The organism is Fodinibius sp. SL11, assembly GCF_052060035.1.
Classification (GTDB): Bacteria; Bacteroidota; Rhodothermia; order Balneolales; family Balneolaceae; genus Fodinibius.
This window is the reverse complement of record NZ_JBPOEA010000002.1, coordinates 346,030-461,372: the sequence shown is the minus strand read 5'-3', so window position 1 is coordinate 461,372 and position 115,343 is coordinate 346,030. Positions and strand designations below refer to the sequence as shown.

At 41.7% G+C, this 115,343-nt stretch carries 88 protein-coding genes and 6 tRNA genes (1 of these 94 running past the window's edge); 34 read left to right on the top strand and 60 right to left on the bottom strand.

Annotated features, from left to right (window positions below; all coding sequences use genetic code 11):
- Positions 1-285 carry the end of a ribosomal protection-like ABC-F family protein gene (abc-f, locus tag ACQ76V_RS05135; RefSeq protein ID WP_440999403.1) on the top strand. It extends 1,608 nt beyond the left edge of the window, so the window shows 285 of its 1,893 coding nt (coding positions 1,609-1,893); its start codon lies off the left edge, out of view; it ends in the stop codon at positions 283-285.
- Positions 286-538: 253 nt separating this feature from the next.
- Positions 539-820: a Smr/MutS family protein gene (locus tag ACQ76V_RS05130; protein ID WP_440999402.1), complete on the top strand. Its 282-nt coding sequence runs from the start codon at positions 539-541 to the stop codon at positions 818-820.
- 154 nt (positions 821-974) lie between these two features.
- Here ACQ76V_RS05130 and ACQ76V_RS05125 read toward each other — a convergent pair whose 3' ends face one another.
- Positions 975-1,640, bottom strand: coding sequence for an energy transducer TonB (locus ACQ76V_RS05125; RefSeq protein WP_440999401.1), 666 nt, complete (start codon positions 1,638-1,640; stop codon positions 975-977).
- Positions 1,641-2,366: 726 nt separating this feature from the next.
- On the opposite strand from ACQ76V_RS05125, the gene ACQ76V_RS05120 reads away from it, so the two are divergent.
- From ACQ76V_RS05120 to ACQ76V_RS05105, 4 genes are all read left to right on the top strand, one after another.
- Positions 2,367-4,502 carry a M3 family metallopeptidase gene (locus ACQ76V_RS05120; RefSeq protein ID WP_440999400.1) on the top strand — a complete coding sequence of 712 codons (2,136 nt, stop codon included), beginning with the start codon at positions 2,367-2,369 and terminating at the stop codon, positions 4,500-4,502.
- Between the two features lie 168 nt (positions 4,503-4,670).
- Entirely contained in the window at positions 4,671-4,973 is a 303-nt protein-coding gene (locus ACQ76V_RS05115) for a hypothetical protein (protein ID WP_440999399.1), read from the top strand.
- A 366-nt stretch (positions 4,974-5,339) separates the two neighbouring features.
- The gene (locus ACQ76V_RS05110) at positions 5,340-6,017 is read left to right on the top strand and encodes a DUF305 domain-containing protein (RefSeq protein WP_440999398.1); all 678 of its coding nucleotides are present in this window, start codon (positions 5,340-5,342) and stop codon (positions 6,015-6,017) included.
- A 40-nt stretch (positions 6,018-6,057) separates the two neighbouring features.
- On the top strand, positions 6,058-8,115 hold the full coding sequence (locus ACQ76V_RS05105) for an LVIVD repeat-containing protein (RefSeq protein ID WP_440999397.1): 2,058 nt from the start codon (positions 6,058-6,060) through the stop codon (positions 8,113-8,115).
- A gap of 174 nt (positions 8,116-8,289) precedes the next feature.
- Here the strand turns inward: ACQ76V_RS05105 and ACQ76V_RS05100 are convergent, their stop codons facing one another.
- Positions 8,290-8,862 carry a fasciclin domain-containing protein gene (locus ACQ76V_RS05100; protein ID WP_440999396.1) on the bottom strand — a complete coding sequence of 191 codons (573 nt, stop codon included), beginning with the start codon at positions 8,860-8,862 and terminating at the stop codon, positions 8,290-8,292.
- Between the two features lie 186 nt (positions 8,863-9,048).
- Here ACQ76V_RS05100 and ACQ76V_RS05095 point away from each other — a divergent pair, with 186 nt between their 5' ends.
- From ACQ76V_RS05095 to ACQ76V_RS05085, 3 genes are read left to right on the top strand one after another with little or no spacing between them, the layout of a single operon-like run.
- The gene (locus ACQ76V_RS05095; RefSeq protein ID WP_440999395.1) at positions 9,049-10,881 is read left to right on the top strand and encodes a MutS family DNA mismatch repair protein; all 1,833 of its coding nucleotides are present in this window, start codon (positions 9,049-9,051) and stop codon (positions 10,879-10,881) included.
- 32 nt (positions 10,882-10,913) lie between these two features.
- Positions 10,914-11,870, top strand: coding sequence for a threonine/serine dehydratase (locus ACQ76V_RS05090; RefSeq protein WP_440999394.1), 957 nt, complete (start codon positions 10,914-10,916; stop codon positions 11,868-11,870).
- Between the two features lie 29 nt (positions 11,871-11,899).
- Positions 11,900-12,571, top strand: a complete 672-nt coding sequence (locus ACQ76V_RS05085; RefSeq protein ID WP_440999393.1) for an SIMPL domain-containing protein — start codon at positions 11,900-11,902, stop codon at positions 12,569-12,571.
- A 109-nt stretch (positions 12,572-12,680) separates the two neighbouring features.
- Here ACQ76V_RS05085 and ACQ76V_RS05080 read toward each other — a convergent pair whose 3' ends face one another.
- The 3 genes from ACQ76V_RS05080 to ACQ76V_RS05070 all read right to left on the bottom strand — a co-directional run bounded on the left by ACQ76V_RS05080 (position 12,681) and on the right by ACQ76V_RS05070 (position 19,311).
- Positions 12,681-15,911 (bottom strand): VPS10 domain-containing protein, encoded by a 3,231-nt coding sequence (locus ACQ76V_RS05080; protein WP_440999392.1) that lies wholly within the window; start codon positions 15,909-15,911, stop codon positions 12,681-12,683.
- A 440-nt stretch (positions 15,912-16,351) separates the two neighbouring features.
- A complete protein-coding gene (gene aceA / locus ACQ76V_RS05075; protein WP_440999391.1) occupies positions 16,352-17,617 on the bottom strand; it encodes an isocitrate lyase in 1,266 nt (421 codons plus the stop codon).
- A gap of 11 nt (positions 17,618-17,628) precedes the next feature.
- On the bottom strand, positions 17,629-19,311 hold the full coding sequence (locus ACQ76V_RS05070) for a malate synthase (RefSeq protein WP_440999390.1): 1,683 nt from the start codon (positions 19,309-19,311) through the stop codon (positions 17,629-17,631).
- Between the two features lie 269 nt (positions 19,312-19,580).
- Here ACQ76V_RS05070 and ACQ76V_RS05065 point away from each other — a divergent pair, with 269 nt between their 5' ends.
- Positions 19,581-21,095, top strand: a complete 1,515-nt coding sequence (locus ACQ76V_RS05065) for a helix-turn-helix domain-containing protein (protein WP_440999389.1) — start codon at positions 19,581-19,583, stop codon at positions 21,093-21,095.
- 56 nt (positions 21,096-21,151) lie between these two features.
- Here the strand turns inward: ACQ76V_RS05065 and ACQ76V_RS05060 are convergent, their stop codons facing one another.
- Positions 21,152-22,081 carry a PIG-L family deacetylase gene (locus ACQ76V_RS05060; protein WP_440999388.1) on the bottom strand — a complete coding sequence of 310 codons (930 nt, stop codon included), beginning with the start codon at positions 22,079-22,081 and terminating at the stop codon, positions 21,152-21,154.
- A gap of 18 nt (positions 22,082-22,099) precedes the next feature.
- On the bottom strand, positions 22,100-22,720 hold the full coding sequence (locus ACQ76V_RS05055; RefSeq protein WP_440999387.1) for an arylesterase: 621 nt from the start codon (positions 22,718-22,720) through the stop codon (positions 22,100-22,102).
- 150 nt (positions 22,721-22,870) lie between these two features.
- Between ACQ76V_RS05055 and ACQ76V_RS05050 the strand changes: the two genes are divergently transcribed.
- From ACQ76V_RS05050 to ACQ76V_RS05030, 5 genes are all read left to right on the top strand, one after another.
- On the top strand, positions 22,871-23,590 hold the full coding sequence (locus ACQ76V_RS05050; RefSeq protein ID WP_440999386.1) for an ABC transporter ATP-binding protein: 720 nt from the start codon (positions 22,871-22,873) through the stop codon (positions 23,588-23,590).
- Positions 23,591-23,611: 21 nt separating this feature from the next.
- Entirely contained in the window at positions 23,612-26,158 is a 2,547-nt protein-coding gene (locus ACQ76V_RS05045) for an ABC transporter permease (RefSeq protein ID WP_440999385.1), read from the top strand.
- Between the two features lie 266 nt (positions 26,159-26,424).
- Positions 26,425-27,546: a magnesium/cobalt transporter CorA gene (corA, locus tag ACQ76V_RS05040; RefSeq protein ID WP_440999384.1), complete on the top strand. Its 1,122-nt coding sequence runs from the start codon at positions 26,425-26,427 to the stop codon at positions 27,544-27,546.
- A gap of 53 nt (positions 27,547-27,599) precedes the next feature.
- Complete coding sequence (locus ACQ76V_RS05035; RefSeq protein WP_440999383.1) at positions 27,600-28,481, top strand: universal stress protein; 882 nt, start codon at positions 27,600-27,602, stop codon at positions 28,479-28,481.
- 6 nt (positions 28,482-28,487) lie between these two features.
- The gene (locus ACQ76V_RS05030; protein ID WP_440999382.1) at positions 28,488-29,513 is read left to right on the top strand and encodes an endonuclease/exonuclease/phosphatase family protein; all 1,026 of its coding nucleotides are present in this window, start codon (positions 28,488-28,490) and stop codon (positions 29,511-29,513) included.
- 3 nt (positions 29,514-29,516) lie between these two features.
- On the opposite strand, the gene ACQ76V_RS05025 is transcribed toward ACQ76V_RS05030, so the two are convergent.
- The 8 genes from ACQ76V_RS05025 to ACQ76V_RS04990 all read right to left on the bottom strand — a co-directional run bounded on the left by ACQ76V_RS05025 (position 29,517) and on the right by ACQ76V_RS04990 (position 41,607).
- Positions 29,517-31,007 (bottom strand): OmpP1/FadL family transporter, encoded by a 1,491-nt coding sequence (locus ACQ76V_RS05025; RefSeq protein WP_440999381.1) that lies wholly within the window; start codon positions 31,005-31,007, stop codon positions 29,517-29,519.
- 41 nt (positions 31,008-31,048) lie between these two features.
- A complete protein-coding gene (locus ACQ76V_RS05020; protein WP_440999380.1) occupies positions 31,049-32,305 on the bottom strand; it encodes a hypothetical protein in 1,257 nt (418 codons plus the stop codon).
- Positions 32,306-32,419: 114 nt separating this feature from the next.
- Entirely contained in the window at positions 32,420-33,055 is a 636-nt protein-coding gene (locus ACQ76V_RS05015; RefSeq protein ID WP_440999379.1) for a response regulator, read from the bottom strand.
- Positions 33,056-33,094: 39 nt separating this feature from the next.
- A complete protein-coding gene (locus ACQ76V_RS05010) occupies positions 33,095-35,956 on the bottom strand; it encodes a ligand-binding sensor domain-containing protein (RefSeq protein WP_440999378.1) in 2,862 nt (953 codons plus the stop codon).
- A gap of 120 nt (positions 35,957-36,076) precedes the next feature.
- Complete coding sequence (locus ACQ76V_RS05005) at positions 36,077-36,931, bottom strand: sigma-70 family RNA polymerase sigma factor (RefSeq protein WP_095607284.1); 855 nt, start codon at positions 36,929-36,931, stop codon at positions 36,077-36,079.
- Between the two features lie 178 nt (positions 36,932-37,109).
- The gene (locus ACQ76V_RS05000) at positions 37,110-38,288 is read right to left on the bottom strand and encodes a phosphopentomutase (RefSeq protein WP_440999377.1); all 1,179 of its coding nucleotides are present in this window, start codon (positions 38,286-38,288) and stop codon (positions 37,110-37,112) included.
- Between the two features lie 5 nt (positions 38,289-38,293).
- Positions 38,294-39,805 (bottom strand): GAF domain-containing protein, encoded by a 1,512-nt coding sequence (locus ACQ76V_RS04995; RefSeq protein WP_440999376.1) that lies wholly within the window; start codon positions 39,803-39,805, stop codon positions 38,294-38,296.
- Positions 39,806-39,810: 5 nt separating this feature from the next.
- On the bottom strand, positions 39,811-41,607 hold the full coding sequence (locus ACQ76V_RS04990; protein WP_440999375.1) for a M3 family oligoendopeptidase: 1,797 nt from the start codon (positions 41,605-41,607) through the stop codon (positions 39,811-39,813).
- Positions 41,608-41,825: 218 nt separating this feature from the next.
- Between ACQ76V_RS04990 and ACQ76V_RS04985 the strand changes: the two genes are divergently transcribed.
- The gene (locus tag ACQ76V_RS04985; protein WP_440999374.1) at positions 41,826-45,476 is read left to right on the top strand and encodes a multifunctional oxoglutarate decarboxylase/oxoglutarate dehydrogenase thiamine pyrophosphate-binding subunit/dihydrolipoyllysine-residue succinyltransferase subunit; all 3,651 of its coding nucleotides are present in this window, start codon (positions 41,826-41,828) and stop codon (positions 45,474-45,476) included.
- A 196-nt stretch (positions 45,477-45,672) separates the two neighbouring features.
- Here ACQ76V_RS04985 and ACQ76V_RS04980 read toward each other — a convergent pair whose 3' ends face one another.
- The 7 genes from ACQ76V_RS04980 to ACQ76V_RS04950 form a co-directional block, all read right to left on the bottom strand.
- On the bottom strand, positions 45,673-47,115 hold the full coding sequence (locus tag ACQ76V_RS04980; RefSeq protein WP_440999373.1) for a sugar porter family MFS transporter: 1,443 nt from the start codon (positions 47,113-47,115) through the stop codon (positions 45,673-45,675).
- 37 nt (positions 47,116-47,152) lie between these two features.
- Positions 47,153-47,959, bottom strand: coding sequence for a glycoside hydrolase family 16 protein (locus ACQ76V_RS04975; protein WP_440999372.1), 807 nt, complete (start codon positions 47,957-47,959; stop codon positions 47,153-47,155).
- A gap of 344 nt (positions 47,960-48,303) precedes the next feature.
- Positions 48,304-49,788, bottom strand: coding sequence for a PKD domain-containing protein (locus ACQ76V_RS04970; protein ID WP_440999371.1), 1,485 nt, complete (start codon positions 49,786-49,788; stop codon positions 48,304-48,306).
- Positions 49,789-49,906: 118 nt separating this feature from the next.
- A complete protein-coding gene (locus ACQ76V_RS04965; protein WP_440999370.1) occupies positions 49,907-51,427 on the bottom strand; it encodes a RagB/SusD family nutrient uptake outer membrane protein in 1,521 nt (506 codons plus the stop codon).
- 36 nt (positions 51,428-51,463) lie between these two features.
- Positions 51,464-54,859 carry a SusC/RagA family TonB-linked outer membrane protein gene (locus ACQ76V_RS04960; RefSeq protein WP_440999369.1) on the bottom strand — a complete coding sequence of 1,132 codons (3,396 nt, stop codon included), beginning with the start codon at positions 54,857-54,859 and terminating at the stop codon, positions 51,464-51,466.
- Positions 54,860-54,890: 31 nt separating this feature from the next.
- Positions 54,891-55,970 carry a FecR family protein gene (locus ACQ76V_RS04955; RefSeq protein WP_440999368.1) on the bottom strand — a complete coding sequence of 360 codons (1,080 nt, stop codon included), beginning with the start codon at positions 55,968-55,970 and terminating at the stop codon, positions 54,891-54,893.
- A gap of 167 nt (positions 55,971-56,137) precedes the next feature.
- Positions 56,138-56,704: an RNA polymerase sigma factor gene (locus tag ACQ76V_RS04950; RefSeq protein WP_440999367.1), complete on the bottom strand. Its 567-nt coding sequence runs from the start codon at positions 56,702-56,704 to the stop codon at positions 56,138-56,140.
- Positions 56,705-57,156: 452 nt separating this feature from the next.
- Between ACQ76V_RS04950 and ACQ76V_RS04945 the strand changes: the two genes are divergently transcribed.
- Positions 57,157-59,457 (top strand): glycoside hydrolase family 3 N-terminal domain-containing protein, encoded by a 2,301-nt coding sequence (locus tag ACQ76V_RS04945; RefSeq protein WP_440999366.1) that lies wholly within the window; start codon positions 57,157-57,159, stop codon positions 59,455-59,457.
- Between the two features lie 72 nt (positions 59,458-59,529).
- Here ACQ76V_RS04945 and folE2 read toward each other — a convergent pair whose 3' ends face one another.
- The 24 genes from folE2 to ACQ76V_RS04825 all read right to left on the bottom strand — a co-directional run bounded on the left by folE2 (position 59,530) and on the right by ACQ76V_RS04825 (position 84,593).
- On the bottom strand, positions 59,530-60,429 hold the full coding sequence (gene folE2 / locus ACQ76V_RS04940; protein WP_440999365.1) for a GTP cyclohydrolase FolE2: 900 nt from the start codon (positions 60,427-60,429) through the stop codon (positions 59,530-59,532).
- A 23-nt stretch (positions 60,430-60,452) separates the two neighbouring features.
- Positions 60,453-60,905, bottom strand: a complete 453-nt coding sequence (locus tag ACQ76V_RS04935) for a 6-pyruvoyl trahydropterin synthase family protein (protein ID WP_440999364.1) — start codon at positions 60,903-60,905, stop codon at positions 60,453-60,455.
- A 152-nt stretch (positions 60,906-61,057) separates the two neighbouring features.
- A complete protein-coding gene (gene arsB, locus ACQ76V_RS04930; RefSeq protein WP_440999363.1) occupies positions 61,058-62,137 on the bottom strand; it encodes an ACR3 family arsenite efflux transporter in 1,080 nt (359 codons plus the stop codon).
- Between the two features lie 148 nt (positions 62,138-62,285).
- Positions 62,286-62,882, bottom strand: a complete 597-nt coding sequence (locus ACQ76V_RS04925) for a protein-tyrosine-phosphatase (RefSeq protein WP_440999362.1) — start codon at positions 62,880-62,882, stop codon at positions 62,286-62,288.
- 60 nt (positions 62,883-62,942) lie between these two features.
- Positions 62,943-63,848 (bottom strand): arsenite methyltransferase, encoded by a 906-nt coding sequence (locus tag ACQ76V_RS04920; RefSeq protein ID WP_440999361.1) that lies wholly within the window; start codon positions 63,846-63,848, stop codon positions 62,943-62,945.
- Between the two features lies 1 nt (position 63,849).
- The gene (locus tag ACQ76V_RS04915; RefSeq protein ID WP_440999360.1) at positions 63,850-64,185 is read right to left on the bottom strand and encodes an ArsR/SmtB family transcription factor; all 336 of its coding nucleotides are present in this window, start codon (positions 64,183-64,185) and stop codon (positions 63,850-63,852) included.
- A 160-nt stretch (positions 64,186-64,345) separates the two neighbouring features.
- Entirely contained in the window at positions 64,346-67,246 is a 2,901-nt protein-coding gene (locus ACQ76V_RS04910; protein ID WP_440999359.1) for a TonB-dependent receptor domain-containing protein, read from the bottom strand.
- A 104-nt stretch (positions 67,247-67,350) separates the two neighbouring features.
- Positions 67,351-68,880, bottom strand: a complete 1,530-nt coding sequence (locus tag ACQ76V_RS04905) for a hypothetical protein (RefSeq protein WP_440999358.1) — start codon at positions 68,878-68,880, stop codon at positions 67,351-67,353.
- A 408-nt stretch (positions 68,881-69,288) separates the two neighbouring features.
- A complete protein-coding gene (gene ftsH / locus ACQ76V_RS04900; RefSeq protein ID WP_440999357.1) occupies positions 69,289-71,343 on the bottom strand; it encodes an ATP-dependent zinc metalloprotease FtsH in 2,055 nt (684 codons plus the stop codon).
- Positions 71,344-71,510: 167 nt separating this feature from the next.
- Positions 71,511-72,551, bottom strand: a complete 1,041-nt coding sequence (thiL, locus tag ACQ76V_RS04895) for a thiamine-phosphate kinase (protein ID WP_440999356.1) — start codon at positions 72,549-72,551, stop codon at positions 71,511-71,513.
- A 74-nt stretch (positions 72,552-72,625) separates the two neighbouring features.
- On the bottom strand, positions 72,626-73,072 hold the full coding sequence (locus ACQ76V_RS04890) for an ExbD/TolR family protein (RefSeq protein ID WP_440999355.1): 447 nt from the start codon (positions 73,070-73,072) through the stop codon (positions 72,626-72,628).
- Between the two features lie 13 nt (positions 73,073-73,085).
- On the bottom strand, positions 73,086-73,628 hold the full coding sequence (locus ACQ76V_RS04885; protein WP_440999354.1) for a biopolymer transporter ExbD: 543 nt from the start codon (positions 73,626-73,628) through the stop codon (positions 73,086-73,088).
- Between the two features lie 20 nt (positions 73,629-73,648).
- A complete protein-coding gene (locus tag ACQ76V_RS04880) occupies positions 73,649-73,918 on the bottom strand; it encodes a hypothetical protein (protein ID WP_440999353.1) in 270 nt (89 codons plus the stop codon).
- Between the two features lie 51 nt (positions 73,919-73,969).
- Positions 73,970-74,683 carry a MotA/TolQ/ExbB proton channel family protein gene (locus ACQ76V_RS04875; protein ID WP_440999352.1) on the bottom strand — a complete coding sequence of 238 codons (714 nt, stop codon included), beginning with the start codon at positions 74,681-74,683 and terminating at the stop codon, positions 73,970-73,972.
- 154 nt (positions 74,684-74,837) lie between these two features.
- Positions 74,838-76,835: a cytochrome c biogenesis protein CcdA gene (locus tag ACQ76V_RS04870; protein ID WP_440999351.1), complete on the bottom strand. Its 1,998-nt coding sequence runs from the start codon at positions 76,833-76,835 to the stop codon at positions 74,838-74,840.
- 34 nt (positions 76,836-76,869) lie between these two features.
- Positions 76,870-77,328, bottom strand: coding sequence for a 50S ribosomal protein L9 (gene rplI / locus ACQ76V_RS04865; protein ID WP_440999350.1), 459 nt, complete (start codon positions 77,326-77,328; stop codon positions 76,870-76,872).
- A gap of 17 nt (positions 77,329-77,345) precedes the next feature.
- Positions 77,346-77,597 carry a 30S ribosomal protein S18 gene (rpsR, locus tag ACQ76V_RS04860; RefSeq protein ID WP_440999349.1) on the bottom strand — a complete coding sequence of 84 codons (252 nt, stop codon included), beginning with the start codon at positions 77,595-77,597 and terminating at the stop codon, positions 77,346-77,348.
- A 31-nt stretch (positions 77,598-77,628) separates the two neighbouring features.
- Complete coding sequence (rpsF, locus tag ACQ76V_RS04855) at positions 77,629-78,009, bottom strand: 30S ribosomal protein S6 (RefSeq protein ID WP_440999348.1); 381 nt, start codon at positions 78,007-78,009, stop codon at positions 77,629-77,631.
- A gap of 165 nt (positions 78,010-78,174) precedes the next feature.
- The gene (locus ACQ76V_RS04850; protein WP_440999347.1) at positions 78,175-79,626 is read right to left on the bottom strand and encodes an NADH-quinone oxidoreductase subunit N; all 1,452 of its coding nucleotides are present in this window, start codon (positions 79,624-79,626) and stop codon (positions 78,175-78,177) included.
- A 5-nt stretch (positions 79,627-79,631) separates the two neighbouring features.
- A complete protein-coding gene (locus ACQ76V_RS04845; RefSeq protein WP_440999346.1) occupies positions 79,632-79,922 on the bottom strand; it encodes a 4a-hydroxytetrahydrobiopterin dehydratase in 291 nt (96 codons plus the stop codon).
- A 4-nt stretch (positions 79,923-79,926) separates the two neighbouring features.
- Positions 79,927-81,534, bottom strand: coding sequence for a complex I subunit 4 family protein (locus tag ACQ76V_RS04840; protein ID WP_440999345.1), 1,608 nt, complete (start codon positions 81,532-81,534; stop codon positions 79,927-79,929).
- Positions 81,535-81,547: 13 nt separating this feature from the next.
- Positions 81,548-83,569 carry an NADH-quinone oxidoreductase subunit L gene (nuoL, locus tag ACQ76V_RS04835; RefSeq protein ID WP_440999344.1) on the bottom strand — a complete coding sequence of 674 codons (2,022 nt, stop codon included), beginning with the start codon at positions 83,567-83,569 and terminating at the stop codon, positions 81,548-81,550.
- 207 nt (positions 83,570-83,776) lie between these two features.
- The gene (gene nuoK, locus ACQ76V_RS04830) at positions 83,777-84,079 is read right to left on the bottom strand and encodes an NADH-quinone oxidoreductase subunit NuoK (protein ID WP_440999343.1); all 303 of its coding nucleotides are present in this window, start codon (positions 84,077-84,079) and stop codon (positions 83,777-83,779) included.
- Positions 84,072-84,593, bottom strand: a complete 522-nt coding sequence (locus ACQ76V_RS04825) for an NADH-quinone oxidoreductase subunit J family protein (protein ID WP_440999342.1) — start codon at positions 84,591-84,593, stop codon at positions 84,072-84,074. The genes nuoK and ACQ76V_RS04825 overlap by 8 nt, the downstream gene beginning before the upstream one ends.
- Positions 84,594-84,868: 275 nt before the next feature.
- Here ACQ76V_RS04825 and ACQ76V_RS04820 point away from each other — a divergent pair, with 275 nt between their 5' ends.
- Both ACQ76V_RS04820 and ACQ76V_RS04815 read left to right on the top strand, forming a co-directional pair.
- Positions 84,869-85,885: an AAA family ATPase gene (locus tag ACQ76V_RS04820; RefSeq protein WP_440999341.1), complete on the top strand. Its 1,017-nt coding sequence runs from the start codon at positions 84,869-84,871 to the stop codon at positions 85,883-85,885.
- Positions 85,886-85,964: 79 nt separating this feature from the next.
- On the top strand, positions 85,965-86,225 hold the full coding sequence (locus tag ACQ76V_RS04815) for a hypothetical protein (RefSeq protein ID WP_440999340.1): 261 nt from the start codon (positions 85,965-85,967) through the stop codon (positions 86,223-86,225).
- Between the two features lie 104 nt (positions 86,226-86,329).
- On the opposite strand, the gene rpsA is transcribed toward ACQ76V_RS04815, so the two are convergent.
- Together rpsA and cmk are read right to left on the bottom strand one after the other, a co-directional pair.
- On the bottom strand, positions 86,330-88,315 hold the full coding sequence (gene rpsA / locus ACQ76V_RS04810; RefSeq protein WP_440999339.1) for a 30S ribosomal protein S1: 1,986 nt from the start codon (positions 88,313-88,315) through the stop codon (positions 86,330-86,332).
- Between the two features lie 84 nt (positions 88,316-88,399).
- Complete coding sequence (cmk, locus tag ACQ76V_RS04805) at positions 88,400-89,053, bottom strand: (d)CMP kinase (RefSeq protein ID WP_440999338.1); 654 nt, start codon at positions 89,051-89,053, stop codon at positions 88,400-88,402.
- A 150-nt stretch (positions 89,054-89,203) separates the two neighbouring features.
- Between cmk and rpsT the strand changes: the two genes are divergently transcribed.
- The 3 genes from rpsT (at position 89,204) to ACQ76V_RS04790 (ending at position 93,979) form a co-directional block, all read left to right on the top strand.
- The gene (gene rpsT / locus ACQ76V_RS04800; RefSeq protein WP_440999337.1) at positions 89,204-89,455 is read left to right on the top strand and encodes a 30S ribosomal protein S20; all 252 of its coding nucleotides are present in this window, start codon (positions 89,204-89,206) and stop codon (positions 89,453-89,455) included.
- Between the two features lie 12 nt (positions 89,456-89,467).
- Positions 89,468-90,988: a 2,3-bisphosphoglycerate-independent phosphoglycerate mutase gene (gene gpmI, locus ACQ76V_RS04795; protein WP_440999336.1), complete on the top strand. Its 1,521-nt coding sequence runs from the start codon at positions 89,468-89,470 to the stop codon at positions 90,986-90,988.
- Between the two features lie 363 nt (positions 90,989-91,351).
- Positions 91,352-93,979 carry an ATP-dependent Clp protease ATP-binding subunit gene (locus ACQ76V_RS04790; protein WP_440999476.1) on the top strand — a complete coding sequence of 876 codons (2,628 nt, stop codon included), beginning with the start codon at positions 91,352-91,354 and terminating at the stop codon, positions 93,977-93,979.
- A 118-nt stretch (positions 93,980-94,097) separates the two neighbouring features.
- Here the strand turns inward: ACQ76V_RS04790 and ACQ76V_RS04785 are convergent, their stop codons facing one another.
- A complete protein-coding gene (locus tag ACQ76V_RS04785; RefSeq protein ID WP_440999335.1) occupies positions 94,098-95,216 on the bottom strand; it encodes a hypothetical protein in 1,119 nt (372 codons plus the stop codon).
- Between the two features lie 132 nt (positions 95,217-95,348).
- Here ACQ76V_RS04785 and ACQ76V_RS04780 point away from each other — a divergent pair, with 132 nt between their 5' ends.
- The 8 genes from ACQ76V_RS04780 to ACQ76V_RS04745 all read left to right on the top strand — a co-directional run bounded on the left by ACQ76V_RS04780 (position 95,349) and on the right by ACQ76V_RS04745 (position 98,523).
- The gene (locus ACQ76V_RS04780) at positions 95,349-96,308 is read left to right on the top strand and encodes a glycosyltransferase (protein WP_440999334.1); all 960 of its coding nucleotides are present in this window, start codon (positions 95,349-95,351) and stop codon (positions 96,306-96,308) included.
- Positions 96,309-96,372: 64 nt separating this feature from the next.
- Positions 96,373-96,446: transfer RNA gene (locus ACQ76V_RS04775), tRNA-Pro, on the top strand.
- 86 nt (positions 96,447-96,532) lie between these two features.
- Positions 96,533-96,606 (top strand) — tRNA-Arg (locus tag ACQ76V_RS04770).
- A 15-nt stretch (positions 96,607-96,621) separates the two neighbouring features.
- Positions 96,622-96,692 (top strand) — tRNA-Cys (locus tag ACQ76V_RS04765).
- 32 nt (positions 96,693-96,724) lie between these two features.
- Positions 96,725-96,797, top strand: a tRNA-Glu gene (locus ACQ76V_RS04760).
- A 71-nt stretch (positions 96,798-96,868) separates the two neighbouring features.
- Positions 96,869-96,942 (top strand) — tRNA-His (locus ACQ76V_RS04755).
- Positions 96,943-97,052: 110 nt separating this feature from the next.
- Positions 97,053-97,125, top strand: a tRNA-Glu gene (locus tag ACQ76V_RS04750).
- Between the two features lie 126 nt (positions 97,126-97,251).
- Complete coding sequence (locus ACQ76V_RS04745; protein ID WP_440999333.1) at positions 97,252-98,523, top strand: MgtC/SapB family protein; 1,272 nt, start codon at positions 97,252-97,254, stop codon at positions 98,521-98,523.
- Between the two features lie 28 nt (positions 98,524-98,551).
- Here the strand turns inward: ACQ76V_RS04745 and ACQ76V_RS04740 are convergent, their stop codons facing one another.
- Together ACQ76V_RS04740 and ACQ76V_RS04735 are read right to left on the bottom strand one after the other, a co-directional pair.
- A complete protein-coding gene (locus ACQ76V_RS04740; RefSeq protein WP_440999332.1) occupies positions 98,552-99,004 on the bottom strand; it encodes a DNA-binding protein in 453 nt (150 codons plus the stop codon).
- A gap of 18 nt (positions 99,005-99,022) precedes the next feature.
- On the bottom strand, positions 99,023-100,297 hold the full coding sequence (locus ACQ76V_RS04735) for an NAD(P)/FAD-dependent oxidoreductase (protein ID WP_440999331.1): 1,275 nt from the start codon (positions 100,295-100,297) through the stop codon (positions 99,023-99,025).
- Between the two features lie 282 nt (positions 100,298-100,579).
- Here ACQ76V_RS04735 and ACQ76V_RS04730 point away from each other — a divergent pair, with 282 nt between their 5' ends.
- The gene (locus ACQ76V_RS04730; RefSeq protein WP_440999330.1) at positions 100,580-101,464 is read left to right on the top strand and encodes a universal stress protein; all 885 of its coding nucleotides are present in this window, start codon (positions 100,580-100,582) and stop codon (positions 101,462-101,464) included.
- Between the two features lie 21 nt (positions 101,465-101,485).
- On the opposite strand, the gene ACQ76V_RS04725 is transcribed toward ACQ76V_RS04730, so the two are convergent.
- Together ACQ76V_RS04725 and ACQ76V_RS04720 are read right to left on the bottom strand one after the other, a co-directional pair.
- Positions 101,486-102,307 (bottom strand): class I SAM-dependent methyltransferase, encoded by an 822-nt coding sequence (locus ACQ76V_RS04725; protein WP_440999329.1) that lies wholly within the window; start codon positions 102,305-102,307, stop codon positions 101,486-101,488.
- Between the two features lie 58 nt (positions 102,308-102,365).
- On the bottom strand, positions 102,366-103,322 hold the full coding sequence (locus tag ACQ76V_RS04720; protein WP_440999328.1) for a glycosyltransferase family 2 protein: 957 nt from the start codon (positions 103,320-103,322) through the stop codon (positions 102,366-102,368).
- Positions 103,323-103,410: 88 nt separating this feature from the next.
- Here ACQ76V_RS04720 and ACQ76V_RS04715 point away from each other — a divergent pair, with 88 nt between their 5' ends.
- The 3 genes from ACQ76V_RS04715 to ACQ76V_RS04705 all read left to right on the top strand — a co-directional run bounded on the left by ACQ76V_RS04715 (position 103,411) and on the right by ACQ76V_RS04705 (position 108,171).
- Positions 103,411-103,734 (top strand): MerR family transcriptional regulator, encoded by a 324-nt coding sequence (locus ACQ76V_RS04715; RefSeq protein ID WP_440999327.1) that lies wholly within the window; start codon positions 103,411-103,413, stop codon positions 103,732-103,734.
- Between the two features lie 48 nt (positions 103,735-103,782).
- Positions 103,783-104,664, top strand: a complete 882-nt coding sequence (locus ACQ76V_RS04710; RefSeq protein ID WP_440999326.1) for an MBL fold metallo-hydrolase — start codon at positions 103,783-103,785, stop codon at positions 104,662-104,664.
- 147 nt (positions 104,665-104,811) lie between these two features.
- Positions 104,812-108,171, top strand: a complete 3,360-nt coding sequence (locus ACQ76V_RS04705; RefSeq protein ID WP_440999325.1) for a DUF4175 family protein — start codon at positions 104,812-104,814, stop codon at positions 108,169-108,171.
- A gap of 101 nt (positions 108,172-108,272) precedes the next feature.
- Here ACQ76V_RS04705 and ACQ76V_RS04700 read toward each other — a convergent pair whose 3' ends face one another.
- From ACQ76V_RS04700 to cysD, 7 genes are all read right to left on the bottom strand, one after another.
- Positions 108,273-109,031 carry an HAD-IIB family hydrolase gene (locus ACQ76V_RS04700; protein WP_440999324.1) on the bottom strand — a complete coding sequence of 253 codons (759 nt, stop codon included), beginning with the start codon at positions 109,029-109,031 and terminating at the stop codon, positions 108,273-108,275.
- 51 nt (positions 109,032-109,082) lie between these two features.
- Positions 109,083-109,433 (bottom strand): four helix bundle protein, encoded by a 351-nt coding sequence (locus tag ACQ76V_RS04695; RefSeq protein ID WP_440999323.1) that lies wholly within the window; start codon positions 109,431-109,433, stop codon positions 109,083-109,085.
- A gap of 65 nt (positions 109,434-109,498) precedes the next feature.
- Entirely contained in the window at positions 109,499-110,539 is a 1,041-nt protein-coding gene (locus ACQ76V_RS04690; protein WP_440999322.1) for a VWA domain-containing protein, read from the bottom strand.
- A gap of 145 nt (positions 110,540-110,684) precedes the next feature.
- Complete coding sequence (locus tag ACQ76V_RS04685) at positions 110,685-112,016, bottom strand: glycerate kinase type-2 family protein (protein ID WP_440999321.1); 1,332 nt, start codon at positions 112,014-112,016, stop codon at positions 110,685-110,687.
- A gap of 125 nt (positions 112,017-112,141) precedes the next feature.
- Positions 112,142-112,648, bottom strand: coding sequence for an exosortase X (locus tag ACQ76V_RS04680; RefSeq protein WP_440999320.1), 507 nt, complete (start codon positions 112,646-112,648; stop codon positions 112,142-112,144).
- A 437-nt stretch (positions 112,649-113,085) separates the two neighbouring features.
- The gene (gene cysN / locus ACQ76V_RS04675) at positions 113,086-114,363 is read right to left on the bottom strand and encodes a sulfate adenylyltransferase subunit CysN (protein ID WP_440999319.1); all 1,278 of its coding nucleotides are present in this window, start codon (positions 114,361-114,363) and stop codon (positions 113,086-113,088) included.
- 68 nt (positions 114,364-114,431) lie between these two features.
- On the bottom strand, positions 114,432-115,337 hold the full coding sequence (gene cysD / locus ACQ76V_RS04670) for a sulfate adenylyltransferase subunit CysD (protein WP_440999318.1): 906 nt from the start codon (positions 115,335-115,337) through the stop codon (positions 114,432-114,434).
- Between the last annotated feature and the right edge of the window lie 6 nt (positions 115,338-115,343).

Sequence of the window (115,343 nt, the reverse complement as noted above, 5' to 3'; positions counted from 1 at the left end):
CAGCGAACAAAAAAGAAAGCCAAAGCAACCTCAACTCAAAATAATCAAAAAGAATCGTCCGGAAATTATGATGAGCGTCTCAGTTACAATGAGCGTCGTGAATACAATAAGCTGGAAGACAAAATTGCGGAGCTGGAAAAAAAGAAGGAAAAAATGGAAGCGGAGATTAGCAGCGGTGAGCTGAATCATGAAGAACTACGTGAAAAATCTGACGAATACTCGGCATTGAAGAACGAAATTGAAGAATATACAGAGCGGTGGTTTGAACTGGCGGAACGAGCGTAAGGTACTATTTTCAAACTCCACCTAAACTTTTAGAGCCAGACTGTTTCTACTGGTACCCCCATTATTCCACTTGCTCAGACTGTATTTTTCGATAGGTTCAGACAAATAAATATCGAATATTTACATATATGCAACGTCGCTGAGAAAAGTCAAAAATCTATTATAATCCCTGTTACATTGATATAATCCATGCCAATCAACTGAACAAACGCAGAGCCATAAAATATAAATTTACTTTTTTCAATTTCCGGATATGGAACCTACAGAAATGCTTATTGACGGCACCCTTGACCTGCATACCTTTAAACCCCAAGAGTTGGGATCCTTAATTCCCAATTATATCAACGAGTGCCTAAAAGAAGAGATCTACAAGATTCGTATTATTCACGGAAAAGGAAAGGGGAACCTGCGTCGATCGGTTCATGCTCTTCTTGATAGAAATGAAAGGGTTATATCCTATTCCCTGGCTAACGATCGCAGTGGTTGGGGCGCAACAATTGCTACACTAAAAAAAGATACATCCGATAGTGTCTAATAAATTATCAGCAAGATGGTCCGCGGATGTTTAAGCCAACCGGTTAAAAAATCTCTTAAACTTTGCCAGGTCAACAGCGATAAAAACCACTGCACATATAATTGTGCTGTTATATTGTTACTGTAATTTATTTCTGAGGAATTAATACAGGAGATTATTTGCGAAGCATAAACATAATAGGAAGCGTGTACTGCACGCGCACCGGAACGCCTCGTTGTTCTCCGGGTTCGAACTTTGCTAATTTTACCACACGTACTGCTTCTTCATCACATCCTCCTCCAATACCGCGAATCACTCTTGGATCTTCTACTTCTCCCTTCTCATTTACAACAAACTGTACAATAACCCGTCCTTCAATACCGGCTTTTTGAGCCTTGTCAGGATATACAATTTTCTTCTGAAGTTCCGCCATAGAGGTTTTCATTTTTGGCATTTTTTCTACCGAAACAAAGAAATCCTCTTCTTGTTCCTCTTCAACCTCTTCTTCCTGAGGAGGCGGTGGCATATCCAAAGCCTCTTCCATATCAATTTCCGCATCAATGTTAATTTCTACATCTTCGATAATTTCACTGTTAGGAACCTGAACCGGTACCTGGGGTCTTGGTGGACTTGGCGGACGTTCTTCCTGTTGTGTTTGTACCACCTCTTCCATTTTAACAACCTCTTGCTCTCCTTTATATGTCAGCTCAGTTTTTTCAGTATTTAAATCTACTTTTGTCAGCCCAATAAATATCAGGAGTGATATTATAACACCTGTTTCCCAAAACAATTTGTAATAGGTTCTGAGATCATATTTGGGATTTTTCATATCTGAATACATAACAACCTCCTGTTTATTTTAGAGCCTAAAATCCTCAGCTCAAATTCTATAAACTCATTACATTTTTGATGGTGGTTTAGTGTTTAACAATGAGTTCTATTAATAGTAATTACAAGAATCAGGCCACCCTGTATTTATAATATTATCGCTGTTTAAGCTCTTTAAAATCGATATCTCAGGATCCTACCTACCCGCTATTGCAACCATGCAAGAGTATCACCATCCAACATTGTAGCAATGCACGACCCAAGAGATATTCATATAATTCCAGCTCTATTAAGAAGAGGGGCAAATGTTTAGTGAAATATTCAGACTATGAAAAAGTCCGACACATATTCCCTGTTGTCGATTCAAGGTTTTTAGATTTTGTCCATAATCACAAGAGGATTTGTTGCATCCATTTTAACCTTAGTCACTACTACTCGGGAATGCATAGAAAATCCCGATAGAATCTTACAGCCCCCTGCCGGCAAATAGCGAAGCTTTATTTTTGCCCCAACCGATAGTTGATTTATTCCTTCTTTTACTTGTTATAACAATTGTAACCGTAGCACGTTTTCACCTTTTATTTATAAAAAAATGCCCCCGAATGACGGATGCGAAAACTAAAAGAATATCCGGGGAACAGTAGTCACTTTTTCTTTTGTGTTTATGATTTCAGATGGTACAAATTTCTTTATATTTAACTGACTCAAGACCAAACCACTTTAATTAATTTCTTGTACGATGAAAATTATTCAGATTTTAATTCTATCGCTGGCTTTCAGCTTATTGCTGTCTTCCTGCGATCAATCCAACAGTGAAACAGATTCCATGAACAATAATCCCCTATTTTCTGCAAGTTCTCTTCCCTACGAAGCGCCCAACTTTGATGCTATTAAAGTTGAACACTATCGTCCGGCATTTGAAAAGGGAATGAAGCAGGAACTCGAAGAAATCGAGACCATAGCTACAAATCCAGAACCTCCGACATTTGAAAATACTATTGTAGCAATGGAAAAAAGTGGGGAACTGTTAAGCCGAACGAGCTCCGTCTTTTATAACTTAACCTCTGCGCATACCAATGATCAGATTCAGGAAATACAATCAGAAATGGCACCGAAGCTGGCTGCCCATTCTGACGATATTTTGCTAAATGCTGATCTATATGATCGCGTGAAAACACTGTATGAAAAACGCGATGAACTTGATTTGGATGAAGCTTCCCTCAAACTCCTTGAAGATACGCATCGAGAGTTTGTCCGAGCCGGAGCGCAGCTTTCGGAAGAAGAAAAAAAGCGAATGCGTGAAATAAATGAGCGCGTTTCCTCCCTTACTACTCAATTCCAGGATAATCTCCTCAAAATCACCAAAGAACGGGCTGTTTTAGTTGATGATGTAAACAAGTTGGATGGGCTCAGTGAAGATCGCATCTCGGCGGCCAAAGAAGCTGCAGCAAATTCCGGTAAAGAAGGTAAGTATATGCTCAATATCACCAATACCACCCGGGTGCCCATTTTGAAAAGCCTGAATAATCGTGATCTTCGTGAGCGTGTTTGGAAAGCCTCTGCCTATCGAGGTATTGGAGAAAATGGCGGCATTGATAACCGCCCCATCATTCTGGAGCTTGCCAAACTTCGCGCCGAAAAAGCGAACCTACTGGGATATGAAAATTATGCTGCCTATAAACTGGATCCTCAAACTGCCAAAACACCGGATGCCGCACTGGATATGCTCAAGGATCTTATTCCGCCGGTAATTCAAAACTCACAAAACGAAGCTGATGCTATTACAGAAATGATGCGAAAAGATGGCATCGATGACGAAGTACAACCTTGGGACTGGAATTATTATGCTGAGAAGGTTCGCAAGGCAGAATATAATATCGATGAGTCGGAAGTACGTCCCTATTTTGAACTGGACCGGGTGTTAAAAGACGGCGTATTCCACACTATGAATAAGCTCTTTGGCATAACCTTCGAGGAGCGACATGACCTTCCAGTCTATCATCCCGATGTACGAACATTTAATGTATATGATGAAAACGGTGAGCAAATCGGGCTGTTTTATGCTGATTATTTTGAACGTGATTCAAAACGCGGTGGTGCATGGATGAACTCATTTGTATCGCAATCACATCTGTTGGATAAAAAACCGGTGATTGTCAATGTAATGAACATTCCTCCTCCCGCCGAAGGTGAACCGGCACTCATAAGTTTTGATAACGTTACAACCATGTTCCACGAGATGGGGCATGCTGTGCACGGACTTTTCTCGGATGTTAAATACCCATCCCAGTCGGGAACATCCGTACCACGTGATTTTGTAGAGTTCCCATCCACATTTGAGGAAGACTGGGCCATACAGCCAGAGGTGCTCGAAAATTACGCCATACACTACGAAACAGGAGAACAAATCCCGCAAGAACTACTCGACAAAGTAATCGAGGCCAGCAATTTTAACCAAGGGTTTGATACCCAGGAATACCTGGCAGCAACCATGCTCGATATGGAATGGCACCTGCTGGGGCAAGACGATATTCCGGAAGATGTGCAATCGTTTGAAAACGAAGCCCTTGCCAAATACGATCTTGACATGAAAACCATACCTCCACGATATAAGTCACCTTATTTCGCTCATATTTTTTCTGGTGGGTATGCCGCCAATTACTACGCTTATATCTGGAGCGAAGTACTTGCCGCTGATGCCTTTGCATACATGTTAGAGGAAGGTGGATTGGAAAAAGAAAATGGGAATCGATTCCGAGAATATATCCTTTCTCAGGGCGGCAGCAACGAAGCGATGGAACTCTACAAAGAGTATCGCGGACAAGAACCAGAGGTTAAACATCTGTTGAATCGCAGAGGACTTCAAGCGGATTAATTATCTCCGTTTATCAATATTTAATGCAGGCTGGAATTTGTGAAAATTCTGGCCTGCATTATTTATTTTCCTTTTTTATTTCATTTATCATCAGATAATCATACTAATCTTGATAAATGGATGATTCTTTGTTAGAATTTTAAAAGAATCAGCAATCAATTTCTTGGCATGCAGCAGATAAAAAGTCTACTGTTCGTTTTTTTTATAGCATTGACAATTACTCAATGCAACAATGTGAAATCCACCCCGGATGCCGATCTGCATTTTGAAGGGATAGTAACTTATCTGGAAATTGAAGGCGGGTTTTGGGCTATTCAAACCGAGGATGAGACTTATGAACCCACAAATCTTCCTTCTGAATATCAAAGAGAAGGACTTGAGGTTACTATTGCTGCAAATGTAGAAGAAAATAGCGTAAGTTACAGAATGGTAGGTCCTATCATTCGCATTGTTGACATTACAAAAAGATAATTTCCCTCACTGTAGCTGGATTTATTCAGCTATGCTGAAATCCTAAATGCTACCTGTCCCCTTTTAACTCCGTTCTATCTCGAGGGTTTTTATTTCTCTTACATTAATTGATTCTGTAATTGCTATCTTTTGAAACCTAAATAAAAGTACTGCGTCTAACACTTTTTGATTAAGAGAATAATGTAAGCAATGAGCTGGAAATGAATCACCCTGATTACCATTATCAAATTGAATTAATTTTCATTTTTTAAAATAATCCCATTAGTATTTTTGCAATTTTGCAATTATAATGATGATCATTATTCACTATAGTGCTATAAAAAAATTAGGACATTCTTTTTCATAAATTTAAAAGGACTCAACGGTTTGAAAGTTTTAAAATTATTCGTGGCCTTTCTTGTTGTAACAGGAACAGTGGCTTGTCAACATACCGAAAAAACAGCAACAGAATCTTCACCCAAATCAACTGATAAATCAGAGCTTGAAGAACTCTACTGGAATCGGATCGAAAATTCTCGGTCTGAATTCACACAAGCCGATGTAAAGTTTATGACGGGAATGATAGCCCATCATGCTCAGGCTCTCATCATGTCGCGTTTAGCACCAAAAAATGGTGCCAGCCCCGAAATACAACGGCTTGCTTCACGCATTATTAATGCCCAGCAAGATGAAATTGCATCCATGCAACAGTGGCTACGCGATCGGGAACAGCCCGTACCTGAGATTGAAATTGAAGGGCTAAACCTCATGATAGAACTCAACGGAAAACCGTATACCATGTATAAAAAAATGCGGGGGGTACTATCAGATCAACAGCTCGAAGAATTAGCAAACGCCAAAGGGGCTGATTTTGATGAACTTTTCCTTACATATATGATTGAGCATCACTCGGGCGCCGTTTATATGGTCGAAAATCTATTTAATAAGGACGGCGCAGCCGAAGACAACGAGGCGTTTCGATTAGCCTCAGATATTCAGGTCGATCAACGCACCGAAATTGAACGTATGAAGCAAATGCTGAATCAGATTACCACAACAGGATAACATATTAACAACGCTTTACTTTTAACCTAAAACTATCTTTATGAACTCATTTTACAATCGCATGCATTCTGCTACCGGATTAGCCGGAGCAAATAAGGGCTGGATTGGGCTATTATTTGTAGTAGCTCTATTCGGCACTTATGCCTGCTCTTCCTCATCCTCGGTAACAGACAATCAGCAAGAACAAGTTACCACTTCATCAAATATCAAGTCACTTGATGAAGTAACCCCACCCAGCCCAGACCCACGCATTGGACTTAAAGCAGGACTATTTGATGCCGAAGAGGCCATCTGGAATCTCGATATGCTTTCCACCACTCCACCACCCGAAGATTTTGTTGGGGTAACCAACTCTGATTTGGCCTTTAAAGGAAACTATGCCTTCCAGGGTAATTACAACGGATTTATGGTTTGGGATTTATCCAATCCGGCCAATCCAAATCTTGTTGTTGACTTTCTCTGCCCAGCATCTCAAAGTGATGTATCGGTCTATGGTGATCTACTATTTGTCTCCGGTGAAGGACTCGGCGGCCGACTCGATTGCGGTACCGAAGGGGTTAATAAGAAAGCAAGTGACGAACGACTGCGCGGAATTCGTATTTTTGATATCAGTGATATCGAAAATCCCAAATACGTTTCTAACGTTCAAACCTGCCGCGGCTCACACACGCATTCCGTGTTAGACGATCCGCAGGATGATGAAAACGTCTATGTTTACGTTTCCGGATCTGCACCCGTGCGACCTAATGAAGAATTACCCGGTTGTTCTGATGCCCCTCCATCCAAAGATCCTAACTCGGCATTATTCCGAATCGAAGTCATTCAGGTTCCATTGGATAATCCCGAAAATGCCAAGATTGTTAACTCTCCACGCATTTTTGAAAATCTTACGGAAGCCCCTACTCACGGAATGTCGCCTGCTGATAAAGAACAGATTGAAAAGGCCAAAGAAGAGGGAGCTTTTGTAGCAGAAATATTTGGTCAACAACGCATTATTCCCGATCGCTACGTTCAACAGATGCTTGCTCAAGTTGTTAAACAACGCGGCGGCGAAGGGCAACCCACTGCACAAGACAGTGCTACTCTCCGTGAAAACATTGGCAAGATGATCGAAGAACGCTTTGGCGGTAACGACAATGATGGTGACGAAGAACTCATGGCTAATCGCGGACCCAATCAATGTCACGATATTACACTCTATCCTGAAATTGGATTAGCCGGCGGAGCTTGTGAAGGATATGGCCTTCTTTTAGATATTAAAGATCCTGCTAATCCCAAGCGCGTTGATGCTGTTGCAGATTCAAATTTTGCCTACTGGCACTCTGCCACTTTCAATAATGAAGGGGACAAAGTCCTATTTACAGATGAATGGGGCGGCGGCGGTCAACCCAAGTGTCGCGAAAAAGATCCTATGGAATGGGGCGCAAATGCCATTTTTACGATCAGTGATGATAACAAGATGGACTTCCAGAGCTACTTTAAGATGCCTGCACCACAAACCGCTCAGGAGAATTGTGTAGCCCACAACGGTTCACTCATTCCGGTACCTGATCGTGACATTATGGTTCAATCATGGTATCAAGGCGGTATTTCTGTTTTCGATTGGACTGATCCCAATAATCCTGTTGAGATTGCATACCACGATCGTGGTCCTGTTGATTCTACTCGCATGCAGATGGGCGGAAGCTGGTCGGTATACTGGTATAATGGCGTTATTGTAAACTCCGAAATTGCTCGCGGCCTTGATATTTTTGAGTTGAAAGCCAGCCCCTACTTGACAAAGAATGAGATCGAAGCTGCCAATACTGTTACTTTTGAGCAGCTCAATCCACAGGGGCAACCGAAATACGATTGGCCGGCTACCTTTGCTCTTGCAAAAGCCTATGTTGATCAGTTGGAACGTAGCCAAGGGCTAACGATGAGGCAGATCAACAATGCCAGAACACAAATTGCCAGCGCTGAAAATGCTTCAGGCTCAAATAAGTCAGATATCTTAACATCTCTGGCAAATGACCTCGACGGTGAGGCAAATAACTCCAGCCAAACGACTAAGGTAAACAAGCTTGTTAATACCCTGGAGAAACTGGCTGCCAAATAAAACGGCTCAGTATCTCTCAAGTGTTTTTAATGAAAGAGGCTCCGATCAGAATTGCTTAGTTGCAATCTGATCGGAGCCTTTTTTATTTCACTATATAATGTAAAAGCCAAAAAGATAAAGCCCGGCAACTCAAAGGCTACCGAACTTTATCGATCATCGTCTAACAATTTCTTTTTAATTAGCTACTAAGAACACCTTGTCAACCACGTGAACTTCACCGTTCGAAGCATCAACAGAACCCAATATTTTGGCTCCGTTAACATACACATCACCATCTTTCACTTCTGACTGCACGTAATGACCTGTAGCAAGATATACGTTCATCCCTTTTGCCAGCTGATCTTTGCTTAGCGAAGCGGGAGAAGCATGTGAAGTTAAAATTTTAGCTAACTTCGTTTTGTTCTCGGGCTTCATTAAATCATCAAGCGTACCTTCGGGCAATGCTTCAAAAGCTTCATCAGTGGGAGCAAAAACTGTCAATGGACCGGGATTAACCAGTACATTTTGGATTCCTGCTGCTTCTATCGCTTTCGTCAAAATGGTATGGTCCGGCGACTCTTTTGCAATTCGTAAGATGTGTGCTTTTGATTCATCATCCACTACCCCAGCTTGTCCTGTCGTTGATGCAGATGCTGTCCGATTTTCAGTTGTTGTCTTTGATTCTTCCTGTGTGTTTCCACACGAAATAAGTGCCATTGCAATTACCGTCAGCAACGTTATAGTGCCTAATTTTTGTATAATAGTCATAACTTTAATGGGTTTGTTGTTTTGATATATCACCTAACAAGAATAAAAGATCTTTTTATCCTTTATTTGAATTTATAAAAAATATTCTCCTCCGCCAATTATAAATTAATCTCTTAATTTCTGTCTGCATCTTTACGTTGCATTCTCTATCCTTCGGCATAGTATTTTATCTCAATAACTTTGTGTATGAAGTCTTATTCCCAAAAGTCTCTAAAAAACAGTCTCAGCAATCAAGTCCGGCGTCTAAAAAATAAAATTGAATCACTTGACCAGCTAAGTGGTAAGCTTTCCATGAGTCGCCTCTTTGGTTTTGTGGGCGGCCTTGGCCTCGTATATGTGGCCGGAAGCTGGGGCCCGGAATGGCTCTTCTGGGCCACACTGGCACTTTTTCTATTTGGATTTAGTCGTTTGGTCCGCATCCATAAAAAGATAGACGAGTCGAAGGAAGAGTTTGAAATCTGGAAATCAATACGGGAAACCCACCTTGCCCGTCAACAATTAAACTGGCAAGAGATACCGGAGCGTGGTCCCAGTTCCAATTATCAAGACCATCCCTTTGCCAACGATCTGGATATTATCGGCAAACATTCACTGCTGCAACTGATGGACACTTCGACCTATCAGGGAAGTACAGATAAGTTGTCCCATTATTTGCTAACTCGCGAACCCAAGACCCAGGAAATAAAAGAACGGCAGGCAATCGTCAAGGAACTCACTTCAATGCCACAGTTCCGGGATAAATTGCATCTGTTGGCAGAGCTCAACGGTAAACAGGAATTGGATAGCGACTGGAACCTGGACGAGCTTCTTGACTATCTGCGGGACTCAAAAGTGGTGAACTATACGCTTCCACTATCGATTTTGGGGGGGCTTTCTGTGCTCAATATTCTGCTTCTTGTTCTCTACCTGATGGGAATTATTGCGCCATATGTCATAATCAGCTTTGTGGCTTATCTGGTAATCTATAATTTCAACAGTGAAAAGATATCGGGGCTTTACAACGAATCGCATCAAATTGAAAAGCAGCTCAGTCGATTTAATCCCGTATTACACTTTTTAGAGAATTACAATTACCAATCTAAACAAACATTAAAATCATTCTGTAAACCCTATTGGAGCAGCGACTATTCGCCCTCTAAATATGTGAAAGGCATTATCCGTATTGCAGGAGCCGCCTCATCACAGCAGAGTGAGGTTATCTGGGTATTGCTTAACTTTTTAGTGCCTTGGGATCTGTACTTTGCCCAAAAACTAAGTACGTACAAAAAAGAACTGTCTCCTAAACTCGATGAGTGGCTCACCCATTTTTATCAACTTGAGGCTTTTTGCTCGATGGCTAATTTTGCATGGTTAAATCCACAGTATCATTTTTCTTTGCCAGCTGAACAATCCTCAACACCTTTTGCAGCCAAAGATCTGGGACATCCACTCATCCCCCACGATGAGAAAGTAACTAATGATATCTCCATTGATTCCAAAGGTGATATTCTACTTATTACCGGCTCCAACATGGCCGGAAAAAGTACTTTCTTGCGCACCATGGGGATTAATCTTTCCCTTTGCTTTGCCGGAGCACCGGTCAACGCATCCACCCTTCACACTATTCCGTTTCGGATTTACAGCAGTATCAATGTTACCGATTCACTGGACGACGGGCTTTCCCATTTTTATGCTGAAGTTAAACGCCTGCGGGGCTTACTCGAACTTCTCAATGATAACCACGATACTCCGGTCTTTTTTATGGTGGATGAGATCTACCGCGGCACCAACAACAGGGAACGGCTGCAGGGAAGCGAAGCGTTTCTCAAAAATGTTGCTGGGAAAAATGGCGTGGGACTGGTCTCAACCCACGACCTGGAACTGGCCCAACTCGAGGAATCGATACCGGAACTCAGCAACTGGCATTTTTCAGAAACTATAGAAGGCAACAAAATGAGCTTTGAATACAAATTAAAGCCCGGCCCCTGCCCTTCTACCAATGCACTTAAAATTATGGAGATGGAAGGATTGCCTACTTAAAATTTACAAATTAAAAACTGGTGGGATCTTGGATGAATTTATTTAAAGAAGTTGAACAGGCTTATAAACGTGTTCAAAATGATGTTTATCGTACACCACTGCTTTACTCTAACTGGTTAAGTAACCACTGTAGGGGGGATGTTTACCTGAAGCTGGAAAGTGAACAAGTTACCGGCTCCTTCAAAGCACGCGGCAGTCTCAACAAGCTTAGATGGATTCAGGAACAAGGTTTACAAGCATTGCCGGTAACTGCATCCACGGGAAACCATGGGTTGGGTTTTGCACGAGCCTGCAACCTTCTGGACATCAAGGGGAAGGTATTTTTGCCCCACAATGCGGTTACATCAAAAGTAGAATCAATTAAGGCTTATGATGTAGAAGTCGAATTCCACGGAGATGATCCCTATGACACTGAAATCTTCGCTCGAAAAACAGCGGAGGAAAATGGATGGATCTATATTTCTCCTTACAATGATACTCAGATTATTGCCGGCCAGGGTACTATTGGCATTGAGATTTTAGATGAGTTGTCCAATCCTGGTAATATCCTGGCAACAGTCGGGGGCGGCGGACTCATTTCAGGTATTGGCAGCTATATTGCCAAATATTCACCAGAAACGAATATTATCGGATGCCAACCTGAAAACTCCCCTGAAATGAGTATGAGTGTACGCGCTGGAGAATATCGGGAAATAAAATCCAAGCCAACACTTTCCGACGGATCGGCCGGGGGATTTGAACGCGATTCGATCACTTTTGATCTGTGCCAAAAACTCGTGGACGATTTTATTTTAATTTCTGAAGACGAAATCGCCTCCGCCATTCGTTCTATGATTAACCACCACAGTAAGTTAGTGGAGGGTTCGGCAGGTGTAGCCATTGCCAGTGTTCTTAAATATCCCGAGCAATTTTCCGATCAATCCACTGTAATTGTCGTTTGTGGTGCCAATATATCGTACAAAAAACTACAATCTGTGTTGTGTAAGTAAGAGCCAAACCCAAATAAACCAATTATTCTATGAGAGCTCTAACCCTTTTTCTTTCGCTATTCATTTTTACAGCAACCGCACAAGCCCAAAATGAAATATCCATCAATGCTGGTGCAGAAGTGATGGTTCCTGCTGATAAGATTGCATTTCAAATTAACCTGAATGCTGAAGGTGATACTCCCCAAGAGGCATATGATCTTCATAAGGAACGAGAAAAGGTATTGATCCGGCAACTAAAAAAGTATGACATAAAAGATGAAGATCTCAATTTTGAACCTATCTCCATCAATAAAACCTATAACAATTCGTATGGTAATAAGGAAGAGAAACGCATCAAAACACGTCAAAACGTTATTTTGACGCTGGATAATTTTGACATCTACGAGCAAATACAGATAACACTTATTGAAAATAATTTTGACCAATTCAGCGGTAACTTTATGTCCAGCGAATCGAAACAGGGAGAAGATAAAGCCCTGAAAAAAGCATTAAAGCTGGCTCGCGAAAAAGCGGAAATCATTGCACAAGAAACGGGTTTAACAATCTCCGGCATCAAAAATATCAACTACTCATACAGCAGTCGTCCGCCACGGCCAATGATGGAAATGACTGCAAGCAAAGCTGCTGATGGGAATCTGTTAGAATTTGATCAATCTGTAAGTGTTTCGGCAAACGTTTCGGTAACGTATAAATTTGAGTAATAGCTGTGATAAGTGCCCTATCAAATTTTTGAACTTTGCCAATTTCGTAGTATTAAAATAAAAAAAGGAGCGCTTAGAAAGCGCTCCTTTTAAATGGTTTTATTTAAAGTTATTCTTTAATTGGAGGTGCATCCACTGCTTCAAGTGATTCTTTAAGCTCTGGCATCACATTTTCGACGAACTGATTTAAATCTGTTTTAATTTTGTCCAATTCGGCTTTTCCAGCTTCTATCGTTTGCACATGCATCGGTGTCGGTCCATAAGTAGATGATAACGCACTATACCCAATGTACAACCGTGATCCGGGAGTGGGTTTCTTATTGCGTTCTCCAATTTCTGCTTTGGCTTCGCTTCCTTCCATATCTTCCTGAATAGTAAGAAGTTGTGTACGGGCATCATGCAATTTTTTAACCAGAGCTGTGTTCTCTTTTGGTGCTCTGGAAAGTGCTTTTTGCATAGCCTTTACTTGATTTATCTGTTTTTCAAGTTTGTTGGACGTTTGCGACAAATCCTGTTGGAAAGCCTCCAACTCTTTCCGAAATTCGCTGATCGTCTTATTGGAAGCTCGCTCCAAAGTACCCTCGTGAAGATGTGTTACCTCAAACTCCACGGGTTCTGATAACTGTGTCACTTCTCCAGCAACTTTTTCCGATAAAGTAGCAGTATAAGTACCGGGAGTAGCCATAAATCCACCACTGTACCAACCTCCTTGTTCTTCAACATCGACAACATCCTTGGAAGGATACCTCAGATCCCAATTTACACGATGAAAACCTGAAGAAGTAGGTCCTTCAACTTTTCGGACTACATTGCCATCAACATCTCTTATGGTAAGAACGATACTGGGTCCTTCTTCTCGCATTTCATCCTCAAGACGATCCCAGCCCGGGAATGGTACGTCTTCATTTTCACCGAGTTCAGCTTCTCTGGCTTGACGTTTTTCTTTAATAGACTGAAGATCATCTTTTAGATAATATGTAAAGTTAGCTCCAAACGGTGGATTTTCTGCGGCAAAAAAGTTAGCTCCAAGATTTTCAACCTCTTCATCAGGACGATACCAATAGGCATTACGTGGTTGAAATAATTTTACCTCTTGATTCAGCATCTCAGAACTAACCTGCCTCAGTGGTGTATAATCATCGAGAATAAAAATTCCACGTCCGAATGATCCGGCCACAAGATCATCTTTCTGTCGCTGAATAACCATATCACGTATGGCTATGGTCGGCATTCCTCCATTAAGTTTTACCCATTCCTGCCCACCATCGACAGTAAAGAACACACCAAATTCTGTAGCTGCAAACATTAGTTCTTCTTTGACATCATCCTGAACCAATCGCCAAACAACGTGTCTGTCCGGCAGGTCCTCACTAATGAGCTCCCAACTCTTACCCTGGTCGGTACTTTTTATGATATAGGGAGCAAGATCTCCATACTTGTGATTATCCAGTGCCGCGTAAACAGTATTGGTTTCAAAAAGGTCGGCCTTAATATCGTTAACAAAAGCGGTTTCTGGAACTCCTTCAATGTCACCCAGTACCACTTTTCGCCAGCTTTCACCGCCATTATTGGTTACTTGAATAAGTCCGTCATCAGTTCCAGCATAAATTAAGCCTTCTTGCTGTGGTGACTCTGCGAGTGAGGTAATTGTGTTATAGTCCGACATCGCATTAACATCCCAGGCATTATCCCAACTTCTCTGCTTACCCATTATGGGAAAGGTTATACGTTCTTCATCCCCTTTGGTAAGATCGCCGGATATGGCAGTCCAGCTATTACCACGGTCTTCTGAAATCCAAACCTTGTGGGACGCAAAAAGTAACTTAGTGGGATTGTGAGGACTTATTTCAATTGGAGAGTCCCAATTAAATCGTTGGTAATTTTCTCCTTCCCCAGACTGGGGCTGAATAAGCACGGCATCGCCCGTTTGCTTATCTACACGATGAAGTACACCCTGCTGGTATTCTCCATAGAAAATATTAGGATTTCCGGGTTCAGTTGCTGCATCGTGTCCATCGGCTCCAAGCGTTTTTTTCCAGTCACGGTTTGCAATGCCTCTTTCTTTATCGGTACGAGATGGTCCCATCTGTGATCCATTATCCTGTGTACCACCGTATACATTATAGAATGGTTCGGCATCATCAACAGCAATTTTGTGGAATTGAGTAATCGGCAAGTTGCGCACCATGTTCCAATTTTTGCCCAAATCATTACTTTCATAAAGTCCACCATCAGAGCCCATCAACAAGTATTCAGGTTCATTTTTCTTAAACGCCAATGCATGGTTATCCACGTGTTTATTTTCATTGTCCATCTCTTCAAAATTATCACCGTGGTCTGTAGAGATCTGTGCTTCTACATCCATCAAATAAAGCGTGCCGAACTGATGGGGTGAGGCATAAAGTTCTTGGTAATAGTGCGGACCGGTTCCCCCGCCAACCGCATCAGACATTTTTCTCCATGATTCACCACGGTCTTCAGATTTATAAACGCCACCTTTTGTACGATTTAACTCAATGGCTGCATAAAGAATATCCGGTTGTTGTGGGGAGATATCCATGCCGATTTTCCCAACATTATCGGGAATCCCATTTTTTATCTCTTTCCAGGTTTCGCCACCATCGGTTGACTTATGAATACCAGAACCAACTCCACCTCCTACATATATGGGTACGATGCGTTGACGCTGCCATGTAGCAGCATACATACGGTCAGGATTACGGGGATCAATTTCAATATCGGTAACACCCGTCCATTCATTGCCACCCAATTTCTTCTCCCAGGTTTCGCCGCCATCGGTTGACTTATACAAACCACGTTGCCCGCCTTTATCCCAGAGAGGACCTTGAGCAGCTACCCAGATTATATTGGAATTTTCTGGGTGAACGATAATCCTTGAAATATGCTCGGATTCTTTGAGGCCCATATTTTGCCATGTTTTTCCGGCATCTGTACTCTTATATATACCATCACCATAACCAACATGCCGGCCACCGACATTTTCCCCAGTTCCTACCCAAACAGTACTCGGATTATTAGGATCAATGGAAACACTGCCAATAGAAAAGGATGATTGGCCGTCAAAAATGGGATCCCAGGTAACGCCGTCATTGGTTGTTTTCCAGACGCCACCAGATCCAACCGCTACATACCAGGTTTTATCATCATTCGGATGAATAGCAACATCTGCTATTCGACCTGAAAATAATGCCGGACCAATATTTCTAAATTCTAACGCATCGTAATTGGTTTCTTCGATTATTGAAGCATCTTCCTGTGCAAATAAACTTGTACTAAAGAGCAAAAAGATGAGTAGAACCGAGGATAGTTTAAATTTCATAACAATTAAATTTAATTGGGACTACATAGAACATTTTGACTATAACGAATCTCAGTAACTTATTCCAACATCTTTACAGGCTTTAAAACTGTATTTAAAAGTCCAAGAAAGCTTGTTTTAGCTCCCAAAAGAATTGCATAAAAAGTAGTAAGGGCTTCCAGCTGTGGAGTCTTTTTAAAATTGATTGAAGAGGGATAAAATGTGCTCTTCAACTCCAACTTTCAGATGTAAATCCGTGAAGTAATTTTTACAAATAAGAGGGGCAACACTAATAGAGAGGTTTTCTAATCAGAAATTTAATCTTATTTCTTCAAATAGCTTATAGTAATTTTTGATGGAGCATATCCCAGTTTAGAGAATAAGAATTTTCCTAAGTATTTGAGAAATAGAGGGTAATTATCCCTGTCAGGGTTCCAACACCTGACAGGGTTTATTTATTCTTACACAAACTGCGCTTCTTCTGTTGATCCACTAAGTGCAAGCGTCGAACTCTGTTCACCGTCAATCGATTTTTTGACTGCATCAAAATAGCCAGTTCCCACTTCTCGTTGGTGTTTGGTCGCCGTATATCCATTTTGCTCGTCGGAAAATTCAGCTTCCTGTAGCAATGAATAAGCAGCCATACCTTCATCACGATATTGACGAGCCAAATTGAACATGCTGTGATTAAGCGAATGGAAGCCGGCCAGCGTTACAAACTGGAATTTATAGCCCATAGCAGCTAATTCGCGCTGAAAAGTTGCAATCTCTGCATCGGTGAGATTCTTTTTCCAGTTAAACGAAGGCGAACAATTGTAAGCCAATAGTTTACCGGGATACTTTTCGTGAATAGCATCGGCAAATATGCGTGCTTCCTCCAGATCGGGCGTTGACGTTTCACACCACACTAAGTCGGCATAAGGAGCATACGCCAATCCCCGAGCAATCGCCTGATCTAAGCCATTTTTTACATAATAATATCCCTCGGCCGACCTTTCTCCAGTCATAAACTTATGGTCATAAGGATCAATATCGCTCGTCAATAGCTGAGCTGCATCAGCATCGGTTCGGGCAATAATAAGCGTAGGCACATCCAGCACATCAGCCGCCAGCCGAGCAGCTGTTAATGTTTTAATGAACTGCGATGTGGGAACCAGCACTTTTCCACCCAAATGGCCGCATTTTTTTTCCGACGCTAACTGATCTTCGAAATGAACGCCGGCGGCCCCCGCTTCAATCATCGCTTTCATCAGTTCAAAGGCATTAAGTACGCCGCCAAATCCGGCTTCAGCATCAGCCACAATAGGTGCAAGCCAGTGCGTAGACTTATCTTTCTCTAAATGATGGATTTGATCAGCTCTTAATAGCGTTTGATTGATTTTACGCACTATTTCAGGGACACTGTTGGCCGGGTATAAACTTTGATCAGGGTACATGTTTCCAGCTAAGTTAGCATCAGCTGCCACTTGCCAACCGCTTAGGTAAATAGCTTTTAAGCCGGCTTTCACCTGCTGCATTGCCTGATTTCCCGTCAAGGCTCCCAATGCACGAACCAATTCTTCCTCATGTAGTAGCCTCCATAGTCTTTGTGACCCTATTTCGGCCAATGTATGTCGAATCACTACTGATCCACGCAGGTTTAGCACTTCTTCAGCAGTATAGTTACGCTTAATTCCTTTCCATCGTGGATTATTATTCCATTCGTTTTGTAATTGCTTAGTATTCATATTATCCCTCATTAATGATTAATATTGGCCTCTTTGAGCGCCTCGTTAAAAAAGTTCGGCAGATTTTCTAATAAAAAAACAGCTCCCACATCTTCCCGAGCCTGAGAAAACTGCTTTTTTACTTTTTGGATGGCCGACGCTGACTGTCCTTTCATGGCCTCTTCAACTTCATCCAATATTTTGTTGAGCTCTTCATCGAACATCTTATCTACAAGTGCACGGGTAACCACTCTTCCGTCTTTCATAATTACCTTGTGATGTATCCATTGCCAAATTTGTGCCCGCGAAATTTCCAGCGTTGCAAGATCCTCCATCAAATCATCCCAGGCCACACAACCGATATCCTGATTCCATCCCTGCATGTAAGCAATACCCACGCGGATGTTAGTTCGTAATCCGGCTTCCGTTACATCTCCTCCACCCTGCGGCAACAGTTCGGGATATTTATCCTGATTAGGCAAGGTTCTGTCCAATTGATTTTCTTCGGGGAAACATTCAAGTGCTGAGGTGATAAAATAGGGATGCGAAATCCAGCAGCCGTCGTGGCCGATATCGTGCTCATTCTTTTTGTCTGCAAGTACTTTTTCCGTTTGTTCTTTTCGCAACTTTGGATTCTTGCCCGGCGTAAAGGCCGACATCCCGCCAATAGCCATTACCCCACGACTGTGACAAATTTTGATTAATCGTTTGGCATACTGATCCATCCACGGCTTGCTCATGTCGATGGTGCTACGGTCGGGCATTACCCGATCTTTGTGATATCGAAGCACTTTGATGTCACTGAAAATCTTATCCCAGCGGCCCACATTTAATCCCGCGGCATGCTCACGAATTTCATAGAGGATCTCCTCGATTTGAAAAGCAGCGGTAAGCGTTTCGATCAGAAAAGTAGCCCGTAAGGTACCGGTTTCAAATCCCAGCTTATCTTCCAACATCCCGAATAGCGTATTCCACCAGCGTGCCTCTTGGTACGATTCACATTTGGGAACGTAATACTTTGGGGTTCGTCCTCGATCAACCAGCAGCTGTGCTGTATGGAAAAAGTTTACGGCCAGATCAAACAATCCTGCCGATATCGGCTCACCATCCACCCTGATGTTTTCTTCATCCAGATGTAACCCTCTACAGCGCACCATCACGCCCGGCATGTCCGCGGCATCAAGTTCATACACTTTAGACGGCTTTCCGTTTTTACCTACCTGTTCAAAACGCAGGTCTCCCCTTGCCGCGCCGATTACATTATGAAATCCATCCACTACATTTTGCCAGCTGGGCTTCATCGAATCTTCAAAATCAAGCATTGCCATATCAGCCCGAACATCATCATTTCGGCTGAGCATATTGATGACCATCTTAGCCGAATTGACCGGACCAGTAATTTCAACTCTTCGTTTCTTAAGATCATCAGGTAAAGAGGATACTTTCCAATCACCGGTAACGGCCTCATTATCGTTATTGAGGTAATCTGGTACTCTTCCCTCATCAAAGTTAAGCTGACGTTTTTCTCGATCTCGTAATAGGGACTGCCTTTCTGGTTGCAATCGATGATGCAAATCCACTAATAACTCCACCAATTCTTCAGTCAGAATTTGTTCCGCTTTATTGGTATAAGCTTCCGAATTGATTTCAATACCCTTTCCCAATTTCGTAAACCCTTTCGTCACCGCTCCCTTCTGCTCTTTCGTTATCTGCATAAATCTCTCCGTTTATTTTTTTGTTTTATTAAATGTTCTCAGTACAAATCAATTTCATAAAAACGAATATAATTTCCAAGCGAATATTCGCTATTAATATAAATTCGCATTTACTATAGCCAATTATTGCTCTTAATATTTCTTAAACGGTATTTTTTGGATTAAATAATTAGCGAATATTCACTCTCAGAGATTAAATTTCATATACTGATTTTTTTCTTTGTACATTATTTGGGTGTTCAAATGAAGGTATAAACAAAAAGTTTACTATGGCGCAGCGGGTTCAAGAAGAAAATTTACGGGCGATTTTTGGTTTAAAGCTCAGGCAATATCGAGAGCAGCAAGAGTTATCTACTCAGGATTTGGCTAAAAGGTCGGGACTATCTGCTTCGTACATCAATGAGATTGAGAAAGGGAAAAAATATCCCAAAGCAGATAAAATCATGTCACTGGCCAATGCTTTGGAGGTGGATTATGACGAAATGGTTTCGCTGAAGCTGGGTAAGCAGTTGGAGCAGCTGTCCGACCTCTTAAAAAGTAATGCGTTGCACGAGATGCCGCTGGAGCTTTTTGGTATCAAAACCAGTGATCTTATCGGGCTCATGGGAAACGATCCCGCTAAGTTCAGTGCCCTGCTTCAAACCCTGTTAGAAGTAGCACGAAATTATGATGTGCAGGTAGAACAGTTTTTACTTGCGGCCCTTCGATCATACCAGGAGCTCAACAATAATTACTTCGAGGGACTGGAAAAAGAGGCACAAATCTTTCTGGAAAAACATGCATGGACCGAATTGCCCACCATTCCCTATGAAAAGCTGAAAAAATTATTGACCAACAAACACAATTATGAAATTATAGAAACAAATTTTGAGAAGCAGCCTGATCTGCAAGCTTTCCGCTCGGTTTTTGTGCCCAATACCGAAGATACGCCAAAGCTTTTTATTAATGACGAGCTGCTGCCCAATCAAAAAGCATTTGTGCTGGGACGCGAACTCGGCTATTGCATACTTGAACTGGAAAAACGTGCACTGACCTCCTCATGGATTAAAGTAGAGTCCTTCGATCAAGTGCTGAACAATTTTAAAGCTTCTTATTTTTCAGGGGCTATCCTGATGAACCGCTTTACGCTGGTGCGTAAGCTTCAGAACTTTTTCAATCAGCAGAACTGGGAACCTGAGAAGCTATTAAAGATGATTGAGTACTTTGATACAACCCCTGAAACCTTTACCCATCGGCTTACTCAAATACTACCCCACTATTTTGGTATTGATCAACTGTTCTTTTTGCGATTTCATAACAAGCCGGAAACACAGCAATACAAATTATCTAAAGAACTACACTTATCGCAGTTGCACAATCCGCATCGAGTCAATCCCAGTGAGCATTACTGCCGTCGATGGGTCACTATCACATTGCTTCAGGAGCTGGCAAAAATGAATATTCATGAAGCTGGAAAAAAACCGTTGATCGATATTCAGCGCTCTAAATTTTATGGCACCGATAATGAGTACCTCTGTATTTCATTTGCCCGTCCCCTGGCTTTAAATTCGGATATAAACTCCTGCATCACACTCGGACTTTTATACAATAAAACGCTAAAAAAGAATATTACCTTTGCCAATAACCTTGATGTAAAAACCAGAGTGGTGAACGAATCATGCGAACGCTGTCCCATTGCAGATTGTGAAGAACGTGCCGCTGACCCCTTCATTAGTCAACAAGAAAACAAGCAAACAAAACGGGAAGAGGCTTTACAGCAATTTTTAACAAACCATCAAAAATAGCGTCATAAACAAATTAAAGATACCCATTCGCAAAAAATACCAGCCTCTTAGTAGTCTCAATTCCCAAAATTTACGTTCGGGTTACGGTAAATCGGCACCTCATTAACCGCTTCAAAAAACGCCCTTGCTTTATCCAAATTCTGGCCTTCGTTTATGGCATAAGGCCAGTACTGTTCCACGTTACCGCGTCCCATTAATAACTGCATTGTGCCTTGTGATTTATGCTCGGCAATAACCCAGCTGGCAATAATCTTATAATCTAATCGATTATCGAATCCAAATTTTTGGGTACGATCGAACTCCATCGGCTGCTGACCTTCCATTAATTGCGAGATCGGATATCCTTCCAACTGCGTATAGTTGATTTTATCTCCCAGTGAATCAACAATGGTTGTTGCAAAAACAAGAGGGCGCTTTTCTTTAGGTAGATTTTGGATAGCTTGCAGTGCTAATATCGCTGATGCTTTGTGATGGCCGTGCGTAGTTTTTGAAGGCGTCATGGTAAATACAAAATCATACTGCTCTTCTTTAAGAATTTTTTGCAGTCGCTGTTTGACCCAATTGATATCCCAGTTTTGCATCGGCCGACTGATATCTTTCGAATATTCATCATCCACCTGATCAAAAAAGAAGTAATTGCGCATACCCACGATTTTACCTCCGGCCATCAGTTCCCGTTTGCGGATACTTGGCAGATAATCGCGCCCCACTTCTTCTTTATCCAGCTCGCGGTCATAAATGTAATTTCCCAGCGTAGAATATTTATAGCCTCCTTCACCATTCGTCATAATCGCCAGATCTACAACACCATCCAACAGATGTGTCGTCTTAAAAACCGTAGCCGAAAAAAGGGCATCATCATCAGGATGGGCCGTTACCAACAAAACTTTGGGATTGTAATCCAATTGCTGGGCTCGGCTTGTCCCAAAGATCCCCGAAATTAAAAGTAAGCCAACAACTATAAATATTTTTTTAATTCTGCACATGGCAATATGTAATTCTTTTTATTTAGAATGATTAACATTTCGTTTAGATTTCAAAATAGGTTTTAGAACATCCCAGGTTTTTTCAGCCAATACCTTATGACCAGCTTCGGTCGGGTGAATGCCATCCGATTGCATTAAGGTTGAGTCTCCACCCAAATCATCCAAAAAATAAGGAACAAGTTCGGCATTATTCTCTTCGGCCAGTTTGGGATACATCTTTTTAAACTTGCCGGTATACTCCGGCCCTAAATTCGGAGGTACCTGCATCCCGGTAATTACAATAGATGCATTCGGATATTCGGCTTCAACCTTATCAATAATCTTTTGCAAATTCTGTTTCGTCGCGTCTAAATCGATTCCACGCAACCCATCGTTCCCACCTAATTCCAGTACAAAAACCGAAATTGGTTGGCGCAGCATCCAATCAATGCGGGATACCCCTCCTGCAGAGGTCTCACCACTCGATCCACCGTTTACTGCCTTAAAATTCCAACTCAGCGAATCTATCTTTTGCTGGATGAGTGCCGGAAAAGCTTTAGCTTCACCGATCCCATATCCGGCAGTAATACTATCCCCAAAAAATAATACGCGTTTGGGAGTCTCCTGGCCGTAGAGCATCATCGGAAGTAAAAAACTCACTAAAACAACTGTTACAATCCTTTTCATAAATTACAAAGCGTAAATTATTGTTGTATCATTTTTATTTAGATTGGGAAACGCTTTCCTTTACGGAATGATTCACCCATTGGTAGATGTTAATACGCATAATCCAATTACGATATTATTTTTATGGCTTTAGATCCAATTCTGGAAGTTACAAATCTAACACAACAATTTAGAAGTGGCGACCGTAATTTAACGGTTTTAGACCACGTCGATTTTTCAGTTGAAAAAGGAACCACCTGTTCTATTGTGGGGCCATCCGGCAGCGGAAAAACAACATTGCTGGGACTTTGTGCAGGGCTCGATCGTCCTACAACCGGTGAAGTAACTCTCAATGGCAAAAAGTTAGGTCCGCTGAACGAAGATCAGCGCGCCGCAGTGCGGAATAAACACGTGGGATTTGTTTTTCAAACCTTTCAACTGGTGCCTACCCTAACCGCATTAGAAAATGTAATGGTTCCTCTTGAACTTCGGGGAATGAAAACCTCCGAAGTGCAGCACGATGCCGAAGAGTTACTCACCCAAGTGGGGCTTGCAGATCGGATGAATCACTATCCCGCACAACTTTCCGGAGGAGAGCAACAGCGGGTAGCCATTGCACGAGCATTCATCAATAAACCAAAAATTCTTTTTGCGGATGAACCCACCGGGAATCTTGACTCTGAAACCGGGGCTACTATCGAAGATTTAATCTTTGATCTCAATAAAGCACGCGGCACAACCCTCGTTTTAGTAACACATGATTTATCACTGGCCGAGCAGTGTCAGCGAATAATACGGTTGAAAAATGGTCAAATTCATCAAGATGAATGGATTGACAATACCACTGCAGAACAGCTTCAATAAGAGTTTTTAGATCTCATATTTATGCCATCATTCTTTTCTACATGGTCATGGAAAATGGCCTGGCGCGATGCCCGATCAAACAAAAAGCGACTGTTCGTTTATATTTCTGCTATCATTATTGGCGTTGCGGCACAGGTAGCAATTACCTCATTCCGTGATAGCCTTAACAACACGATTAACAACCAGTCCAAAGAACTGCTGGGGGCAGATCTTGAAATTGAAACCGAGCAGCCACCGCCGGATTCACTTACCGCCTATTTTGGCAAACTGGGTGGAGAACAATCGACCATTACGGAATTTCCATCCATGGTTTTGTTTCCTCAAAGCGGAAATACCCGGTTGGCTAACGTTCGTGCGCTGAAAGGAAACTTCCCGTTTTACGGAGCACTCGAAACTATTCCAAAAGAAGCCGCCCAAACGTTTAAAATAGATACTACGGCCCTTGTTGATCAATCCTTGATGACTCAGTTCGATATTGAGGTGGGTGATTCTATTAAAGTAGGAGAAGTCACCTTTGCTATCGGAGGTGCAGTAACCAAGATCCCGGGAGAGGCAGCAGCCGCTTCAATGGTAGGTCCCCGCGTTTTTATTCCTGCTTCGATGCTCGAAGCCACGAATCTTGTTCAGCGCGGCAGCCGTGTGGAATACAAGCAGTATTTTAAGTTTACGGATGATCGAGATATGTCAGCCATTGAAACACGGGTCGACTCGCTCCAAGATGCCCTGGGCATTGACATAGATACCGAAACAGTAGAAGAACGCCGCGAAGAAATTGGCGAAGCGGTCGGTAATCTCGGTAAATTCCTAAATCTCGTCGGCTTTATCGCATTACTGTTGGGCGGCATTGGGGTGGCAAGTTCTATCCATGTATATATTAATCAAAAAATCAGCACCGCATCAGTACTCCGATGTTTTGGGGCCTCATCCAATCAGACGATGAGTATCTTTCTTATTCAGTCAGTCGTTTTAGGCTTTATGGGAGCTCTTGCAGGAACAATTCTTGGAGTAGGTATTCAATATCTATTGCCCGGCTTATTCAGTGATTTTCTACCGGTTAATGTTGAGCTGACCACTTCGTGGCTGGCCATTGGGCTTGGGCTTTTTACAGGCACAGGAGTAGCCCTTACTTTTGCGTTGCTTCCGCTGCTGGCTCTTCGCAAAGCTTCTCCCCTGTATGCTCTGCGAACCATGGAGGGGTCGATCACAGAATTACTCTCAAAGAAGACCAAAACTATTATATATGTAGCCGTGGCGCTTGTCGTAATGGGATATGCAACCCTCTTGACTTCCGATTGGATGGTGGGCGGCATATTTACTGCAGGAATGATCGTCGCTTTCGGATTGCTATGGCTGGTTGCAAAATTATTGATCAAACTTATTCGACGATACTTCCCTTCCCACTGGCCTTACGTATGGCGACAGGGATTGGCAAATTTATACCGTCCGCATAATCAAACAACAACCCTGATGCTTTCTTTGGGATTGGGCATGCTGTTGGTCAGTACGCTATACTTTAGCCAGGATATGTTGATGAAAGAGCTCGATTTTGCTACGCGCGATGATGCTCCCAACCTTATCTTCTTTGACATCCAGCCCGATCAAAATGAGGGGCTCAATCAATTGCTTAAAAATAATAATGTACCCATACTTCAGAATGTCCCAATGGTCACCATGCGATTGGATTCACTCCGGGGACGAAGTACCCAAGATATCGTCGACGACAGTACCAATAACATCCGCAACTGGGCACTGCGCCGTGAATACCGTTCTACCTACCGGGATTCGCTTATTGATTCCGAAACACTGCTCGAAGGACAATGGATCGGCCAAGCTCCCGATACAGGACGCGTTCCGGTGTCCGCGGCAAAAGAAATATCTGAGGATCTGAACTTAGCTATTGGCGATTCCCTTACCTTTGATGTACAAGGGGTTCCGGTTGAAGCTTATGTGGGAAGTATTCGGGAAGTCGACTTCCAGCGGGTGCAGCCTAACTTTTTCATGCTATTTCCAGCTGGTGTCTTGGAACCTGCTCCACAAATTTATGTTACCATTTCGCGGGCTCCCAGCCAAGAGGCCTCAGCCTCTATACAACAATCGGTCGTACAAGAATATCCCAATGTGTCGGCTATTGATGTCAGCCGTATCCTGGAAACCATCAACCAATTTATCGATAAAATTTCGTTTGCGGTTCAGTTTATGGCGCTGTTCAGTATTCTTACCGGACTCATTGTTTTAGCAAGTTCGGTAGCCACAAGCCGATTCCAGCGCATCAAAGAAAGTGTGCTTCTGCGGACCATTGGAGCCAGCAAAAAACAGATCATCCAAATACTTTCGGTGGAGTACCTCTTCCTCGGAATTCTGTCTGCCCTTACAGGACTAATTTTGTCGGTAGGAGCCACCTGGCTGCTGGGCTATTTCTATTTTAATATTACTTTTACGCCCAACCTCTGGGTCATAATTCTGGGAACACTGATTGTTACGGGACTTACAATTCTAATAGGTATGTTTAACAGCCGAAGCGTCTATAAAAAGACCCCGCTTGAAGTATTACGCATGGAAACTACTTAACACTATGGATATCAACCAAAAAACAAGCCTGATCTCCATAATCGTATTGTTGGCATGTATTTTAGCGGCAGTTTTAATCTATATCTATACAGGAAATGTTGTCATCGTTCTCTTTATTGCTCCGCCCATAATCCACTGGATTCTCAATAAGCGTCAAGGTTCGGATTATATGTAACCTCCTTGCTAACAGCTATTTATATGCTTGTTTTAGGATTAAAGCTTAACCATATTACTGGCCTTAAGTTTAATCATAAAAAAGCATAGGTATGGCTCCCAGAAATAAGCTCAAAAACTTACTTCCAAGCATCCATTTTCGCCGATCAGGAGATCGGAAAAAACCCGGTTCTCCCCCGGGTACCGTAGAACATACGGGAGTACGTCACATGGATAACATAAAAATTACCGTCCATGATTATAGTGCAGATCATATCGAGGAGATTTCGATCAATGAAATCCAAAAGGCACAGCAATACCTCGATACCCCTTCCAAAACCTGGGTTAAAGTCAGAGGTTTGCATGACACTGAAAAACTTAAATCAATATGGGACTTTTTTGAATTACACCCTCTAATTCAGGAAGATATTGTTCACACTTCCCAACGTCCCAAGGTTGAGGTATACGACAATTGCATCTTTTTTGTACTTCGTTTATTGTCATATTCCAACGGAGGACAAAAAATAAACAGTGAGCAAATAAGCATTGTGCTGGGTAAAAATTATGTGCTTTCGTTCCAGGAAACAGATAACGATCATTTTAAACCTGTACTTGATCGATTATCTATAAAAGCCTCCCGCGTCCGACAAAAAGGGGCCGACTACCTAACCTATGCCCTAATAGATACTATTGTTGACTATTATTTTAATGTGATTGAATATATCGGTGATGACATAGAAGCCTTGGAGGATGAACTTTTAAAAGGTCCCGAAGACCACCTGTTACAACAAACACATAAAATCCGGCGCGAAATTATTTTCTTTCGTAAGTCTGTTTGGCCGCTTCGCGATGCCTTGAACACGGCCATCAGGGATGAATCCCAATTTATTGATAATAGCACTAAAATTTTCCTGCGCGATGTTTACGATCATATTATTCAGGTGATCGATAATATCGAGAATTATCGAGATATGGTTTTAGGGCTTCATGATATGTATATGTCCTACGTAAGTAACAGGATGAACGAGGTAATGAAAGTCCTCACCATCATTGCCACTATTTTTATACCGCTTACCTTTGTTGCCGGTGTCTATGGAATGAACTTTGATCCCGAAACGAGTCCCTATAACATGCCGGAACTAAGCTGGTACTGGGGATATCCAGCAGCAATGGGCGTTATGGGAGTCATTGCTGTTATTATGATTTTCTACTTTAAACGAAAGGGATGGTTCTGAGATAAAAAGATATTTTTGTATTTTAAATAAAGCCTTAATTAAACATTACCATCATGGAAAACATCAAAATACTTGTGCCCCTCGACTTTTCTGATCTCGGATCAAAGGCCCTTCAATCCGCCGAGAAAATGGCTGAATTATTTAATGGGAGCATTACTCCTTTTCATTCTTACTTACCGCTTAATGAAGTTGACGGCGGGCCCTATATGTTTGGAATGGGTACTTCTGCCATGGAAGATTTTGATGAAATCGAACAAGCACTGCATGAACGTCTTGCAGAACTGGCCAATGAAGAAATTGATTCGGCCTTGCTTGCCGAACCCTTGGTATCTATCGGTAATCCGGCGCAATCTATTGTGGAAGAATCCGAAGATTTTGACATGATTGTAATGACGACCCATGGACGTACCGGGTTCTCTCGATTTTTCCTTGGCTCCGTTTCCGAAAAGGTGCTCCGCCTGTCCCATGTTCCTGTTTTAATTGTCAATGAGGAGCGAGAACTCAGCAATTTAGATCGTATCATGGTGACAACTGATTTCTCAGATCACTCCAAACAGGCCTTTCCGGTGGCTATGGAAATTGCCAAAAAAGCCAATGCCAAGCTTGAGATGGTTAACGTAATGCCGTTCGATCCTCAGCATGAAGATGAACCCGCTGAATCCAAAAAACAATTGCGGGAACAGCGGCTCAAGGTTTTAGCTAAAGAAGAGATGCACCAATTGGGCGACCTGCTCCAGACAAAACTGATTATCTCAGAAGATACCCCGCATGAGGCTATCTTAAAGTATAATCTTGATAACCCCCACGATCTTATTGTGATGTCCACTGTCGGCCGCACCGGCATCGACTATTTAATGGTGGGCAGTACAACGGCAAATGTTGCCCGACACGTGAAAAGTCCTGTACTGAGCGTGAATCCCAAAGCCAATAACTAACTTTAAATGAATTCCCCATTTCATAAGTTTTCCTACTTCCTTACTGCATTGCTTCTTTTTTTGTCATCGTGTGGTACTTCTTATCAACCGGAAAGAGATACCGGTGAGGAGCAGCAAGAACAAATTGAACAGAACGATTCTGTTCCAACTGATGGAGTGCTCGAAACGGTGACATGGAATCTTGAGTGGTATGGATCGGGTTTCAGTGGCCCGACAAACCAAGAGTTACAAACGCAGAATATTGTCAAAGTTATTGACTCCTTGGATGCTGACCTGTTTGCCTTTCAGGAGGTTGCCAACCAAGGTGCACTCGACAATATTGTACAATTTATGGATGGATATAGTGGTTTTACGGCCAGCCACGTGCCAAGAGATCAAGATATGGCCTTTGTTTACAATACAAACGCTATTGACTCATTGGAAGCAGGGCCAATTAATGATGTAAGACCGGAATATCAAAATGATTGGTCATACTATTGGGCCAGTGGACGTACTCCCCTATTTTTTCGTTTTAATTACACGTATGAAAATACGACCCGGGAATTTTATGCGGTTGTAATTCACGGGAAAGCCAATACAAGCAATTATGCTGAATCCTATGAACGACGTCAAAAAGCTGCCGAGGGACTTTACTATTATTTAAAGGATAATAAATCGGATGCCAATATTATACTAATGGGAGATTACAATGATGATGTTGACCAATCAATTTATTATGTAGAGGAGAATAACGACAGAGTGTACCAAGAAACGCCATATGATAAATTTGTTAAAGACATTGATAATTTTGAGGTAATAACAAAAGTACTCTCTGATGCCGGAGAATCAGCTTCGATTAACTATGAGGATATTATCGATCACATTACCATCAGTGATGAACTTTTCGATGAGCATGTGCAAAACAGCACTGCAATTCATGATCCGCGTTCGTATATCGAAGACTATGGCAATACCACATCAGATCATCTTCCAGTTTGGGCTAAATTCGACATTACAACCCCCTCAAAATCTGTAGTCACCACCAGGAAATAAATTTTACAGCGCCATTCTAAGGCCCGCCATTACGTTGAGACGGGTTACCTGCTCATCAACAACTTCGGTAACATCAGGCGTTGAGTAAAGCGCATTTTGATCATCCCAGAAGCTGTACTGAAGCCCAAAATCAAACATAAGGCCCTTTGTTAATTCGGCGCTAAATCCCCCGCTAATAAACTGGCGGACGCTATTTGCTCCATCCTGCGGACTGGGGAAATAGGCATATCCAAATCGACCGGTAAATAAGTCATTCACCTTATATTCCAAACCACTTCTCAGGTTTATAACATCATTAAATGTAGATTGAACAGTACCGTTAATATCATTTTCAAGAGGATTGAGATTTATCTCATCAAAGTTGATCTCTGCATCTGAATAAGAAATTGCCTCTGCCGATCCCGAAACCGTAAGCTTTGGTATGCCTGTAAATGTTACTCCTGCTTTAATTCGCTGGGGACGTGTTATAGTATATGAAAAAGCTCCGGGCGCTTCATCAGAAAATTGGATGGTATTGTCAAAAGTGGTCGTTATTTGGGTGTTAAATTCCTCATCAATAAAAAGCTTAGAGGGAAACTCATAACTGGCAGCCAGTTTAAAATCAGGTGTAGGCTCATATATAATTCCCAGTCGAGCGCTAAATGCCTGGATTTCGGTGTCAATCCTATCGACACTTAAAATATTATCGATATCAGTATCGGGTGTACCATCACCGTCTGAATCAATAAAAGTTGCGTTATAATCATTTTCCCGATCAGACTCTAAAAACTCTCTTCGATAGGTATATGATCCACTGTAATAACCAATGGAACCACCGACATAGAAATTTTTTAATAGCTCGGTGGATAAAAACAGCGAGTACTCACCTGTTTTGCCCCGCTCGGTTAGTTCCATATCCTGATTGATACCGGGATACTGCGGGAATCCAATTCTAAATATGGAAGAAGTCTCAGCATAGGAGCTGTCCGTAGTCGCAAAATCGACCGCATAAGTATCAAACGCAGCAAAAAAGAGACTATCATCAGCCGTCGTATTGTAAAAATCAGTAATGGTAGAACGTTCATTTCTACCCGAAGCTGAAAGTGCTCGATTAAAATCCGTTGTTTGGCTGTATCCCCCTCCTACCACCAAACTGCCTCGCGTGGTAGGCACTTTATAAACCAACCCCAAGTCGCCAATGCCGGTTTGATTATCGGAGTAGTCAGAGGTATTACCCAAATATGTGCCCGTTTCATCAAGAAAGCGACTGCTCAATCCCATCGAGAGAAAGCTTTCATCAAACAGCGCCATAGTAGCCGGGTTTTCCTGATACGCTCCAAATCCTGTGGCATGGCTTACCCCCGGCACAACCAAGCTGATGGGATCGTACGAGGGATACTCCAAGCTATATCGCAGCACATCATCTGCACTCTGGGCATTAACCTGTGTAACCGAAACAATGAGCGCTGCAATAAGTAACAGAATACCTTTTTTTGACATACGTCTATCCTTCATGAATTAAAGAGTTAGATTGGAATGTAGCCATCGTTTATCTGTTAGTTCCCGCGACTTCTCTCTGAACTCGACGAGCTGCCACTATCACTTCGACTTCGAGATGATGAGCTACTACCTCGGGAACGTGCCTTGCTGGATGATGAGGATTTGCTCTTTGTTACAGAACTTCGATTACTACTGCTCGTAGATGGAGAAGTACTTCGGGTTCGCAATGTACGTCCGCTGCTCTTACCATTTGAAATTCTCCCTGTATTTTGCTGAAAAAAGCTCCTCATTCTATTAAAAAACGTAGGGGTTCGGTCACTGCTACTGTTTAACCGTGATCGGTTTATGGTTCCATTTCGATCACTGTTAATACGAGTCCGAATCTGCTCTAACTGCTTTTCATCAATAACAAGTGGCAGCTCGTTATCTCTGCTGCGATATTCATACCGATCTACCCGGTTGTTATCGGTTTGATCTTGCCCTCTTGCTCGAATGCGGGTAGAGGAACTGCTATCATTTCTTTTTGTGCGCTTAACAGTTGAGCTGCTGGAAGTACCGCGCGTTCGAGTGGTACCTACCGACCGAGTGCGCACCGTTGATGATGTTCGATTGGTCACTGCTGCTGATCGATCGCTATTCATCGTTCTTGAACGGTTGCTATCAGTGTTTACTCTGTTCGTACCAATTGTTCGAGGACCATATCGCACATTTTGGTCTGATTTTTTACGATCCGGCCAGTACCCGAATCCATATCCCGAATTGCGGTAGAAGTAATTGTAATTAAAGGCGTATGGACTGTAGTAGCCATACCAGTGATAATCAAAATAGGGATCAAAAAATGGATCGTAAAAACCGCGGTAGTAATAAGGGCTTCCCCATCCTATAGTGAGAGAAAAGCCAAATCGTGGTTGATTATACCAGTGTCCGAAATGGTTTCTATACAACCACCGATCGTAATAAAATGATCTATACATGGGATACGGACGATAATAATTATAGCTGTACCAATCGGACCCATAATAGTTATTTATGTTGTAGGTATCACCATACTTCGAAGTATATTCATAATCCTTGTAGTACAAAGGAATATACTCTTCGCCCTCTGTTTCATCTTCTGCATACTGCTGCTGATCGCCTTCTTTTTGGACCGGTTTTTCCGCTTTCTCTTCACCACTCCAGGAGTACACAGGAGTATCGCTTGTTTGTTTTTTATCTGTAACCTTTTTCATGGTCTGGCTATACTGAAGCTGTGTATAGCATCCGGTTAAAAGGAGTGACATCAGCGTAATTATCAATGTTTTAAACAGTTTCATAACGGTCTCCATATTAAATTTCAGCAGGGTAATCTTGCACTCCAGATATTTTCTATTATTATTTTATCAAACAATAACTTAATTAACAATCACATATTCATGCGAAGGGAGGTGTTAAATTTCTCCCTTTAGTGACTTGGCAATAACTTCTGCTTTAGAGTTAACGTGCAGCTTCTTGTAAATATTACGGATATGTGCACGAACCGTATCAATAGAGATATCGTAACGGTCAGCTATCATTTTATAGCTTAATCCATCTACAAGACCATTTACGATGTCATGCTCCCGTGGTGTTAGATCTGAATCAGCATTCTTTTTAGGAGCATTTTCCCGGAAGTGGTTAATTACTTTACGGGCAATCTGAGGAGACATAGGCGCTCCACCATCAACCAATTTTAAAACCGACTCTTTAATCTCTGGCAAAGAGGTATGTTTCAACAGATATCCCGAGGCTCCGGCCCGTAAAGCATTAAATATTTTGTGAGAATCGTGATATACCGTCAGCATAATGATCTCAACACCCTCATACTTCTCTTTGATCAAACTAATGCCCTTAATGCCTGACATGCCAGGTAATTGAATATCCATCAGTATAACATCCGGCGCCGGATGGTCATCCAAATACTCCAGCATCTCTTCTACGGAATCCACCGCAACAGGACATGAAAGTTCCTCCTGCATATCCAGGTAGCGCTGTATTAAATCCCGTATCTTTTTGTTGTCTTCAACAATTCCTACTACTGGTGACATTATCGTGTGGATTTACATTTAGGACTACATCTATACTAATTAGTTACGATTCTCTACTATAACTTCAAAACCATTCTTGTTATTAAAGGTTATTTTTGCATCGATTCGTTTCGCACGCATCTTCATATTCCGTAACCCCTGCCCGCTTTGCCGTGAGCCGGAAACTTCGGTGCCATCGTCTTTGATACCCATTATAAACTTATTACCACCGGCACATAATTTAACATCCACACGATCGGCATTTGAATGCTTTGCAATATTATTAATCGCTTCCTTAAAGATCAGATAAAGATTTTCTTTTAAAGACACCTCCACTTGTTGCTGCATATTGCAATCAAAATCGTAATAAACTTCTCTGTCGGGCAATACATTATTAACATAATCCTGCATGCGATCCGTCAAGTCACCAACCGTATCGTTGCGGGCATCAATCGACCATACGATATCATCCAGGCTGGTAACAATTCGCCGACTTTGAGCACCAATTTGTTTCAGGGATTCTTCCAGCTTATCCGAAACCTTCATCGTCTGTAAAAAATCAGACTGCAGAGCAATTTCTGTCAGAGCCGATCCTACATCATCATGCAAATCACTGGCAATTCGCACGCGCATGCGCTCCATTTCCACCATCTTTTTAACACGATAGTAATTATAAATAAAGAGGATTATCCCTGTAAAAGCGATAATAATCAGTGCAACGAACCACCACCGCAACCAAAATGGAGCCTGAACCGAAAAACTAATACTGGCGGCCCGAGGACTCCAGTATCCGTTTAAATTCTGAGCTTTTACCTCAAAAGTATAATCGCCCGGCATGAGCGCAGAATACCGAACCGATCGCTGGGTCGTTGCTTGCCATCCTTCATCTGAATTTTTTAACCGGTAGCGGTACTTCATCTGATGAGGCGCCGCAAAGCTGATACCAATAAACTCAAAAGTGATATTGCGATTATCACTTCCGATATACAGCGGCTCCTTAATTGCAAGTTGTTCGCCGGAAACGCTGATATTTTCGATATGTACCTTAGGGGAATTACTGATAATCTTTTCTTTTGATGGATCAAAGACGGAAAGCCCGCCAACCGATCCAAACCAAAGGCGTCCGTGGCTGTCTTTAAATGAAGCTCCGGCATTCATCTCATTAGACGTAAGTCCCTGATCTGTGGTAAGCAGTTGAAAAATTTGGGTATCATTATTTTCAGCTGCGGACTGATAAGCCTCATAATCAAATCGAACAACGCCCTTATTAGTACCTATCCAAAAAATACCGCGATCATCCTGTTCTATAAAATAGCATACCTCATCGGGCAACCCCTCCTTAACTGTTATTGATTCGAAGCCGCTCTTGGTAAAACGAGCCACACCCCCAAAAGTAGCCACCCATAATTCTCCACTATTATCAACCAACACATCCAAAATACCATTATGAGGTAACCCATCCTGAATTGTGTAATTGGTAAACCCGTTGCCATTAAACTGGCTCAACCCACCATAAGTAGCGATCCAAACAGAGCCATCCTTTCCCCTTTCCAACGCCATTACCGTGTTATTGGCCAGCCCATCATCCTCGGTAAATTGACTGAATTCATCATCCTGATATCTGATAATGCCTTCCCCATATGTCCCCAACAAAATATCCTCCCCATCACCAGAAGGCAAAATTGCTCGGATTTTCCGGTGCGGAAGCTCCTGTTCATCAAAATTATTAAAGGTGTTATAATCATAGATACTAAACCCCCAACGCGTGCCAATAAGCAAGCGGTTCTTGGAATCGGTCCGTACCGTATAAACCTTGTTATCAACCAATCCGTCAGCAGCATTTACCGTCTCAAGCGTTTGACCATCTATTTTGGTTATCCCTCCACCGTAAGTGGAAACCCAAAAATATCCACTATTATCTTCAGTGATTGAGGTAATGACATTATTTGGTAAGCCATCTTCAATGGTAAAATTTTGAAATTGATCCCCTAAAAATAGACTTATCCCCCCACCAAATGTACCGAACCATATATGGTCCTCGCTATCAAAATAAGTCGAATAAATAATATTATTCGAGAGTCCTTCATCGACCGAATAATTCCTAAATTCACCGTCTGAAAAGTAGCTGGCCCCCTCTTCGGTTCCCAGCCATACATTATTATTTTCGTCTGTTGATATGGATTGAATCCGATTATTTATTAAACCGTCTTGTTCGGTATAACAACTGATTTGCTCACCGGATACAGTACACAAACCGCCCCGGCTGGCAATCCATATTGTCCCTTCTTTCGTCAATGCAAGATCCCGGAGTCGATTATCCGGCAGTCCATGTTGAGTAGTAAAAGTTCTAAAATTACCATCCTCAAGCTTCGTAAGTCCATCTCGGGTAGCAAACCAGATAACGCCATTATCATCCTCCAGAACATCCCGAACGCGATTACTTCCCATCCCATGCACTTCTCGATATTGGGTAAGCTCTTGGTTTTGATCCCAGTGCCAAACGCCCTCCCCGTCGGTGGTAAACCAAAACTCATTTTGACTGTCTTCCAAAATGGATAAAACAGAACTCGACTCCAGAGGCCGCAACTCCGGGATGGTTTGAATACTATCTTTTCTCATAACATTTACGCCGCTGTCGGTACCGATCCATAACTGTTTCTTGCGGTCGGTATAAAGCGATTGGATACTGTTATTCAGCAGGCCGTCTTCAACGTAATAGTTATTAAATTCGATACCGTCAAATCTATTCAAGCCGTATCCAGTACCAATCCACAAGTATCCATCCTGGTCTTGCGTTATGGTATTCACCACGGCTTCACTCAATCCGTTTTCGATAGAATACGTGCGAAAAGGATATGTTTGTGCCTTCGCTGCAACGGCAACTAAAAGAAATAACAGAAATCCACTGATAGTTTTTTTCATATTCATATAAACGAATCTTCCAGAGGAATATTTACCACCTACTCCTATTCTATCAAAAGTTTAGACAAATAAAAAAGCCCCGAAATTCGGGGCTTTTAATAATTAAAATAGATATAAGTTTTAACCTAAATACGCACGCAGTGCGGCGCTTCTGTTATGGTGACGCAATTTTCGAAGAGCTTTTTCTTTAATCTGACGGACACGTTCACGTGTTAAATCAAAACGCTCACCAATTTCTTCGAGTGTTAATGAGTGCTCCCGACCAATTCCGAAATAAAGGCGGATTACTTCTGCCTCTCGGTTCGTGAGCTTTGAAAGTGCTCGTTCAATTTCAACTTTCAGTGATTCTCCCATCAGATCCGTATCAGGATCTGGAGTTTCTTCATTTTCAAGCACATCAAGCAGGCGGTTGTCTTCGCCCTGTGCAAAAGGAGCATCCACAGAAAGGTGCCGTCCAGAAATTTTTAGCGTATCAGCCACTTCCGAAACGGTCATATCAAGGCTTTCGGCAAGCTCGGCAGCAGAAGGGACACGCTCATACTCCTGCTCCAGTTTAGAAAGCTCTTTACCAATCTTATTTAGCGCACCTACACGGTTCAATGGCAAACGTACAATACGGCTTTGCTCAGCAAGTGCCTGCAAAATAGATTGGCGAATCCACCAAACAGCGTATGAAATAAATTTAAAACCACGCGTTTCATCAAAGCGCTTGGCGGCTTTAATCAAGCCAAGGTTTCCTTCATTAATAAGGTCGCCAAGAGAAAGCCCTTGATTTTGGTACTGCTTTGCAACAGAAACCACAAAACGAAGGTTTGCTTTTGTTAAATCTTCAAGTGCTTTTTGGCTGCCTTTTTGGATCTCTTTGGCAAGCCTGACTTCGTCCTCAGGGGTGATAAGTTTTTCTTTTCCTATCTCCTGCAAATAGCGGTCGAGAGATTCTGATTCTCGAGTAGAAATACCTGAACTTCTAGCCACGGGATATGATGGGTTAAATTAGGATTTATAAGTACGTAGATTTGATCTGCTGCTAAAGATCACTTTGATAAGACAATCAGATTAAATGGGATGATACAACGATTAAATAGAATATATGTTGCCTATTATTGATCTCTATAATATAAAGCTTTAAAACATAAATTTCGAACTGATTTTATCAGCTCTGCTCATTGTTTTCTAACATTGACTGGCCGGGAAATGTTTCCGAAATCCCAAAGAAATTGGCAGCTGTACTGGCGATATCACTAAATGTATCACGCGTTCCCAAGTTTACTTGTTTTGCCTTTTCCGCCGGACATAATAGTACAGGTACAAACTCACGGCTGTGATCAGTGCTTTCGGATGTGGGATCGTTACCGTGATCACCGGTAATGATCAATATATCACCCTCATCCAACTTACTTACAATTGCCGGTATTGCCCGATCAAACTCCTGCAGGCATTCCGCATACCCTTCAGGGTCAAGACGATGGCCGTACTTTTGATCGGTGTCAATCAGGTTCACAAATACAAAACTGTCTTTCGCAGCCGACATCAAACTTAACAACTGAGAAATTCCTTCTGCGTTACTTTTTGTCCGCCTGAACTGGGTAAAATGCTCCTCAGTAAAAAGGTCAACGACTTTGCCAATAGAATACGTTTTGATCCCCTGCTGGCGCAGCCGATTAATAATATTATGTTGAGGCGGATTCATCGAATAGTCATGCCGTTTATCAGAAATGCGTTCAAAACTACCCAGTTTTCCCGTAAATGGTCGTGCAATAACGCGCCCTACACCATGCTCATCCTGCAAAACTTCTTCGCGTGCAAATTTACACCATTTGTAAAGCGTATCCACCGGTGTGACATCCACGTGGGCAGCAACCTGAAAAACGCTATCGGCTGAAGTGTATACAATAGGATAACCCGTTTCCAAATGCTCTTCACCATAATCAGCTATCACTTCGGTGCCGGAATATGGTTTATTCACCAGTACCTTTTCAACACTGATCCCCTCACAAAACTGGTCAATAACTTCTTTGGGAAACCCATCCGGATACGTAGGAAAAGGTCTGTTAAGCTGTATACCGGCAAGTTCCCAATGTCCCGTAGTCGAATCCTTGCCGGCTGATTGTTCACGCATTTTACCGTAAGCACAAATAGGTTTCGATGCTACCGAAACCGATGCCAGAGGGATAATATTGCCAAGTCCCATACGCTGCAAATTGGGCAGTTTAACTTTTGTTTCTTCACAAAGATGACCCAGTGTATTTTCGTTTTCATCTCCATATTCGGCTGCATCTTCCTGTGCCCCAACGCCGAGTCCATCAACAACAATTACATAACAATTTCCCATAACCGTTATACTGCTTCGTTTTTATTGGAATTCAATGCTTGTGACAAGGCAGATTTGGCATTTTTCAATACCTGGTAGCTGTCAGAGTAGTCACTATCCAGGCGTACAAATCCTACTTTTATACCTGTTTCAATATGGATGCCATTAGAAAGCTCAAACGAACCATTAAACTTCTTTTTTACAGAGCTACTCCAATTTTTAATAGCGTCCTCATCTTTACTTTGTATTAAAAAAGAGTATACATAGTCAGAATTATATCCCAAAATACCGTTATACCCGAATTGACTGGGATTAAATGAAGTAATCAAATCTTTCTGCATCTGATCCAGCTGATCCATCCGCAACTTAGTCCGCAACTCAGGCAGATTGGAAAGTGTTACCAACCCAAACCAACTTTTCTGCATATCTGAATCAGGATTCATACGCAGTAATTCTGAATTAATGGTCCGTTCCCACAGCTCCGGCAAATACGCTTCATACTGATTGGCAAAAACGGAGTTGTCAACATCGAGATTGGGATTATTCGAGAGCATCTGTAATCCCGCTATACGTACTAAATTCACCAGTTTATGCTTGGTAGATTCTTTAAATAAGAGTGGGTTTTTATCGTACACCAACACGACCCCCTGCCGCCGCCCTTTCATCATCAGTGGAATAGCAAGCGTTGCGCCCTCAGAATTCAGCTCCCTTGGCGAAAGGCGCTTAGGATTATTATTAAAATGAATAGCGAACTCAGATTGGCCCTGTTCCACAGCTTCATAAGCCATTGACCGCTCTTCCATTTTCATGCCAATCGGCGGTGCATATTTAGCTTCATCCGCATTAAGCACATTATACCAATCGTCCATACCACGGGTGATAAATGATACCCCACCATCATACAAAAACGACTGGATCGTATTCAATAGCTTCTTTATTAACTCGCTACGGTGACATCGAACCTCTAAATCTGAAATACAATCCTCGTAATTGATCCACTCATCCTGCTGCTCGTAAAGATCACTAATCTCCAAATAAGTATTTAACACATTACGAAGCGCATTGATATAGGAATAAATAACGTCGCTTTTGTTTTCGGTAAAGATATGATCTCTTGATTCTAACACTGTTATCGCCACCGTTTCACCATTATTCACAAATGGCAGTAAGGTAATATACTTGACGGGTACTTCATTGTAGTAATGACTTACCGAAGAGGCAGGAATATCTTCACCGATTTCAATAGCAACCGGTTCATCCAGATCTTTGAACTCATCGAGAAAATGATTTTCAAAACTGATCCGATCTTTGAACATCACATTGTCGAACACCGTCGATTTCGTTTCCATAACAAACTGCTCGCGCGAACGGTTGACCCAGTACATATACACCGTTTCCATCTCAGAAGCACTTTGTAACATAAAGATCAGATCATTCAGCACCTGCTTAAATTCACGCAGAGCCTTTTCCTGACGTTTCTGTCCCATTAATTCGGCATTCGATCGCTCCTTTTCCCGTGCCGTTGCGTAATTATCCATCCCGGTTAATTTATTTTTTTAGCCAATTCTTCTGCCTGTTCAATCATCACCTCAATAGCCGCAAGACCATTATCCCAAAAGTCCGGCTGCGTTATATCTAATCCCAGCTTGCCAACTATATGTTCCGGCCAGTCCGATCCCCCGGCACGCAACATCTCAATATACTTATCGGAGAATCCATTTTGAGAGCGGGTGTACTGTTGGTAAAGCGCCAGCACCAGTAATTCTCCAAAAGCATATGCATACACATAGCCCGGTGTATGTAAAAAATGTGGAATATAGCTCCACCAGATCTCATATTCCTCTGTAAGTGTTACCGAATCACCATAGATCGCTTCCTGTGTCTCACGCCATAATTTAGAAAAATCCTCGGTCGTAAGCTCCCCTTTCTCACGCCGGTGGGTGTGCATCGCATCTTCAAACCGATTCATCGAAACCTGGCGAAAGACCGTTGCAATGGTATCATCAATTTTACCAATCAGCAGTGCCAGCTTTTCTTTGGGATCGTCGAGCTTGCCCATCAGTTTTTGAAAAACCAGCATTTCGCCAAATACTGAAGCGGTCTCGGCAGTCGTAAGGGGCGTATCTGCCTGCAGAGCCCCCTGCTCTCTGGATAAATACTGATGAACCCCATGTCCCAATTCGTGAGCCAATGTTTGTACGTCGCGAACCTTACCGTCAAAATTCATAAATACATAGGGATGCACCGACGGAACAGTACTGGCCGAATAAGCCCCCCCTCGTTTCCCGGGTTTCATTGCGGCATCAATCCAGTTATTATCAAAAAATTTACTGGTGATTGTGCCCATCTCTGGATGAAAATCAGTGTAGGAATCCATAACCATTTCCCGTGCTTCACTCCAGCTGATCTTTTTTTCACTTTTTAGCAATGGCGCATAACGGTCATAGTCATACAGCTCATCATATCCCAGTAAATTTCGTTTTAACTTATAAAACCGATGCACAAGACTGTACTTATTGGTTACCGCATTAATTAAAGTATCAACGGTTTCGTCATCAATCTCATTAGCCAAATTGCGCGATGAAATCCAGCTGTCATATCCACGCAGTTTGTCATCAGTATGCTTGTCAGCCAGCAATGTGTTAAAGATGAACGTGAGCGTACGACTGTGATCTTCAAATGTATCCGTTAGTGAAGCATGCGCACGTTTTCGCAGATCTCGATCCGGTTCATGGAGCTTACTTAATACCTCCTGCTGTGTCAGATCTTCCCCATCCAGTTCAAAACGGGCCGCACCCATGGTTTCATCAAAGTAGCGATTCCAGGCACTGCGACCGGTAACTTTCTTTGCGGATAACACCTGCTCCTCTTTCTCGCTCAGCACGTGTTCCTTGTACCGTCGAGAGGTCTCCAAATAATGCTGATAGTGAGCCAAAGTATCACTGTCAATCAACCTTTGTGCTTTCTCATCGTCCATATCCAGCCATTCCACATCAAAGAATACCAGCATCTGGTGGATTTCTGATGAAAGCTCGTTGGCCTCCTGCATCAACTTCCCGTATTTGGGATCATTCGTGTTGGTGGACCAGATCAGGTGGGCATACGAACCGATCTTGCCAACGGTCTCAATTAGCTTCTCATAATCTCCAAGAGCCTGCTTCATTTGCTCTTCATCCAGCTCGGCAACATTTCCCTTGTATGTTGATGCAAATTCTTTGGCCTGCTCAACAACCTTTTCTTTATCATTTTCAAGAGCGGGATCATCAATAGATTTATAGAGGTCAGAAAGATCCCATTGCACTTCTTCTGCCCCTGTTTTTTCTTTTACTTTATCGTTCATAAATTTGCTGAAACCTACTTTATAAAATCATTGTTACGGTATCAAAATTAGCAAAATAGAAGCAAAAATTATCTCTGCTCAAGAATCGTAATTTAACATAACAATGATTAACTTTACGCTTGATTGTTTATGGTTGAAAGAAACCAAAAATAACAGTCAATATTAACTCTTGCAGACGTTTATTTACTAATAATCTAAACCCACTCAAAAGACCTATTTTGAAGTCGCTTGAAGCTGTTTTCGGACCTAATTCCGCACTTGTTGAAGAACTGTTTAACCAATATAAAGAAGACCCCTCTTCTGTTCCCAATCACTGGCGCCAATATTTTGATGAGATTGAAGGCGTTGAACGGCCAGAAGATCTAAAACCAGAGGCAGAGAAAACCGGTAACGGGTCATCCACTGCCCAAAGTGCTCCATCGAAGCCCCAGAAACAGAAAAAAGCCCCTCAGCCCAAAGACGATACCGATGCTGATATCCCCTCTGGAGCTACACTTGAAAAAATAAAAGGCGTATCCAGCAAGATCGTCCAAAATATGGATGAAAGTCTGGAGGTTCCTACAGCTACTTCTGTACGCTCACTGCCAATGAAGATGCTCATTGAGGATCGTGCTATTATCAACCGGCATCTGAAACAACGCAACGAACCTAAATCTTCATTCACGCATTACATAGCGTGGGCGATTATCAAAGCCCTGGAAGAGTATCCCAACATGAACAACTCATTCATGTATAAGGATGGAGAGCCTTACAAGGTTATTCCGGAGCAAGTGAATCTGGGTCTGGCTATTGATGTACAGAATAAGGATGGGTCTCGCAACCTGCTTGTTCCCAACATCAAAGGCGTAGATAAAATGAACTTTAAGGAGTTCCTCTATGCCTATGCTGATCTTATTGACAAGGCCCGCAATGGCAATCTCGAAATTTCTGATTTCCAGGGGACGACCCTTACGTTGACGAATCCCGGCATGATTGGGACGGTGCAGTCGGTACCACGACTAATGAAAACCCAGGGAGCCATTATTGCAACAGGCGCCATCGATTATCCGGCCGAGTATCAATCAATGTCGCAAGAGGTGCTCAACAAGCTGGGCATCAGCAAAGTCATGAATATGACTTCGACCTATGATCACCGTGTAATACAGGGGGCTGAGTCGGGCGCATTTTTGAAGAAAGTACACAGCCTGCTGAACGGTGAAGTGAACTTCTACAACGAAATTTTTGAAGATCTTGAGATTCCTTACGATCCCCTGCCCTATGGCGCTGACAACTATGTAGGTCAGCTTGATGGCAGCGGTGCTACACTGGAGCAAAACAAGCGCGCCATTAATGTAATGAGACTCATCAACATGTACCGCACGCGCGGGCACGTGCTTGCTGACCTCGATCCATTGAGTGACGAACCGGGACAAAGCCCAGAACTCGATCTTAGCTACTATGATCTCACGCTCTGGGATCTGGATCGTGAGTTTTATTGCGGCGGCCTCGGCGGGAATGAAAAAGCAACGCTCCGCGAGATTATTACGCTGCTGCGAGAAACCTATTGCGGCAAGATGGGAGCCGAATTTATGCACTTGCTGGATCTGGATGAGCGGAAATGGTTACGCGAGCGCATGGAATCCACAACCAATACCCCTGATCTAACCAAAGATCAGAAGAAAAAGATTTTACATAAGCTCAATCAGGCAATGGCCTTTGAGCAGTTCTTGCATAAAAAATACATTGGTCACAAACGTTTTTCACTTGAAGGAGCTGATACGCTGATCCCGATGATGCATCACATGCTGGAACAAGCGGGGCAAGATCAGGTTGAGAAAATATTTATGGGCATGGCTCACCGGGGACGTTTAAATATCCTCGTTAATATTATGAATAAGCCTTATCGCAAAGTGTTTGCTGATTTTGAGGGTAATCTCGATCCTGGGAGCATCCAAGGCTCCGGTGATGTGAAATATCACCTCGGATCCAAAGGTACGTATGAAACCACATCAGGCGAAGAGGTGGAAATTGAATTAATGCCGAATCCAAGTCACCTCGAATCGGTGAACCCGGTTGTTGAGGGAGCTACACGTGCTACTCAGGATCATGATGGCAAAAATGCCGAAAAGAAAAATGTGCCCGTCCTTATCCACGGTGATGCAGCATTTTCAGGTCAGGGTGTGGTTGCAGAGACGTTAAATATGTCGCAACTGGATGCGTACAAAACGGGCGGTACGATCCACCTGATCATTAATAACCAAATAGGATTTACAACTCTGCCCGAAGATGGACGGTCGACCGAATATGCTTCTGATCTGGCAAAAGCTATTTTAGCACCCATTTTCCATGTTAACGGAGATAATCCAGAAGAAGCCGTACATGCCATGCAGATGGCCTTCGAATATCGGCAAAAGTTTGGCAAAGATGTGGTTATTGATCTGATTGGCTTCCGTAAGCACGGTCACAACGAGGGCGATGAACCGGCCTTTACCCAACCCGGTATGTATAAAGAAATCGAGAACCATCCTACAGTCCGTGATATTTATACAGAAACCCTGTTGGGACGCGGTGAATTTACTGAAGAAGAGATGCAGGAAATTTTTGATGAATTTGATGAGCTTCTTCGTGAGGCTTTTGAAGATGCAAAAAATGCTTCTCCTCTCGAAGTCACAGAAGATATGATTGACCGTCATGAAATGACACAGGATGATTGGGCAGAATTCCCCGATACCACTTATCCTGAGGAAGAACTCAAAGATATCGCCGTTAAGCTAAATACCGTTCCCAAAGATTTTGATGCGAATCCCAAGTTATTACGACAACTGGCTAAACGCGCCGAAACTGTTGAAAAGAATGAGAAAAAAATCGACTGGGGCTTTGCCGAAGCACTTGCTTTCGGATCGCTCCTCAAAGATGGTACCACTGTTCGCCTAACGGGACAGGATGCCGAACGAGGTACTTTCTCACATCGCCATGCAATCCTGCATGGAACCGAAACGGATCAACAGTTTATTCCGCTCAATAATATTGACGAAGATCAGGCTCCATTTTATCCCTATAACAGTCTGTTAAGTGAATTTGCTGCTGTTGGATTTGAATTTGGATACAGTGCGGCCAAGTTGGATGCATTGGTCATTTGGGAAGCTCAGTTTGGCGATTTTGCCAACGGTGCCCAAGTGATGATGGATCAATATATTTCTGCAAGTGAAGCCAAATGGGGACAAAAATCATCTCTGGTAATGACACTGCCCCATGGTTACGAAGGACAGGGCCCCGAGCACTCTTCTGCAAGACTGGAGCGGTACCTTCAACTTTGTGCCGAAGATAACATGCAGGTCGTAAATCTGACAACGCCTGCTCAGTACTTCCATATACTGCGCAAGCAAGCTAAACAGGATAATAAAAAACCATTGATCATTATGTCGCCAAAAAGCTTATTGCGCCACCCCATGGCGACTTCTAAAACAGATGACTTAGCTGAAGGTCAATATCAGCCGTTTATTCCTGATCAGAAAGTTGAAGACAAAAGCAATATTGATCGACTGGTCATTTGTTCCGGTAAGGTCTATTATGATCTCTACAAGCAGCAACAGGATGAAGAAATTGATAACGTGGCTATTGTTCGATTAGAGCAATTTTACCCGTTTCCTGATAACGACATTAGCAATATTCTGGATGAATACAGTCATGTGGATGATATTGTCTGGTGTCAGGAAGAACCTCAAAATATGGGCGCCTGGACGTTTGTCTCAACACGTATTATGCAGCAGTTAAAAGATGGACAGAATCTGCGCTTTGTGGGGCGTCAGGCTTCGGCTTCACCAGCCGCCGGACAGAAGAAGGTTCACAAGGCTGAGCAGGAGAAACTGGTGAATGAGGCGTTAAACTAAGCTTAAATTGTATCTAAAATTTCAGGCATCGTAGCTTAGCTGCGATGCCTTTTTATTTTCAGTTGGATTCATGCTATAGTTAGGCTAAGGAGAGTACCTATCTCACTTAAAAAGAGTAGGATTAGCCCAAGGTATAATTAGATTACAACATTAATTATTTGATTGGGGTAAATCTAAATATTGCAAGTTCCAAGGCTTAATTTGCAATATTCAGTTCCGTTGACTTTTCGTTTTCTGCCTCAGCTCTTGAAATTTCTTCCAAGCTCAACCCTTTCGTTTCCCTTACAAACACTTTAACGAAAAAGAACGCAACCACTCCAAAGAAAGCATATATACCATACGAAATACCAAGTCCCAGATTTGCAAGTAGCACCGGAAAGCTAATAGTAATAATAAAATTAGCGCCCCACTGAGCCATTCCGCACACTGCCAGTGCAGCACCGCGGTAGTGGTTGGGGAACATCTCTCCAAGCATGACCCACATCACCGGCCCCCACGAAAAAGCAAAAAATGCGATATAGGCATTTGCAGCAACCAGCGCAATTGTTCCCTGGGTGGGATTTAAACTTAAGCCATCAGGTCCAGCGCTTGGTGCACTGCCGAAAATATAAGCCATTACTCCCAACATCACTGCCTGACCTAATGATCCCACGAGTAACAGCGGCTTTCTTCCCACTTTATCAATCAACATAATGGCCACAAAAGTGAAGAAAATATTTACACTTCCGCTTATCACGTTTTGGAGCAAGGCATCTCCTTCCGTAAATCCAGCCGATTTCCAAAGGGTTGCACCGTAATAAAAAATGACATTAATACCGGTAAACTGCTGCAATATTGCCAAACCTAACCCAACCCATACCAGTGGGTGTACTTTTCCGGTATAACTGCTGATAATATTTTTAAGTTTGGGCTTCATGCCTCCTTGAAGCGTCGACTTAATATCAGCCACTTTTTCTTTCACATTGATAGAGGGTAATATCTTTTTAAGCACTTCACCCGCATCCTCAACTTTGCCGGCTGCAACCAAATATCGAGGAGACTCCGGAATTGCTAATAGTGATAAAAAGAAAATAGATGCGGGTACTATTTCAGCCCAAAACATCCACTGCCAGGTTTGAAATCTACCCCATAATATTTCCGAGGCTCCGCCCGATAATCCGGCAAGCCAATAATTGCTCATAAACGCCATAAACAGGCCAACCACAATCATTAGCTGCTGCAATGTAGCCAACCTCCCACGTATTTTCGATGGGGCTATTTCACTTATGTAGGCTGGAGCAAGAATGCTGGCCGCTCCCATAGCCATCCCACCGATAATACGATAAATCACAAATTCTAATGATCCCGAAGAAATGCCTGACCCCCAGGCACTAAATATAAATGCCAGTGCCGTAGCAATCATAATTGGTTTTCGGCCAAACTTATCCGCAAGCGTTCCCGCAAAGAATGCTCCCACCATGCTACCCAACAATACAGACGCAACATTGAAACCCGTACCGGCAGAATCGGAATCAAAAGCCAACTGTAGCGCATCAACCGTACCATTGATAACCCCACTATCAAAACCAAATAAAAAGCCACCCAATGCCGCTGCTGACGATAATAGAATTACGCGGCTTACATTATAACTTTTGCCCATCTGGATTCTATTTTACTTTATTGATATTTTAAAGCTATCATTTTTGATATACGTGTACGTAGTCTACTTCCATCGTTTGGGGAAATTGGGTCGTCTCATCTGGATTTCCGGGCCAGTCTCCCCCCACGGCAACATTCAACAGAATAAAAAACGGTGCATCAAATTCACTCATAGAAGAGGATTGGGTACTTAATGAGTAATACTGCTCACCGTCAAAGAACCATTTAATCTGCTGATCATCCCATTCGATAGCGTATACATGAAAATCTTGAGACAGCTTTTCTGAATGCTCTAATGATCCTCCTTGATAAGTATGCCCATTATCATCCCAGTGTGCCGTTCCATGTAAGATACTGTCATTTTCACCGCCACCGATCATCTCAAGGATATCAATTTCACCTGTAGCAGGCCACGTTGTGCCTTCAAAAATATTTTTACCCAACATCCAGAATGCAGGCCATATACCTTGCCCTTCCGGCAATTTAATGCGTGCTTCCACACGACCATATTGCCAATAGTGATCATTTTCATACGTAATCATTCGAGCGGACGTATAGTTTGCACCCTCATAATTCTCTTTTCGTGCAGTAATTGTTAAAACGCCGTCACCGACACGGGCATTCTCTAATCTGTCGGTATAATACTGCAATTCATTGTTGCCCCAGCCGGTATCTCCTATTTCAAAATTCCATTTACTGGCATCAGGGGCTCCCTGATAATTGAACTCCTCGCTCCATACAAGCTCATACTCATTATTATCGGTAGTATCTGTAGGCACTTCATCCGTTCCAGATGTTGTGATACCCTTATCATCTCCACAGGCAACTATTGTTAGCACAGACATAATACAGACAATACTAAAGAGAATTTTCTTTCTTAAATCCGAAAACATAATATAAATGGTCTATGTTGAAATCTGTTATTCACATATGTTAAAATCTTTCAAAAAATTACCGTCCAGCTTATTCCCAACCTTATTTTCTGTTCAAACTGCTATTTAATAATTAAGGACTGTATTTCTTTAAAACTTATAAGACCAAAAAAAGCTGAAATATATAAATATGATTAAGGACTAGTTTGGTCATTTTAACAGAAAATTATTACAGCATTTTATATACAAAGTTAATCTCTATTAAAAATGGAAGGAAGCTTGAGCTTCCTTCCATGAATATTAACAAAAAGGACAGCTTAATTGGCCGATGTTAATTCAAAATCATCAATAAAGAATATTCCTTGCCTTCCGTGGCCTTCGCCACCAATCTGAATGATGATACGATCGAAATCTTCACGATCACTAACTCCGCTGAAATCAAACTCTAAGTCTACCCACGTACCAGTCTCCGATACCTGCTTTATCACGGTTTCTTGCGTTTGCCATGAATTACCACCAAGTCCTGTTTCGCCGTTAACATTATGCAGTTTTACCTCAACTTGCTTCAAGAGGTTTCCTGGTGCCCATGGTTCTGCATTGGGATCTACCGTATCATAATCATTATAGGATGGCAAATAAGCTCTCAGCCGAATTATGCTTCGCTCATTTAGGTTCAGTTCGTAACCAAGATCAACGTATACATTTTCAAACTTCCCTTCTCCTTTGGCATACTTTGCTACTTTGTTAGTTGTGTCAGCAACCAACGGCGCAGGATCATCATAGCTTTCATTGAAATTCGTAATCTGATCAGTTGCCCAACTTATATTTCCTTCTTCATCAAAATTATCCACCAACTCCTCCGAGTCGTATGGAAGTATTTCCGGTGGGTGTTCATATCCTTTAGGAATCAGTCTTTGATACCAAGCGTCAGAACCGTCATCATCCAAACTACGTATGTACAGTTCATTTTCACTCAAAGCCAAGATTTCGTAGGTTCTGCTACCACTATAATAGCCAATATGGCCACCTCCTGTAGTCTCCAGAATCTTTTTACCTTCCTCTTCCTTTAATACAAAATTAAAGTTTGAACCACCTTCAAAGGGAGCAATGTAGTCATTTCCCCCTTCTTCCTGTACAGCTCCATCAAACTCATCAGGATATCCTGCATTTACATAAATATCACCATTTGTTTGTTGCTCATAGGAAAAACCATCCAACTTGAAGGTATATTCATCATCATATAATCCCTTGCCAACTTTTTCATTAGGAGCTGCTACATACCAGTCAGGAGAGTAGGTTCCCCCATCATCAGCATTGGGTCCGGGTCCTACACCCAGGTGGCCAAGTTGAGTACTATCAATGACCCACGTCTTGCCATCTGGATTATCTGCACCACCCGTTAACATATTTAGATCTGGATCATCCAACATAAGCTCGTTCGTTTCCTCAATGGTAACCGTTTTTGAGTTTTTGGCATGTCCTGATTTGGTAAAAATGGTAAGTGTCACGGTATAATCACCTTTCAAAGGAAATTCACCAACAACCTCATCTCCTTCTGCTGTTGCACCATTTCCAAAATCCCAAAGAGCCTTAAAACCATCAGACGTATTGGTAAAGTGAATAATATTGGGGTTTTCAGCATCGGGTTCTGATGTAAAAGTAACATCCTCTGAAGTTGGTGCGGAGCCCAGCTCTCCGCCTGTCGTATTATCCGTACATGACGACATAAAAAGACCAACTAGGAGTACTAAAAATACCGAAAATTGATATGTCGGATTTTTTGAATTTTTGAACTTATACATAATGAAATACCTTTCAGATTTATATTTATATACCGATAGTTTTGCATACTGAAGTACTTTTATCCTTCTCCAAAACAGTATGCAGTACTACCAGCATAATCAGTTTAGTACTACTCTATTATTCATAACCATCGTTTTGTTCAAGAACTGAATTATTGAGTGACTCCAACGGAATAGGAAGTACTTCGTGAACACCTTCTACGAATCCTTCATCAGCTAATACATCTGCGGCCCGGCCGGTACGCACGAGATTAAACCAACGATGCCCTTCGGTAGCCAGCTCTAACTGCATTTCGCGGTAAATATTATCAAGCGTGGCAGCAACAGGTCCTAAGCCTACTCGGTCACGAACTTCCGTGAGCAACGCTTCTGCTCGTCCATCACCAGCACCATTCAACCGTACAAGAGCTTCAGCCTCCAGCAGGTAGGTATCCGCAAGACGTACTTCTATATAGTTGTTGGGATAATTGAGTTCAATAGTCCCGCTTGTAGCAGTATATTCTTGGAGCGGGGCATACTTCTCAACAAAGTATCCTGTACCTTCGTAACCTTCTTCATAACTTGCTGTTCCGTCGTCTGCCATACTTCCAATATCAGCAATAGTATAGTCAAAGCGTGGGTCTCCTTGAAGGGCATCCACTAATACAGAAGTAATAGGGTTAAAACCATAACCACTATTATACTTGGGACCGCTATAACCACGGGGCCCAACCATTTGTACATACACATTACCATGAATATTTCCGCTGCCAAACATACCCCAGTCAGCTTGTTGTTGCGAGGTGTGCGTAATTTCAAAAATGGACTCCGAATGAAATTTATTATCCGGACTGAATATGTCAGGGTAATTGTCGACTAAGTCGTAAGCCGTAGACGTATTCACTTGGTTCAGCAGATCTGCAGCTCGCTGCATCTTAACTTGATCTTGACCGTCCCCAATTTCATACATCAACGATTTCGCCAAAAATGCTCGTGCCGCTCCTTTGGTAGCACGTCCGGCTTCGTTTGATGGGAGCGGGGCCGTCGGCAAGTCACCAATCGCAGCAGTAAAATCGTCATCAATCTGAGCATATACATCTTCAGGCGGTGCCTGCTCTTGTTGATAAATCTCACTAGTCTCGATCGGTTCTGTAATCAATGGAACATTGCGGAACAGCCGAACTAACCAGAAATAATAGTACCCGCGCAAAAATCGGGCTTCTGCAACATATCGCGCTTTCGTTGCCTCATCCAATCCTTCAACACCGTCTATTCTTTGCAGCAATAAATTTGCACGGTTGATACCAGCATAGCTTCGGCTCCAATAGCCTGCTTGTGGTCCCACGGCACTACTCAAATCATAAGAGTTCCATGCCTGCCAGCCTGGTACGTCATTCGGTCCACCACCACCGGCATTCATTTCATCCGTAGCACTGTTAAGCGGTCCCAGAATATTTATAAAGGTACCATCCGGCCCGCCCGTTTGCCATCCCAAAGGATTATATGCAGCTACCAACGCTGCATATGCTTGGTCAGGAGTCTGATAATAATTCGACTCTAACTGTTGTCCTTTAGGCTCCACGTCCAAAACGTTATCACAGGAGGTAAAGGAAATGATTACAGCCAAACACATAAGATATGTTAGAAAACTTTTCATCATTATCACCAATTATTATATCGTTAAAATTTGTCTGATTTAAAATTTGATATTTACGCCAATCTGGAAAGATTGAGCTTGCGGATAAATGCCACGGTCGATACCAAAGCTGGCTCCACCAACCTCAGGATCGAAACCGGAATATCCAGTAATCGTTGCCAGGTTCTCGGCACGAACGTAAACACGTGCTTGTTGAATGCCGATATCATTTGAGAGTTCAGCTGGTAAAGTGTAACCAAGCTGCAACGTTTTGATCCTGAAATAACTTCCATCAGACAAATAAAAGTCAGATGGATTTGTAAAGTTATTATTGGGATCATCATCTGAAAGACGCGGATACGAATTTGAAGTACCCGGTCCTGTCCAACGATTCAAGGCCCTTGTTGTATAGTTGGCGGAAGCAATATCGAGACGGCGTAGTCCTTGGAAAATTTCATTTCCGTATACTCCTTGTCCAAACATTTTGAAATCAAACTGCTTCCAGTTTGCAGAAAGGTTGATACCAAATGTCCATGGCGCTGTAGGATTCCCGATAAAAGTACGATCCTCACTGGTAATTCGGCCGTCACCATTTAAATCCTTCCAGCGAAAATCACCCGGTTGGGCATTTGGCTGGATGAGACCTCCATCAGAGTTCGTGTAGCTATTTACTTCGTCCTGCGTTTGAAAAATACCCTGCGTCTCAAAACCGTAAAACGATCCAATTGGCTGACCAACGGTAGTTCGGGTTAGCTCGTAGGCACTTGCCTGAAGGGGAATCGATCCGACTAAGAAATCATTTTCACCAATATCAGTCACCTCGTTCTTATTGTATGAACCATTTGCCGTGACATTGAAACCGTAGTCTTCAAACTGCTTGTTGTAGCCCAACTCAAGTTCAACACCATCGTTGGTCATACTTGCAATATTCCCATATGGATTGCCACTGGCTCCCACATATGATGGAATTTCAGTCTGGAGCAACATTCCATCAGTTTCTTTGTGGTAATAATCGAAAGTCAAAGAGAAATCATTCAGAAAAGTGGCGTCAAAACCAGCATTAATCTGGCTGGTTTCTTCCCATTCCAGACTGGGATTAGCCGGAGCATTCGGACTTGCACCTGTGTAAATGCTGTTTCCAAACACATAGTTACGTCCTCCCGAAACCGTTGACTGATACTGAAAATCACCCAACGAGCGATCATTACCGTTGACTCCGTAAGATCCGCGAATTTTTAAATAATCTACGAAACTATCCGGGAAAAATTGTTCAGAGGTTGGCACCCAACCCACAGAAACGGCAGGGAACGTTCCGTATTGATTTTCACTTCCAAACCGGGAAGAGCCGTCAATCCGGAGCACGACTGTTAGCAGATATCGACTATCATAATCGTAATTGACTCGTCCGAAGTACGAATTTAGAGCATATGGTTGTGCCTCTCCTCCATAAGCGATACGATCTTCGTTAGGCACTGAAAAGTTCATTGAGGCATTATCAAAATTCTGTGCCGGTATGCCCTGATATGTTCCTCCAACAATTGTAGCGTTTGTTTCGCGCGTGCTGGTTCCTACCAAGAAGTCAAAATTATGATAATCAAAGCTGGTGTTATAGTTAATGGTATTTTCCCAACTCCAAATCAAGTTACGACTATTCTCCCGCGCAAAACTGTTGGTACCCGTATTCTGATCAACCGAACTCAGATAATAGATAGGAGTAAATGTCTCATAGCCATAAAATGCAGGTTTAACCCCAATATCAGTCTTGACCAATAGGTTTTCAATAGGCTCGATTTCGAGACTGAGATTACCAACAATATTATGGGAAAACCCATAATTACCACGACGAGTCTCCATATAGGCCAGAGGATTCGACATTTCTTGCCCTACATACCGAGAGATTCCATACGGATATCCTTGCTCATTCCTTATTACAGGATTATTGCTGTAGGGAGGACTATTAATCGCAGATTCATTAGTTATAAGTACAGGTGTAATGGGATCAAGATTAAGTGCAGAACTAAGTGGACCACCATACTCACTGTTGGTATCTAAACTTCCCCGGTTCTTCTCATAGGTATAGCTGAAGTTTTCACTAAAGGTTAACCATTCGGTAACATCAATGGTAGAATTTAATCGGAATGATACCTTTTTATTATGGGAAATTGGTGATGCTACAATACCCTGCTCATCATAATATCCAACCGAGGCATAGTACGAGGAAGTTTCATTACCTCCGCTAAAGCTGAGGTTTTGATTCATCACCGCTGCAGAATTATTAAAAATCGTTTCCTGCCAGTCAGTACCTTCACCAAAGGACGTAGGATCAGAAAAAATAATCCCGTTACCGGCCGCTACGGAAGACTCATTGCGTAATGTTGCATATTCTCTGGCATTCAATAAGTCTAATTTTTTTTCAGGTCCTTGAATCCCGTAATAACTACTGTAGCTGGCTTCAAAATCACTGCGCGAACCACCTTTCGTAGTCACAAGAACAACACCACTGGCAGCCCTTGTACCGTATATTGCTGCCGAAGCTGCATCCTTTAATACCTGAATAGATTCAATATCACCTGGATTTAAATACCCAATACCACCATTTTCAATAGGTACACCATCTACAATATAGAGGGGGTCACTATTATTAATAGAGGTCGTCCCACGAATTCGCACTGATGATGAAGAACCAGGAGCACCGGAACTTGAGGTTACACGAACTCCCGAAAGACGACCCTGCAGAGCATCATCTAAGCGCTGCACCGGGGCTTCATCCAGGTCATCTGAACTCACAGATGAGATGGATCCACTCACATTTCTTCTCTGCTGAGTACCATACCCAACAACTACAATCTCTTCACCAGCCTCAAATACCTGGGGCTCAAGCGCAATATTTATTTCTTCTCGTCCATCAATGGGTACTTCCTGGGTTTGGTAGCCAATAAAAGAAAAGAGCAACGTATCTTGAGGTTCTACAGACCTAAGTGTATAACGTCCTTCTGTATCAGTAGAAGTACCGCGAGTAGTACCTTTCACAAGTATGTTTACTCCCGGAAGGGTTTCATTCGTTTCTTGGTCGGTCACTACCCCGGTTACAGTGTCAGCTGCTACATCCAACTCAGTTTCGGGTATGCGGGATATTACAAACGTACGATTATCTATATAGTTGGATACTAAATTATGGGGTTCTAATATTTTTTCAATCTTTTCTCTAAGTGTCCCCTCCAACTTTTGCAAGGAACTAAATTTCCCGTTTACCAGCTTTGACTCGTACAGAAAAACTACATTGTAACCGGTTTCAATTTTCTGTAGACGGTCTTCTAAACTTACCTTTTTTTCCACTTCCTGAGAGGATCCAAAATGTTCGTTAAAAACATATTGTTCCGATTGTTCTGCCCATAATGAGCTTACGCCAAAAAAGAAAATGAGCAAAACCAATAAGGAGTATCTTTTAGTTTTCATATCACTTAGGTTTTTATCTTTGTGTCATTATTTAAGACTCAGTAATTGCTGAATCATTTTTTTCTTCGATATAAACTGTCTGTTTGCGCTTTTCGATATTAACATCAAGCGTCTTTGCAATCCCTTCTAAAATGAAGCTCAAATCCAGGTTTTTGAACCTTCCGGTAAGCTTTTTTTCCAATAATGCCTTGTCAGCAACCACAACATCTACATCATATGTAAATTCAATGCGTTTTATCAGATCTGACAATGGGGTATTATCCAATACCAAGCTATCGCTGGCCCAAGAGGTATAAACTTCGGGGTTTACCTGTTGCACCTTTATTTCATCCAAGCCGGAAGAAAACAAGGCCATCTGGTTCGGTTCCATATTGTATTGAAGATCCTTCATTTTTACAGAATCCTGAACATGAACGCGAACCCTTCCCTCTTTAAGTACTACCCTGCTTTGTTGCTCTGTGGTATTCACTGCAAACTTTGTCCCCAATACAGAAACATCTCCATCAGGGGTATGTACAATAAACGTCCTGGATTCGTTATCAGGTTTTCGGGTTATGCTAAATAATGCTTCCCCCTCTAACCAAACACGCATGGTATCCACGGCCAATGTTTTTTCGGGCAGACGCATTTGCGAGTTTGCATTTAAGACAATCCGGGAACCGTCAGAATACTGAACGGTCGTTTTTTCTCCGGACACGGTCTCCATAACTCGGTAATTTATCGAGGCAGCCCGGCTACTTTTTGTTCCGTCGTTCTGTTGCAATAGCGAATGCCGGGCCAAAAATCCAATGAGAAGCAAAATACCTGCCGCTGAGGCCAGCGTAGCCCAAACCAGTCTCTTTAACCGCTTCTTCTTCCGTTGAGACGAACTGTATCGATGTTCCGAGTCGATACGGTTCATCAAACGATTTAATTCCAATTTAGAATTCGGTTCGGGGACGGTTTGCACTCCCGCATCGCATAACTTTCGAGCCTTCTCCACAAGATGAGCATTCTCTGTATCTTCTTGCATCCACGAAGACCACTGTTCCTTTTCTTCCTCCGATGCATTTCCTTTCAGGAAACGGATGAAAGAGTCATCCTTTAATAATTCGGAGAGTTTATCAGGCATCGATTTACTTGCTTTTTGCATTAGATTATCCTCGATTTCTATTATTAAAGAGAGCTCCCAACTCTGTTTCTACTCAATTTTTTTCTTTTTTTCTATGATGAGGAAGTAATATCTGCCTAAACTATTGCAAGACAGTTATTTATAGAATATTAAAAAACTCCTATTTCTTATCTGTCAAGGTAAGATTCCAATTTATTTATTGCATCATAAGCCAAATTGTAGATGCTTTGTGCGCGGATATTCAAGATCCCGGTAAGTTCTACGGTCGAGAGTCCTTCATAATATTTTAAGTAAATCACTTCTCGCTGGCGGGGTGACAGTTTTTCTATTGCACTCTTCAGTTCTCTGTTCTCCTCTTCATCCAACTCCAGAATTTCTTTCCACTCCTGATATTTCAAAAGTGGATCGAACTCTTCCGATACGTATTTATGATCGATCTCTTCTCTTCGTTTACGAGCTTCTTTTTTATTCAATAATTCACGACGCAACGATACAAAAAGGTAGGCACGTACAGAGGTTGGCTGCTTAAGGTTTTTTCGATATTTCCATAATTGAAAAAATACTTCCTGAATAGCATCACGAACATATTCGGGACGAGAAACAATGCGATAACCGTAGTTGTAGAGCGAGTCGAAAGTCTTCGTGAAAAGTTTTCCTAACGCTTTTTTATCGTTATTACACAACTTTTCCCAAAGATACTTTAGCTCATCATAATGTTGCTGGTTGGATCCCATTAGTATCCCGGAATCATTATTTAATTAAATATATGGCCGATATTTTTTATTGAAGGCTAAAATATCAACCTATTTTGATATGATTACTTCATCAAGTACAAGTGGGTTTTACTTTCCTCAAAAGGATAAAAAAGTTCTTTGATACTTACTCCTCATACGCCTCCAAAAAAAACAATTATTAGTTGGAAAAGATACTAATAACTTATTAGAGCAAAACGATTATGCAAATAAAAAGTAACCATTCTTGATACTTGCTAAATCTTATATTAGCTTCAAGGCGTTCCGTCGTTCTGAAATTTAAACAACTTCTGAATTACATATACGGGTAATTATGTTCCAACCTAATATGTATTGGAAGCAATATTATCAAATATTAATTTCAGAACCTCACGTTTATGTATTTCCAATCCACTTTACCCGCTAAGAAAACCTGTCGGTCAAAGGCTTTCCTTTTGAGTTCATTATTCAGTCTTTTACTGATTCTTGGTATTAACCACTCCGCATCAGCACAAACATATCTTGACGCTTCTGCTTCTATTGACAAACGTATTGATGATCTAATTGGTCGGATGACTCTGGAAGAAAAGGTGGGGCAGATGACCCAGCTTAACATTACGCTAATTAACCAAAAAGGTGAACAAAGAGATGTCAACTTAGACCCGGAAAAAGCGCGAAATTTATTACAAAATCATCATATTGGTTCTTTCCTGAATGGAGAAGCCGTACCTCCCAATCAATGGGTAAATTATGTGAAAGAACTTCAGCGTATCGCCGTTGAAGAAACACGATTGGGAATTCCGGTTATCTATGGCATTGATCATATACACGGTGCAAGTTATGTAGAAGGGAGCACCATTTTTCCGCATAACATCAACATTGGGGCCACCTTTAATCCCGAAAATTCGTACCAAAATGGTCGTATTACGGCTCTTGAATCTGCTCCATTGGGACATACCTGGAATTTCGCACCTGTACTTGATCTTGGTCAAAACCCCTATTGGGCTCGGCAATATGAAACCTTTGGTGAAGACCCCCATTTGGCATCAGAGCTGGGACGCGCATATGTAGAAGGATACCAAGACGATCATCAAATAATCCCTTATAAGCTTGCCGCAACCGCTAAACATTTCTTGGGATATTCGGTACCCCGATCAGGTTGGGACCGTACCCCAGTAGATCTTTCGATGCAGACTATCCACGAATTCCATCGCCCGCCCTTTCAAGCGGCCTTCGATGCGGGAATTAAAACAGTGATGGTGAATAGCGCCGAAATAAATGGCATACCGGTCCATAGCTCTAAACAACTTTTGACCGACCTGCTTAGAGATGAAATGGGATTTGAGGGAGTCATTGTAACCGACTGGGCCGATATCGGCAAACTCGTTGACTATCATAAAACTGCACGGAATTATGATGAAGCCACTTATCAAGCTGTGACTGCAGGGGTTGATATGAGCATGACTCCGGAGTCATTGGAATTTAATGAAAGCCTGTTAACGTTGGTTGAAGAGGGACGTATCAGTGAGGAACGCATTAATGAATCCGTACGCCGTATTCTCAAACTCAAGTTTGAGTTGGGACTATTTGAACATCCCTATCCGACCGGCAAAGGATTGGATAACATTGGAAGTGACTCTCACAAGAAAAAAGCACTTCAGGCCGCCCGGGAATCAATGGTATTGCTAAAAAATGAAAACAATACTTTGCCTTTATCAAAAGATTTAGATCAAATTCTGGTTGTAGGTCCTTCGGCCAATGATAAAAGCAACCTTTCCGGGGGATGGACTTTAGCATGGCAGGGTGCCGAGGAAGATCGCTATCCCGAATCCATGAAAACGATAAGCGAGGCTATTGCGGACAAATTTTCTAATAGCAAGATCGTAAGTTTAGATTCAATAGGAACTCCAGGTTCTAAGCAGAGAAGCCGTTTTGATAAAGCACTTGCATCATCTGATGCCGTAGTAATTGCCGCAGGAGAAGAACCTTACACTGAGTTCGTTGGCAATATAACCAATCTTAAACTTCCTGAAGATCAATTAGATTTAATTCGAGCTGTAAATCAGTCTGGCAAACCTACTGCCCTGGTGTTGATTGAGGGACGTCCCCGTGTAATTACAGATATCGTGGACGGTACTGAGGCTATTATGTGGGCCGGATTACCTGGATTTGAAGGTGCTGAAGCCATTGCGGATGTCTTAAGCGGTGATTACAATCCCAGTGGAAAACTCCCCTTCTCTTACCCACAATTTGTAGGTCATTTTGCCCCATATAACCATAAATCAAGTGCGGTCTATTATTTTGATGCCGACATTGCCAATAACATCGAACAAGCAGACAAGACAACGGCTCTATGGAATTTCGGTCATGGCCTCAGCTACACTAACTTTTCTTATAATAACCTTGCCCTAAGTGATACTACTGTCACTGGTGATCAACAGATAACTGCTACAGCAACCGTAACCAATTCCGGAGATCGTGTTGGCACCGAAACTGTGCTCTGGTATGCAACAGATGAAGTAGGTCGTATCACGAGACCTGTCAAAGAATTAATCCACTTCGAACGCCTACAGCTGAACCCCGGAGAACAACAAAAAGTAACGTTCAAGATCAATCCCAAGGAACATTTGGGATATCCGGACTTTAGTGGCCAGAACACTCTGGAAGAAGGATACTTTACTATCCACGTGGGCTCACAAAATGCCCGCTTTTACCTACAAAGTGATTCGTCAAATATCAATTTAAAGTCCAAATAATTTCATAATCTCATAAAAAAAGCCCTGAACCTTTAAAAGTTCAGGGCTTTTTTATTATAAGTTACTTAAAGTCTATCGTAATCCATTTTTAACGCCTTTACAAATTCTGCTTACCGCATCATGGCTGTGCAAACTTTCCATATGCGTGCAACGGATTACAAAATCATGGATACGTTCTTCCTCATGTAACTGCTCATATAATAGTCGCGCCGCATCCTCTACAAATTTCTGATACGCACCATTCATCTCGGCAAACGCTTGCTCATCTTCTCTTTTAACCATAACCTGGGTTTCGGTCATAAGCGCTTCCTGGCAATGGGTTACCAAATCCTCTATAAAAATTTCTTCGTTCAGCTCCACTGTTAAGTTGGCAATACTACGCTGACTATGCGGAATACTGGCTACTTCTCTTGTTTCACGAGCATGTTCACTTAGTTCGTAAGAACACGGGCACGCACTGCTGTATTCAAAATCCAGATGCATAAACTTGCGAAAATGTCCATTCGCATCCATCGTACCCTCAATAGAAACCGTATAATATTGATATCCTTCTAAGCCCGACCGCAAACTTTCTTGCATGATAGGATAATTAAAAGAAAGCCGCAGATAAGCAGTCTTTGTATCGAGATCTTGGCGATAGGTATCCAATATCTCTTCCAGCTTATCGGGATGAAAAACGTCATCCTTAAAATCATAAAACGATCGCATAATGCGACTCATGTTGATACCCTTCTTACCGGCTTCCAATCCCACATACCCATCTACAGAAGTTTCGAGCGTCAGCAGTTCTCCATCGGGACGAGGATATTTTAGCGGCATTTTAAAACCTGAAATCCCCACTTGTTGGATGGGTACGTCAGCACCTTCAATCAACGAAGCCGGCCCATTTTGCAAATCGGGTAAACTGGCCTTATAGTCGTCTGAAACCGTAAATGTTGGATCGTAATGTCGTTTCAATTCTGTCGAAATCATGCGTTAAAACTACAATTGTTAAATTACTTGATAGCAGGAACCTCTTTTTCTAAGAGATATGGACAATATTTAGCGGAATTTCGTTCGGTTTCCTGCAACTCCACCTCGTACAAAAACCCACGCCGGTTGGTTGCTTCGCGAATGGGTTCTTCGAGCTCTTGGAAAAACACTTCAACCAAATTTTCTGTTGATGGAATTATCTCATCCAAAAAAGGAACATCGAGATTTAGGTTTTTATGGTCACATTGTTCAATAATGCGTGACTCAACGATTTCCTTTAATTCAGATAAATCAATAAGATAGCCCGTTTCTTTATCCTGCTTTCCGGCAACGGTTACTTTTAGCACATAATTGTGTCCATGCCAATTTTTATGGTTGCATTTTCCAAACGTCTGTTGATTCCATTCATCAGATTTTTGGGGATTATGCAATCTATGGGCCGCATTAAAATGTGATCGTCGGGTTACAAAAACCAAAATTCACTGTTCTTTATCATTTTATATTGACCCTTCTTAACGATTCTAAAATTTACAAGGTTCCCAATTTAAAAATATCAAATAAAGTTATCTGCTAAGATTCTTTTTTTCAAACAATACTTCAAAGAGTCTCGTTGTTTAACTTTTCACAATTAATTACTCTGCTGAAAGCTGGGATCAGCTGATTTCTTGTAATATTTATCTTTGAGCCAAAATGCCACATTAACCAAACCTATCAGCGCTGGAACTTCGATTAGCGGCCCTACTACTCCGGCAAATGCCTGTCCGCTATTGAGCCCAAATACCGCAATGGCAACAGCAATAGCCAGCTCAAAATTATTACCGGCGGCTGTAAATGAAATAGAGGCATTCTTATCGTATTCGGCCCCCATCATTTTGCTCACGGCAAAGCCTATGAAAAACATCACCACAAAATAGATTAACAGCGGCACTGCAATGCGAGCAACATCCATCGGTATTTGGACGATGAGTTCTCCCTTGAGGCTAAACATTATGACGATAGTAAACAACAATGCAATAAGTGTAATCGGTGAAATGGCGGGTAAATAAGTTTTCTCGTACCATTCCTTACTTTTTAAGCGGACCAAGCCAAATCTGCTAAGCATTCCCGCCAAGAAAGGAATACCGAGATAGATGGCTACGCTTTCAGCTACGGTATATATGGAGATATCGACGATGGCTCCTTCAAAACCAAATAGTGGTGGAAGTTTGGTAATGAAAATCCAGGCATAGAAACTGTACGCAAAAACCTGGAATACACTGTTGAGCGCAACCAGTCCCGCGCCATACTCACTGCTTCCATCAGCCAAATCATTCCAAACCAGAACCATAGCAATACATCGAGCCAGACCGATGAGGATCAGCCCCACCATATACTCCGGATAATCCTGCAAAAAGATCACAGCCAAGGCAAACATCAGCACCGGACCAACAATCCAATTCAGAATTAATGAAATGCTGAGCACTTTCACATCCGTGAACACCTTGGGCAGCAGCTTATAATCCACTTTGGCCAACGGTGGATACATCATTAAAATAAGCCCAATTGCGATGGGAATGTTGGTAGACCCACTACTAAATGAATTTATAAAATCAGGTGTAGATGGAATAAAATAACCAATCGCTACTCCTATGCCCATGGCAACAAAAATCCACAGCGTTAGATAACGATCGAGAAAACTCATTTTTTTCGTAGGTGCAGATGAACTCATTTTATTCTTTTGAAAAAATTGGTTTGAAATTCAGCTATCATCCTGAACCATTTGCTGAGATTTTCTCAGTATTTCTTTCAGGTTCTTTTTCATTATAAGCTTTGAAATAAATACAGCGTAACATACTGGGCAGGTAGGAAAATGAAACTTATACATGGCACATCAGGTAGTACATTTCAGAGGCAATTTGCTTACAACGCCTATCATAGGTTTCAGCTTCTTGCGGTGTGCCATCCGACTCTTTAGGATCGATATAAGGAATTGAAAATCTTTTCTCGGCTCCTGGTACAAATGGACAGTTTTCGTCTGCATCAGTACAGGTCATAACCGCCGCAAACCTTTCCTGAGGATTAGAGGAGTCGTCAAATAGCTTTGAATAACAGATCAGCGGTTCATCTTGATCATCGAAATGCACTGCATATCTGGGATTTTCTCCACCGGGATTCTTGACCTTTAATCCTGCTCGTTGTATAGCTTCCACTGCACGCCGGTTAAAAGCTGTGGCCTCCGTACCGCCCGAATAGGTTTTGACATTATCTAAACCGAGATAATCGGCCATCACCGCCGACCAAATCTGGCAAAAATGGCTACGTCGACTGTTGTGGGTACAGATGAACGTAAGCTTTGCCTCATCTTTTTCCCTGATATAATCAGCAATATTAGTTAGCTGCACTTTACGGCTTTCTACAATTTCTGCTGCTTGGCCTTTAACATTTTGGATGTATGATTTTAGTTTGGAATACATATATAGGGATTAGTACATGTTACGCAGCAGAACTAAGGAACGAAATATATGGGGACGTCCTTAGCAACATCCCGATCCCGGCTCACAAACAGGTCCATCGCTAAGCATTTCAATTTTCTCATTCCTATCCTCTTCCCCGGAATCGTCGGCAGGTTTTTGAGCAAAAACCGTGATGCTGTAAATACCGGTATCACCATTTTTGAACTCTTCCATCTCATCTTCAGATAAATATTTGGCCAGAATATCGTCGGGAATAGTGATAGTTTTTTCTTTTTGAATAGTAATATTCTCAAAACCCAACTCTTTAATATGGCCCATATACTTCTGTTTTTGGATGGCTCCTGCCACACATCCGGCATACATTTCAGCATCTTCTCGAAGCGCTTCCGGGAGATCCCCAACTAAAACAATATCCGAAATACTAAAATGTCCGCCCGGTTTAAGCGTGCGGGAAATCTCGGAAAATACTTTGGGTTTATCCGGCACTAAATTCAGCACACAATTACTAACAATAACATCTGCGATATTATCGGATACCGGCATATCTTCAATATCCCCATAACGAAATTCTACATTATTAAAGCCTATTTTATCAGCATTCTTTCGAGCTTTAGCAATCATGGGTTCGGCAAAGTCGATACCTATTACTTTACCCTTTTCTCCCGCTTCATGGCGGGCAACAAAACAGTCATTTCCAGCACCTGATCCCAGATCAATAACCGTATCCCCTTCATCTATTTTAGCATATTGCGTGGGCAAACCGCATCCAAGACCCAGATCGGCATCTGGATTGTAGCCTTCAACCTTACTGTAATCATCAGTCATGATATTATATACCTCGTCTGAATTCTCACCCGCTCCGCAGCACGAGCTGGCATTAAAATCCAGTGACTGTTCACTAATTTGGCTATATTTTTCTTTTACTGTTTGTTTCAGTTCGTCCGCAGTTTTCTCATTGTTACTCATATCAGCAGCAGTTATCTTTAATTACAGTTGTAATATTTGTTAAAAGTGGCGTCAAAAGTGTCTCCATTTCCTCTATCCCTTCTTCATCAAGACAGTAACAAGTACGCACACCATCAATTTCTCCTTTAATAATGCCGGCCTTCTTGAGGGCTTTCAAATGTTGCGAAACGGTTGACTGAGCCAGTGGCAGTTGTTCGGTAATATCCCCACAAATGCAGGCTTCACGCTCTGCAAGCAGTTCAATAATTGCAATACGTGCAGGGTGTCCGAGTGCCTTCATAAGTTCAGCTGCCCGTTTTTGAGCAGTATCAAAAAGTTTCGCTTTGTTTATCGCCATATCCCTTAACCTTTAATCGCAAAATTACGATTAAAGGTACAATCAATAGTGTCTTTTGTCAAACAAATAATCTGTTGGAATAAAAAAGGAGGCCCCGAATCAACGGCACCTCCCTGTGATCAGCACACCTCACATCTGATATGTGAGATATTCTTAAGTATCAGAATGAATATTTAAAACCTATGCTATAGGTTCTTCCGGGGCTATAGCCCTCATAAATTTTATCTGCAGTATTATAACCATGATAAAACTCTTCTCTTCGGTCATTCAGAATATTGGAAACGTTTACGCTTAATGAATACTGACTTTGTTGACCAAAAGATTTGTTCAAATTGAAGTTGAGGTTACGAAATGGTTCGGTATAGACATCGGGGTACGTTCCGCCTCCCACTAATACCAGTGTTTTCCCTTTGAGGTTATAGAACAGACCGGCATCCATGTTTAAATCGGCATTATCATAGGTAAGGCCGGCATTGATAATATATGGTGCTTGTCCCGCCATTTGACGTTGATCATCAATATTTTGCCCCTGCTTCTCTCTATTCTTACGGGCGTTAAACTCCTCTTCGGTCATATCTATTAACGATTTCACGAGGGTTACATTTGTACTAAATCCAAAATTGGTTAATGACTCGGATAAGAAATTAAACGACTTTCGTAGCTCGAATTCTGCACCATACACTTCTCCGTTTCCAACATTTCGTGGCTGAAACTCGCTGGATGTGGCAGAAGCGCGAAGCCTAACAAGTTCGATGGGATCGTCAAATGTTTTATAGAACGTACTGAGGGATATGAGTTGATTGCCATTTAAAAAGGTTTCAAATCGAAAATCAAAGTTATTGATTCTGGTTTCGTGTAGATTCCCATCCCAACTTCCTATGGAATATAAACCACCGTTAAATATCCGGTTTGAGATTGGATCTATAATTTGAGCAAACGACATCTCCTTAAACGAAGGCCGTGCTATCGTTCTTGAGTATGAAGCCCGCACGTTCGTCTTATTAGATATATTATAGATTACATTTGCTGATGGGAAGAAGTCAAGAGCATCAAGCACTTTCTGATCGTCAAAGTTGATACCTGCTTCGGTATTGCCTTGAGCATATGAAATATCCCGGCCCGTATGACGTAATACAAAGTTTTCGACCCTGAGACCGAAGTTCGTTTTTACATTGGGAATCAGACTAAACTCATTGGATACGTAAAAAGCCGTATTTGAAGCATTAGAATTGTAGGCGTTTGGGTTGGGATCAGCATTGCCTGATTGATAATAAATGGTTCCACCATTTCCATTCCCATAAATGTGATCATCTGTTAATACTTCTGATGGATTTCCCTTCCATTCAGGCTGGGTACCAAAAAAAGAAACGTTGTAGGACAAAATTTCATAATCGCGTTGCTTATATACGTGGCTCCCTCCGAATTTTACTTTTGCAGGGTTACCAAACAATGAATAATTACCAGTGACATTCACCCGACTTACCAGATTCATTTCATCCATATATCTCCAGGTTCTGCTTGGAAATCCCCCGGCCCCAGCATTAAAGATGTAGTCACCATTAGATCTTATGGTAAAGGTAGTTCTACGTAAATCGGGATCATTCATGGTTGAAAAGGTAGGAGAAACTCTCCAATCTACCTCCCAATCCGTTTTATCAAAATAGTGTGTTCCATTCAGCAAAAAGTTTGTAATACTTCGTTCACTATATGCTAAATTGTAGGATTCGCCAATATAACCAGATTGACCAGGAGCACTTTCACTGTTATCGATTCGAAAGTTAGCAGATCTGCTTTCCCCATTTTGCAAGCGCATACCGGTAAGTTTAAATTTTGACCGGCCATTCTTATAGGCAACTCCAGCTAACCCTCCAAGCAATACGTTATTCTCTGCCACGATACCGTTTTGGGTGGTAGAACGAACCAAATCAAAGTTTTCCGCGTCCAAAGCATTTTGCCATTCTCCGTATTCAAAATTGTTATAATATTTTGTTGTATTACTGTATTTCCCGGAAATGATATATCCAAGTGTATTATCATTGCCTACCGGATATTGATCACCCAAAGTAAGCCCAACGCTGTAATCGGCGTTATTGGCTTCCTGTTTTGGTCCGAGTGTTGAATTAAAACTATTTATGAAATCATTAACTTCACTGTCAGGAGCTCCATTTAGTGGAGAAGGAATATTCTCCCCTCTTGCATTATCCGGTAATTTACGAACCCCATCATCAAATCCGAGAAAATCGGTATTACTGCCTTTATAGGTCAAATACTTACTATTAAAGTGCATATCGGGGTTATAGGTAAAACTTGTGGAAATATCCAATATTGGGCGATCCGGGAAATCGACCGTTTCAATATTTACGATCCCACCCGTGAAATCGGCCGGTAGTTCTGCAGAAGCCGTTTTGTTTATTACCATATTTTCAATCAGGTTGGATGGGAAAATATCAACCTGTAAACTATTCCGATTGGGATCCAAGCTTGGAATCTCAACTGAGTTGAGCATCGTATTAGTGTATCGATCTCCAAGGCCACGTACATACACATATTTACCGCCTTCTACCGATACGCCTGTTACTTTTTTTAATGCTTCAGCAGCATCCGAAACCCCGATTTTATCAAATTTTTCAGAAGAAATACCGTCTAACATTTTAGGGGATGTTCTCTTCATTGTCAGCATGGCGGCTTCAGAATTTCTTACTGCTCCCGCGGTAACTACTACCTCTTCCATTTCTGTAGTAGCCGTTGAAAGGGCGATATTATCCAAAACTGTAATGTCTCCGGCCTTTACTTCAATGCCTTCTACGGTTTTATTTTGGTAAGAAATATAGGATAAACGGAGATTATGTGTACCTGATCCCACTTCCAAATTAAAGGCTCCATCAACATCGGTACTTGCTCCTTGCGATGTTCCGACCACTAAAACGTTTACTCCAATGAGTGGTTCTCCACTGGAGGCATCAATAACCTTACCTCTAATGGTACCTTCCTGACTCTGACCATAACCGAGCTGGGCCAAACCAAAAAACAAGATTAAAATAATGTGTTTAGCGAATTTCATATTACTGATCACAAATTTTTTATAAGTGTTACTAACGAAGTGCTGTTTTAAAGAATGACTTGCCCTCCCAATTGAGGGCAAGTCGGAACGAAAGGGGTAATGAATTAAAGTCCGATATTTGAAAGAGTGCCTGACTGGCTGGCCCATGTCCAGCCGAAAACAGAAGCATCAGCTCCTGTACCGCTTTGGGCATCAGCTACTTCTTCAACTTCGCCAGCATCTACCAGAGATTGAGGGAAGTAATCAGCAAGTGCCGTACCGGAAGGCAGAACCGCTTCAATTGCTGTTATTGCATAGCCATTGGAATTGCTGGCATAATCTGCATAATCACTTGAGAACATGTTGTCAGCATTTCCACTCTCATCAGTGGCTAAGCCGAAGAACACAACATTACTAATAATTACGTTCGTGTTGGCATCAACATCGATTAGTTCCGAACCGTTAGTTTCTACGTAAGAAGATACATTTTTAATGGTATGTGCATTACCACTGACCGTAGCACTTGAACCTTCAGGACCATCAAGTTCCATTGTAGAACCATCAGGACTTATAGTCACAACGTTATCTACGGTTCCTTGCCAGTCTTGGTCAGTATCAAGAGCATCATCCCCGTTATTCCAAACCAATACGTTGGTTACATTGACTGTACCCCCAAACCATTCAACACCATCATCCTGGTTGGCAACAATCTCAATATTTTCGATCGTAGTTCCACGTCCAACGCCACCTAAAGAAAGACCATTGATTTCGTTACCGGCTCCAATGTTTGCTCCACCATGGCGGATCGTTACAAACCTTAAGGTACCGGAACTGTCGTCTGGATCATTTCCACCATACAAGGCAAGTGTTTCAGTAGCTGGAATACCTTCGATCTGTGCTTCTGATTTATCTCCGCTGTCATCACTATAAGATATCGGAGCATTCCCAAGTACAATTACACCACCCCAAAGACCATTTTGCGTCTCATCCAAGTTCGGGCTTCCAAAGTTGCCGTTGTCGATATCTTCAGGGGTAATTTCATCTGCTACAGAAGTAAAGATAATGGGCGCTTGGGCAGTACCATTGGCATTTAACGTCGCATCACGGGCAACCAGAAGTGCAGTAGCATTCGATCCACTTCCAGCTTCACCTTTCACTACCGCTCCACCTTCAATGGTAAGAGTGGCTCCGGGCTCCACAATTATACGTCCTCCGAGAATGTAGGTTTTGCCATCTTCCCAAGTCGTGTCTTCGGTAATGTTCTCCGTAATGCGGAATTCCTTCTGCTCTTCGCCCACATTGATAACAGCCGTAGCATTTGCCGTTAATCCATCCACGTCAGTTACCGTCAGTTCAATGGAACCAGCGCCGGATGCGTTACCCGTATAGCTAACAACAATATCACCGCTTGTAGCACCAGCTTCGGGCTCTGAAGAGATAGAAGCCTCTCCATTGGTTGTAGATATACTTGCAGATTCGTATCCAGCATCTACAGACACACTGAAAGTAACATCCACAGACTCACCCACAAGTACGCTCTGAGCTTCAGGAGCTATTGCACTGGGAGGATTAGGATCATTGCCATTATCGTCGTTACATGAAATAAATAAAGCCAACACTACTAATAGGCCAGCTGTATGTTTTAGTATCTTCATAACTTATCTATATAAGATTAGGTTTGATTTGCGGATTTGTTTGAGGTGGAGAACTTATAATGCTGAAATTAGCATTAGTTAAAATCAGTATTATCATACTATTACCTTCTCCAATGGTAGTATTTAGAAGGGATACCATCTGATATACTATTGAGGTATTAAAAAATTTCTTAGTAATAAGATGGGACAAGTTCATTCTAAGTATGCTGATTTAGTTTAAAGGAGTATCCTCAATTTGTTACATCAAGAATAGCATACTTAGATTGCATAACTGTTATGCCACAGTTATGGCTCTGTTATTCTAATTTTAAGAGAATGTTAACAAGTGGGTTTTGAGTAAGTGAAGATAGGTTTTACCCTTCCCACCCATTATGCAATGTGCTATGAAGAAAGTTATAAAGGCGATCTTTAATTAGGATCTGATGAGGAAGGGTCTTCTTCTATGGTTTGTTCCATTTCTTCCTCAAAACTTTTCTCGTTCGATCCATTTGACTTTTTGGACGGCACCTCATTTCTGAAGATACCCTCAGGATATTTTCCCTCGGGATGATCTCCAAGCAATTCTTTTAAATCATTATGATCAAGCACTTCTTTATCGAGCAGAGTTTCAGCCATTTGCTCAAGTTTTTCTTTATGCTCGGTAATCAACGCTTTAGTGCGCTCATAATTTTGCTTTATAATTGATTTTACGGCTTCATCAATCCGCTCAGCCGTATGTTCAGAATATTTTTTGTTGAATCCATAACTGTTTTCGGGATTTTGAGAATCTTTAAGAGATAAATATCCTAACTCTTCGCTCATGCCGTATTCGGCGACCATGGCAAAGGCCATATTCGTAATACGCTCAAGATCATTTTGTGCACCGGTAGAGATGCGTCCAAATATAATTTCTTCGGCAACACGTCCGCCCAAGAGTGCGCAAATCTTATCATTGAGCTCTTCAGTCGTCATCAAAAAACGATCCTCAAGCGGGGTTTGAAGGGTATATCCCAAAGCTGCCAGTCCACGGGGTACAATGCTCACTTTAAGTACTGGATCGGTATGTTCAAGATACCATCCCACAATGGCATGCCCCGACTCGTGATAGGCTACAATCTCTCGCTCTTTGGGGCTAATAAGTTTATTCTTCTTTTCGAGTCCGGCAATAACACGCTCAATAGAATCCTGGAAATCCTCCATCTCTACAGCATCTTTTTCACGACGTGCCGCCATCAAGGCTGCTTCGTTACAAAGATTAGCTAACTCAGCTCCGGCAAAACCGGGAGTCTGTGAAGCCAGCAATTTGAGATCAATATCATCGGCAAGCTTTAATTTACGTGTGTGAACTTTAAGAACTTCCACACGACCACGCAGGTCGGGTTTATCTATAAGGATTTGCCGATCAAAACGACCGGGTCGCAATAAGGCAGAATCAAGCACATCAGGACGATTGGTAGCAGCCATGATGATTACCCCTTTATCAGTATTAAAGCCATCCATTTCGCTGAGTAACTGATTGAGCGTATTCTCACGCTCGTCATTTGATCCCATCTGCATACCTTTACCGCGACTGCGACCAATGGCATCAATCTCATCAATAAAAATGATGCACGGTGCTTTTTCTTTAGCCTGCTTAAACAAATCACGAACGCGAGCGGCTCCTACCCCAACGAACATTTCTACAAAATCCGATCCGCTTAAACTGAAAAAGGGTACATCAGCTTCTCCGGCGGTAGCTTTGGCCAACAGTGTTTTACCGGTACCCGGAGGGCCAACTAATAATACGCCTTTAGGAAGTGTTCCGCCCAGTTTGGTAAACTTTTGGGGATTTTGAAGAAATTCGACAACCTCTTCCACTTCGGCTTTGGCCTCTTCAAGACCGGCAACATCTTTAAAGGATACTTGATTCTCTGCCTGTTTATCATATAAGGAAGCCTTGTTCTTGCCAATACTTAAAACCTGCTGTCCGGGATTCATTCTTCTAAAAATGTAGATCCAGAAAATAATGGCTAATCCAATCGGTAACAGCCAAATAAGAATCCCGCTAAACCAATCCTCTTCAATTTGGACATCGTAAGCTACATCATTTGCATCCAACACCGGGCGAATCTCATCCCCCTCAAGCATAATACTTGTAAAACGATTTCCCTGAGAAGTAGATGAAAGCGTCCATTGGTTTTCATCTTCTGCATTCGGCGTTATGATTCCATCCTTAACTGCTTTTTCAGTGTACTTACCATTTATATAAGCACCATTTTTAATAGTAATCTCTTCTACATATCCTTTTTCCACGTATTCCAGGAAGGTACTATACTTTATTTTATTCCCGGCATCAGGGTTCATAAAGTAAAACTGTATTCCAAGCAGTACTAACAACAAAACTGCATAGATCCAAATGGGAAATTTGGGAGCATTATCCGTTCCTTTTAACGGATTCTTTGAGTCTCCCTTTTTATCTTTTGGTTGTTTTTTATTCTCAGACATGTATCAATACTCAATTATTCATTCAAACAGTAGTACAATATACGGCAAATATTCCTGCTCTGCGTATTTGCTTCGTTATTAATTAGTTAATCATAATAATTAAATAAAAAACAAAAGCCGACCATCTAAAACGGTCGGCTCTAATAGTTATTGGATAATAATTTTCATTATTGATCTTCTTCGGGATCCTCAAAAAAGATCATATCGCCCTCGGCCTGCTGCATTTTAACACCTTCATCTCGTTCAGTTATTTTCCCAATGACTGAAAAGTCAGAAAATTCATCGGTTAATGTCTCTACATCCTTTTCAGGCAAGGTAAACATCAACTCAAAATCCTCTCCTCCATATAGAGCATACTTGTCCACGTCTTCTTTCATTTCATCGGCTACATGACGTGTTTTCAAAGAAATTGGGATCGTTGCCCCATAAATATGAGCTCCGACTCCGGATGCATTTGCCAAATTTTTTAACTCAGATACTAATCCTTGGGTTATATCAATCATTGATGATGGCACAATATCTAACTCATCAATCTTTTGGATAAAATCTTTCCGACCGATGGGAACTAACTGTCGTTTTACAACATATTCATATTCATCTAAATCAGGTTGAAAAGCCTGCTCAGCCCCCTCTTGTTCCCAATACTCTTTTTCTCTCATCAAAATACGCAATCCGGCAATAGCTCCCCCTAAATCACCTGTTACACAAATGGCATCATCCTTATGAGCACCTTTGCGATAGGTTATTTTTTCTCTGGCTACCTTTCCATAACAACTGATACTTGCACTCAATATTTGATGTGAGGCTGTCAAGTCGCCCCCAACAATTTGGAATTCAAAATCTTTAGAAGCCGCTTCTACCCCCTTATAGATTTCTTTCAGCATATCAACTGAAATTTTATTAGGCACTGCTAAATTCACTAAAACCACTTCAGGATTTCCATTCATGGCATAAACATCGCTGACAGCAGCAACTGCTATTTTATAACCCAGATGGTGAAGGGGGAAATAAGTAAGATCAAAATCAACTCCCTCCATAAATGTCTCAGAAGTCAATAGTTGAAGATCATCACCATCTTGTAATACTGCTGTGTCGTCACCATAACTTTGAAGTACTGACGGCTTCTCAAAGGTTGCATGTTCCATCAGCTCCTCAACAAGTTGAGAACGACCAATGGATTGAATTGAACGAAAAGAATCTTTATCCATAATATTTATATAAACAAAAAAGGCAGGTACACAGAGTGCACTTGCCTTTTTTAACAAAAGTTAGATTAGTAAAATTACATTTCTTGCTTGGTAGAATAATTAATGCGAAGTGTACCTGCCTCCCTGAGTTCTTGCTGAATATCTGTTACGATACCAAACTCAGTTTCATCGTGTACTCTTAATGACACAATAAGACGTGGTTCTTCTTTCAACTTGTCATACATGAGCTGTTGAACAGCACCAACATCATCGATAATAGCATCATCGATCTGGATTTTGGTATTACCTACTCGATTACCCTGAAGTTTTTCAGGACCAACATAGATGTAACTAACAAGTCGTTTTTGTTCTATCTTCTCGATATTTTCTGCACGCGTATAATTAACTTGAACCTGCAAAGTAACTTCGCGCAGTACTGTTGTCACCATAAAAAAGATGAGCAACATAAAAATAATGTCTGGCATAGCCGTCAATGAAATTGTTGGATCTGACTTTGCAGACTTTTTTTCAAAATGTCCCATAAGTTAAACTATTTTATTGGTTGGGCTCTGCGATTGAAATTTTCTTCGGATACATATCCTGAATAGCTTGTTTCTGCTCACTATTATCCCCTAACTGGCCATAGTTTCTCCCAAACTTTGCCTGTGCGGCTTGGTTACGTAATTCGGCATAAGCCCCCATCACCTCATCAAGCATATCTATGTAAACATTATAGGGAGTAGCTCTGTCTGTTTTAATAGAGACAATAGCTTGATCCGGTGAATCAGATAATTCAGGATTTTCGCCCCGATTTGTTATAAAATCCTTCACCTTTTGTTTAACCTGGCTAACAGGTGTTGGCTCTTCATCCATTAGTACCATACCCTGTGAGTTCACCAAGATATTTAAAAGGTTACGCTCTTTAATGGGCGGAGGTTCTTGATTTTCCTCAGGAGCGGGCGGAAGTTGAAGTCCAATGCCGGTATCCACATCAATCGTTGTCACAAGTAAGAAGAAGATAAGCAGTAAGAAGGCGATATCGGCCATTCCCGCACCGCCTATTTCTGGATCTTCTCGCTCTTTTTTATCGTCAAACATCGCTTAGCTATTTATAGATATTATAAATTAAATGTGGTTCGCATACCGGTAAGGGCAATAAGCAGTATCATTGCTCCCATCATAAACAACATGGTTCCAATAGCAGCTTCTGTTACCGTACCGGCAATACCGTAAGCAATACCAAACACAACGAAAGGCACAAGCATGGTGATAATCTTCTTAACATCCTGCTTTCCCTTCATGACACTTCTGATACCGGAAACAATCATTCCCAGTACTCCAAGTCCAATTAAACCGAGGCCTAATCCTAATGCTATATTTACAATCATAATATTATACCGTTATTAAAATAGGGTGAAAATGTTGAGTTTTCCGGATGCTTATTCTGAATCTCCAGAAGTATCAACAATTTGCTCACCTTCTTTGAGCATTACAATAGAGTCGATCAATGTAATTGAACTCTCCTCCATTTCTGAAATAAGTCGATCAATTTTAGAAACACAGTAGTTGTATCCTACCTGAAGGATAATACCTGCAAGAAGACCTGCAGCTGTGGTCAAAAGTGCCACCTTAATACCACCAGCAACAAGCGTGGGTGAAATATCACCGGCCTGTTCAATGGCATCAAATGCCTGAATCATACCTACAACAGTACCGAGGAAACCAAGCATTGGGGCAATGGCAATAAATAACGATAGCCATACCAGTCCCCGTTCAAGGAAACTCATCTCAATTGAACCATATGATGATATGGCTTTTTCTGCTGCTTCAACGCCTTCATCAACACGCATTAATCCAGCTTGAAAAACAGAAGCCACCGGACCTCTTGTTTCTGCACAAAGTTCTTTAGCAGCGGGAACGCCACCTTCTTGAAGAGCCTCTTGCACGTCAACAATAAACTTACGCGTGTCAATATCAGCTAAGTTAAGTGTAATAATTCGCTCCAGGAAGATAGCTAACCCAAGAATAAGGGCAACAAGGACCGGCCACATAAACCCACCCTCATTACCTTCGTTAAATTTTTCTACGAGAACATTAAAAAATCCTTGGTCTACTCCTGCTTGAAGGAAAAAGAGAGCTATAGACGATGTCATACGATTACTCCGATTAAATTATATTTATTATCAGTTAGTAAGGGCTTATAAAGATGCAAAATTATAGATCATTTTGACTAAAATGTCAAAGGCTGAGTGCTACATTTTTTAATTAAATAGTATTTAAAAACTATTTACCGAAATGAAGCCCCAATCAAAGATTACCAACCCTAAAATTGTCATTTGATTGTTCAAACCGTTGAAGTCCTGAATCTAAAAATTGGCGGAACTTTTCTTTATTGGCATATCCCACAAGCTGATCCATTATTTTTTCACTTTCCGGATCAACAATTACATAAGTAGGTAATGCCACTGTTCCGGTCAACTCAAATTGAAACTTTTGATTTGCCGGCCCGTCAGAACCGTCATCAGTATATAAACGCACTTGCTGCATTTTTGCAAATCGTTTTTGAACCTCCGCGAGTGGGAAAACATTCGTTTCCATAGCACGACAGTTTGTACAAGTATAGCCTGTAAAGTCTATAAATAGAGGTTTGTTTTCCTTTTGAGCTATCTCACGGGCCTTATTATAGTTGTTGGACCAATTTTCAGCTTCTCCTGATTTTAGAGCCCCCCCTCCCTGCTGTGCGAGCGAGCGGACAACACTTACATCAGTAGCTTGTTTCGGGGGGAGCCAAGAGTCCCAAATTCCAAGCGATGCTCCCATTAATCCAGGAATCAAATAAAAACTAAATAAGATAAATGGCATAGCCAGCATTAGTCGACCAGTACCAATCTGCTGGGGCTTGGTATCATCATTAATAGAGTATACGCCCAATAGATATAAACCGGCCATCAAGAAGATTGCAACCCATGTAGCGATTGCAAATGGACGGGAAATAAGTCCCCACTCCCATACAAGATCAGCGTTGGATAAAAACTTTATGGCCGCAGCCAGCTCAATAAATCCCAATAATACTTTAACAATATTCATCCAGGAACCACTTTTGGGCAAGCTTTCCAGCCATCTCGGGAATAAAGCAAATAATACAAAAGGACTGGCAAATGCAGCTGAAAAGCCTGCCATTCCTATAATAGGATAAAACCACTCACCACCTGCCGTAGCCGCCAATACCCCTCCTACAAATGGTGCCGTGCAAGAGAAAGATACAGCACTTATCGTCAAGGCCATAAACAAAATCCCAATTAGTCCAGAGCTTTCATTGCTTTTCCTATTTAGCCAATTTGTGAGTTGGTGGGGCAGTCGCAATTCAAAAGCTCCTAACAAGCTAACAGCAAATACAACCAGCACCAGCGCAATAAACAAATTCACCCATGGGTTAGCAGCAAATTTATTAGCACCCGAAGCCCCAATAAAGAGAGCAAGCAAAGCTCCTAAAATGGTGAAGGTAACTACAATAGCCAGGCCAAACCCAAAAGCTTGCCCGATTGCAGCTGTCCCCTTTCCTTCCTTCTGTTTAGAGAAGAAAGATACCGTCAAGGGAATCATTGGAAATACGCAAGGAGTCAACAAGGCAGCAAAGCCTGCAGCAAGTGCAATCCAAAGAAAAGAAAATATACCTCCGGAACTATAACCACTCGTATCAACTTGTCCTTGTTCTTCTGGCTCTGCTTCATTTTGATCAGCATTGGATGTGGTTTGAGGTTGTTCAGAACCATCGGCAACTGACTTATCAAAATTGCTGTACGGGTTTTGAGAAACCCCTTCAACTGATATGGTATGTGAAATAGATTTCGTCTTTGGCGGCAAGCAAGATTTATCATCACAAACCTGGTACAATACCTCTAATGCAATCTCCGCAGATCCTGAAATATCACTGCGCAATGCTATTGGGATCGTAAAAGTCGCTTGATTGGTATGCCATCCCAACTCTGCATTGAAGTTGGGATCCATTTCAATAGAGGGCTTGCTTTCTTGTACCTCTCCTGCAATTGCCACCTCTGAAGAAGACGAAGAAAATTGGGTGGGATAAGGGCCGGCATCAGGATCATTGGCAACTGAGTACAAGTGCCACTCCCCATCAATAGAAGCTTCTACTGTTATTTCAAAAACCTCTCCTGCCTTTACCTGCTCTGGAGCATCCACGACAGAATATGAGACTGGGTCTAACATTTGACCCTGAACAAAAAATGGGGATAACATCATAACGATGATCCCCATCACTTTCTTAATAGGTAAAGAATATTTCATTACCAGTAAATTGTGTTAAACGCTAATGTGGTATTTATTCTTTGACCACCCAAACCTTGATTTGTGCTTTAATTTCACTAATCAGGCTTATTGTTGCAGTGTACTCACCCAACGTTTTGATATCTTGATCTATTGTAATCTTACGTTTATCAATATCAATATCGCGTTCGGCTAAAGCATCGGCAACATCTTGGGTTGTTACGGAACCGTGAATACGTTCGTCTTCACCTACTTCAACAGGAATAGTTACTGATGTCGTTTCAAGGCGCGCTGCCATTTCCTGGGCACGCTCTACAGTTAGTTCAGCGCGACGCTCTGCCTGTTCTTTCATGCGCTCTACCTGCTTAAGAGCTCCATCGGTAGCCATCATAGCTTTACCCTGAGGAATCAAATAGTTTCGGCCGTAACCAGCCCGAACCTCAACGATGTCGCCAGATTCTCCGAGCTTATCAACATCTTCTCGTAAAATTAATTTCATGTACTTATTAGCCATTGGAATAATATCTTTTTTTATCGAAGGTTATCTGCTACATACGGAAGTAATCCAAGAAAACGAGCGCGCTTAATAGCACGAGATAGCTGTCGCTGATATTTTGCACTCGTCCCGGTTACACGACGAGGAAGAATTTTTCCCTGGTCGTTCATAAATCTTTCTAACAGGTCCGTATCTTTGTAATCAATATATTCAATGCCCGCTTTTGTAAACTTGCATTCGCGGGTTTTAATGTGTCCCTTCTTTGGGTGTGATGGATTCTTAATCATAATCTTAAATAATTTTGTTTATAGAGATGAATTAATCTTCGTCTTCTGCTTCTTCCTCTTCATCGACAAAGACCTGGGGAACAGCGTTTTTACGCTGTAAATCACGATGGCGTTTCATCTTTGCATCGTACTTGAGCGTTAAATAGCGCATTACATGATCATCAATGCGAAGACCCCGTTCCAGCTTTTCGATCAATTCTCCGGGAGCAGTAAAATAAGCGTTTACATAGTAACCACTTGATTTACCGTCCATTTCGTATTCAAACTTACGGATTCCCCATTCATCAACTTCATCAATTTCACCTTCGTTATTTCGAATAAGTTCGGTGAATTTTTCGACGATCTCTTCGTATTGATCGTCTTCTAAGACAGGATTAAGTATATAAGTTAGCTCGTAATAATTTCTACTCATGTGATATGTTTCCTTTGGTTGTTCCTAATTGAAACAGCCGACGTGGTGACTTTCACTCGTCAGCAGGCACGCAAAAATAGGCTTTTTTGCATTTAATTCCAATCCATGATTGGATAATCTTTTATACCTGCATCAATGCAATTAGAAAAAGTAAAACGGCTTTATTTACTGTCCCATTAAATGGGTAACCCAGTCAGTGCTATAGTAAGAGGAAAGCAAATTATGCAGATCGCCAAAAGCTATACCAAAATAAAGCGTTAGTATAGCCAATACTACCAACGTTGAACGGAATACAATTCCTGAACGAACTAACGGAACATCTTTATGTGCATCACGGAAATACATATATACCATCGGTCGCAAATAATAATATACACTTGCTGCACTTGCGAGGGCAAGAATTATTGCCAAAGCCACATACCCAGCATTAATAGCCGCAGCAAAGATTAAATATTTTCCTATAAATCCTACGAAAGGTGGAATACCGGCCAATGAAAAAAGGAAGAATGAAAGTAATACTCCCATTAGTGGTTTTTTAAAGCCTAAACCTGCATAATTATTGATATCTGTGAAATCGAGTCCCTGCTGACGCTCATAATACGCCACAACTCCAAACGCTCCAATATTCATTATGGTATATGCAAAAAGATAGAACAGTACAGCACTGTAGCCTTCCGGTGTTCCTGCCGCCAATCCGACCAATACATATCCTGCATGCGCAACACTTGAATAAGCAAGCATTCTTTTAATATTATCCTGTACAATGGCGATCAAATTACCCAATACCATCGTAAGTATTGCAATAACTTCAATTACTCCAGCCCAGTCAGCGGTTTCTGCAGGAATCATTTTAGATAGAACTACTAACAAAGCAACAAAGGCGGCTGACTTAGAAGCAGTTGCCATATAGGCAGTAATAGTTGTTGGTGTTCCTTGATACACATCCGGCGTCCACATATGAAATGGAACAGCTGATACCTTAAAGAAGAACCCAATTAACAGTAATGCCGCACCTGCAATGAAAAGTAAATTTGAGCTGGCAGCTTCTGCAATTTCTGTAAGATACAACGAACCCGTTGCTCCATATAATAGCGCCATTCCATATAGTAAGAACCCGGTAGAAAAAGCCCCCAGTAGAAAATATTTAAGAGAAGCTTCTGCCCCGATTTTTTGCTCTTTAATTATCCCTGCCAGGATATACAAACAGATCGACATCGTTTCGATACCAATAAATATCATAATTAAATTATTGGCACTGACAAGACCCAACATACCAGCTGTGGCAATGAGCAGGAGGGAATAAACCTCCCCGTATTCATGATCAATAGCATTTAGATATTCTCGCGAAATAAGAACACAAAACAGCGCTCCAAATAAAACCACACTACTTCCAAAAGCTGAAACCCCTCCATAGGTTATCATACCTGAAAATGCTTCTCCAACGGGACCAAACATATCCATTAGAGACAAGACAAGGCCTGCTAAAAGAGAAAACACTGTAAGGCCATATATAGACCGGTGATCATCTTTGTAGGCATCAATGGTTATAGCGATAAGCCCCGCAAGTGCAACAATGACTCCGGGTAAAAAAGCGTTAAGATCGTGTAAGTAATCCATGCAACTTAGTTATTAAACAGTGACTCAATAATTTTTGCGAGCTTGATATCTTTCTCGGTTACTTTTCCGCCTGCATCATGGGTGCTCAACGAAATATCAACCGTGTTGTAAACATTGAATATTTCAGGATGATGAACCTGTTCTTCAGCCTCAAATGCTATACGATTGATAAAAGTTATGGCGTCCCGAAAATTATCAAACCCAAATTCTTTAGTTAACTTATCATTTTCGTGACTCCAACCGGGTAATTCTGAAAGTTCATCGGCAACTTGATCGTTAGAAAGCGGTTCTGCCATAATTCTATTGGTTTTCTGTTTTCGATGCTAATTCATCCGTAACATCATATAAATTAGAAGCCCATTGAGGTAACTCTTGGCTGTTTGCTGATTGTTGTATAGCCAATCGCTTTTCATTAGATGATTCAAGCAATTCCTGTACCTGAACTTCGGAATATTGGGTGAAATCTGTTGGCCGAATCCCAATCCATACCATAAAAATTACAAGCGGTATTAATAGCCCTATTTCACGTGCATTTAGATCAATAAGCTTATGATTTTCTTCATGCTTTATCGGCCCAAACATTACACGCTGATACATCCACAACATATAAACTGCAGCCAATATAACCCCCAAAGCTGCAAATACTACAAATGCATTTTGTGGAAGTACTTCAGAACTGAAAGTTCCGTTCAGAATCAAAAACTCACCAATAAATCCATTTAATCCCGGCAAACCAATTGATGCTAATGTTGCAATCATAAACATCACGGCGAAAACAGGCACTACTTTCGCAATGCCACCGTAGTCTTTAATATCACGGGTATGCGTACGGTCATAAATCATTCCAACAATTAAGAAGAGAGCTCCCGTAGAAAGACCGTGATTAATCATTTGTATAAGGGCCCCCTGCACCGCAATGGTGTTAAAGGCGAACAATCCCAACACAACGAATCCAAGGTGACTAACTGATGAATATGCTACCAATTTCTTAACATCTTTCTGAACCATTGCCACAAGCGCACCGTAGATAATTCCGATCACTGCCAAAGTTGCCAGATAGGGGGCGAATTCTACAAAAGCGTTGGGAAACAGCGGTAAACAAATTCTGAGCAAACCATAAGTTCCCATCTTCAACATAATGGCGGCCAGTACAACCGAACCTGCTGTCGGCGCTTCGGTGTGTGCATACGGCAACCAGGTATGAAATGGAAACAGCGGAACTTTGATAGAAAATGCTAAGGCAAATGATAAAAACAGATAGGTCTGTTCTACCAATCCAATCTGATATTCACCGCCGGATAAAAATCGCCAGTCAGTCGTAAACTTATACCCTTCAATAGCGGCACCCGCATCATATCCTGTATAAATCAGCCCAACCAACATAATGAGCGAACCAACCAATGTGTACACAAAAAACTTCACGGTAGCATGAACACGATTTTCGCCACCCCAAATTCCGATAAGGAAGTACATTGGGATCAAAGAAAGCTCAAAGAAAACGTAAAAGACAATCAGATCTAACGAAGCAAATACTCCCATTGAAGCCGTTTGCAGTAGCAGAAGCATAGAATAGTATCCCGCCAAATGTTTTTTGACAGAATCCCAAGATGATAATATTACAATAGGCCCCATAAGAGTTGTCAGCATAAACAGAAGCAAACTAAGTCCATCGAGCCCAATAAGATATTTAATATCAAGGCCTGTCATGATATTAGTTCCTTCTGTCAGATATTGAATGGCACCAGAGTTAGCTACATCAAAATTAAATAGCAGTGGTAGCGACAATAGAAATGTTACAGTAGTAGCAACGAGGCTTATCCACTTCGTAGCTTTGTCATTCCGGACAGCAAGGATTCCGGCAATTCCTAACAGGGGTAAATAAATAACTAAATTTAGCAGTAACTCCATTATCAGTTCTTTTTTACAGGATCAACATACTTAGTACAAGAATAACACCTAACACCAATGCCAGCGCATAACTGCTGGTAACACCAGTCTGGATATACCGGAATACACTTCCGAATAGTCTAACAACACCGCCAACAGTATTGACAACACCATCTATGATCTTCATATCAAATTTGGCTAAACCTTTTTCTGACCATCGGACCGTAGGATGGACAACAATACCTTCGTACAACTCATCCAAGCTATATTTTTCGCTCCATGTTTCGTAAAGTGCTCCAAAACGATCAGCAAGCTTGGCATCAGAATCTTCCGTAGCACCACTACCATACATTCGATATGCAGTATAAACACCTCCCACTGCCACAAGAATAGATGCGGTCATCAAAATCCATTCCGTAGAATGTGACAATGCAAGATCATAGTCAGCAGTCACACTATAAAGCCAATTATGTAACAGATTAATATGTTCTTCTTGATGCGTAAAGGTTGATAACAAGAAATTGGGCACCCCTAAAAATCCACCGACAACTGAAAGTCCGCCAAGCGTCCAAAGCGGAATGGTCATGCTTTTTGGGCTCTCGTGTAGATACTGTTCAGCTCCGGTCGCCTTATTGATCTTTTCTGGGAGTTTAAATTCACCATTAAATGTCCCAAAAGTTAAACGGAACATATAGAATGCTGTTAAGAACGCAGTTATAATTCCAACTACCCAAAGAAGCAGATATAATGACCCTGCAAATTCTCCAAAGCCAGCATTAAAAGTAAAGGCCAAAATTTCATCTTTTGAAAAGAATCCGGCTAATGGTGGAATTCCGGCGATAGCAATAGTAGCAATCAAAAAAGTTTTGTAGGTGGATGGCATATATTCTTTAAGACCCCCCATAAAGCGCATATCCTGCGGATCAAAATGCACATCCTTGCCCTCGTCGTGGAGTCCGTGCTCTACATGCTCCATAGCGTGAATAACCGATCCTGAACCAAGGAAGAGCAGCGCTTTAAAAAATGCGTGAGTTACAACATGAAACATAGCTGCCGTAAATGCTCCCGAACCCAACGCTAAAAACATGTATCCAAGCTGAGAAACAGTTGAATACGCCAGCACACGCTTGATATCATTCTGAGTTAGAGCAATCGTTGCGGCAACCAGCGCCGTAAGCGCCCCAATAACAGCAATGATCATCATCACTTCGGGCGCCATCACAAACATCTCTGACATTCGAGAAATCAAATAAATACCGGAAGTAACCATTGTCGCTGCGTGGATCAAGGCTGAAACCGAGGTAGGACCCGCCATGGCATCTGGTAACCAAACAAAAAGAGGTATTTGTGCACTTTTACCGGTTGCCCCAATGAACATTAACAAAGCGATCCAAAATTTATCATCAGCGGGAATAGCCTCAAGACTGGATAGGATTATATCAAAATCCAAGCTACCTACATGTTGAAATGTCAAAAACATCGCTACCAGAAATGCAAAATCGCCAACACGGTTATACCAAAAAGCCTTGCTGCCGGCAGCCGAGTTAGCCATATCCGTATACCAAAAACCAATCAGAAGATACGAACAAAGTCCTACCCCCTCCCAACCAAGAAACAATAGCAAAAGGTTATTTGCCATAACCAAATTGAGCATGGCAAAAATAAACAGGTTCAGATAGGCAAAAAACTTCCAATATCCTTCATCATGCCACATATATCCCACAGAGTAAGTGTGGATCAAAAAGCCGACGCCTGTTACGACAAGCACCATCAAAATAGACAGCTGATCAAGCTGATATGCAATATCTACACTAAAGCTACCAACATCGATCCAAGTAAAAAGTTCTACTATAATGGGATCTGATCCCTGCCCCATATTCATAAAGAAGTAGACAGCAATGGCGAATGGAACAAATACTGTTAGGTTGGCAATAGTACCGATAAGAGCTTTACGCCGGCGAAAAGACTTGGAACTCAATCCAAGAAGGCCATTTACGAAAAAACCCAGTAGTGGCAATGCAATAATCAGACTTGTAAGCGCAGTAGCAGAATCCATTAAAAAAGATCTTTCAAATTTGTATCCAAATACATTTTTCGGCCCAAATGTAGCCAACACCCCTTGCATTTACAAGGGTAAATTCACAAGTGGCAAAGATACAAAAAAGTGAGTGAAGGTAAAGAATAGAATTATTGTTTAGACCCATTATAGAAATAGAAAAGGCTCCCGATTTTGGGAGCCTTTTAAAAAAACCAGCTGCCGCATTTACCAGCGCAATAAATTTATATTACTAATATCAACAGAAAGATTATTTCGAAAAATCGCAATAATAATTGCTAATCCAACAACGGCCTCTGCTGCAGCTACTGCAAGGGCAAAAAATACTAAAATTTGTCCGTCAACATTTCCAAAATGGCTACTAAACGAAACCAGAGACAAATTTACGGCATTAAGCATCAGCTCAACACACATAAAGATAACGATAGCATTTTTACGAATTAAAACACCAACAATCCCAACACAAAAAAGAAGTGCACTAAGCGCTAAAAACCAATCTATACTAATCATTTGTTGCTCCAGATTTAATTTTATGTTGTGCTATCATAAGGGCCCCATTAACAGCCGCTGTTAAAAGCAGTGCAATAATATGGAAAGGGAGCAAATATTGCGAATAGAGCACATCTGCTACAGCTTCAACGGTTCCCACTTCAGCCATTTCCGGGGACACCTCTGGTAACATTTCTGTAAAGCTGCCAATACTATATAAAAGCTGTGAAAAAACAACAATCCCTACCAAAAATGCCACAAAGTATTTAACACGAAATTGACTAAATAGGTTTTCTTCATCTTGTACGTTTAGTAACATAATTACAAATAGAAACAGCACCATTATTGCACCGGCATATACCAAAATCTGAATAACGGCTAAAAACTGTGCCTTTAATAATAGAAACAGTCCAGCCAAGGAAACCATATTCAATACCAAGAATAATGCGCTGTTTACGGTATTTTTACTGATCACCATTGCCAAGGCTGATGTAACAGCTAAAACAGCTAAGAAAATGAAGAAATAAGTTATCATATCAATTTGTTTATTTTTGTGGCTTCAAAGGTAGATAAATTTAAAAACCTCATCAACTTAAATTGTAGAAATCTATTCCATCAGAAAGGTTTATACTGGATCAAAATAAAATGGGGATGCATTCAGTTATCAAATATTGTTTTTCGAATCAAATTATAAAAGAAAATTCCATAGAAAAGAATCCATAATTTCCATTTATTTACATTGTGATTTTTGATATATAAAATGCTAAATCAAGCTACTACAGTTCATATTAATTAATAATAAATTACCTTATGAGTAACGCCTCAACGTCAGCAGATTCGGTAGATATGGAAAAGCTGAGTGCTAAAATTGAAGAATCCAGTGCTTTTATCGATGACATTTATAAAGAACTAAATAAGGTTATTGTCGGTCAGCGTTATATGATCGACCGACTCCTGATCGGGCTATTAGCTGACGGTCATGTACTTTTAGAAGGAGTTCCCGGTCTCGCCAAAACTCTCACGGTTTCCTCCCTGGCAAAAGTAATTGATACAAAATTCCAACGGTTGCAATTTACTCCGGACTTACTACCTGCCGACTTAATCGGTACCTTAATTTACAATCAAAAAGAGGCAGAGTTTACCGTTAAAAAAGGACCTATCTTTGCAAACATCATCTTGGCTGATGAGATCAATCGTTCGCCTGCCAAGGTGCAAAGTGCTTTGCTTGAGGCTATGCAGGAACAACAAGTAACAATTGGAGAAGAAACCTATAAACTTGATGACCCATTCCTTGCTTTGGCTACGCAAAACCCTGTTGAACAAGAAGGAACATATCCATTGCCCGAAGCACAGGTTGATCGATTTATGATGAAAATAAAGATCGATTATCCCACCGAAAAAGAGGAGTTAGAAATTATGCGCAGGATGGCAAAGACCGGTGCTGCTGAAGAATTAAAACCTGTTATCAATACCCAAAAAGTGTTAGAAGCTCGTGAGGTAATCAATGAAATTTATGTTGATGAAAAAGTAGAGAAATATATTATCGATCTCGTCTTTGCTACCAGAACCCCCAGCAACTATAAGCTTGAAGACCTTTCGGAACTTATCAATTTTGGGGCTTCTCCCCGGGCCTCTATTAACTTAAACTTGGCTGCAAGAGCTCACGCCTTTATGCAGCATCGTGCCTATGTTACTCCCGAAGATGTACGAACTATTGCTATGGATGTACTGCGCCATCGAATCATTCCCACCTTTGAGGCTGAAGCTGAAAATATTACCTCGGAAGATCTCATTAACAAGATTCTCTCAACGGTTCAAGTACCCTAATGAACATGTTCTTATAAAAATTTGATACACTTTCAGTAGCTATATTTCTTTTAAAAAACATCTCATCCAAACTTCTTTTATGGACATTAATTTTGTTTCCAGAACAGATATAAACATCTCTAAAAAAAGTACTTCCAAATACAAACCATTACTCGACGCCGTAAAAAAGTTAGACCCCGGCGGAAAAGCCCTTGAGGTCTCATTTGAAGACGAAAAAGAACTAAATTCGATGCGCAATGTGGTTTATGGCTATAATAAAGATACTGATGAGAAGGTAAGGAGCAGCAAGCATCCCCAGAAAAATATCGTATTCTTTTATAAAGAAGAACAAGAAAACTAACCGTAAAAGACTCCTCCTTCTTTCAATTCTTTTAACAAAAAAGAAAAGGCTCAGAGTTACTCACTCTGAGCCTTTATGAATTCAGTAAGAAAAAGAGTTAGGAATTACTCTTCTTCATCAGCGTTATCTTCTTCCTCCTCAACCTCTTCGGCCTTCTTTTGGAGGTTACGTGCTGCTTTCTCTTTATCAGCCATCTCTTTTTTGAGATCAGCAAGCCCAGACATTTCACCTAATGTAGGTGTGCCTGTTTGTGGAGCAGGTTCCTGCTCTTGCTTGCCTCGGCTCTTCTTCTTAGAAGATTGAGCTTCCTTAACATCTTTCTCACGCTGACTTAGCGTAATGTTTTTGTTGGTCTCATCCAGCTCTATTACATAAGCCTTAACGGTGTCGCCCTCTTCGAAGTTTTCTTCGGGTTCACCTTCGGCTTCTGTTTTGCTTGCAGGGATGAATCCTTCAAGATCATGTGGCAGCTTCACAAATACCCCTTTGTCGGTTGTCTTAAAGACTTCACCTTCAACTTGGTTTGTGCCGCTGTACTCTTCAGCGAATTTCTCCCATGGATTCTCCTCAATCTGCTTGTGACCAAGCGTAATTCGACGGTTTTCAAAGTCAATCGCTAGAATTACAACTTCAATCTCTTCATCCTTATCGATAACCTCGTTTGGATGATTAATCTTCTCAGTCCAGCTCAAGTCAGAAATGTGGATGAGTCCGTCAATTCCGGGTTCGAGTTCAACAAACACTCCAAAGTTGGTGAGGTTGCGAACCGTTCCCTTGTGCTTAGACCCAACAGGATAACGCTCGTCGATATCTTCCCAAGGATCTTTCTCAAGCTGCTTGACGCCGAGTGAAATTTTCTTCTCAGGCTCATTCACATTCAGCACAACACAGTCGATTATATCATCCTTGCTAACCAACTGTGATGGGTGCTTGATATGCTGTGTCCAAGACATCTCACTAATATGGATAAGTCCTTCAACACCTTTTTCAAGTTCAATAAAGGCCCCGTAATCAGCGATTGAAACAACCCGACCCTGAACCTGAATATTTTCAGGATACTTAAGATCGATTTCATCCCATGGATGCGGCTGCAGTTGTTTAAGACCGAGAGAAACACGCTTGGTTTCTTCATCAAAGTCGATAACCGCAACATTGAGTCGCTGATCAAGTGATACAATTTCTTCGGGATGGTCAACACGTCCCCAAGACAGATCAGTAATGTGAAGCAGACCGTCAACACCGCCGAGATCGATAAAGACACCGAAGTCGGTAATGTTTTTGACGATACCTTCAAGCACCTGCCCTTCCTCAATAGTTGAGAGAATCTCTTCGCGCTGCTCTTCGAGATCAGACTCAATAAGCGCACGGTGAGAAACAACTACGTTTTCGGCAGACATGTTCAGCTTAACAACCTGAAACTCCATCGTCTTACCAACATAGGCATCAAAGTCGCGAACAGGTCTTACATCAATTTGAGATCCGGGCAAGAATGCATCAATGCCCATAATATCGGCAACCATACCACCTTTAATACGACGTTGAATCTTTCCTTCAACAATTTCGCCGGTCTCAGCTGCGCGTTCAATGGTCTCCCAAGCATGCAGAATATCAGCCTTGCGACGAGACAGAATTAGCTGGCCCTCCTGGTCTTCAACTTTATCTAAAAATACATCAACTTCGTCGCCGGGCTCAAGGGTTTCAACCACTTCGTCAGGGAATTCATTAGTTTGCACCATCCCTTCTGATTTAAAACCAATATCAACGACAACATAATCTTCATCAACAGAAACAACACGCCCTGTTACAATCTCTTTTTCTTCAATTTCGTTAAGCGTATCTTCGTACATACCTGCAAGCTGATGAAACTCTTCATCAGAATAATCTTCCGATGCAGCCTGCAGTTGATCATAAGTATATGTTTCTTCTTCCTCTACATCGCCGGAAAATACTGCTATTTCCTCTTGTTCCGGTTCAACCTGAACTTCTTCTTCAGTAGTTGTTTCAACAGCAGTTTCTTCAGTTACCTCCTCGGTAGCTGTATCCTGCTCCTGTTTTTTGTTAGCTTGTTCTTCTTTTACTTCTTCGGTCATTATGAGTTTTAGTTAAAATTACCGCATTCCAAAATTCTTCGGAATGGGATTAGATTAGAGTTATAATTAAAGTTCTTATTTATCTTACTTTAGTTCTTCGCTTATCATTGAACAAATTTTATCAACTTGCTGTTCAAACGTTAAGTTCGTTGTATCAAGTTCGATAGCGTCAGCGGCTTTTTTCAACGGATCAGCCTGACGTTTAGAATCTTTTAAATCTCGTTCGGCAATATTTTGTTTCACTTCTTTTAAACTTAATCCGGGATTTTTTTCCTTTCGTTCTTTTAATCGACGTTTAGCACGTTCTTCCAAATCCGCAGACATAAAAAACTTCAGTTCCGCATCAGGAAAAACAGCCGTTCCCAGATCACGTCCTTCGGCAACATATACACCTTCTAAAACAACATCACGCATCAAATTATTCACAAAAGATCGAACGCGAGGAAGTGCTGCAACCTCACTAACAGCTTTGGTTACTTCAGTAGTTCGTATCTTATCGGTAACCGATTCTCCATCTATCGCTACATGAAATTTCTGATCCTCATAATAAAACGAGATCTTTTTCTGATTCAACAAAATAAAGAACGCTTCCTTATCCCGGTTCGCTTCCAAATAAATCAAGGTAGCCGTTCTATACAAGGCCCCGGAATCGAGGTATTCAATATCTAACTTGTCTGCTATTGCACGGGCCGTTGAACTTTTGCCCGAACCAGCCGGACCATCGATCACTATGATCATAAACGAAAGTCTCCTAACTTACCTTTAATTTACTAATTTTTCAATGATTTCTTGTTTAACACTTCCAGAAATTTTAACTTTGACGTCTTTCTGAATTGGCGCAGAAAATACAAATTAATTTCCAGAACTGATAAGAAACTCTTAGAAATCATGCCACAACATCAATCAGCAAAAAAACGAGTACGACAAAACGAGAAGCGTCGTGTCCGAAATCAAGCCAAGCGCTCTAAAATGAAGACATTAATTAATAAAGCGCTTGAAACCACTGAAAAAGAAGAAGCAGAAAAAGCTTTTAAAGAAGCCAGTTCATATCTTGATAAAATGGCTGCTAAAGACTTTGTTCACAAGAACTTTGCCGCGCGCAAAAAGTCAAAAATAGCGAATCACGTTAACAGCTTGTAAAAGAAAAGTCTATTGGCTAACCCTTATTCCAAAGCACTTCTTGTAATCTTAGACGGCTTCGGGTTGGCCGAAAATCCCGAAGTAAGCGCAATTGACAAAGCGCAAAAGCCGTTTATCGATTCTCTTTTTGTCAATAATCCCCATTCTAAATTGTCGGCCAGCGGTAAAGATGTTGGCTTACCTGATGGACAATTCGGCAATTCTGAAGTCGGCCATCTGAATATAGGTGCGGGGCGAATTGTGCCCCAGGAATTAACCCGTGTCAATAAATCTATTGAGGATGGCAGCTTTTTCAACAATGATGTCTTGAAGAAGGCCTTCGAAAAAGCAAAGAAAAATGGTCGCATCCATATTATGGGGCTGTTTTCTGATGGCGGGGTACACAGCTATAATGAACATCTTTTTGCCCTACTGAAATTTGCTCAATCCACGGGCATTGACAATACCTATGTTCATGCTTTTACCGATGGACGCGATACCTCCCCTCATGGAGGTATCGACTACGTAAAGGAATTTCAGCAGCAAGCCAAAAATATCGGGGCCGGTGAAATTGCTTCTATTGTAGGCCGATACTACGCAATGGATAGAGATAACCGCTGGGAACGAACACAACTGGCTTATGATTTACTGGTTCACGGCGAAGGAGAACAATTTGATAATGCTGTTGAAGCACTTCAGTCATCGTATGATGAAGACGTAACTGATGAATTTGTTAAGCCAAAACTTATCAATTCATCTCCCGATTCTCGTATCCAAAAAGATGATGTGGTCATCTTCTATAATATCCGGGGGGACCGGGCGCGCCAAATCACCCGCGCTTTAACTGAAACAGGCTTTGATAAATTCAAGGTAGAGAAAAACCTGAACCTGCATTATGTAACTTTTACTTCGTATGACGATACCTTTAATCATGTTCAAGTGGCCTACCCGCCCTTAAGATTAAAGAACACCTTGGGCGAAATTGTTAGCAAGCATCATCTGAAGCAGTTACGTATCGCTGAAACAGAAAAATATCCGCATGTCACCTACTTTTTCAATGGCGGTGAAGAAACGGCCTTTGAAGGGGAAGAGCGTATATTAATACCGAGCCCAAAAGTTGCTACCTACGATCTTCAGCCCGAAATGAGTGCTCTTGAGGTAACGGATGCACTCTGTACTCAATTAAATACTGAAAAATACCATTTGGGTATTCTTAATTTTGCTAATCCTGACATGGTAGGTCACACCGGCAGTATGGATGCAACTATTAAAGCAGTGGAAACTATCGATCAACAATTAAAGAGAGTTGTTGAAACTGCAACCAAACACAATTATAAAATTCTTATTATTGCCGATCATGGAAATGCCGATTGCCTGATCAACGAGGATGGAAGCCCTCATACAGCCCATACTTCAGCACCGGTGCCTGCACTTATTTTAAACGAGCCAAATATTAAGATGAAAGACGGTATTCTGGCTGATGTTGCTCCTACCCTGCTAAAACTAATGGGGATTAAACAACCTAAAGAAATGACAGGATCCCCGATTTTCTAATTTCTAAATAATTAGAAATCAAGTTTCCTTCTTCCTATTTTAAGAACAAGCGATTGAGGTTAGCGATATTTTATAGGCTTGTTTACTGCACAGTTTTTTAACGTAGAACTAAAAGCATCTGCAGTAACATTAATTAAGCCTGTTTAGGCTACCTGCTTGGCTTTCAATAAGCTATTAAAAAATTAATTTAGGGGGTATTCAAACTCGTGAATTTTTAAAATTTTATGAATTTCCCGATAGCTTATTTTGTTTGCTTTTGCACTATGCCAGCACTACTTTCGTTAAAGAATATGAACTAAATATTCTGGTCACTCGTTAAAGCGGATGACAAGTAACTTTAAAACTACTGAAGGTTCGATTTTTATGGAGGGCAATTTCTCTAGCAAGGTTCGAGATGTAATACAGTTTAGCCGCGAAGAAGCACTTCGTCTGGGTCACGACTACATTGGAACGGAGCATTTGATTCTGGGTATCGTTCGACTTGGCGAAGGAGTAGCTGTTAAAATCTTGAAAAATCTAAATTGTGATCTTTTTAAATTAAAAAAGACTGTTGAAGATACAGTACGCGGCACCGGCGGTTCGGTAAAAGTGGGAAATATCCCCCTTACGAAACAAGCCGAAAAAGTACTGCGCATTACCTATCTCGAAGCTAAATTATACAAAAGTGATACCATCGGTACCGAACATCTTCTATTATCACTTTTGCGCGACGACGAGAATATTGCTGCACAAATACTTCAACAGTTTAATGTATCTTATGACGCAGTGCGTGAAGAGTTAGATCTTATTATTTCAGGGAAATCCTCTGATAAAGATCGCAAAGATTCTGGTTCTGTATCAGCAAGTTTATCATCCTCAAAAGGAGGAGGCGGTTCCAAATCCTCCGGAAGCTCAAGAGAAAAGAAAATGGAAAAATCAAAAACTCCTGTACTTGATAATTTTGGCCGTGATTTAACACAGCTGGCCGAAGAGGGTAAACTCGATCCAATTATTGGTCGAGAAAAAGAGATCGAGCGCGTTGCTCAGGTCTTGAGCCGTCGTAAGAAAAACAACCCGGTGCTTATCGGTGAACCCGGCGTAGGTAAAACAGCTATTGCCGAAGGATTAGCTACGCGTATTGTAGAACGTAAGGTTTCACGTGTACTTTATGATAAGCGCGTTGTGGCATTGGATCTTGCTGCTTTGGTTGCAGGAACAAAATATCGTGGTCAATTTGAAGAACGCATTAAAGCAGTTATGGGTGAGCTGGAGAAAACCCAAAATGTTATCCTCTTTATTGATGAGCTCCACACTATCGTCGGAGCCGGAGGAGCAAGCGGTTCACTCGATGCATCTAACATGTTAAAACCTGCCCTTGCACGAGGCGAAGTTCAAGCAATCGGGGCAACCACGCTCAATGAATATCGCCAGCATATCGAAAAAGATGGCGCCCTCGAACGTCGCTTCCAGAAAATAATGGTTGATCCCACTACCCCGGAAGAAACTACTGAGATTCTATCACAAATTAAGGACAAGTACGAGGAACACCACAGCGTACGGTATTCTGATGAAGCTATTGAGGCCTGCGTTAAACTTACTGATCGGTATGTAACAGATCACTTTTTGCCGGATAAAGCCATTGATGCTCTTGATGAAGCCGGTGCACGTGTTCACTTGTCAAATATCCATGTACCGCAGCATATCATTGACCTGGAAGAAGAAATTGAAAAAACCAGCAATGAGAAAAACGGCATGGTTAAAAAACAACGATTTGAAGAAGCAGCCCGTCTGCGTGACAAGGAGAAACGTCTTACAGAAGAACTGGAACAGGCCCAAAAAGAATGGGAGAAAGAATCCGAAGAGATTGTTTATGATGTTGAAGAAGAAGACGTTGCTCAAGTTGTTGGCATGATGAGCGGTGTACCGGTAAGCAAAATTAACCAGAGCGAAAGCAAGAAACTGGTTAAGATGAAAGAAGAGCTTTCCAAGCAGGTTATTGGTCAAAACGAAGCTATTGTTAAGCTTACCAAAGCAATTAAGCGTACACGCGCCGGACTCAAAGATCCCGAGCGACCTATTGGTTCATTTATTTTCCTTGGCCCAACCGGTGTAGGAAAAACAGAAATGGCCAAAGTACTTGCCCAATATCTCTTTGACAAGGAGGATGCACTCATTCGTATTGACATGAGTGAGTATATGGAAAAATTCTCCGTTTCCCGATTAGTCGGGGCCCCTCCGGGCTATGTAGGATATGAAGAAGGCGGTATGCTTACCGAAAAAGTGCGACGTAAACCCTACAGTGTGGTTCTACTGGATGAAATCGAGAAAGCACACCCTGATGTCTTTAATATTCTGCTCCAGGTTCTGGATGACGGTATTCTTACCGATAGCCTTGGTCGCAAGGTGGATTTCAGAAACACCATCATAATCATGACTTCCAACATTGGAGCTCGTGATATTAGAAGCCTGGGTGAGGGTATTGGTTTCTCAAGTGAAGCAAAAAGCTTCGATTACGAAAAAATGAAATCCACCATTCAGGATGCTCTTAAAAAGGTATTCAATCCTGAATTCCTAAACCGTATTGATGATGTGATCACATTCCGTGCACTTGAGAAAGAAGATATCTTTAAAATTATTGATATTCTTTCTGATGATCTCTTTAAGCGCATTCATGACCTCGGTTATGAGATTGAAGTCACAAAAGGTGCTAAAGACTTCTTAAGTGATAAAGGGTTCGATCAGAAATACGGGGCTCGTCCGCTTAAGCGTGCTATCCAGAAATATGTGGAAGAGCCGCTGGCTGAAGAGTTGTTAGAATCGGAGCATGAGGAAGGAGCTCAAATTAAGATTAAAATGAATAAATCTCGTGATGGGCTCCTCTTCGATTGGTCAGATACTGGGGAAACCACTGATGTGGAAACCAGTGACGATGAAATAAAAAAAGCTGCGAAGGATAATGATTCCGATGACGACTCTGAAGATGAGAAATCTACCTCAGAGGCTAAGGCCTAAGACAAAAACTTCTTAATTATTTTACATAGAAAAGCCTGACAGGTAAGTCATAACCTGTCAGGCTTTCTTATTTTTGAATATATTTTTCTCTTACTTATCAGTTAACGAAACAGTACTGCTAAAAATCAGCTCTAATATCGATCATTTTATTGGCTCCTGTTAAGGTATAAGAATTTAGAGAATTTCTGATGAATTGAAGATTAATCGCCTGACTCAAGCCCAGTGTACCAGAAAAATTTTGGCTTGCAATGGATCGCTGTTTTAAATTAATTGCTCGAAATTCAATATTACTCAATCTCCCGGAGCGATCAGAATAATTACCGGTTAGCGCTAATATTAAATGATCCTCGGAGAAATAATCAGCTATCATAATAGGTGACCTAAAACTGGTTGCTCCCAAGCTTTCACCACTCAGGGTATTGTATACCATCACACGTCCCCCTGAATAAATTGTGACCTGCTCCAAATCATCGGTAAAGTTCACGCCTTTCAAGTCTTCTTCTGCTTTTATTGTATTCAACTCATTGCCATATTGATCCATGATCAGCACTTTATCATCACTCCCTTTTTTAGCAGTTATGACTGCAATTAAACGTCCATCTTTCGATACCGTAACATTTTTTAAATATCGGTCGCTGCTAAAAAAGATATCCTCAAATTGTTTGGGGCCGGTACGGACCTGTACTTTTGATCCCAACTCTCCATTACGTTTAATTTTCGGATTATAAATCACCACCGTATTGCCTGATTCGCTTGTAGCCACTTCCGAAATTGCCTCTCCCTCTGTGCTTTGGCTACTGCTTGACATACTTGTTACGATCTCTCCAAAAGAATCATAAAAGGTGAAGTTGGCAATTTTATCTCGTAGCAGCGTATGCCCGTTACTAAAGGGATATAACCCAAAAGATGCCTTATCCGCTAATGAAATCGTGGAAAAAGAAGTAAGCTTTTTGCCTTGAGGATTATAGAGCACGATCTCTCCTTCCTGATTCTTCCAGGTCAGCGTACTAATTATATTGTTATCAGATGAAACTCCTACAGCATCAAAACTTTGTTCCCTGCCACTGTCTAAAAAGCGTATAGACTGAGAACCAAAAGTGACCCTGCTATTTCCAAGTGTGAAGGTGGATATATTATTGTCAGCTGTATGCTCTGCAACGGATATATTTAAAGATTGTCCCAAAGCCATTGAGGGAAACAAGAGAAAAAGCAGGATTTTGAACATCTTAGGTGCCATAGAAGAGAGATTTCACTAATTAAAATTAAAAGCTTAAGAACGGAATTATTTATCAGAGTTTCATCTGTATATATCCAAAATTCTATAATATTATTTGTAGATTTAGCCTGTTTAAAAATTTAAACGCACGCTATGTTTTTCTCTGTTATAATTCCCGTATATAACCGTCCACACGAGGTGGATGAGCTGTTGCATTCCTTAACGCAACAAACGTATCAAAATTTTGAAACGCTGATCATTGAGGATGGTTCTGAAGAACGGTGTGATCATATTGTGGAACAGTATCAAAAACAGCTTGATATACGCTACTATTACAAAGAGAACTCCGGACAGGGATTTAGCCGTAACTACGGCTTTGAACGTGCCAAGGGGGATTATTTTATTGTGTTTGATTCGGATTGTCTTATTCCATCTCATTATTTTGAGACGGTCAATAGCTATCTAAACATACATAAATTGGATGCTTATGGTGGACCTGACAGGGAACATAAAAACTTTTCGCCCATCCAAAAAGCGATTAGCTATGCTATGACCTCTCCCCTAACTACAGGAGGTATCAGGGGTAATGAAAAACATGCCGGCACGTTTCATCCACGTAGTTTTAATATGGGGATTTCCCGTGAAGTATATGAACAAACGGGGGGATATCGGATTACAAGGATGGGCGAAGATATTGAATTCAGCATTCGTATCATAAATCAAGGGTTTAAAACCGGACTTATCTCGGAAGCCTATGTATACCATAAGCGAAGGACCAGTTTAAAACAGTTTTTTAATCAGCTTCATTTTTTTGGACGGGCACGCATTAATATTAATCGGTTTCACCCCGGTGAAATAAAATTCATTCACACCCTTCCCGCCTTTTTTACCATTGGATTATTGCTGTTTCTCACACTTCCATTTTGGAACCTTAGCTTGTTTAACATTCTTCTGATACCCTTTATTTTATTCGTTTCGCTCATCTTCGGGCATTCATCTGCAAAATATTCAAACTTATATATTGGATTGCTAAGTGTTGCTGCCACATTTATCCAGCTCACTGGTTATGGAATAGGGTTTTTAAGTGAGTTTTGGGAAGAGCAGAAAGAGTGAGAAATTCATTGGATTTGAAATTGATTTGAGATGTAAAGTCCCTTATATTTGACATCTTTCTAAACGGGGAGTAGCGCAGTCCGGTAGCGCATTCGCTTTGGGAGCGAAGGGTCGCAGGTTCAAATCCTGTCTCCCCGACTTTTAGCAATTTCCAAATTGCATAATCAAGTTGTGAAAACTTGAATGTTTGACGTACTGATTTTGTAATTTGCCTTTGAGTTAGCGCGCCCGTAGCTCAACTGGATAGAGCAACGCCCTTCTAAGGCGTAGGTTACAGGTTCGACTCCTGTCGGGCGTACAAGAAAACCTTTAAGGCGACGTGGCCGAGTGGTCAGGCAGAGGTCTGCAAAACCTCCTACGGCGGTTCGATCCCGCCCGTCGCCTCTGAAGCTCTTATGTGCTGAAATTTATATCATGCCGCGTTCGTCTAGGGGTTTAGGACGCCGCCCTTTCACGGCGGTAGCACGGGTTCGAATCCCGTACGCGGTACTCTCGTTCTTTTTATTGATTACTTTATTTGGCAGTTATTCACTTCCAAAACCATAAATTTAAACTTAATGGAGCTCGTAGCTCAGTTGGTTAGAGCGCCAGGTTGTGGCCCTGGAGGCCGTGGGTTCAAATCCCATCGGGCTCCCATTTTTTTGGCATTAAAGGTTGTTTGAAATCATACAAAAACGTATCCTTGATGCCTTCTCCTTAGCTTTGCTGATATATTCGGCAAGGCTTTTTTACTGATTTTATTATGCCGCGTTCGTCTAGGGGTTTAGGACGCCGCCCTTTCACGGCGGTAGCACGGGTTCGAATCCCGTACGCGGTACTTAAGCAAAGCCACTGTAGGTAATATGCCTGCAGTGGTTTTTTTATGTATTGAAATAAACTTTGGTTTCAGAATTCCGTCCACTATCATACATTAGTTGTATGCTATTAAACATAACTTCTGGCTATGGATCTGGATTTTACTCTAATTTGGAATTTACTATCAGCACTCGGCATTGGGCTGCTTATCGGTATTGAACGCGGCTGGAGTGGGCGGCTTCAAGACGAAGGTGACCGTATAGCAGGGATCCGTACATTTAGTCTTGTTGGCCTGTTTGGAGGAGTTTGGACGGAAGTAAGCCAATTTATCAACGAATGGGTACTTGCTGTTGCCTTTCTTGCCTTAGCAGCTCTTGTAATTACATCGTATGTAGTTGAGGCAAAAGTGGAGGAGCAAAAAGACCTTGGGATAACCACAGAGGTTGCCCTGCTTCTTACTTTTACACTTAGCTCATGGGCAGCTTTCGGTTATCATGTATATGCCCTTGGTGTAACAGTGATAGTAATAGCGCTATTGAGTCTAAAGCCAACATTACACAATTGGTTACATAAAGTTGAGGTTAAAGAAATTTATGCCGGTATCAAGCTGTTAATTATTACCGTCATCCTCTTGCCTCTATTGCCCAATAAAGGATATGGCCCCTGGGAAGCAATTAATCCGCATTGGATTTGGTGGATGGTCGTACTTATTTCCGGTCTGTCTTTCATCGGCTATATCCTTATCAAGTATTTGGGCGAAAATAAAGGCACCATGTTAACAGCTATTACGGGTGGCTTGGCTTCCTCTACAGCGGTAACGCTGAGTCTTGCCCAATTTGCCCGACAGCAAAAAAAGATGGTCAGTGGAATTTTTATTGCCGGAGTTCTGGTTGCCTCTTCGATTATGTTCGTACGAGTAGGTATAGAAGTTGCAGTGGTTAACAGCTCTCTGTTATATCCACTGTGGATTCCACTCGCAGTTATGCTGATCCTTACATTGGGAAGCGGATTCTGGCTCTGGCAAAAACATCTACAATTGGAAGACGATCAACCGCCTATTGAATTAAAAAACCCACTACAATTTTTTACCGCTTTACAGTTCGGGTTACTGCTGGGCCTCATTTTACTGCTGGCCACCGCCATGGAACAATGGTACGGAGACCAAGGAATTTACCTCCTCTCATTATTCTCAGGACTGATGGATGTTGATGCTATTACGCTTTCCCTTTCACGCATGGCTCAAGAAGGCACCAGTCCAACAGTAGCAACGCTCGGAATTTTGATTGCTATTATCACCAATACGTTAGTTAAGGCCGGCCTGTTTATCTTTTGGGCCGGTTATGATAAAAGCAAAAAACTGATCTGGCTTATTGTCATTATTTCTGCTATCGGAGCAGTCAGTTTACTTCCTTTTATATAATCCAACCCACCATAAGATGGTTACAATCTTATGATACCTTACGCCAGCTTTGCCATACGGGATTACCCTTCTCATCCCGTAAAATCATCTGCATTTTTTCTTCTCTTATCTCTGAAGCGACAATAATTTCCGAATCCTTGAAAGTAACTCTGGAGCCCTTCACTTTAATCTTATCTCCCGATTTAAAGTGATGGGGCTGACGAGATATATACCAAAGGGGCCCAAGGTGCACCGGAATCTGCTCCTCCTTGGTATCTAAGATAAGATGAACACCATGTTTTTCATCCTTGACTTCTTTTGAGTTGGAAACTTCGAGCACTTCTCCTTTTACTTCTATCATTTTCTTAGGATCAAACGGGCGTTCGTATCCTCTTCGATGATTGAGACGACGAGCGACCGAATAAACAACGCCTGCAGCAGACAGTAATGCAATGCCTCCACCGACCTGTTGAACTTTTTTAATAACATCTTGTGTATTCATAACAACAAATTTTAGAATTTAAATTAAGGTTCTGTCAGCTATAAACTCAGACATAGGCAACCCCCAGGATGGTATTTTCCCACCCGTAGAATAATACATTGATTTGAAACCCATTTTTAACAGATGAGGAGTGTATCCCATCTTTAAGATACTTTTATCTCCACCCCACCACTCATCAGTATGCATATAGAAACCTTTGTGATCTCCCATATCCCCCATACAAATCAATTCGAACTCCAGAGGATCAATCTTATTATTCGGATTGTAGCCCCCAATTTCTTGTCCCAATACTTTGGCCAACACTTCAGCCTCCATGTGTCCCAGTGATCCAAGTTTTGGCACCGTTATCGAGGCCGCATCGCCTACCGCAAACACTTCGGGATAATCGGGATTCCGCATATGAAGATCAGTTACAATAAACCCCTGATCATCACTGATAGGCAGCCCCTTCAAAAAATCATGGGCCTTCCAGTTGGGAAATATAATTTTCATTTCAGCCTCCAGGCTACTGCCATCTTCAAACTCAATACCATCCTCATACAGGCGCTTAATACCTCTGGTATTGGCTTTATAACCATATCCCATCTCATCAAACATGGGAAGTAGCTTATCTAATATTTGTTGACCGGCATCCTCGGCAATAACCTCAGCCGGAGTAAACAACGTGATATTCTCCGGACCTCCCAATCCTCTTTTCTGTAGCCATTCGGCCATAGAGAAGGATATTTCTACCGGCGGACCTTCACATGCTGCTTCTGCTACGGGAATATTGGGCAGCTTCTCACTCTTCCCCTGAATAAAGTAATCCGATCCAATAACAATAGGCCCTCCTTTGTAACTGCCATCATGTAAATAACGGCGCACCTTATCACCATAATAAGTATCGGTAAAGGTATGGCCATATTTGCCAAATCCCTCTATCTCATCAAAAGCCAAGTTGTTCCCCAATGCAATAACCAGGTAATCATACCCAATTTCTTCTATGGCAGACCCCGATCGTTCCACTGGCTTAAATTCTACTGATCTCTTTTCCACATCTATACCCTGCACCTCTCCCTGTACAAAGTCAATATTGTCGCGATCCAGAAATTTGATAAAGGCAAAGTGTAGCGAAAGCTCTGGATTGTTATTATTCCAAACTTCTATTGGAATATTTGGAATAAAGGTGAGATACGGTTTGCGATCCATGCAGGTAATTTTAACGCTATTACCGGCATATTCCCGAATGTAACGTGCCGTTGTTAATCCTGCAAAATTACATCCTAATACCAGTATATGGGGTTGAGTAGTCATGACAAAAGTTTTAGCAATATTTTTACTTATGATTGCTAAATTTTTTAGTCAAGCCTGTGGCTGTTATTGCTATAACAAAAGTAGTGATATATATACCCTTGATATAAGGGTTTATCTCACATAATTTGCTTTCTTATGAACCCTTTTGGGTATTTATTAATGGTTGCTAAGCAAGTACTTAAATACCCTACAAACCTGTAAGGCAAAACGCTACACCAACAAATACTTTTTGATCTTATATATTGATCAACAGACGTTCGTTATTAAATGAATCTTACTGCTATGGCTTTCTCAATCAATCATATTTTCTTCCCAACAGATTTTTCTGATAATGCTAAACGAGCATTACCTTTCGCTGCAGAAATTGCACTAAAAGCAGGTGCCAAGCTGACTCTCTTCCATGCCACCCAAGAAACAATGGACATGGCTCCTGATTTTGAAAAGACTCGAGACCAGGTTATTGATGATAGTTCAAATCACTTTGATGAACTCTTAAATTCCTTGGAAGGAGATCGATATAACAATTTAGAAATTTCCACTATCATCCAAGATGGGCAGACCGTTACCGCTTTGCTCAACCAGGTAAATGAACATTCCGTAAATCTTATTGTAATGGGCACGAAAGGCGTGACTGGTGATCGAAACGCAATATTAGGCAGCGTAGCCTCCAGTGTTATTCAAAAATCGCCCGTTCCCGTGCTGGCCATTCCCACCGGCAGTAGCCTTGATAATTTTAATAACATGATCTTCACCAGCGATTATAAGGAAGGAGATGTAACAGCGCTATCCAATGTCGTTGATATGGCAAAACTTTTTGATTCAACCGTTGATATACTGCATGTGAGTGATCAAAAAAACATGGAATCAGAAATTAAATTCCGTGGTTTCCGGGATCTCGTAAATAAACATATCAACTATGATAAAATCACTTTTCATCATAAATATGATTTGGACTTCTTCCCGACCATTAGCCAATTCTTAGCAGACCATCCGGATTCTTTGTTAGTAATGGTGCGGTACAAAAAAACATTCTGGGAAAAACTGACAAATCGCAGCCTCTCAAAAGAGATGTCTTTTTATTCGAAAGTGCCTCTGCTGATAATGATTGGAGAAGAGAAAGTAAAACCCGATACCATTTTGGAGACCTCCGAAAAACAAAACAGTTAAAGACTTGGCACAGCCCGTTTTCTACTTTTGTGCCAGTGCATAAATTCCGGCCCCGCGTTGGTTATCATCGTGGATATCCAACGCCATCAGCAGCAAGCTCAAAGGCAATACCGGGATATAATAAATAGCCATTATTGGCAAAGCCCAAAGCTTTATTTTGTTAAGCCAAAGCATGGGATACTTAATAATTAACTCCCACGCCAAGTGCCCCTTTGGGCCATAAGTATAAGCAACATCTACTACTTTAAAACCGGAGTTCTCCAACTTCTGACTTATATCATTTTTTGAATATCCCGGACGAGCATGCTCATCAACGAAACTTTCATCGCCATCGGCATCTTCCTCAGAATAGATAGAGGGAGAATGCATCAGAAAATACCCCTTCTTTTGTAAGGAACGATGAATATTTTTCATGACCTTGATATCCTCTTCGATATGTTCAAGTACATCAACACAGATTACAAAATCAAAGGTATCCTCATAGTCGATTTCGAGCAAATCTTCTTGCTTAAATGAAATGCGTCCTGTTTTTATTTCCTCCTCAAAATAACGCCGCGAATCTTCCAGGTAATCTTTTTTTACATCGATGGCCTGAACAGTGACATTGTTAAATTCCTGTAAAATAAACCTATCGTATTGTCCAAATCCCGAGCCGGCATCAAATAACTTCCACTCCCCTTTGTCATCCAGTTTAGAGCCAAATTGGCGTAATATTTTTCGAATATACCAGCTCCGTAAAAAGAACAGATCCAGTATTTTATAGAAGAGCGTCCGAAGAAAACGGAATCGCCGAATAATCTGCGCAAACCGGTCCTTAACCGGATCGTAGGCAATACGACTCATTAACTAATTATTTTAACCATTACTAAATTCTTGTTAGCAACACCAGAATCCCATCTTTTTAAACCACTTCTTTGATATTAGGCTTCTGCTGCTTTTCATTCCGCTTTTGAATAAGTTCTCCCAAAAAGCCGATAGAAAAGATCTGGGCCCCCAATACCATCAGCATCACCCCCAGTAGCAGTAACGGACGATCACCAATAGGTTCACCAAAAAATATTTTATCGATGGACAGATAGGCATTAACAGCGCCACCCACAATCAAAAAGAGAAAGCCAAGCGTACCAAAAAAGTGCATGGGGCGCTGCAAGTAACGGTTCACAAACAGTAGAGTTAACAGATCCAAAAAACCGTGCATAAACCGGGAAAGTCCGAACTTAGTTTCTCCGTATTTTCGAGGATGATGCTCCACGACCTTCTCCCCGATCCGATCATATCCTTCAAGCTTGGCCAAGAACGGGATGTATCGATGCAATTCCCCATACAGATAAATATTCTCGATCACATCGGCACGGTACACTTTTAGTCCGCAATTAAAATCATTTAGATTAATCCCCGTTACCAGCGAGGTTACCTTGTTAAAAAAACGAGAAGGTATGGTTTTAGAAATGGGATCATGGCGTTCTTTTTTCCATCCGCTCACCAGGTGCAAGTTCTCTTCTTTAAGCTGCTGCAGCATCAAGGGAAGCTCATTGGGGTCATCCTGTAGATCAGCATCCATCGTGGCGATATAATCACCGACGGCTTTCTCAAAACCGGCTTGCAAGGCTGAGCTTTTTCCATAATTACGTTGCAGCCGGATGCCGGAGATATGCTCCTTGCCCTCCGTCACTTTTTTGATCTCCCGCCAAGAGTCATCAGTTGACCCATCGTCCACAAAAATAAGTTCATAGGTATGTTTACCTGATAACACCTCATGAACTTTTTTAGCCAGTTCACTAATCGACTCATCTTCGTTGAGCAACGGAACTATAACACTTAATTCTATGTGAGATCTGTTTGAATCTTTTTCAGGCAATGTTTTTTAAATATTTTGTATCAAAGAGTTAGAAATAATGCACCAGATGATGTATAATTAGCAATAAAGATACGCTTTTAGTCCTCTTATGAAAAAACTTTATTACTCTATAGGTGAAGTCAGCGATATTACCGAAGTCGAGGCGCATGTATTGCGCTATTGGGAAACGGTATTTGACGAATTAAATCCCAAGAAAAATAAAGCCGGTAACCGCGTCTACAAAGAAAATGATATTGAAACAATTTTAAAACTGAAGGAGCTGATCCAAGAGAAAAAATACAGTACCGAAGGAGCTCAGCAGGTGCTTAAGAAAGATGAAGAAGAGGAAGAGTCCAAAGAAATTCCCGTGAGTGTTAAAAAAGATCTGAAAGAAATTAGATTATTCCTCAACCAACTCCTTGAAAAACTTTAGGGCTCCACTTTTATTTATAACTAATCCTTTAAAATCCAGCCACATCCAATGAAGCAGTCCCACACATCTATCGGATCATTTAATTTGTATAGCATTGAAGCCGGAAGATTTCGCCTTGACGGTGGAGCAATGTTTGGGGTCGTACCTAAGACCTTATGGTCGCGATATATTGATGTAGATGATAATAACCGCATCCACATGGCTATGCGGTGTCTGCTTATCGAATCAAAAAATACCGGTAAGGTTTACTTGGTTGATAACGGATCGGGCACCAAATTTGATGAAAAGTTTGAGCAGATCTACCAGCTCGATTATGAACACTCCGATCTGCTGAACTCGCTTGACTACCATGGCTTTAAACCTGAAGATATTACGGACATTATTTTCTCACACCTCCACTTTGATCACTGTGGCGGCACCACATATTACGATGAAAATGGAGACCTCCGGCACACCTTTCCCAATGCTACCTATCATGTAACTAATAAACAGCTTGAAACGGCGACCGATCCCAATGTCCGTGAAAAAGCCAGTTTTCTACCTGATAATATTAATCCGATAAAAAATTGGGATAAACTGAACCTGGTTGGAGCACACCATCAATATGAAGATGGTTTGGAAGGTCTACCAGTAAACGGACACACGTTGGGACAACAGCTCCCGAAAATAACCGGAGAAAATAAGACCCTTGTTTTTGCTGCTGATTTAATTCCAACACATGTTCATTTGCCCTTGCCCTGGGTGATGGGCTATGACATGTATCCTGTAACCACACTCGAAGAAAAAGAAAAATATTTAGAGCAGGCTGTTGAACAGGATTGGTACCTGTTTTTGGAGCACGACGCAGACCAAGAGGTAGTAACCGTCAAAAAAGAAAAGGGCAAGTTTGCAGCTGACGATAAATTAACGCTCAGCAATATTTCTGGCTGACCAAGTTTATCAATGGTTATAAAATAGGGTATCGCTCTTCATCAACCCTTTTTAATAAATAATGATATTGGAGTATCCAATATTTTCGTTTATTTAAACGTAATATTATATAACCAATCCTACTCCACTGCGATTTAGTTAACAGTAATGTCCAGAAAATATTCCACAGACAAATTAGTCGGCCCATTTGTTGATATTATTCAACAAGGCCATCGGAGTATTTCAACAAACTTCTACATCGCGCTGGCAGCCATTTTGGCGGCTATTGTTTTTGTGGGATTTTCGATTATCGGGATGTTCGAGGTCGGATTTTACCTATCATCTGCGGTAAAACTTACCTCCCTTTTTCTAATATTGGTAATAGCTTTGACGGTCAGCGCATTTTTCTATAAAGCCCATGACCTCCCATCCTTCAAAACATTTTATTATCAGTTCAGCAAGAAAAAAAACATCCCTGAGCTCGCTGATGCCCTGGATTTATACTATAATAATGATTCCGATGAAGGCTCGCTTCATCACGCTGCAATTAAGCAAAACGTATCTAAGCTCAATGGTGATAGCGTACAAGAAAAGCTTCACAAGTTTACCCACAATCATCCCCTGTACCAATTGTTTAAGCGAAGTCTTTCAGGTGCTGCAGGCGGATTCATTCTATTAACGCTATTTTCCTTTTTCTATCCCTCAGCTGTTGAGCGGTTAGCTAATCCGTGGACCACCTTCACGCCCCCTAATCCTTATAATTATATTGTGGATCCTGGTTCTTTGACACTGGAACATGGGAACTCGTTTTTGCCCTCTATTCGCTTTCAGGATGAAATGCCGAAAAATATTTACCTTGCTTTTAAAACTGATATTGAGGAAGATTATCGGCGACGAAGTCCGGACAAATTGGAGCCTAATAAAGCCACTTTTGCTCCAATTTCGCTTACGACCGATGGCCGCTATTATATCATCATGGATGGCTTTGAAAGCAAAAAATATGAAATTAATGTACAACTTCGTCCCCGTTTTGAGGAGTTAACTCTGAATGTGTTTCCCCCTGATTATACTCAACTGGATTCTACCTCGTACAACTATCCCTTTTCGAAAATTCAGGCCTACCAAGGTGCCACAATTGAAATCAAGGGAGTTGCTAACAAAACGTTGTCGGAGCTGCTCTATATCAGCTCTAACCTAAACGATACGCTAGCCGTAAACAGAGCTTCTTCGCGGGAAAACCTATTTTCTATTAAAAGTAAGGTTAGCGCGGTTGATACTATTTCCTTTACCATGCGGGATACGGCCGGACTGACCAATAAGAATCATTTCAGATTTATTATTGATCCCCGAAAAGACCAGCCACCTTATGTAGATTTAGCGATCCCAACCGAAAACATCCAAATGAAAACTGCAGAACCGTTAGCATTAGAGTATGAGGCCGGAGATGATTTTGGGCTGACCGAGGCTACCCTGCACTACGAGTTACAGCGTGCTTTTACTCCCAGCCCGGAAAAGGGTTCGGTTAAATTACCCACCCCTTCTATCAACGAACAACAAGTATATCAATGGGATTTGCCCGATTTAAATCCCAAGGCGCGCGATCAAATTATCTATTGGATTGAAGTCTATGATAATGACCGCTATAGTGGCCGCAAAAAGGGTCGCTCCCAAAAAATGATGGTAACCTTTCCATCAACCACGGAATATATGGATGAGCTCGATTCAAAAGAACGCGACATAACCGAATCGCTGGAAGAGGTCTCCCAGTCATTTGAGCAAATGGAGCAGCAATATGAGCAGTTTAAGCAAAAGCTTCAGCGAAATCCTGAAACAGATTGGGAACAGCAACAACAGCTTGAAAAAGTGGAGCAAGAGCGGCAGAAAATTGATGAAAAAGTTAATGAGTTAAATCAAAAGTTTGAAGAAATCCGGAAAGAAATTGAAAGTAATCAGGCCATGTCGCCGGAGACCATGGAAGCTTATGACGAGCTTCAGAAACTGATGAAGGAGATCAATGACCCGGAACTTGAAAAGGCCTTGGAAAAGCTTCGGAATTCACTTGGGGAGATGAATCCCGATGAAATGCGCAAGGCGCTCGAAAATTATGAATTTAACGAGGAACAGTATCGGCAACGCATAGATCGTACGCTCAACCTGTTTAAGTCACTGAAATTAAACAGTGACCTGGAAAAACTGGCTCAGTCGCTGGATGAGTTGGCTGAGCAAGAAAAAGAGATCAGCGAATCCACCAAGATATCTCCCGAAGAGATAAAGCAGCAACAGTCAATACAGGATGATTTATCAAACCTGCAGGAACAGCTGCAAAAGATTGATGATACTGCTCCCGAAAAGGCAAAGCCACAAGTTGAGAAGTTGAAACAACATAACAACGAGCAACTGAATAATATCCAAAAAGACCTACAGGAGAATATAGATAAACTTCGAAAGCAGTCATCTCCTGAAAAAGATCCCCAAATTCAAAAGCAGCAACAGAATATCCGACAACAGCTTCAAGAACAGGCCCAACAGATGCGTAATGCCAAGCAGCAACTCAATCAGCAGCGGCGACAAGTAAATATGGCCGCACTGGAGTATGTTTTACATTCACTTATTAATCTCTCTATCAATCAAGAAGAATTAACCAAAGAGACCCAAAATATTCCGCCACGATCAAGCGCTTTTGTTGAGAAAGCCCGCAAAGAGCGAAATATTTCCAGTCAGTTTACGATGCTTTCAGATTCTCTGTTCAACGTTTCTTCTGAAATACCGAGCTTCTCGAACCGGATCAACAAAAAGAAAACCGAAGTTGAGAATCAACTCTCACGCGCAGTAGAACTGTTAGCTGAGCGAGATGGCTCTAACGCTACTTACGCACAACGCCAGTCGCTGGGGGGCATCAATGAGCTAACGACTATGATTACTTCGCTTCTGGATCAGCTGAATAATCAGCAGGGAGGCGGTTCGGGCGGTGCTATGAGCATGCAGCAGCTTATGGAACAGATGAAAAAGATGTCGGGCGAACAGCAAAAGCTCAACCAACAGATTCAGGAAATGATTAACGATATGCAGGGAAATCGCCTGTCGCAGGACCAAATGGATCGACTTAATCAGCTCTCAAAACAGCAAAATAAAATCCGTAAGCAACTGCGAGAATTACAAAGACGGGGACAGCTTGAGTCGGGAGACCGTGTACTTAGCGAACTGGAGCGAATGTCCGAACAGATGGAAGACGCCATCAATGATCTGCGGGGAGGACGGCTGGATGAGCAGATGACCCAACGACAGCAGAATATTTTATCACGGATGCTGAATGCGGAAAAAGCAATACAGGAACGTGGTAAAGAAGAGCGACGCGAGGCAACTACGGCACAGGAACGAGAACAAGGAGTATCGCCCGATGTTACCCTTGAGGAACTTCAGAAGCAGATCCGTAATATGATAAACGATCCCAATTACACATCTTTTTCGGATGATTACCAGCGTTTAATTGAGCACTATTTTGAGCTATTAAAGGAATATGAGAATTAGATAGATTATCCCTTCTTCGCAAAAATCTGTCATTGAAGTATAAAGCAGATAAAAGAGCACTCACTTTACAACTAATCACTGAAAAAACCCTAATCAGCAGCTCACCCAGCTGCTGCGATCTTTTTCCTGTTTTCTCGAATAATCTGACGATAAGCTACTAAAACGGCCTCGGTTACTTCACCCTCCAGCACTTCGGCTTCTTCTTTCACGGCCTCGGCGGCATTCTGTGGGGCAAAGGCTTTACCCACAAATTGCAATCCTGGAATATCACCGCTGCTATCACCAATATAGGCCACTTCATCCGGTTTAACATCCATAATATTACAAAGCTGACGAATGCCGGTTCGCTTATTATTATCCGCTAAAATAATATTAATAGAAACATCTGTGTCATGCACTTCAAATCTGGGATAATGTTCTTCCACGTATTCTACCACTTGTGGATACATTTCCTGAATTACATTTGAATCAAGATGGATAAGACCGGCATCCATTTTCTTGGTAAACTCTATGATGGTCCCTTGGTATTGCGGGACCATTTCTTTACGCAGCCATTTCTTTAGTTCGCTAACCTGTTGTTCTGCTTCTTTATCAAATGTGGGATGCAATTGTATTTCGTTCGTTGCAAGCTTGTACACTCCGGCACTTTCAAATACAACGTGACTATCAATGCCTAACCACTGCGCCACCGCTTCCACGTAGGGAAACGGACGCCCTGAGCAAATCGACAGTGAAGGTACGGCCATATCATGGGAACTTTGCTCATTTAACCTTCGAATCTGCGAAAGCAATTCCCAGTCGGGCGATTCAAAAGGAATAGAAATACAACCATCAAGGTCGGTAATAAAGAGTTTTATCATTGTATTAGTTACAAAGTGATAAAGTTAAAAGTAACAAAGTTATCGATAATATTATTCTATGCTTCTTATAAAGCTACTTAGCATTCGTCCAGTTTCCCGACTGAGTTCATACATTTTTGCTCCTTCCTTATTTTTAAAGTAGTCCAAGTTTTGTGCAATTTGTATTTGAGTCTGCAGCTCAAACAACGATCCCATTGAAATACTTAAATACCGTTGGAACTCTCCATTTGAATTTCGCCCATATCCTTCAGCGATGTTTGAAGGTATAGAAACAGTTGATCTCCTAATTTGTGAAAGTAATCCATATTTTTCAGAATCAGGGAAATTAGTTGTTCCTCTATAAATTTTGGTTACCAAACTCTTTGACTTCCTCCAGATTTTCAAATCTCTAAACGGGCTCATATTTCTCTCCTAATTAAGTTAAACGCATGTACTTTATTTTGACACTATGTTTCTTTGTCACTTTGCTACTCTACTACTTTGCCACTTTCATAAACCTTAAACTCCGGAAACATCATCCCAACAAATACAAAGAGCAAACCTATTGCAGTCAACCACTGATATTGATTTTTAAAATCAGCATACTCCTGACTTGAAAATTCGCCCTGTTGCAGTTCATCCAACCTACCCAAAAAGCTATCAATGCCCGAACCACCGCTTCGAATTTCATAGTAATCCCCATTGGCTTTATCAGCAATCGAACGCAACACACTCGACTCTAATTTAGTCGTAATAACCTCTCCCTGCTGATCCCTCTTGTATCCCATAAGTGAGCCACTATCATCATACAACGGGATCGTGCCCCCGGCCGTTGTACCAATCCCCAAGGTATACACAGACACATTTTGCTCTAATAGCTGATTCAGTTCCTCATCAAAACTTTCCCCGTGATTTTCTCCATCCGATATAATTAGAAAAACCTTTGCCGCCTGAACATTTTGCCCCTCCTCATCCGTAGATTTAAATGCCTCGGCGGCTGTTCCCATGGCCGCACTAAAGTTAGTAGATGATGAAGGCATTTGGTCGGTTTCAGCAATATTCAAAAACAACCGCAAGGCGGAATAATCCAACGTCATCGGAGCCTGTAGATACGCTTCACCCGTAAACACCACCAGTCCTACACGATCGCCGTTGAGTCGATCTACCAGCCGTGATATCTCATACTTGGCCTTTTCCAACCGGCTGGGTTTCACATCTTCCGCATTCATGCTATCCGAAAGATCCAATCCTATCAACAGATCAACGCCCTGTCGCTTAACTTCGCGGACTTCCGTACCAATCTTGGGCCCCGCTGCTGCAATAATGAGCAGTGCAATCCCAATGTAAAGGCTTATCATACGAATGCGTCTCCCGCGCGGCCAAAAACCCTTTCGAAGCCTTTCAAAAAGTTCAGCACCAAAGAAGTTTTCCCGCTTATTCTCCAGCTTCTTATTGTACCACCAACTTGCCCCTACGAGCAACGGAATAATCAGTAAAAGCCACAAATAGATACTTGCCTGCCAGATCATAAAAACCTATTTAATTTCCAGTATGGATAAATCAGAATGAGGATAAATAACTGCCGAAAATAAACCAAATTGTGTTTTATTGAATAACAAAGATGCAGAGCTACAAAGTAACAAAGATTGGTATAATATTTTCTTTATCGCTCTGTTATTTAGAATCTTTACTGCTATTAAGTACGATCACTATATCCATCAAATTATTACCGGTTGGGCCTGTTTTTAACAACGTATCCATCTTCAGGTGAAAGTGATAAGAGTCATTATTTCTCATATATTCTTCCGGATCAATACCTCTTTCCCTTGCCTTGCTGATAGTTTCTCCGTCGACAATAGCTCCCGCCGCATCGGTAGGACCGTCAATACCATCCGTGCCTGCGCTTAACCAAGTAAGATGTTCGTGACCTGCTATCTTGCAAGCTCCCCGTAAGGCCAGCTCCTGATTTCGTCCGCCCTTGCCATCTCCGGTCACCTGTACCGTACTTTCACCCCAAAAAATAAACAGCGATGTCTTTTTACTTTTCTCATCACTCAACTCTGGCAACACCACATCTGAAATTGATGAAGCCACCTCCTCAACATTGGCATTGAAGGGCGTATCCTCTCTATATACATTCAGTCCCATCTTTTTTCCCAACAAGGCTATCTTCCGGCTGAGCTTATTGGCGGAACTTACGACTATAGAGTGATGGTCTTGGATCAGACCTTCACCCGGTTTTACCGTTTCCTTACGCTCCCCGAGCATCCCTTTGTTGATATGTTGATTAACAGACTTTGCCACCCTATCCCACAAATCGTACTTCTTTAAAATATCATAGGCATCCTTATAAGTTGAGGAATCAGGAATAGTTGGGCCGCTGCCAATAACTGATAAATCATCATTGGGTACATCGGAGATAGCCAGGGTAAACAGCTGTATTTCAGGATCCAGATACCGTAAAAGCTGTCCGCCTTTTATTTGGGAACAGTGTTTACGAACCGTGTTCATCTCCTTAATCGTTGCTCCCGAATGATTGAGTAGCTCAAACATTCGGCCCAGATCCTCAATAGGTATTCCATCAGCGGGCAGGCAAACTAATGATGAAGTTCCCCCGGAGATCAGATAAAAAAGGATGCCATTAGAAGGTATTTCCTTCAAAAATGAAACAACCCTGCGTCCGGCTTTGGCACTATGCTCATCAGGCACCGGGTGGTTAGCAACGACCACATTACCTATACTACATCGCTTAACCTCTTCTTGCTGTCCGGTAATCACCAATCGATTGCTGATTCGGTTGCCCAACAGATCAGATACTGCCTTATACATTGAGATCGAAGCCTTTCCCGAAGCCAACACATAGATAGGCTGAGAATCATAAAAAATCTCCCTGTCCCCTACCTTGATATTCTCATTAACCTGGAAAACCTCACGTAATGCATTTTCCGGGGAACAAGCAGCCAAACCATTCAGGAATAAATTTTTTAATACCTCTTTCGGGTTCACTGACCTTAGATTTAGTTATAAAGATTGGATTACCTAAAGATAGATAAAATCCCCGGAGTGAACAGACAAGATAAATGGGCAAAACGCTATGCAATATAGCCCTATCTTATATATTTTTTGATGAATTACATAACCACCGAAGCACGATTTTTCTTTCCAAAATATATCCAAACAATCGTGAGAAAGATGACACTAATGTAGGCCATATAATTACCGGTCACCACCATCATATCAGCCCCCTGAGGCTGGGTGATAGCAAAGATAATCGTGTGTGCAATATCTGCAACATAAATTACTCCTATTCCAACAGTGATCAATGATATACCGGACATCCAGGTTTTGGGAAAACCTATCACAACACCAATTAATAATCCTACAGCTATAATTCCACTGCTCCCATTAACCAAATAGATTCCACCGGATTCTCCTACACCAATAATTTTACCAGTAGCATACACCTCGTAATCCAGCATCTGCAAGATACCGGCACTAACCGAAACGATATTTGTTGTTAGCCAATGGTCGACCTGCCCATCAGGCAAAAGCCACAGCTTATAGATAAGATACCAAAGTAAAAAGATGCCAGTTATCTTGAGTAAAGAGATCCCATTATCGGATGTCAGCCAACGCATATAAGCTTGTATTTATCTGTCCTTGCTTTGATAGGAATATATAGGATTACCTCTTTCTATCGAAATGGATTAATTAGCCCGGCAATAAATTACCAAGCTAAATATTAAACCCTGTCGTCAGGGATCGAATTCTATGGCGAAACAGATGCTGAAAGAGATACTATGACAAGCTCAGCACGATGATTCGACATGATATGATAACTGGTTCTAAAACGGACCTTGGATTCTGAGCGAAGGAGAAAATGGATGAACAGGATAATTCTGTATCGGTATCATATAACAAACGTAATACAAAAAGACATGGACATCAGAATTATCCTATCAGCCGTTTTTTGTACAACAGAATGTTTCTTAGTGAACATAAGTTTTGAGATATCCCAGTCATCCGTAAACCCTTAGTCGCTTCATCACCTAATCACTCAATCACCGATTTTGCCCTAAAGAATCATCCCGGCCCCAACGGTTTCGTTGGTATACTCATCAATCAGGATAATACTTCCGGTCTTACGGTTGCGTTTGTAGGGATCGTAGAACAGCGGTTTGGTGGTACGAATTTTAATTCGTCCTATATCGTTAAGCCCAATCTCTTTATCTCCTTCTACGCGGTGAAGCGTATTAATATTCACCTTGTATTTTACATCCTTAACAATACATCGTGCTTCTTTAGTGGTGTGCTTAATGGCATACTTACCGTTGGGATCCAGCGGCTCTTTGTTCAGCCAGCAAACCATCATCTCAATATCTTGGCCTACCTGTGGCTGGTTATCGGGCTTGGCAATCATATCCCCGCGGGAGATATCGATGTCATCTTCCAACGTCATCGTCACCGACATCGGTGAAAAAGCTTCCTCTTCGTCCTGCTCAAACGTCTGGATCTGATCTACTTTGCTGGTAAAGCCGGAAGGTAATGCTATTACTTCATCCCCGGGTTTAAATACGCCGCCGGCTACTTGTCCGGCGTAACCACGGTAGTCGGGGTAGTCGGTTGATTGGGGACGTGTAACCCATTGCACAGGAAATCGGCTGTCTACGTGATTGTAATCACTGCCTACCTGCACGTTTTCAAGCGTATACAGCAACGTTGACCCGCCGTACCACGGCATATTATCGGATTTATCTACCACATTATCCCCGTATAGGGCGCTAATGGGAATATAGTGGATATCGGGGACATCCAGCTTGGAGGAAAACGTTTTAAACTCCTCACGGATTTCTTTGAAGCGCTCCTCGTCATAATCTACCAAATCCATCTTATTGACGCAGAGCACGATGTGTTTGATACCCAGCAAGGAGGCAATAAAGGAGTGGCGGCAGGTTTGCTCAATTACTCCATTACGTGCATCCACCAGTATCACAGCCAAGTTGGCCGTAGATGCGCCGGTCACCATGTTTCGCGTGTACTGGACGTGACCGGGCGTATCAGCAATAATGAACTTGCGGTTCGGCGTGGAAAAGTAGCGGTAAGCTACATCAATCGTAATACCTTGTTCACGCTCGGCCGACAGCCCATCGGTCAGCAGGGCCAGATTGGTATACTCATCCCCTTTCTTGCGACTGGACTCTTCAATCTTCTCCATCTGATCATCAAAGATTGATTTGGAATCATATAGCAAGCGTCCGATTAAGGTGCTCTTGCCGTCATCCACGCTGCCCGCCGTCGTAAAGCGGAGCAGATCCATATCTAAATACTTTTGTGCTTCAGTTTCGTTACTCATCTTGGTAATTAGAAATTGAGAATTGTGAATTAGGAATCAAACAATGCCTAATTCTTAATTGAAAATTATTAAAAATATCCCTGCTTTTTCCGCTCTTCCATGGCGGCTTCGGCTTTTTTGTCGTCGGTGCGGTTACCGCGCTCAGTAATGCGGGCGGAGGCCACTTCTTCAATAATTTGAGGAATGGTATCGGCATCAGACTGAAATGCCCCCGTACAGGTCATGTCCCCAATCGTGCGAAATCGGATTTTCTTCTCCTCATACTCTTCCTCTTCTGAGAGGGTAATAAACTGTGATTTTGCTAAATAAGTCCCTTCGCGCTCAACCACATCACGAGTATGTGCCATATAAAGACTGGGGATATCAATATTTTCGGCGGCAATATACTGCCAGACGTCCATCTCGGTCCAGTTACTTAGTGGAAAAACTCGGAAGTGTTCGCCCTGGTTCTTGCGTCCGTTATACAAGTTCCACAGCTCCGGACGCTGGTTTTTGGGATCCCATTGCCCAAACTCGTCGCGGTGAGAAAAGAACCGCTCTTTCGCGCGTGCCTTTTCTTCATCACGCCGCGCACCGCCAAAAGCAGCGTCAAAATCATGCTCTTCCAAGGCTTGCAATAGCGTGGGAATCTGCAGTTTATTGCGACTGGGATTGGGACCTTTCGGCTCCTTCACTTTTCCGGCGTCAATCATGTCTTGCACATGGGCCACAATGAGCTCTACGCCCAAGTCATCCATCAGCTGATCGCGAAATTCGATCGTTTCATCAAAATTGTGTCCGGTATCAACGTGCAGAAAAGGAAAGGGAATTTTGCCAGGCCAAAACGCTTTTTGAGCAAGCCGCGCCATGGTGATAGAATCCTTACCTCCCGAAAACATCAGTACGGGATTCTCAAACTGGGCCGCTACCTCTCTGAAAATATGAATAGATTCCGACTCCAGTTGTCGGATGTGATTCAGTTTATATAAATGCATTTGTCA

What these genes read in the sequence shown, in the direction of transcription:
- ACQ76V_RS05025 (WP_440999381.1), bottom strand. Translation starts at nt 31,007, where the DNA reads ATGAAGGATAGACGTATGTCAAAAAAAGGTATTCTGTTACTTATTGCA.
- folE2 (WP_440999365.1), bottom strand. Translation starts at nt 60,429, where the DNA reads ATGATTTCGACAGAATTGAAACGACATTACGATCCAACATTTACGGTT.
- ACQ76V_RS04995 (WP_440999376.1), bottom strand. Translation starts at nt 39,805, where the DNA reads ATGGATAATTACGCAACGGCACGGGAAAAGGAGCGATCGAATGCCGAA.
- corA (WP_440999384.1), top strand. Translation starts at nt 26,425, where the DNA reads ATGGCTCCCAGAAATAAGCTCAAAAACTTACTTCCAAGCATCCATTTT.
- ACQ76V_RS04950 (WP_440999367.1), bottom strand. Translation starts at nt 56,704, where the DNA reads ATGGGATCCAACCAGCAACATTATGATGAGCTAAAGTATCTTTGGGAA.
- rpsA (WP_440999339.1), bottom strand. Translation starts at nt 88,315, where the DNA reads ATGACCGAAGAAGTAAAAGAAGAACAAGCTAACAAAAAACAGGAGCAG.
- ACQ76V_RS04825 (WP_440999342.1), bottom strand. Translation starts at nt 84,593, where the DNA reads ATGATAACTTATTTCTTCATTTTCTTAGCTGTTTTAGCTGTTACATCA.
- ACQ76V_RS04730 (WP_440999330.1), top strand. Translation starts at nt 100,580, where the DNA reads ATGGCTTTCTCAATCAATCATATTTTCTTCCCAACAGATTTTTCTGAT.
- ACQ76V_RS05050 (WP_440999386.1), top strand. Translation starts at nt 22,871, where the DNA reads ATGGCTTTAGATCCAATTCTGGAAGTTACAAATCTAACACAACAATTT.
- ACQ76V_RS04980 (WP_440999373.1), bottom strand. Translation starts at nt 47,115, where the DNA reads ATGGGCAAAAGTTATAATGTAAGCCGCGTAATTCTATTATCGTCAGCA.
- ACQ76V_RS04740 (WP_440999332.1), bottom strand. Translation starts at nt 99,004, where the DNA reads ATGAATACACAAGATGTTATTAAAAAAGTTCAACAGGTCGGTGGAGGC.
- ACQ76V_RS05100 (WP_440999396.1), bottom strand. Translation starts at nt 8,862, where the DNA reads ATGACTATTATACAAAAATTAGGCACTATAACGTTGCTGACGGTAATT.
- thiL (WP_440999356.1), bottom strand. Translation starts at nt 72,551, where the DNA reads ATGGATAAAGATTCTTTTCGTTCAATTCAATCCATTGGTCGTTCTCAA.
- cysN (WP_440999319.1), bottom strand. Translation starts at nt 114,363, where the DNA reads ATGAGTAACGAAACTGAAGCACAAAAGTATTTAGATATGGATCTGCTC.
- ACQ76V_RS04845 (WP_440999346.1), bottom strand. Translation starts at nt 79,922, where the DNA reads ATGGCAGAACCGCTTTCTAACGATCAAGTTGCCGATGAACTTTCAGAA.
- ACQ76V_RS05000 (WP_440999377.1), bottom strand. Translation starts at nt 38,288, where the DNA reads ATGGGAAATTGTTATGTAATTGTTGTTGATGGACTCGGCGTTGGGGCA.
- ACQ76V_RS04680 (WP_440999320.1), bottom strand. Translation starts at nt 112,648, where the DNA reads ATGCGTTGGCTGACATCCGATAATGGGATCTCTTTACTCAAGATAACT.
- ACQ76V_RS04965 (WP_440999370.1), bottom strand. Translation starts at nt 51,427, where the DNA reads ATGATGAAAAGTTTTCTAACATATCTTATGTGTTTGGCTGTAATCATT.
- ACQ76V_RS05130 (WP_440999402.1), top strand. Translation starts at nt 539, where the DNA reads ATGGAACCTACAGAAATGCTTATTGACGGCACCCTTGACCTGCATACC.
- ACQ76V_RS04705 (WP_440999325.1), top strand. Translation starts at nt 104,812, where the DNA reads ATGTCCAGAAAATATTCCACAGACAAATTAGTCGGCCCATTTGTTGAT.
- ACQ76V_RS05030 (WP_440999382.1), top strand. Translation starts at nt 28,488, where the DNA reads ATGAATTCCCCATTTCATAAGTTTTCCTACTTCCTTACTGCATTGCTT.
- ACQ76V_RS05015 (WP_440999379.1), bottom strand. Translation starts at nt 33,055, where the DNA reads ATGTCACCAGTAGTAGGAATTGTTGAAGACAACAAAAAGATACGGGAT.
- ACQ76V_RS04695 (WP_440999323.1), bottom strand. Translation starts at nt 109,433, where the DNA reads ATGAGCCCGTTTAGAGATTTGAAAATCTGGAGGAAGTCAAAGAGTTTG.
- ACQ76V_RS04790 (WP_440999476.1), top strand. Translation starts at nt 91,352, where the DNA reads ATGGAGGGCAATTTCTCTAGCAAGGTTCGAGATGTAATACAGTTTAGC.
- nuoL (WP_440999344.1), bottom strand. Translation starts at nt 83,569, where the DNA reads ATGGATTCTGCTACTGCGCTTACAAGTCTGATTATTGCATTGCCACTA.
- ACQ76V_RS04875 (WP_440999352.1), bottom strand. Translation starts at nt 74,683, where the DNA reads ATGACATCGTCTATAGCTCTCTTTTTCCTTCAAGCAGGAGTAGACCAA.
- ACQ76V_RS04915 (WP_440999360.1), bottom strand. Translation starts at nt 64,185, where the DNA reads ATGGCGATAAACAAAGCGAAACTTTTTGATACTGCTCAAAAACGGGCA.
- ACQ76V_RS05090 (WP_440999394.1), top strand. Translation starts at nt 10,914, where the DNA reads ATGAATTTATTTAAAGAAGTTGAACAGGCTTATAAACGTGTTCAAAAT.
- ACQ76V_RS04710 (WP_440999326.1), top strand. Translation starts at nt 103,783, where the DNA reads ATGAAGCAGTCCCACACATCTATCGGATCATTTAATTTGTATAGCATT.
- ACQ76V_RS04955 (WP_440999368.1), bottom strand. Translation starts at nt 55,970, where the DNA reads ATGCCTGATAAACTCTCCGAATTATTAAAGGATGACTCTTTCATCCGT.
- ACQ76V_RS05020 (WP_440999380.1), bottom strand. Translation starts at nt 32,305, where the DNA reads ATGAAACTGTTTAAAACATTGATAATTACGCTGATGTCACTCCTTTTA.
- ACQ76V_RS04890 (WP_440999355.1), bottom strand. Translation starts at nt 73,072, where the DNA reads ATGGGACATTTTGAAAAAAAGTCTGCAAAGTCAGATCCAACAATTTCA.
- ACQ76V_RS04690 (WP_440999322.1), bottom strand. Translation starts at nt 110,539, where the DNA reads ATGATCTGGCAGGCAAGTATCTATTTGTGGCTTTTACTGATTATTCCG.
- ACQ76V_RS04780 (WP_440999334.1), top strand. Translation starts at nt 95,349, where the DNA reads ATGTTTTTCTCTGTTATAATTCCCGTATATAACCGTCCACACGAGGTG.
- ACQ76V_RS05010 (WP_440999378.1), bottom strand. Translation starts at nt 35,956, where the DNA reads ATGAAAAAAACTATCAGTGGATTTCTGTTATTTCTTTTAGTTGCCGTT.
- ACQ76V_RS05125 (WP_440999401.1), bottom strand. Translation starts at nt 1,640, where the DNA reads ATGTATTCAGATATGAAAAATCCCAAATATGATCTCAGAACCTATTAC.
- ACQ76V_RS04815 (WP_440999340.1), top strand. Translation starts at nt 85,965, where the DNA reads ATGGACATTAATTTTGTTTCCAGAACAGATATAAACATCTCTAAAAAA.
- ACQ76V_RS04975 (WP_440999372.1), bottom strand. Translation starts at nt 47,959, where the DNA reads ATGTCTGTGCTAACAATAGTTGCCTGTGGAGATGATAAGGGTATCACA.
- ACQ76V_RS04885 (WP_440999354.1), bottom strand. Translation starts at nt 73,628, where the DNA reads ATGTTTGACGATAAAAAAGAGCGAGAAGATCCAGAAATAGGCGGTGCG.
- ACQ76V_RS05060 (WP_440999388.1), bottom strand. Translation starts at nt 22,081, where the DNA reads ATGTGCAGAATTAAAAAAATATTTATAGTTGTTGGCTTACTTTTAATT.
- arsB (WP_440999363.1), bottom strand. Translation starts at nt 62,137, where the DNA reads ATGAGTTCATCTGCACCTACGAAAAAAATGAGTTTTCTCGATCGTTAT.
- ACQ76V_RS04850 (WP_440999347.1), bottom strand. Translation starts at nt 79,626, where the DNA reads ATGGATTACTTACACGATCTTAACGCTTTTTTACCCGGAGTCATTGTT.
- ACQ76V_RS04785 (WP_440999335.1), bottom strand. Translation starts at nt 95,216, where the DNA reads ATGGCACCTAAGATGTTCAAAATCCTGCTTTTTCTCTTGTTTCCCTCA.
- cysD (WP_440999318.1), bottom strand. Translation starts at nt 115,337, where the DNA reads ATGCATTTATATAAACTGAATCACATCCGACAACTGGAGTCGGAATCT.
- ACQ76V_RS04725 (WP_440999329.1), bottom strand. Translation starts at nt 102,307, where the DNA reads ATGAGTCGTATTGCCTACGATCCGGTTAAGGACCGGTTTGCGCAGATT.
- rplI (WP_440999350.1), bottom strand. Translation starts at nt 77,328, where the DNA reads ATGGCTAATAAGTACATGAAATTAATTTTACGAGAAGATGTTGATAAG.
- ACQ76V_RS04910 (WP_440999359.1), bottom strand. Translation starts at nt 67,246, where the DNA reads ATGAAATTCGCTAAACACATTATTTTAATCTTGTTTTTTGGTTTGGCC.
- ACQ76V_RS05065 (WP_440999389.1), top strand. Translation starts at nt 19,581, where the DNA reads ATGGCGCAGCGGGTTCAAGAAGAAAATTTACGGGCGATTTTTGGTTTA.
- ACQ76V_RS04735 (WP_440999331.1), bottom strand. Translation starts at nt 100,297, where the DNA reads ATGACTACTCAACCCCATATACTGGTATTAGGATGTAATTTTGCAGGA.
- ACQ76V_RS05115 (WP_440999399.1), top strand. Translation starts at nt 4,671, where the DNA reads ATGCAGCAGATAAAAAGTCTACTGTTCGTTTTTTTTATAGCATTGACA.
- ACQ76V_RS04990 (WP_440999375.1), bottom strand. Translation starts at nt 41,607, where the DNA reads ATGAACGATAAAGTAAAAGAAAAAACAGGGGCAGAAGAAGTGCAATGG.
- ACQ76V_RS04840 (WP_440999345.1), bottom strand. Translation starts at nt 81,534, where the DNA reads ATGGAGTTACTGCTAAATTTAGTTATTTATTTACCCCTGTTAGGAATT.
- ACQ76V_RS04700 (WP_440999324.1), bottom strand. Translation starts at nt 109,031, where the DNA reads ATGATAAAACTCTTTATTACCGACCTTGATGGTTGTATTTCTATTCCT.
- ACQ76V_RS05080 (WP_440999392.1), bottom strand. Translation starts at nt 15,911, where the DNA reads ATGAAATTTAAACTATCCTCGGTTCTACTCATCTTTTTGCTCTTTAGT.
- ACQ76V_RS04880 (WP_440999353.1), bottom strand. Translation starts at nt 73,918, where the DNA reads ATGATTGTAAATATAGCATTAGGATTAGGCCTCGGTTTAATTGGACTT.
- ACQ76V_RS04970 (WP_440999371.1), bottom strand. Translation starts at nt 49,788, where the DNA reads ATGTATAAGTTCAAAAATTCAAAAAATCCGACATATCAATTTTCGGTA.
- ACQ76V_RS04870 (WP_440999351.1), bottom strand. Translation starts at nt 76,835, where the DNA reads ATGAAATATTCTTTACCTATTAAGAAAGTGATGGGGATCATCGTTATG.
- aceA (WP_440999391.1), bottom strand. Translation starts at nt 17,617, where the DNA reads ATGAATACTAAGCAATTACAAAACGAATGGAATAATAATCCACGATGG.
- ACQ76V_RS04960 (WP_440999369.1), bottom strand. Translation starts at nt 54,859, where the DNA reads ATGAAAACTAAAAGATACTCCTTATTGGTTTTGCTCATTTTCTTTTTT.
- rpsF (WP_440999348.1), bottom strand. Translation starts at nt 78,009, where the DNA reads ATGAGTAGAAATTATTACGAGCTAACTTATATACTTAATCCTGTCTTA.
- ACQ76V_RS04715 (WP_440999327.1), top strand. Translation starts at nt 103,411, where the DNA reads ATGAAAAAACTTTATTACTCTATAGGTGAAGTCAGCGATATTACCGAA.
- ftsH (WP_440999357.1), bottom strand. Translation starts at nt 71,343, where the DNA reads ATGTCTGAGAATAAAAAACAACCAAAAGATAAAAAGGGAGACTCAAAG.
- cmk (WP_440999338.1), bottom strand. Translation starts at nt 89,053, where the DNA reads ATGATCATAGTGATCGATGGTCCGGCTGGTTCGGGCAAAAGTTCAACG.
- ACQ76V_RS05105 (WP_440999397.1), top strand. Translation starts at nt 6,058, where the DNA reads ATGAACTCATTTTACAATCGCATGCATTCTGCTACCGGATTAGCCGGA.
- ACQ76V_RS05085 (WP_440999393.1), top strand. Translation starts at nt 11,900, where the DNA reads ATGAGAGCTCTAACCCTTTTTCTTTCGCTATTCATTTTTACAGCAACC.
- ACQ76V_RS04905 (WP_440999358.1), bottom strand. Translation starts at nt 68,880, where the DNA reads ATGAAGATACTAAAACATACAGCTGGCCTATTAGTAGTGTTGGCTTTA.
- ACQ76V_RS05070 (WP_440999390.1), bottom strand. Translation starts at nt 19,311, where the DNA reads ATGCAGATAACGAAAGAGCAGAAGGGAGCGGTGACGAAAGGGTTTACG.
- ACQ76V_RS05045 (WP_440999385.1), top strand. Translation starts at nt 23,612, where the DNA reads ATGCCATCATTCTTTTCTACATGGTCATGGAAAATGGCCTGGCGCGAT.
- rpsT (WP_440999337.1), top strand. Translation starts at nt 89,204, where the DNA reads ATGCCACAACATCAATCAGCAAAAAAACGAGTACGACAAAACGAGAAG.
- ACQ76V_RS05095 (WP_440999395.1), top strand. Translation starts at nt 9,049, where the DNA reads ATGAAGTCTTATTCCCAAAAGTCTCTAAAAAACAGTCTCAGCAATCAA.
- ACQ76V_RS05035 (WP_440999383.1), top strand. Translation starts at nt 27,600, where the DNA reads ATGGAAAACATCAAAATACTTGTGCCCCTCGACTTTTCTGATCTCGGA.
- ACQ76V_RS04820 (WP_440999341.1), top strand. Translation starts at nt 84,869, where the DNA reads ATGAGTAACGCCTCAACGTCAGCAGATTCGGTAGATATGGAAAAGCTG.
- ACQ76V_RS04920 (WP_440999361.1), bottom strand. Translation starts at nt 63,848, where the DNA reads ATGAGTAACAATGAGAAAACTGCGGACGAACTGAAACAAACAGTAAAA.
- ACQ76V_RS04925 (WP_440999362.1), bottom strand. Translation starts at nt 62,882, where the DNA reads ATGTATTCCAAACTAAAATCATACATCCAAAATGTTAAAGGCCAAGCA.
- nuoK (WP_440999343.1), bottom strand. Translation starts at nt 84,079, where the DNA reads ATGATTAGTATAGATTGGTTTTTAGCGCTTAGTGCACTTCTTTTTTGT.
- rpsR (WP_440999349.1), bottom strand. Translation starts at nt 77,597, where the DNA reads ATGATTAAGAATCCATCACACCCAAAGAAGGGACACATTAAAACCCGC.
- ACQ76V_RS05120 (WP_440999400.1), top strand. Translation starts at nt 2,367, where the DNA reads ATGAAAATTATTCAGATTTTAATTCTATCGCTGGCTTTCAGCTTATTG.
- ACQ76V_RS04745 (WP_440999333.1), top strand. Translation starts at nt 97,252, where the DNA reads ATGGATCTGGATTTTACTCTAATTTGGAATTTACTATCAGCACTCGGC.